This is a genomic window from Bosea sp. 685 (assembly GCF_031884435.1).
Taxonomy (GTDB): Bacteria; Pseudomonadota; Alphaproteobacteria; order Rhizobiales; family Beijerinckiaceae; genus Allobosea.
Map to the genome: position 1 here is coordinate 2,237,385 of NZ_CP134779.1, position 111,711 is coordinate 2,349,095.

At 65.0% G+C, this 111,711-nt stretch carries 110 protein-coding genes and 3 tRNA genes (2 of these 113 running past the window's edge); 64 read left to right on the forward strand and 49 right to left on the reverse strand.

Going from position 1 to position 111,711, the window contains the following annotated elements:
- On the reverse strand, positions 1-566 hold the 5' portion of the coding sequence (locus RMR04_RS11970; protein ID WP_311914835.1) for a pyridoxamine 5'-phosphate oxidase family protein. It extends 166 nt beyond the left edge of the window; 566 of the gene's 732 nt are visible here — the first part of the coding sequence; its start codon is at positions 564-566; its stop codon lies beyond the left edge, outside the window.
- A 70-nt stretch (positions 567-636) separates the two neighbouring features.
- Between RMR04_RS11970 and RMR04_RS11975 the strand changes: the two genes are divergently transcribed.
- The 3 genes from RMR04_RS11975 to RMR04_RS11985 all read left to right on the forward strand — a co-directional run bounded on the left by RMR04_RS11975 (position 637) and on the right by RMR04_RS11985 (position 2,714).
- Positions 637-2,049, forward strand: a complete 1,413-nt coding sequence (locus tag RMR04_RS11975; protein WP_311914836.1) for a MocR-like pyridoxine biosynthesis transcription factor PdxR — start codon at positions 637-639, stop codon at positions 2,047-2,049.
- Positions 2,050-2,179: 130 nt separating this feature from the next.
- Positions 2,180-2,425 carry a type II toxin-antitoxin system RelE/ParE family toxin gene (locus RMR04_RS11980; RefSeq protein WP_311915812.1) on the forward strand — a complete coding sequence of 82 codons (246 nt, stop codon included), beginning with the start codon at positions 2,180-2,182 and terminating at the stop codon, positions 2,423-2,425.
- Positions 2,400-2,714 carry a HigA family addiction module antitoxin gene (locus RMR04_RS11985; protein ID WP_311914837.1) on the forward strand — a complete coding sequence of 105 codons (315 nt, stop codon included), beginning with the start codon at positions 2,400-2,402 and terminating at the stop codon, positions 2,712-2,714. Before RMR04_RS11980 ends, RMR04_RS11985 begins: the two co-directional genes overlap by 26 nt.
- On the opposite strand, the gene RMR04_RS11990 is transcribed toward RMR04_RS11985, so the two are convergent.
- The 3 genes from RMR04_RS11990 to RMR04_RS12000 are packed head-to-tail and all read right to left on the reverse strand — an operon-like array spanning position 2,711 to position 5,547.
- Positions 2,711-3,685 carry an aminoglycoside phosphotransferase family protein gene (locus RMR04_RS11990; RefSeq protein WP_311914838.1) on the reverse strand — a complete coding sequence of 325 codons (975 nt, stop codon included), beginning with the start codon at positions 3,683-3,685 and terminating at the stop codon, positions 2,711-2,713. The two genes, RMR04_RS11985 and RMR04_RS11990, sit on opposite strands and share 4 nt — an antisense overlap.
- 1 nt (position 3,686) lies before the next feature.
- On the reverse strand, positions 3,687-4,421 hold the full coding sequence (locus RMR04_RS11995; RefSeq protein WP_311914839.1) for an RlmE family RNA methyltransferase: 735 nt from the start codon (positions 4,419-4,421) through the stop codon (positions 3,687-3,689).
- Between the two features lie 58 nt (positions 4,422-4,479).
- Positions 4,480-5,547, reverse strand: a complete 1,068-nt coding sequence (locus RMR04_RS12000) for a Ppx/GppA phosphatase family protein (protein ID WP_410492259.1) — start codon at positions 5,545-5,547, stop codon at positions 4,480-4,482.
- A gap of 335 nt (positions 5,548-5,882) precedes the next feature.
- Here RMR04_RS12000 and glpK point away from each other — a divergent pair, with 335 nt between their 5' ends.
- The gene (gene glpK / locus RMR04_RS12005; protein ID WP_311914841.1) at positions 5,883-7,385 is read left to right on the forward strand and encodes a glycerol kinase GlpK; all 1,503 of its coding nucleotides are present in this window, start codon (positions 5,883-5,885) and stop codon (positions 7,383-7,385) included.
- A gap of 9 nt (positions 7,386-7,394) precedes the next feature.
- Here glpK and RMR04_RS12010 read toward each other — a convergent pair whose 3' ends face one another.
- Entirely contained in the window at positions 7,395-8,066 is a 672-nt protein-coding gene (locus RMR04_RS12010) for a helix-turn-helix domain-containing protein (RefSeq protein ID WP_311914842.1), read from the reverse strand.
- A gap of 881 nt (positions 8,067-8,947) precedes the next feature.
- On the opposite strand from RMR04_RS12010, the gene RMR04_RS12015 reads away from it, so the two are divergent.
- Positions 8,948-9,829: an energy transducer TonB family protein gene (locus RMR04_RS12015; RefSeq protein ID WP_311914843.1), complete on the forward strand. Its 882-nt coding sequence runs from the start codon at positions 8,948-8,950 to the stop codon at positions 9,827-9,829.
- Between the two features lie 138 nt (positions 9,830-9,967).
- On the opposite strand, the gene RMR04_RS12020 is transcribed toward RMR04_RS12015, so the two are convergent.
- The 4 genes from RMR04_RS12020 to RMR04_RS12035 all read right to left on the reverse strand — a co-directional run bounded on the left by RMR04_RS12020 (position 9,968) and on the right by RMR04_RS12035 (position 14,344).
- Positions 9,968-10,927: a DMT family transporter gene (locus RMR04_RS12020; RefSeq protein ID WP_311914844.1), complete on the reverse strand. Its 960-nt coding sequence runs from the start codon at positions 10,925-10,927 to the stop codon at positions 9,968-9,970.
- Positions 10,924-11,649, reverse strand: a complete 726-nt coding sequence (locus RMR04_RS12025) for an alanyl-tRNA editing protein (protein ID WP_311914846.1) — start codon at positions 11,647-11,649, stop codon at positions 10,924-10,926. The genes RMR04_RS12020 and RMR04_RS12025 overlap by 4 nt, the downstream gene beginning before the upstream one ends.
- Positions 11,650-11,773: 124 nt before the next feature.
- The gene (locus RMR04_RS12030; protein ID WP_311914847.1) at positions 11,774-12,604 is read right to left on the reverse strand and encodes an AraC family transcriptional regulator; all 831 of its coding nucleotides are present in this window, start codon (positions 12,602-12,604) and stop codon (positions 11,774-11,776) included.
- A 66-nt stretch (positions 12,605-12,670) separates the two neighbouring features.
- Positions 12,671-14,344: an acyl-CoA dehydrogenase family protein gene (locus RMR04_RS12035; protein WP_311914848.1), complete on the reverse strand. Its 1,674-nt coding sequence runs from the start codon at positions 14,342-14,344 to the stop codon at positions 12,671-12,673.
- A 626-nt stretch (positions 14,345-14,970) separates the two neighbouring features.
- Here RMR04_RS12035 and RMR04_RS12040 point away from each other — a divergent pair.
- Positions 14,971-15,093 (forward strand): hypothetical protein, encoded by a 123-nt coding sequence (locus tag RMR04_RS12040; RefSeq protein WP_311914849.1) that lies wholly within the window; start codon positions 14,971-14,973, stop codon positions 15,091-15,093.
- Between the two features lie 42 nt (positions 15,094-15,135).
- On the opposite strand, the gene RMR04_RS12045 is transcribed toward RMR04_RS12040, so the two are convergent.
- On the reverse strand, positions 15,136-16,350 hold the full coding sequence (locus RMR04_RS12045; RefSeq protein ID WP_311914850.1) for a glycosyltransferase: 1,215 nt from the start codon (positions 16,348-16,350) through the stop codon (positions 15,136-15,138).
- Positions 16,299-16,820 (reverse strand): MarR family transcriptional regulator, encoded by a 522-nt coding sequence (locus tag RMR04_RS12050; RefSeq protein ID WP_311914851.1) that lies wholly within the window; start codon positions 16,818-16,820, stop codon positions 16,299-16,301. The genes RMR04_RS12045 and RMR04_RS12050 overlap by 52 nt, the downstream gene beginning before the upstream one ends.
- Positions 16,821-17,245: 425 nt before the next feature.
- Between RMR04_RS12050 and RMR04_RS12055 the strand changes: the two genes are divergently transcribed.
- From RMR04_RS12055 to RMR04_RS12125, 15 genes are all read left to right on the forward strand, one after another.
- Positions 17,246-18,997, forward strand: coding sequence for a type I secretion system permease/ATPase (locus RMR04_RS12055; protein WP_311914852.1), 1,752 nt, complete (start codon positions 17,246-17,248; stop codon positions 18,995-18,997).
- On the forward strand, positions 18,994-20,352 hold the full coding sequence (locus tag RMR04_RS12060; protein ID WP_311914853.1) for an HlyD family type I secretion periplasmic adaptor subunit: 1,359 nt from the start codon (positions 18,994-18,996) through the stop codon (positions 20,350-20,352). The genes RMR04_RS12055 and RMR04_RS12060 overlap by 4 nt, the downstream gene beginning before the upstream one ends.
- 327 nt (positions 20,353-20,679) lie before the next feature.
- Positions 20,680-21,501 carry a calcium-binding protein gene (locus RMR04_RS12065; RefSeq protein WP_311914854.1) on the forward strand — a complete coding sequence of 274 codons (822 nt, stop codon included), beginning with the start codon at positions 20,680-20,682 and terminating at the stop codon, positions 21,499-21,501.
- Between the two features lie 61 nt (positions 21,502-21,562).
- Positions 21,563-23,845: a glycosyltransferase family 2 protein gene (locus RMR04_RS12070; protein ID WP_311914855.1), complete on the forward strand. Its 2,283-nt coding sequence runs from the start codon at positions 21,563-21,565 to the stop codon at positions 23,843-23,845.
- Positions 23,842-24,687: a class I SAM-dependent methyltransferase gene (locus tag RMR04_RS12075; RefSeq protein ID WP_311914856.1), complete on the forward strand. Its 846-nt coding sequence runs from the start codon at positions 23,842-23,844 to the stop codon at positions 24,685-24,687. The genes RMR04_RS12070 and RMR04_RS12075 overlap by 4 nt, the downstream gene beginning before the upstream one ends.
- Complete coding sequence (locus RMR04_RS12080) at positions 24,684-25,937, forward strand: glycosyltransferase family 4 protein (protein WP_311914857.1); 1,254 nt, start codon at positions 24,684-24,686, stop codon at positions 25,935-25,937. Before RMR04_RS12075 ends, RMR04_RS12080 begins: the two co-directional genes overlap by 4 nt.
- Before the next feature lie 2 nt (positions 25,938-25,939).
- On the forward strand, positions 25,940-26,686 hold the full coding sequence (locus RMR04_RS12085; protein ID WP_311914858.1) for a hypothetical protein: 747 nt from the start codon (positions 25,940-25,942) through the stop codon (positions 26,684-26,686).
- Between the two features lie 5 nt (positions 26,687-26,691).
- A complete protein-coding gene (locus tag RMR04_RS12090; RefSeq protein WP_311914859.1) occupies positions 26,692-28,875 on the forward strand; it encodes a glycosyltransferase family 2 protein in 2,184 nt (727 codons plus the stop codon).
- Positions 28,872-30,182 carry a glycosyltransferase family 4 protein gene (locus RMR04_RS12095; protein ID WP_311914860.1) on the forward strand — a complete coding sequence of 437 codons (1,311 nt, stop codon included), beginning with the start codon at positions 28,872-28,874 and terminating at the stop codon, positions 30,180-30,182. Before RMR04_RS12090 ends, RMR04_RS12095 begins: the two co-directional genes overlap by 4 nt.
- A 32-nt stretch (positions 30,183-30,214) precedes the next feature.
- Positions 30,215-31,399 (forward strand): polysaccharide pyruvyl transferase family protein, encoded by a 1,185-nt coding sequence (locus RMR04_RS12100; protein WP_311914861.1) that lies wholly within the window; start codon positions 30,215-30,217, stop codon positions 31,397-31,399.
- Positions 31,396-32,580 carry a hypothetical protein gene (locus RMR04_RS12105; RefSeq protein WP_311914862.1) on the forward strand — a complete coding sequence of 395 codons (1,185 nt, stop codon included), beginning with the start codon at positions 31,396-31,398 and terminating at the stop codon, positions 32,578-32,580. The genes RMR04_RS12100 and RMR04_RS12105 overlap by 4 nt, the downstream gene beginning before the upstream one ends.
- On the forward strand, positions 32,577-34,037 hold the full coding sequence (locus tag RMR04_RS12110; RefSeq protein ID WP_311914863.1) for a polysaccharide pyruvyl transferase family protein: 1,461 nt from the start codon (positions 32,577-32,579) through the stop codon (positions 34,035-34,037). Before RMR04_RS12105 ends, RMR04_RS12110 begins: the two co-directional genes overlap by 4 nt.
- A 101-nt stretch (positions 34,038-34,138) precedes the next feature.
- Positions 34,139-35,176, forward strand: a complete 1,038-nt coding sequence (locus RMR04_RS12115; protein ID WP_311914864.1) for a GSCFA domain-containing protein — start codon at positions 34,139-34,141, stop codon at positions 35,174-35,176.
- A gap of 201 nt (positions 35,177-35,377) precedes the next feature.
- Positions 35,378-35,653: an antitoxin gene (locus RMR04_RS12120; RefSeq protein WP_311914865.1), complete on the forward strand. Its 276-nt coding sequence runs from the start codon at positions 35,378-35,380 to the stop codon at positions 35,651-35,653.
- Positions 35,650-36,057 carry a type II toxin-antitoxin system VapC family toxin gene (locus RMR04_RS12125; RefSeq protein WP_311914866.1) on the forward strand — a complete coding sequence of 136 codons (408 nt, stop codon included), beginning with the start codon at positions 35,650-35,652 and terminating at the stop codon, positions 36,055-36,057. Before RMR04_RS12120 ends, RMR04_RS12125 begins: the two co-directional genes overlap by 4 nt.
- A 259-nt stretch (positions 36,058-36,316) precedes the next feature.
- Here the strand turns inward: RMR04_RS12125 and RMR04_RS12130 are convergent.
- Positions 36,317-36,390 (reverse strand) — tRNA-Gln (locus RMR04_RS12130).
- A 500-nt stretch (positions 36,391-36,890) separates the two neighbouring features.
- Between RMR04_RS12130 and RMR04_RS12135 the strand changes: the two genes are divergently transcribed.
- The 5 genes from RMR04_RS12135 to RMR04_RS12155 all read left to right on the forward strand — a co-directional run bounded on the left by RMR04_RS12135 (position 36,891) and on the right by RMR04_RS12155 (position 43,822).
- The gene (locus tag RMR04_RS12135; RefSeq protein WP_311914867.1) at positions 36,891-38,633 is read left to right on the forward strand and encodes an ABC transporter ATP-binding protein; all 1,743 of its coding nucleotides are present in this window, start codon (positions 36,891-36,893) and stop codon (positions 38,631-38,633) included.
- Positions 38,634-38,998: 365 nt separating this feature from the next.
- The gene (locus tag RMR04_RS12140; RefSeq protein ID WP_410492236.1) at positions 38,999-40,216 is read left to right on the forward strand and encodes an ABC transporter substrate-binding protein; all 1,218 of its coding nucleotides are present in this window, start codon (positions 38,999-39,001) and stop codon (positions 40,214-40,216) included.
- A 204-nt stretch (positions 40,217-40,420) separates the two neighbouring features.
- Entirely contained in the window at positions 40,421-42,307 is a 1,887-nt protein-coding gene (locus RMR04_RS12145; protein WP_410492260.1) for an ABC transporter permease, read from the forward strand.
- Positions 42,304-43,110: an ABC transporter ATP-binding protein gene (locus tag RMR04_RS12150; RefSeq protein WP_311914869.1), complete on the forward strand. Its 807-nt coding sequence runs from the start codon at positions 42,304-42,306 to the stop codon at positions 43,108-43,110. The genes RMR04_RS12145 and RMR04_RS12150 overlap by 4 nt, the downstream gene beginning before the upstream one ends.
- Before the next feature lies 1 nt (position 43,111).
- Positions 43,112-43,822 (forward strand): ABC transporter ATP-binding protein, encoded by a 711-nt coding sequence (locus RMR04_RS12155; RefSeq protein WP_311914871.1) that lies wholly within the window; start codon positions 43,112-43,114, stop codon positions 43,820-43,822.
- Between the two features lie 274 nt (positions 43,823-44,096).
- Here the strand turns inward: RMR04_RS12155 and RMR04_RS12160 are convergent, their stop codons facing one another.
- The 7 genes from RMR04_RS12160 to RMR04_RS12190 form a co-directional block, all read right to left on the reverse strand.
- The gene (locus RMR04_RS12160; protein WP_311914872.1) at positions 44,097-44,957 is read right to left on the reverse strand and encodes a UPF0280 family protein; all 861 of its coding nucleotides are present in this window, start codon (positions 44,955-44,957) and stop codon (positions 44,097-44,099) included.
- Between the two features lie 184 nt (positions 44,958-45,141).
- A complete protein-coding gene (locus tag RMR04_RS12165; RefSeq protein ID WP_311915814.1) occupies positions 45,142-46,587 on the reverse strand; it encodes a 6-hydroxynicotinate reductase in 1,446 nt (481 codons plus the stop codon).
- A gap of 83 nt (positions 46,588-46,670) precedes the next feature.
- Positions 46,671-49,472 carry a molybdopterin-dependent oxidoreductase gene (locus RMR04_RS12170; protein ID WP_311914873.1) on the reverse strand — a complete coding sequence of 934 codons (2,802 nt, stop codon included), beginning with the start codon at positions 49,470-49,472 and terminating at the stop codon, positions 46,671-46,673.
- A complete protein-coding gene (locus tag RMR04_RS12175) occupies positions 49,469-50,344 on the reverse strand; it encodes an FAD binding domain-containing protein (RefSeq protein ID WP_311914874.1) in 876 nt (291 codons plus the stop codon). The genes RMR04_RS12170 and RMR04_RS12175 overlap by 4 nt, the downstream gene beginning before the upstream one ends.
- Before the next feature lie 29 nt (positions 50,345-50,373).
- A complete protein-coding gene (locus RMR04_RS12180; protein WP_069691907.1) occupies positions 50,374-50,688 on the reverse strand; it encodes a 2Fe-2S iron-sulfur cluster-binding protein in 315 nt (104 codons plus the stop codon).
- Positions 50,688-51,767, reverse strand: coding sequence for an NAD(P)/FAD-dependent oxidoreductase (locus RMR04_RS12185; RefSeq protein WP_410492261.1), 1,080 nt, complete (start codon positions 51,765-51,767; stop codon positions 50,688-50,690). Before RMR04_RS12185 ends, RMR04_RS12180 begins: the two co-directional genes overlap by 1 nt.
- A 148-nt stretch (positions 51,768-51,915) precedes the next feature.
- The gene (locus tag RMR04_RS12190; RefSeq protein WP_311914875.1) at positions 51,916-52,416 is read right to left on the reverse strand and encodes a MarR family winged helix-turn-helix transcriptional regulator; all 501 of its coding nucleotides are present in this window, start codon (positions 52,414-52,416) and stop codon (positions 51,916-51,918) included.
- A gap of 157 nt (positions 52,417-52,573) precedes the next feature.
- On the opposite strand from RMR04_RS12190, the gene RMR04_RS12195 reads away from it, so the two are divergent.
- From RMR04_RS12195 to RMR04_RS12205, 3 genes are read left to right on the forward strand one after another with little or no spacing between them, the layout of a single operon-like run.
- Positions 52,574-53,770, forward strand: coding sequence for an amidohydrolase family protein (locus RMR04_RS12195; RefSeq protein WP_311914877.1), 1,197 nt, complete (start codon positions 52,574-52,576; stop codon positions 53,768-53,770).
- An 8-nt stretch (positions 53,771-53,778) separates the two neighbouring features.
- Entirely contained in the window at positions 53,779-54,366 is a 588-nt protein-coding gene (locus RMR04_RS12200) for an amino acid synthesis family protein (RefSeq protein ID WP_311914879.1), read from the forward strand.
- Between the two features lie 33 nt (positions 54,367-54,399).
- Positions 54,400-54,984 (forward strand): amino acid synthesis family protein, encoded by a 585-nt coding sequence (locus RMR04_RS12205; protein WP_311914880.1) that lies wholly within the window; start codon positions 54,400-54,402, stop codon positions 54,982-54,984.
- Positions 54,985-55,208: 224 nt separating this feature from the next.
- Here RMR04_RS12205 and RMR04_RS12210 read toward each other — a convergent pair whose 3' ends face one another.
- From RMR04_RS12210 to RMR04_RS12225, 4 genes are all read right to left on the reverse strand, one after another.
- Entirely contained in the window at positions 55,209-56,510 is a 1,302-nt protein-coding gene (locus RMR04_RS12210; protein WP_311914881.1) for an NAD(P)/FAD-dependent oxidoreductase, read from the reverse strand.
- A 69-nt stretch (positions 56,511-56,579) separates the two neighbouring features.
- Positions 56,580-57,311: an amino acid ABC transporter ATP-binding protein gene (locus RMR04_RS12215; protein WP_311915816.1), complete on the reverse strand. Its 732-nt coding sequence runs from the start codon at positions 57,309-57,311 to the stop codon at positions 56,580-56,582.
- An 8-nt stretch (positions 57,312-57,319) separates the two neighbouring features.
- Positions 57,320-57,982 (reverse strand): amino acid ABC transporter permease, encoded by a 663-nt coding sequence (locus RMR04_RS12220; protein WP_311914882.1) that lies wholly within the window; start codon positions 57,980-57,982, stop codon positions 57,320-57,322.
- A gap of 218 nt (positions 57,983-58,200) precedes the next feature.
- Positions 58,201-58,956 (reverse strand): ABC transporter substrate-binding protein, encoded by a 756-nt coding sequence (locus RMR04_RS12225; protein ID WP_311914884.1) that lies wholly within the window; start codon positions 58,954-58,956, stop codon positions 58,201-58,203.
- 136 nt (positions 58,957-59,092) lie between these two features.
- Here RMR04_RS12225 and RMR04_RS12230 point away from each other — a divergent pair, with 136 nt between their 5' ends.
- Both RMR04_RS12230 and RMR04_RS12235 read left to right on the forward strand, forming a co-directional pair.
- On the forward strand, positions 59,093-59,680 hold the full coding sequence (locus RMR04_RS12230) for a helix-turn-helix domain-containing protein (protein WP_311914887.1): 588 nt from the start codon (positions 59,093-59,095) through the stop codon (positions 59,678-59,680).
- A 67-nt stretch (positions 59,681-59,747) separates the two neighbouring features.
- Positions 59,748-59,948: a hypothetical protein gene (locus tag RMR04_RS12235; protein ID WP_311914888.1), complete on the forward strand. Its 201-nt coding sequence runs from the start codon at positions 59,748-59,750 to the stop codon at positions 59,946-59,948.
- Positions 59,949-60,083: 135 nt separating this feature from the next.
- On the opposite strand, the gene RMR04_RS12240 is transcribed toward RMR04_RS12235, so the two are convergent.
- From RMR04_RS12240 to RMR04_RS12255, 4 genes are all read right to left on the reverse strand, one after another.
- Complete coding sequence (locus RMR04_RS12240; protein ID WP_311914890.1) at positions 60,084-61,505, reverse strand: M20 family metallopeptidase; 1,422 nt, start codon at positions 61,503-61,505, stop codon at positions 60,084-60,086.
- A 136-nt stretch (positions 61,506-61,641) separates the two neighbouring features.
- On the reverse strand, positions 61,642-62,163 hold the full coding sequence (locus RMR04_RS12245) for a cupin domain-containing protein (RefSeq protein WP_311914891.1): 522 nt from the start codon (positions 62,161-62,163) through the stop codon (positions 61,642-61,644).
- A gap of 4 nt (positions 62,164-62,167) precedes the next feature.
- Positions 62,168-63,025, reverse strand: a complete 858-nt coding sequence (sseA, locus tag RMR04_RS12250) for a 3-mercaptopyruvate sulfurtransferase (protein ID WP_311914892.1) — start codon at positions 63,023-63,025, stop codon at positions 62,168-62,170.
- A 60-nt stretch (positions 63,026-63,085) separates the two neighbouring features.
- Positions 63,086-63,814 (reverse strand): alanyl-tRNA editing protein, encoded by a 729-nt coding sequence (locus RMR04_RS12255; RefSeq protein WP_311914893.1) that lies wholly within the window; start codon positions 63,812-63,814, stop codon positions 63,086-63,088.
- A gap of 181 nt (positions 63,815-63,995) precedes the next feature.
- On the opposite strand from RMR04_RS12255, the gene RMR04_RS12260 reads away from it, so the two are divergent.
- Both RMR04_RS12260 and RMR04_RS12265 read left to right on the forward strand, forming a co-directional pair.
- Positions 63,996-64,802, forward strand: a complete 807-nt coding sequence (locus RMR04_RS12260; protein WP_311914894.1) for an SDR family NAD(P)-dependent oxidoreductase — start codon at positions 63,996-63,998, stop codon at positions 64,800-64,802.
- 181 nt (positions 64,803-64,983) lie between these two features.
- Positions 64,984-66,357 carry a methyl-accepting chemotaxis protein gene (locus RMR04_RS12265; RefSeq protein ID WP_311914895.1) on the forward strand — a complete coding sequence of 458 codons (1,374 nt, stop codon included), beginning with the start codon at positions 64,984-64,986 and terminating at the stop codon, positions 66,355-66,357.
- Positions 66,358-66,448: 91 nt separating this feature from the next.
- Here the strand turns inward: RMR04_RS12265 and RMR04_RS12270 are convergent, their stop codons facing one another.
- Positions 66,449-66,742 (reverse strand): hypothetical protein, encoded by a 294-nt coding sequence (locus RMR04_RS12270; protein ID WP_311914896.1) that lies wholly within the window; start codon positions 66,740-66,742, stop codon positions 66,449-66,451.
- A 346-nt stretch (positions 66,743-67,088) separates the two neighbouring features.
- Positions 67,089-67,433: a hypothetical protein gene (locus tag RMR04_RS12275; RefSeq protein ID WP_311914897.1), complete on the reverse strand. Its 345-nt coding sequence runs from the start codon at positions 67,431-67,433 to the stop codon at positions 67,089-67,091.
- A 211-nt stretch (positions 67,434-67,644) separates the two neighbouring features.
- Between RMR04_RS12275 and RMR04_RS12280 the strand changes: the two genes are divergently transcribed.
- The 13 genes from RMR04_RS12280 to RMR04_RS12340 all read left to right on the forward strand — a co-directional run bounded on the left by RMR04_RS12280 (position 67,645) and on the right by RMR04_RS12340 (position 80,260).
- Complete coding sequence (locus RMR04_RS12280; RefSeq protein ID WP_311914898.1) at positions 67,645-68,091, forward strand: hypothetical protein; 447 nt, start codon at positions 67,645-67,647, stop codon at positions 68,089-68,091.
- Positions 68,088-69,107 (forward strand): aldo/keto reductase, encoded by a 1,020-nt coding sequence (locus tag RMR04_RS12285; protein ID WP_311914899.1) that lies wholly within the window; start codon positions 68,088-68,090, stop codon positions 69,105-69,107. The genes RMR04_RS12280 and RMR04_RS12285 overlap by 4 nt, the downstream gene beginning before the upstream one ends.
- A 406-nt stretch (positions 69,108-69,513) precedes the next feature.
- Complete coding sequence (locus tag RMR04_RS12290; protein ID WP_311914900.1) at positions 69,514-70,668, forward strand: ABC transporter substrate-binding protein; 1,155 nt, start codon at positions 69,514-69,516, stop codon at positions 70,666-70,668.
- Between the two features lie 152 nt (positions 70,669-70,820).
- Positions 70,821-71,696 carry a branched-chain amino acid ABC transporter permease gene (locus RMR04_RS12295; protein ID WP_092166372.1) on the forward strand — a complete coding sequence of 292 codons (876 nt, stop codon included), beginning with the start codon at positions 70,821-70,823 and terminating at the stop codon, positions 71,694-71,696.
- Positions 71,693-73,471 (forward strand): branched-chain amino acid ABC transporter ATP-binding protein/permease, encoded by a 1,779-nt coding sequence (locus RMR04_RS12300; RefSeq protein WP_311914901.1) that lies wholly within the window; start codon positions 71,693-71,695, stop codon positions 73,469-73,471. Before RMR04_RS12295 ends, RMR04_RS12300 begins: the two co-directional genes overlap by 4 nt.
- Positions 73,458-74,195, forward strand: coding sequence for an ABC transporter ATP-binding protein (locus RMR04_RS12305; protein ID WP_311914902.1), 738 nt, complete (start codon positions 73,458-73,460; stop codon positions 74,193-74,195). The genes RMR04_RS12300 and RMR04_RS12305 overlap by 14 nt, the downstream gene beginning before the upstream one ends.
- 691 nt (positions 74,196-74,886) lie before the next feature.
- On the forward strand, positions 74,887-76,146 hold the full coding sequence (locus RMR04_RS12310) for a tyrosine-type recombinase/integrase (RefSeq protein WP_311914903.1): 1,260 nt from the start codon (positions 74,887-74,889) through the stop codon (positions 76,144-76,146).
- Entirely contained in the window at positions 76,143-76,784 is a 642-nt protein-coding gene (locus RMR04_RS12315; protein WP_311914904.1) for a hypothetical protein, read from the forward strand. The genes RMR04_RS12310 and RMR04_RS12315 overlap by 4 nt, the downstream gene beginning before the upstream one ends.
- Before the next feature lie 60 nt (positions 76,785-76,844).
- Positions 76,845-77,063, forward strand: coding sequence for a hypothetical protein (locus RMR04_RS12320; protein ID WP_311914905.1), 219 nt, complete (start codon positions 76,845-76,847; stop codon positions 77,061-77,063).
- Positions 77,064-77,066: 3 nt separating this feature from the next.
- Entirely contained in the window at positions 77,067-77,285 is a 219-nt protein-coding gene (locus tag RMR04_RS12325; protein ID WP_311914906.1) for a hypothetical protein, read from the forward strand.
- A 373-nt stretch (positions 77,286-77,658) separates the two neighbouring features.
- The gene (locus RMR04_RS12330; protein WP_311914907.1) at positions 77,659-79,065 is read left to right on the forward strand and encodes a hypothetical protein; all 1,407 of its coding nucleotides are present in this window, start codon (positions 77,659-77,661) and stop codon (positions 79,063-79,065) included.
- Positions 79,062-79,283: a hypothetical protein gene (locus RMR04_RS12335; protein WP_311914908.1), complete on the forward strand. Its 222-nt coding sequence runs from the start codon at positions 79,062-79,064 to the stop codon at positions 79,281-79,283. The genes RMR04_RS12330 and RMR04_RS12335 overlap by 4 nt, the downstream gene beginning before the upstream one ends.
- A 362-nt stretch (positions 79,284-79,645) precedes the next feature.
- A complete protein-coding gene (locus RMR04_RS12340; RefSeq protein WP_311914909.1) occupies positions 79,646-80,260 on the forward strand; it encodes a hypothetical protein in 615 nt (204 codons plus the stop codon).
- Positions 80,261-80,599: 339 nt separating this feature from the next.
- Here RMR04_RS12340 and RMR04_RS12345 read toward each other — a convergent pair whose 3' ends face one another.
- On the reverse strand, positions 80,600-80,758 hold the full coding sequence (locus RMR04_RS12345; protein ID WP_311914910.1) for a hypothetical protein: 159 nt from the start codon (positions 80,756-80,758) through the stop codon (positions 80,600-80,602).
- A gap of 273 nt (positions 80,759-81,031) precedes the next feature.
- On the opposite strand from RMR04_RS12345, the gene RMR04_RS12350 reads away from it, so the two are divergent.
- The 4 genes from RMR04_RS12350 (at position 81,032) to RMR04_RS12365 (ending at position 83,939) form a co-directional block, all read left to right on the forward strand.
- Positions 81,032-81,517, forward strand: coding sequence for a DUF6804 family protein (locus tag RMR04_RS12350; RefSeq protein ID WP_311914911.1), 486 nt, complete (start codon positions 81,032-81,034; stop codon positions 81,515-81,517).
- Positions 81,518-82,110: 593 nt separating this feature from the next.
- Positions 82,111-82,935, forward strand: coding sequence for a hypothetical protein (locus RMR04_RS12355; protein WP_311914912.1), 825 nt, complete (start codon positions 82,111-82,113; stop codon positions 82,933-82,935).
- A 285-nt stretch (positions 82,936-83,220) separates the two neighbouring features.
- Positions 83,221-83,457, forward strand: coding sequence for a hypothetical protein (locus RMR04_RS12360; protein ID WP_311914913.1), 237 nt, complete (start codon positions 83,221-83,223; stop codon positions 83,455-83,457).
- A 335-nt stretch (positions 83,458-83,792) separates the two neighbouring features.
- Positions 83,793-83,939, forward strand: coding sequence for a hypothetical protein (locus tag RMR04_RS12365; protein ID WP_311914914.1), 147 nt, complete (start codon positions 83,793-83,795; stop codon positions 83,937-83,939).
- A gap of 31 nt (positions 83,940-83,970) precedes the next feature.
- Here RMR04_RS12365 and RMR04_RS12370 read toward each other — a convergent pair whose 3' ends face one another.
- The 4 genes from RMR04_RS12370 to RMR04_RS12385 all read right to left on the reverse strand — a co-directional run bounded on the left by RMR04_RS12370 (position 83,971) and on the right by RMR04_RS12385 (position 85,613).
- A complete protein-coding gene (locus RMR04_RS12370) occupies positions 83,971-84,690 on the reverse strand; it encodes a hypothetical protein (protein WP_311914915.1) in 720 nt (239 codons plus the stop codon).
- Positions 84,691-84,780: 90 nt separating this feature from the next.
- A complete protein-coding gene (locus RMR04_RS12375; protein ID WP_311914916.1) occupies positions 84,781-85,131 on the reverse strand; it encodes a hypothetical protein in 351 nt (116 codons plus the stop codon).
- 24 nt (positions 85,132-85,155) lie between these two features.
- On the reverse strand, positions 85,156-85,356 hold the full coding sequence (locus RMR04_RS12380; protein WP_311914917.1) for a hypothetical protein: 201 nt from the start codon (positions 85,354-85,356) through the stop codon (positions 85,156-85,158).
- Between the two features lie 47 nt (positions 85,357-85,403).
- On the reverse strand, positions 85,404-85,613 hold the full coding sequence (locus RMR04_RS12385) for a hypothetical protein (RefSeq protein ID WP_311914918.1): 210 nt from the start codon (positions 85,611-85,613) through the stop codon (positions 85,404-85,406).
- Positions 85,614-85,859: 246 nt separating this feature from the next.
- Between RMR04_RS12385 and RMR04_RS12390 the strand changes: the two genes are divergently transcribed.
- On the forward strand, positions 85,860-86,810 hold the full coding sequence (locus tag RMR04_RS12390; RefSeq protein WP_311914919.1) for a hypothetical protein: 951 nt from the start codon (positions 85,860-85,862) through the stop codon (positions 86,808-86,810).
- A gap of 201 nt (positions 86,811-87,011) precedes the next feature.
- Positions 87,012-87,191, forward strand: a complete 180-nt coding sequence (locus RMR04_RS12395; protein WP_311914920.1) for a hypothetical protein — start codon at positions 87,012-87,014, stop codon at positions 87,189-87,191.
- A 152-nt stretch (positions 87,192-87,343) separates the two neighbouring features.
- On the opposite strand, the gene RMR04_RS12400 is transcribed toward RMR04_RS12395, so the two are convergent.
- The 7 genes from RMR04_RS12400 to RMR04_RS12430 all read right to left on the reverse strand — a co-directional run bounded on the left by RMR04_RS12400 (position 87,344) and on the right by RMR04_RS12430 (position 91,388).
- Positions 87,344-87,511, reverse strand: a complete 168-nt coding sequence (locus RMR04_RS12400; protein ID WP_311914921.1) for a YdfD/YebW family protein — start codon at positions 87,509-87,511, stop codon at positions 87,344-87,346.
- 643 nt (positions 87,512-88,154) lie between these two features.
- A complete protein-coding gene (locus RMR04_RS12405) occupies positions 88,155-88,403 on the reverse strand; it encodes a hypothetical protein (RefSeq protein WP_311914922.1) in 249 nt (82 codons plus the stop codon).
- Between the two features lie 229 nt (positions 88,404-88,632).
- On the reverse strand, positions 88,633-88,848 hold the full coding sequence (locus tag RMR04_RS12410) for a hypothetical protein (protein ID WP_311914923.1): 216 nt from the start codon (positions 88,846-88,848) through the stop codon (positions 88,633-88,635).
- Positions 88,845-89,144 carry a hypothetical protein gene (locus tag RMR04_RS12415; RefSeq protein WP_311914924.1) on the reverse strand — a complete coding sequence of 100 codons (300 nt, stop codon included), beginning with the start codon at positions 89,142-89,144 and terminating at the stop codon, positions 88,845-88,847. Before RMR04_RS12415 ends, RMR04_RS12410 begins: the two co-directional genes overlap by 4 nt.
- Positions 89,145-89,191: 47 nt before the next feature.
- Positions 89,192-90,319 (reverse strand): phage major capsid protein, encoded by a 1,128-nt coding sequence (locus tag RMR04_RS12420; protein WP_311914925.1) that lies wholly within the window; start codon positions 90,317-90,319, stop codon positions 89,192-89,194.
- A gap of 42 nt (positions 90,320-90,361) precedes the next feature.
- Positions 90,362-90,787 carry a hypothetical protein gene (locus RMR04_RS12425; protein ID WP_311914926.1) on the reverse strand — a complete coding sequence of 142 codons (426 nt, stop codon included), beginning with the start codon at positions 90,785-90,787 and terminating at the stop codon, positions 90,362-90,364.
- 526 nt (positions 90,788-91,313) lie between these two features.
- Positions 91,314-91,388 (reverse strand) — tRNA-Asn (locus RMR04_RS12430).
- Between the two features lie 188 nt (positions 91,389-91,576).
- On the opposite strand from RMR04_RS12430, the gene RMR04_RS12435 reads away from it, so the two are divergent.
- The 4 genes from RMR04_RS12435 to RMR04_RS32105 all read left to right on the forward strand — a co-directional run bounded on the left by RMR04_RS12435 (position 91,577) and on the right by RMR04_RS32105 (position 94,957).
- Positions 91,577-91,650, forward strand: a tRNA-Cys gene (locus tag RMR04_RS12435).
- 277 nt (positions 91,651-91,927) lie between these two features.
- Positions 91,928-92,569, forward strand: coding sequence for a protein-L-isoaspartate O-methyltransferase family protein (locus tag RMR04_RS12440; RefSeq protein ID WP_311914927.1), 642 nt, complete (start codon positions 91,928-91,930; stop codon positions 92,567-92,569).
- Positions 92,570-92,781: 212 nt separating this feature from the next.
- Positions 92,782-94,215, forward strand: a complete 1,434-nt coding sequence (locus RMR04_RS12445) for a TolC family outer membrane protein (RefSeq protein WP_410492237.1) — start codon at positions 92,782-92,784, stop codon at positions 94,213-94,215.
- Positions 94,216-94,735: 520 nt separating this feature from the next.
- Positions 94,736-94,957: a PopZ family protein gene (locus tag RMR04_RS32105; RefSeq protein ID WP_327527352.1), complete on the forward strand. Its 222-nt coding sequence runs from the start codon at positions 94,736-94,738 to the stop codon at positions 94,955-94,957.
- 57 nt (positions 94,958-95,014) lie between these two features.
- Here the strand turns inward: RMR04_RS32105 and RMR04_RS12455 are convergent, their stop codons facing one another.
- Both RMR04_RS12455 and RMR04_RS12460 read right to left on the reverse strand, forming a co-directional pair.
- Positions 95,015-95,239: a hypothetical protein gene (locus RMR04_RS12455; RefSeq protein ID WP_311914930.1), complete on the reverse strand. Its 225-nt coding sequence runs from the start codon at positions 95,237-95,239 to the stop codon at positions 95,015-95,017.
- 25 nt (positions 95,240-95,264) lie between these two features.
- The gene (locus RMR04_RS12460; protein WP_311914931.1) at positions 95,265-95,750 is read right to left on the reverse strand and encodes a pyridoxamine 5'-phosphate oxidase family protein; all 486 of its coding nucleotides are present in this window, start codon (positions 95,748-95,750) and stop codon (positions 95,265-95,267) included.
- A gap of 198 nt (positions 95,751-95,948) precedes the next feature.
- Between RMR04_RS12460 and dps the strand changes: the two genes are divergently transcribed.
- The 7 genes from dps to RMR04_RS12495 all read left to right on the forward strand — a co-directional run bounded on the left by dps (position 95,949) and on the right by RMR04_RS12495 (position 105,482).
- Complete coding sequence (gene dps / locus RMR04_RS12465; protein ID WP_311914932.1) at positions 95,949-96,431, forward strand: DNA starvation/stationary phase protection protein Dps; 483 nt, start codon at positions 95,949-95,951, stop codon at positions 96,429-96,431.
- A gap of 155 nt (positions 96,432-96,586) precedes the next feature.
- On the forward strand, positions 96,587-99,406 hold the full coding sequence (locus RMR04_RS12470) for a valine--tRNA ligase (RefSeq protein ID WP_311914933.1): 2,820 nt from the start codon (positions 96,587-96,589) through the stop codon (positions 99,404-99,406).
- Between the two features lie 176 nt (positions 99,407-99,582).
- On the forward strand, positions 99,583-101,214 hold the full coding sequence (locus RMR04_RS12475; protein ID WP_311914934.1) for an alkaline phosphatase D family protein: 1,632 nt from the start codon (positions 99,583-99,585) through the stop codon (positions 101,212-101,214).
- A 161-nt stretch (positions 101,215-101,375) separates the two neighbouring features.
- Positions 101,376-101,957 carry a YqaA family protein gene (locus RMR04_RS12480; RefSeq protein WP_311914935.1) on the forward strand — a complete coding sequence of 194 codons (582 nt, stop codon included), beginning with the start codon at positions 101,376-101,378 and terminating at the stop codon, positions 101,955-101,957.
- Between the two features lie 407 nt (positions 101,958-102,364).
- Positions 102,365-104,095, forward strand: a complete 1,731-nt coding sequence (ilvD, locus tag RMR04_RS12485) for a dihydroxy-acid dehydratase (RefSeq protein WP_311914936.1) — start codon at positions 102,365-102,367, stop codon at positions 104,093-104,095.
- A 70-nt stretch (positions 104,096-104,165) separates the two neighbouring features.
- Complete coding sequence (locus tag RMR04_RS12490; RefSeq protein WP_311914937.1) at positions 104,166-105,029, forward strand: tetratricopeptide repeat protein; 864 nt, start codon at positions 104,166-104,168, stop codon at positions 105,027-105,029.
- 84 nt (positions 105,030-105,113) lie between these two features.
- Positions 105,114-105,482, forward strand: coding sequence for a hypothetical protein (locus RMR04_RS12495; RefSeq protein WP_311914938.1), 369 nt, complete (start codon positions 105,114-105,116; stop codon positions 105,480-105,482).
- Positions 105,483-105,509: 27 nt separating this feature from the next.
- Here RMR04_RS12495 and xth read toward each other — a convergent pair whose 3' ends face one another.
- Both xth and RMR04_RS12505 read right to left on the reverse strand, forming a co-directional pair.
- On the reverse strand, positions 105,510-106,295 hold the full coding sequence (gene xth / locus RMR04_RS12500; RefSeq protein WP_311914939.1) for an exodeoxyribonuclease III: 786 nt from the start codon (positions 106,293-106,295) through the stop codon (positions 105,510-105,512).
- Positions 106,296-106,472: 177 nt separating this feature from the next.
- Positions 106,473-106,940, reverse strand: coding sequence for a BA14K family protein (locus tag RMR04_RS12505; protein WP_311914940.1), 468 nt, complete (start codon positions 106,938-106,940; stop codon positions 106,473-106,475).
- 254 nt (positions 106,941-107,194) lie between these two features.
- On the opposite strand from RMR04_RS12505, the gene RMR04_RS12510 reads away from it, so the two are divergent.
- Positions 107,195-107,758 (forward strand): TIGR00645 family protein, encoded by a 564-nt coding sequence (locus tag RMR04_RS12510; protein ID WP_311914941.1) that lies wholly within the window; start codon positions 107,195-107,197, stop codon positions 107,756-107,758.
- A 152-nt stretch (positions 107,759-107,910) separates the two neighbouring features.
- On the opposite strand, the gene RMR04_RS12515 is transcribed toward RMR04_RS12510, so the two are convergent.
- The 4 genes from RMR04_RS12515 to RMR04_RS12530 all read right to left on the reverse strand — a co-directional run.
- Positions 107,911-108,573 (reverse strand): HAD family hydrolase, encoded by a 663-nt coding sequence (locus tag RMR04_RS12515; RefSeq protein WP_311914942.1) that lies wholly within the window; start codon positions 108,571-108,573, stop codon positions 107,911-107,913.
- Between the two features lie 6 nt (positions 108,574-108,579).
- Positions 108,580-110,091, reverse strand: coding sequence for a helicase HerA domain-containing protein (locus RMR04_RS12520; protein WP_311914943.1), 1,512 nt, complete (start codon positions 110,089-110,091; stop codon positions 108,580-108,582).
- Between the two features lie 115 nt (positions 110,092-110,206).
- Positions 110,207-110,503, reverse strand: coding sequence for a YARHG domain-containing protein (locus RMR04_RS12525; protein WP_410492238.1), 297 nt, complete (start codon positions 110,501-110,503; stop codon positions 110,207-110,209).
- Between the two features lie 16 nt (positions 110,504-110,519).
- Positions 110,520-111,711, reverse strand: partial view of a GGDEF domain-containing protein gene (locus RMR04_RS12530; RefSeq protein ID WP_311914944.1) — the 3' portion only. Its footprint extends 107 nt past the window's final position; the window shows 1,192 of its 1,299 coding nt (coding positions 108-1,299); its start codon lies beyond the right edge, outside the window; its stop codon occupies positions 110,520-110,522.

The window sequence follows — 111,711 nt, forward strand, 5'->3', positions numbered from 1 at the left end:
GCCCAGACGGGATGATCATAATCCTCCTCGTCGTCGCCCACGCCCTTGGCGCGGGTTTTTGCCGAGGCATCCTCGATGCGCATGCCGATGACCATCGTGGCCTTGGTCTCCTGCGTGCTGATCGGGCGCAGTGTCTCGGCCCGGCCGGGATAGAACCGGTTGACGACGCCCAGCAGCGCATGCGCCTTCTCCTCGGGATCGTCGATGATCCGTGCCGTGCCGAAGCACATCGCCGAGCGGTAGTTGGCGGAATGATTGAAGCCGGATCGCGCCAGCACGAGGCCGTCGAGATGGGAAACTGTCAGGCAGGCCGGCGTTCCCGCGCGCAGGTGGCGCAGCATGCGGCTGGCCGAGGAGCCATGCCAGTAGAGGACATCGTCCTCGCGCCAGTGAATCGTCGGGGTGCAGTAGGGCTGGCCGTCGAGCACATAGGCGACGTGGCACAGAAGCCCCGCATCGAGGATCGCGAAGACGGCGGCCCGGTCGTAGCTGCCGCGTTCATGCAGGCGCTTCACGCGGTTGCGGCTTGTGATGGGGAAGGCTTCGTCGATCTGAGTATCGGTCACTGTACTTGCATCCTTCTGTCGTGCCTGTGCAATCTGCGGCATGATATTGGCTCATAAAAGAACCAATCCTGTGCTGAAAAAGCCAACCAATCTGCCGGACTGGTCGGCGCTCATGCCCGTGCTGCCGGGCGAGGGCCCTCGCACCAGGGAGCTCTACGCGGCCATCAGGCGATTGATCGAAGCCGGGCTCGTGCCGGCAGGGGCCAAGCTGCCGACGACGCGCGATCTTGCACGGCGTTTTGGCCTCTCGCGTGCTTCGGCGGTCGCGGCTTTCGAGATGCTGACGGCCGATGGTTTTGCCGAGGCCAGGATCGGCGCCGGAACCTTCGTCGCGCCGCAGGTTCCGCATTTGCCGGTGGCGGCCGTCATGGATCGCGGGCCGGATCTCGAGGTCTCGCCGCCTCTGCCTTGCGCTCTCGGCGTAGCCACACTCGATGCGCGGACGCTGCGGGTGTTCCGGAGCCTGCTGGCCAGGCGTCTGGCCCGGCCGGGGCCGGAGCATTTCCACTATGGCGATCCGCGCGGCGGGCTCGCGCTTCGCCAAGCCATCGCCTCTTATCTCCGCTCGGCGCGGGGCGTCCGCTGCGATGCGGAGCAGATCATCGTGACCTCCGGCTCCCAGCAGGGGCTCGATCTGCTGATCCGCGCCGCGATCCGCCCAGGCGACGCCGTCTGGATCGAGGATCCCTGCTATCCCATGGCGCATGCGGCGCTCGCCAATTCCGGCGGCCATGTCGTCGGCGTACCCGTCGATTCCGAGGGGCTGGATCCCGTTCTCGGCGAGGCGCTCTGCCCAAGGGCGCGGGCCGTCTACGTCACGCCCTCGCATCAGTTTCCGCTTGGCATCACGATGACGATGCGCCGCCGCCTGGCCCTGATCGAATGGGCGCGGCGCAACGAGGCCTGGGTCATCGAGGACGACTACGACAGCGAGTTCCGCTATGCCGGGCCGCCTCTCACCGCCTTGCAGGGCATGGACGCCTCGGGCCGGGTCGCCTATCTCGGCACCTTCTCAAAAGTACTGTTCCCGGGGTTGAGGGTGGGCTACGCCGTTGTGCCGGAGCCGCTGCTCGATGCTGTGCTCGAGCTGCGCGCTCGCACGGACAGGCATCCGCCGAGCCTGGCCGAAGGCGCGCTGGCGGATCTGCTGAACGAGGGCCATTTCGCCGCGCATCTGCGCCGCAGCCGCCGGCGGGTCCATGCGGCACGCGATGCGCTGGTGGCGGGACTTCAGGCTTGCCGCGCTGGCGTTCTGGATGTGACCGTGCCGGAGCAGGGGCTGCATCTGGTGGCGAAGCTCACATCCGCGCGCTGCGATGTCGATATCGTCGCGGCCGCGAAGGCGGCAGGCGTTGGCGCGCGGGCGCTGTCATCGATGTTCGTAACGGCTCAACCACAGCAGGGGCTGGTTCTGGGATTTTCTGGGTTTGCGGATGGCGAATTGCGCGCCGCGGCGGCCAGGCTCGATGCGCTCCTGCAATGAACGAGCTCCGACCGGCAGCAACTCGCGCCGGAGACTGCCGCGAACAGATTTCTTTGACCGCATAACGTTATGCGTTATACTTGCTTATGATCGTCAGCTTCCGGGATAGCGAGACTGCGAGACTGCGAGGATCTGGGATGGCGAGCGGTCGCGGCGGCTTCCGCCGGACATTCAGGCGACGGGACTGGTCAAGCTGCGCTTGCTCAATCGCGCCAAGCACCTCGACGATTTGAGAGTGCCGCCCGGCAACCGCCTCGAACTGCTGCGGGGCAATCGCGCCGGCCAGCATTCTATCCGGATCAACCAGCAGTGGCGGATTTGCTTCCGCTGGACAGAAGGAGGGCCCGCCGATGTCGAAATCGTCGATTACCACTAAAGACCTGCTGCTGAACCCGCATGCTGGGAGCATCCTCCTGGACGAGTTCATAAGACCGATGGGCCTCAGCCAGACGGCCCTGGCGCATGCGATCGGGGTGTCGCCCAGGCGCATCAACGAGATCGTTCTGGGCAAGCGCGCGGTAACGGCTGACACCGATCTGCGGCTTGCGCGCTATTTCGGCATGTCGGACGGGTTCTTCCTCGGGCTGCAGATCGACTACGACCTGATGGAGGCGAAGCGCGCGATCGGGGCGACTCTGGCTGCGATCACGCCCCGCGCGGCCTAGAGGCTGTCATGAACCATGGCGTCGAGCGGCCACAGCATGCGTTCAAGCTCAGCCAAGGTCGCCGCCTTGTGATGCCAGCCCGGGATGGCGATCTTGCTCATGGGATCGCTGGCGCGATGCAGGAAGGTCAGCGTCAATAATCGCCGCGTCAGGGCCGGATCGATCTCGGCGGGCGAATAGCCGAAACCCTGCAGCAGGTTGCGCACGCGGCCCGGCCGCCCCTCGGTCATGAAGGCGCTGGGGCCCAGAAGATCATATTCGCCCCAGCCGGCGAGGACGTCTCCGAAATCGAAGAGGCCGGCGAGCTGCCAGCCGTCACCCGCGGGCTCAAGCAGGAAATTCTCGGGAATATATTCGCCGGTCAAGATGACGGGGGCAGTATTCATCGGGATCAGGGACGAGGCGGCGGCGACCAGCGCGTCGAGTTCGTCCCAATATTTCTCCGGTAATCCGAGGCGGATCTGGCGCGCCCGGCAGCCGGCGATCTGCCGGGACATGAACTCGGCCCAGCCGGGCTCGAGGAGCGCGAGCTCGCCGATCGGTGCCCGCTGGACCTGAGCGATCGTCTCGCCGATCTGACGGAGAACGGTTTCCTTCCAGCTTTCGGGCAAAACGGGCCAGACTTCTGAGCCAAGCGTGCCACTGAGGCGGGTCATTGCGAGATAGGGCCACTGATCCCGCTCGCCTTCGAGGACGATCTCGGGCGTCGGGATCTCGAGCCGTCCGCGCAATTGCTTCAGCGTCGCGCGCTCGGAGATGAACTGGCTCCTGAGGGCCGGGGGAAAGATCTTCAGGACGAGATCTGGGCCGAGACCCAGGACGAGATTGGTGCCCGTGGCAAAGATATGAGGATCGTTCGCAGGCAGGCCATGGCTGCGCGCGATGTCGAGCGCTGCCGGCAACCAGCGTACCGTGTCCCTACGCCAGGCCGCGAAAGCCTGCCCGGTCTCCAACAAGGGAAGGCCCGTCATCTCAGGCGGTCGGCGCTGCGTCGCTGGGTTCAGGCTTGCGCCGAAATCCCGTCGCCAGCACGTAAAGCTCCGAGGAGTCGGGACGGCTTGCCGCTGGCTTGACGTTGCGCACCAATGTGAAATCGCGCTTGAGCTGCTTGAGCAATTCGGCGCTGTCGCCGCCCTGGAAGAGCTTCGCCAGGAAGAAGCCGCCCGGCGCCAGGATGTCGTTGGCGAATTCGAGCGCGGCCTCGGCCAGCGCGATGATCTTGAGATGGTCGGTCTTCTTGTGGCCGGTGGTGTTGGCCGCCATGTCGGACATCACGCCGTCGGCGCGCCCGCCAAGGCGTTCGGTCAGGAGGGCGGGGGCCTCCTCTGCCATGAAGTCCATCTCGATCAGATCGACGCCGGGGATCGGATCGACATGGAGCAGATCGATGCCGACGATGCGGCCCTTGCCCTGTTCGAGGCCGATGCGCTTGGCTGCGATCTGGCACCAGCCGCCGGGGGCGCAGCCGAGATCGATCAGCCTCTGTCCCGTCTTGAGGAACTTGTAGCGGTCGTCCATCTCCTCGATCTTGAAGGCGGCGCGCGAGCGATGGCCGAGCTCGCGGGCCCGCTTGACATAGGGGTCGTTGAGCTGGCGCTCGAGCCAGAGCTGCGAGGAATGCTTGAGCTTCCCCGCCTTCTTGACCTTGACCCGCAGGTCGCGGGCTCCGGCGACATTCGATTTGCCACCCAGTTTGCCGACACTCATGGCTGTTCGCCCATATCCTTTTGCCGGCGCTCAGCCAGCTTTCATCGTCGTGCCGGCCTCATGCCTGCCTGCGCCGCCACCAGGCGCGATCCTCGTGCATCATCCTGAGCAGGATGCCCTCGCGCAGGCCGCGATCGGCGATGCGGACGCGGTCGCTCGGAAAGGCCCGGCGGATCGCCTCGAAGATGGCGCAGCCCGCGAGCACCAGATCGGCGCGTTCACGGCCGATGCAGGCATTCGCCGCCCGAGCGGCATAGTCCATCTCGACCAATTGGTCGATGACCGTCAGGATATCTTCCTGCCGCATCCATAAACCATCGACGACGCGGCGATCATAGCGGGCTAAGCCGAGATGGATGCCGGCGACGGTGGTCACGGTGCCCGAGGTGCCGAGCAGATGGAAGCTCTTGGCGCAGCGCACTGCCGAGGCCTTCTTCGCGAAGGGCTCCAGCGCCTGCGTGCAATCCTCGACCATGCGCTCGAAGAGGGCGCGATCGACATCGACACCGCCATAGCGCTCGGCGACTGTGACGACACCGATCGGCAGCGAAGCCCATTCGCGGATACGCGCGGCTGGATCACGCGCCTCGTTGCGCCCGCCCATCCAGATGATCTCGGTCGAGCCGCCGCCGATGTCGAAGACGATGACGCCTTCGGCGGCCGGGTCGGCGAGCGCGGCGCAGCCAGAGACTGCGAGCGAGGCCTCGGTGCGCTGGTCGACGATCTCGAGTTCGAGCTCGGCTTCGTCCGCGACGCGGCGGACGAATTCGAGCCCGTTGGTCGCGGCGCGGCAGGCTTCCGTCGTCACCAACCGGGCGCGGGTGACGCCGCGATTCGTCATCTTGGTCTGGCAGACCTTCAACGCCTCGACGGCGCGATCCATCGCCGCCTCGCCGAGCTTGCCGCTCGCGGCCAAGCCCTCGCCGAGCCGGACGATGCGCGAAAAGGCGTCGACGACGCGAAAGCCGTGCTGCGCGGGCCTGGCGATCAGCAGGCGGCAGTTATTGGTGCCGAGGTCGAGCGCGGCATAGGTGGCGGCGGGCGGGCGCTGCGCATAGGCGTGCACGGGCAAGGGGGCGAGCGTGTCATGAGGCATCGTGTCATGGGGCATCACGTCACGGGGCATCGCGCCGATCATGAGCGAATCGACGCTATGGGCCTGCACCGGCGCCATGGTCGCGACACCTTGCTCTTGCCGGTCCTCCACCGCCACCGCTTCCAATCCCCTGACCGCCCGCAGGCGCTTTCACGCCGCGGCGGGAGCCGGACAACACGCCCGGCCGCTTGCTTCGGAAGCGAGCGTAACAACAGCACGATGGCAGTGCCAAGCGGAACCTTTCGCCGCAGTCGACCCCGGCCATCATGCTGTCCATCATGCTCTTGCCGCGCGCTCCCGGTTTCGGCCAGTCTGCGGGCAGGTCGCGGCAAGTCGATCATCAACTGGGCAGGGACGGAAGCCTCATGGGCGCAGCACGCCATATCCTCGCGATCGACCAGGGAACGACCTCCTCGCGCGCGATTCTGTTCGATGAGGGATTGCGCGCCGTCGCCAGCGCCCAGCAGGAATTCACGCAACATTTCCCTGCCTCGGGCTGGGTCGAGCATGAGCCGGAAGACCTGTGGGAGAGTGTGCTGGCGACCTGTCGCGAGGCGATCGCGAAGGCGGGCCTCAGTGCGGGCGATGTCGCTGCGATCGGAATCACCAATCAGCGCGAGACCACGCTGGTCTGGGACCGCAGCACGGGCCACGCTATCCACCGCGCCATCGTCTGGCAGGACCGGCGCACGGCGGACGCTTGCGCGAAGTTGGTCGAGGCAGGGCATGAGGCGCTTGTCGCCGAGCGGACGGGCTTGCGGATCGACCCCTATTTCTCTGCGACCAAGATCGCCTGGCTGCTCGACAATGTGCCAGGCGCCCGCCGCCGGGCGGAGGCCGGGGAACTCGCCTTCGGGACGGTCGATTCATTCCTGCTCTGGCGGCTGACCGGTGGGGCGGTGCATGCGACCGACGCGACCAATGCCGCGCGCACCATGCTGTTCGACATCAGGCGCGGCGCCTGGGATGCGGAGCTGCTGGCGCTGTTTGGGGTTCCAGCAGCGCTCCTGCCCGAGGTCAAGGATTGCGCCGCGCTGTTTGGCGAGAGCGCGCCGGAGCATTTCGGCAAGCCGATCCCGGTGCGCGGCATCGCTGGGGACCAGCAGGCGGCGACGATCGGGCAGGCCTGCTTCTCGCCCGGCATGGTGAAGTCGACCTATGGCACGGGCTGCTTTGCCTTGCTCAATACGGGGGCTGCGCCGGTTGCCTCGAAGCACCGGCTGCTCAGCACCATTGCCTACCAGTTCGGCGGCGAACGAACCTATGCGCTGGAGGGCTCGATCTTCATCGCGGGAGCGGCGGTGCAATGGCTGCGTGACGGGCTCGGCATCATCGAAAAGGCGAGCGAGACCGGGCCCCTGGCGCAAGCGGCCGATCCGGCGCAGGAGGTCTATCTGGTGCCGGCCTTCGTCGGCCTTGGCGCGCCGCATTGGGATGCGCAGGCGCGCGGCGCGATGTTCGGACTGACGCGCAACAGCGGTCCGCGCGAATTCGCCCGGGCTGCGCTCGAAAGCGTCTGCTACCAGACACTCGACCTGATCGAGGCGATGCGGGCCGACTGGCCGGCAGCGGGGCAGGGCCAGTCGGTATTGCGTGTCGATGGCGGCATGGTGGCCTCGGACTGGACGATGCAGCGGCTGGCTGACATTCTCGACCTCGCCGTCGATCGCCCCTCGGTGCTGGAGACCACGGCGCTGGGCGCGGCCTATCTCGCCGGGCTGGATGCGGGGCTGCTGCCGGAGCCCGATCGTTTCGCCGATCTCTGGCGGCTCGACCGGCGTTTCTCGCCGGCGATGGCCGGGAGCGAGCGGGAGCGTAAGGTCGCAGGTTGGCGCGACAGCGTGCGCCGGACCTTGAGTGGAGCGTGAGCTCCACTCTCAGCCTTGAGCCAATGCCTCGAGCTTTTTGAGGTCGGTGATGGTCATGGTCTTGCCGTCGACCGCGATGCCGTGCTCGCGCAGGACATTGAACAGCCGCGACAGATTGGCCGGGGACATGCCGAGTTCATAGGCCAGGGCGCGTTTCGAGAAGACGATCTCGACGGTCGCGGAGCGACCGCTCGGGTCCATCTCGGCCAGAATCCATTGCGAGAGCCGCTGTTCCGCCGTCCGCAGCTTCTGATCGAGAAGCCGGTGCGTCATCGCCAGATAGGTCCCCGAGACATGAACCAGCGCGGCGTTGCAGACGGACTGGTCGTCGCGCACCGCCTTCAGGAAGGCCGCCGCTTCGATGGCGATGGCTTCGCAAGCCTCACGCGTGACGATCGACAACGCGGCGGGTTGATTTCGCATGGTCGCGGCGACCTCGAACACCATCGGCGCCGTTGTCGTGGCGAGGATGGTTTCGGCATCGTTCAACCGGGCCCAGGCTTCGATGGAGCCGGAGCGCAGGCAGTAGATGTAGCGCGGAACCTGGCCGACCTGGTTGATCTCGATGCCGGCCGAAAAGGACTGAAAGATGCAGCTTGGCGCGAGATCGCGCAGCGTGGCTTCCTGTGCGCCGGAGAACATGGCGAATGTCCTCAGCGCCGATATGGCGATGTCAGGCATCATCATGCTCGTGACGTTTTGCCTGGCCGAGCTTCATTCGATCCGGCGAGAAGTTGGCCCAGACCGCCGGCCGCGACGCGCTGCAATGATGCCGCCGCGGCCGCCGCGGCAGATCTGTCAGATCAGTAGTCAGAAATTGGTTATATAGAGTAGACATCTTCACTTTTCGAAGATTTCGAGCGTGTTCGGAAAGCCCGCGATTCATTTATGCAGGTATAATATCAATCCTGCGTTGCGCTACCTCATCACGGTTGCAGCATCGCCTTTCGTCATGCGTTGCAGCATTGGGCGCAGGCCTATTTTGCAGGGATGGAGGCAGGTTCCTTCCGGAGCGCTCCATGGTTTGCCTGTCCGCCCCACCGTGCCGAGGAGGGGATTGCGGGGGCGTAGTTGATGGGCTTGCAAGGGCGCGCGGCCGTCCCCTGCATTGAACGGGCGCCGGGCTGTGTTGCGCGCAGGCCTGTGCAGTGTCCGGTTCGGAATTCCAGGCTTCTCTGGAATCGATATAAACTACTGTTGTTGCAGAAGAAATTTCGATTTGCTATGGCACGTCGCAGTGCCGCCGAGTTGCCGTGACCACGCGGATTGCGCGTGGTTCGGCAATGTCCGAGCCTTCACAGCCAGCCCGTTTTGGGGTGAGCGAGCCGTTTCTTGGATATGCGCCCTCCGCTCGGCCGTGTCGGATTTAAGCCGCAACGGGACCGTAAGGACCCAGGGCGCTGACGATTGGGACCAGACTCCGCGATGGATCGCAGGAATCGTATCATCCGCCTGGAAGCGAACCGGCAGGCCAAGGCCGGCCGTTGCGAGCAGGCGCGTTGCGATCTGGATTGCCGCGCAGCGTCGATGCGGCGGCCATGAGCTTGGGTCGTGATGTGGGCATGGGTCGCGATGTGAACATCTCGCGCTTCTGGCCGGGCGCCCTGCGCTGGAGCGTGGCGGCGCTCGTCGTCGTCGGCGCCCATGCCGGGGCCGGTTGGACGATCCTGAACTGGCAGCAGGCCGAGGCCGCGGTGGGTGAGCCGCCGGCGGCCGTGATGATCGAACTCGCGCCGATCGCGGTCGCACCCGAAGCGCCGCCGCAGGAGGTCGCTCCCGGTCCCGAAATGGTCGAGGCCCAGCCGGAGCCTGTACCTGAACAGGTCGTCGAGAAGCCGCCCGAGGAGACGCCGCCCGAGCCTGAGCCGGCGGTGAAGCCGGTCGAGCCGACGCCGGAGGTTCCGCTGCCGGTGGTGCATCCCGAGCCCGAGATCAAGCTGCCTGAGGCGCCGCAGATCGCCGATGCTCCGGTGGTGCTGCCGCCACCGCCGCCGCGCCCGGTGGTGCAGCGCAAGCCGCCTCCGCCGAAGCCGCGCGTGGCCGAGAGGCGCAAGCCGATCGAGCCCGACCGCCCGCAGATGCGCCAGACATCCGCGCCGCCGAGCGCACAGGCCCAGACAGCGCCCAGCATGGCCGCGCCCTCGGCGGGGGCTGCCTCCACGCCGTCGGTGTCGCCGGCGAGCTGGCGCGGCACGCTGATCGCCCATCTCAACCGCTACAAGCGCTTCCCCGGCGGGGCGAGCCCCGGCACGGTGCAGGTCGCCTTCAGCATTGATCGCGGCGGGCGCGTGCTCTCGGCGCGCCTGGCGGGTTCCTCGGGCGATGCGATCCTCGACGAGGAGGCCGTCGCGATGGTCCGGCGGGCGAGCCCGGTGCCGGCGCCGCCGCAGGGCGTCGGCGGCGGGACGATCACTCTGGCCGTGCCGGTCCGGTTCTCGCGCTGAGTTGGCGAATCTAGAGCCGATTCCGATCCAATTGGATCGTTCAACAGATCTAACCCTTTGTTTTGACGCGTTTTATTCACGCGAGCCGGCGACGACTTCGCTCGAAAACGCTCTCGTCGGTTTCGGCTCGCCTGAAGGTCAGGGCGGGGAGGGGCTGTCGGCCCGGCCAAGCCGGGGACCGGGGGCTTGCCGGCTGGCGGTCGCGACGGCAAAGCCTGCCAAGATCAGCACGATCCCGATGAGATGGAACGAGCGGACGGGCTCGCCCAGCAGCAGGAAGGCGAGCGTCGCCGTGAACAGCGCGACGAGGTGGAAGGACGCGCCGGTGACGGTTGCTCCCAGCATGGCGACGCAACGGTTCCAGAGCACGAAGGCCAGGAGCGAGGCGAAGACGCCGATATAGAGCACGGCGGCAATCGAGCCTGCGTCGAGCGGGATCGTCGCGCCGCGGGCGAGCTCAGTCACCCAGAACGGCATCAGCACGAGCAAGCCCGTCACCATCGTCGCGGCGAGGAAGACGAGCGGGTCAAGCGCGGCGGGCTTGCGCCGGATCAGGACCGAGTAGAGCGCGTAGTTCGCAACCGCGATCAGGACCAGGATCTCGCCGCCGCCGAGCGAGAGATGCCCGAGGCTGCCAAGATCGCCGCGCGACACGATCCAGGTGACGCCCAGGAAGGAGAGGGCGATGCCGAACAGGGTTTTGGGCCGCACGGGCTCGACACCGAGCGCGAAGGCGGCGAGCGGCACCATCAGCGGCAAGGTCGAGTTCAGGAAGGCGACGCTGGCCGCCGGCACGGTCTGGAGGGCGAGGTAGCCCAGTGCATTGTAGCCGGCGACGCCGAAGGCTCCGCAGGCGAGAATAAGGAGAGCGTGCTGACGCAGCAGCTGCCGCTGCTCATAGGCGCGCCGCGCCACGAAAGGGGCGAGCACGACGAACGCCACGAGCCAGCGCCCGACGGCGAGCGAGACCGGCGGGAAGGTCGGCCCGAGCGCCCGGCCGAGCACGAGGTTGCCGGCCCAGAACAAGGGCGGCAGCCACAGCAGAAGCGCAGGACGCGCCCAGAGGCGAGCGGCGAGTCCCGGGACGGGATGTGTCATGCCGCACCATCGAGGCCGATGCGCAGGCGGCGGTTGTGGCGGCCCTTGTTGTCGATCTTGAGGATGCGGATCGGGCGTGACGCCCCGGTCGTGGCGAGATGGGTCCCGCCGCAGGCCTGGCGGTCGAGCCCCACGATCTCGACCACGCGGATCGTGCCGTCGGAGGCAGGAGGTGGCGCGACCGAGCGCGAGCGGATCAGGCCCGGTTCGTCGAAGGCCGCGCTTTCGGTGACGTAAGCATCGCGGACGGGCAGGTTTTGCCTGATGACGTCGTTGATCGCCGGCTCCAATGCGCGCAGGCGGTCATTGTCGGCCTCGGGCAGGTCGAAATCGATCCGGGCGCTGCCGTCCTCGTTCATCTGGACGCCGGTGACGAGCGCGCCGTTGAAGGACTGGTAGACCAGCGCGTTGACGACATGGAGGCCGGTGTGGAGCTCGCGCATGAGCTGGCGGAAGACCGGATCCACGACGGCCTCGACCGGGCCCGCGGGCAGTTCGACGGGCTCCGCCAGGATGTGCCAGAGCTTGCCTCCCTGCGCCTCGAAGCCGACGACACGGCTCTCGCCGCCGGCCCAGCGCAGGAGACCGCGATCGGGCAATTGCCCGCCACCACCCGGGTAGAACGGGCTTTCATCGAGGAGCAAACGCCCGGGCGCTGTTTCCGTCACCGCGGTGGTGAGCGTGAACATGTCCGGATTGTCGAGGCAGTAGTGGCGGGCCATGCCGTTGATATCCTGAGGCTTGAGCCGGCGACCATCGCTCCATAGCGGCAGCCGGCGGCCCGGTGTTCAGGGCAGTCTGGCAGAATCGCGGCGGGCGCTATTGGCTGGAATTGCGCGGCGGCGTTCAGCCCCGCGCCGCGCGCAGCCATTGCAGCGGCGTGATGCCGAAGCAGCGCTTGAAGTGCTTGTTGAGCGCGCTCTGGTCGCAGAAACCGGCGGCGAGGGCGGCCTCGACGATCGGCGTGCCGGCCTTGAGCTCGCGGAATGCGGCCTTGAGCCGGACCTGCGTCAGATAGGCGTGGGGCGTCAGGCCAGTCGCCCGCTTGAACAGTCCGATGAGCTGGAACGGCGTCAGGCCGACGACCGCGCCCATTTCGTCGAGTGTGAACTCTTCAGTGTAGCGCTCGTTCATCAGCGCCTGGACAACGCCCGCGAGCTCCCGGTCGCGCGGCGCGGCGGGAATGGGCTCGCCGCCGCTGCCATAGCGGCGGAACAGCACGCCGAAGCTGCTCACGAGCAGTTCATGCTCCTCCAGCGCGTCGCGGCCGTCGTCGAGCGCCTGGTGCAAGGCTAGGAAGGAGGCGACGAGGGCCTCGTCCCTGAAGGCGTTGGCGGTGAAATAGGGCGTCGCTCCGATGCCGAGCGAACGGCCCACCGCCTCGATCGCGGGCTTACTCAGATAGAGCCCGCGATAGCGCCAGCGCTTGCTCCAGCCCATGCGTCCCGAATGGGGCTCGGCCGGGTTGAACACCAGAAGCGTGGCAGCGCTCGCCTCCTCGGTCGAGCCGCGGCTCTTGAATTCCGAGCCGCCGGCCTCGGTGACCGCGACGACGAAGGCGTCATGGCTATGCGGCGCGTATTCGTGGCTGGTGAAATCGGCCGCAAGGCAGCTCAGGCCGGGAACATGGGGATCCCGCCAGTAACGTGAGCTGTTGCGCGTATCGATGCGAGCCAAACCGCCAATCTCCCAGATCGCAGCATAACCAAAGCCGGCCGCCGCCGCGACCTCTCGTTCAGCAGCCTATTGCAGCCGGGCCCGCGCGATGATCGCCGCAGCATCGACCCCGCGCGGCAGGCTGCCAAAAGCCCGGTTCGACAAGCCGTCCAGCCGCGAGGCGAGATAGGCATCGGCCACGGCGGGGATCGAGTGGCGCACCAGCAGCGAAGCCTCCATGACGGTTGCGATCATCGCCGTGACCTGGCGCGCGCGGTGCTCCAGTTCGAGCGGGTCGGAGAGTTCGACTTCCAGGGCATCGATCGCGGTGTCGAGACGATGGTCGACGCCCCGCGCCAAGGCGAGTTCATCGAGCAATGCCGCAACAGAGTCGGGCTCGCGCTGCAAGGCGCGCAGGACGTCGAGGCAGATGACATTGCCCGTACCCTCCCAGATCCCATTCAGTGGCGCCTCGCGATAGAGCCGCGCCATCGGCTGCTCCTCGATGAAGCCGTTGCCACCATGGCATTCGAGGGCTTCGGCGATGAAGGCCGGCACGCGCTTGCAGTTCCAGAATTTCGCAACCGGGGTGAGGATGCGCTCCAGGAGGCGGGCCTGTTCCGAGCCTGCTGCGCTCTCGTCCACGGCGCGGGCGAGGCGGAAGGCGATCACGGTTGCGGCTTCCGATTCGAGGCAGAGATCGGCCAGCACATTGCGCATCAATGGCTGGTCGGCGAGCACGCGCTGAAAGACCCGGCGGCCATGCGTATGGTGCAGCGTCAGGTTCAAGGCCCAGCGCATCAGCCCGGCCGAGCCGATGGCGAAGTCGAGCCGGGTCAGATGGGCCATCTCGATCGCGGCCCGGACGCCGCGCCCTTCCTCGCCGAGCAGGACGGCATAGGTATCGTCATATTCGATCTCGCTCGAAGCGTTGGAGCGGTTGCCGCATTTGTCCTTGAGCCGCTGGATGAAGAAGCGGTTGCGCGTCCCGTCCGGCAATGAGCGCGGCACGAAGAAGCAGGATGGCCCCTGCTCGGTTTGGGCGAGTGTCAGGAAGGCGTCGCTCATCGGCGCCGAACAGAACCATTTATGGCCGGTCAGCCGGTATTCGCCGCCGGTTCCGCCGCCATCGACCGGCATGGCCTGCGTCGTGTTGGCCCGCAGATCCGAGCCGCCCTGCTTCTCGGTCAGGGCCATTCCAATCGTGACGGCGGCCTTGTCCGTCGCGGGAATGGCGCGCGGATCATAGGCTTCCGCGAGAGCCTTGCCTTCCCACATCGTACGAATGGCGGGCACGAGGCGCAGGCTTGGTATCGCCGAATAGGCCATTCCGGTGGGGCAGCCGACGCCATTCTCGATTTCGTTCCAGAGATAGCTGAGCGCGGCCCTGGCGGCATGGGCGCCGGGCCGCTTGGCGGTCCAGGCGAGGGAATGCACGCCCGACCCGAAGGCTAGTCCCATCAAGGCGTGGTAGCTCGGGTGAAACTCGACGGCATCGATCCGGTGCCCGAAGCGGTCATGGCTCTTCAACGTAGGGCCGTGCTTGTTGGCGAGATGGGCATGCTCCTGAATCTCCGGGTCGCCAGCGGCGGCGCCGAGCCTTGAGGCGCGGTCTGCAACCCATCCCGCTCCTTCGCGATCGACTGCCTCGCGCAGGATCCGGTCCGCCTCGAAGAGATTGATGCCGGTCAGAGCGCCGGACTGGTTCGTGACCTCATGTGTCGTCGCCGGATAAATCCGCGCATCGATCATCGACGGCATGCCCGATCCTCCCCTTCGCTATGGATCGGGGGAGTGTAGGCCCGTGCGAGCATGGTTATTGGCTAAATTTGCAAAGAGGGGTCGCTCTTGCCGGAGCCGCGCGGCCTCAGGGGCGGCGCTTTCCGGGAGGTCGCAAAGACGTGCTCGCTCCAGGGCATCGATAAATTTGAATAAAATCTGAATTAATTCAGTTCTATCATCGTCGCGCCGACCGGCAATATGTGAACAATCGCCGGCGATCCATGATGTGGATCGCGGCCGATCAAGCTGTCAGACACTATGAGAATGGCCCGTTGGTGTTGTATCCGGTTCTGTGTTCTGTAACCTAATCTAACGATGGCGATGGTTTCCCGCTTTGCATCCCGTCGCGGCCTCAATTAGTATTGAATCTAGCGTAGGAAGCCGGTTGGCGGGGCTGGCACGATCAGGGGTCTGTATTGATGTTGAGAGGAACTGAACCTCTCCAGATTTGGGAAATCATATCCTCCCCCGCCGGGAATGCTGCGTTGCAATACGCAGCGGAAGGGGGCGCTCCTTCACTTGAGCCTTTGATCGGATTGATTGAAGAGTGGTGGGGCCAATGGCTGGACGATGATCGCGAAGATCACCTGCGGCGGCTACATGACATGGTTGCACGCCTCATGGCCGCCAATGGCTGGGAGGAGGCCGGCTTCAGGCCGGTGCGCAGCGGGCGCTTCATCACCGAGGCGATGACGTTCCGCCGGGCGGGGATGGGGCGGCTGCAATAGCGCGACAAGAGGGCCTGATAGCCCGTCAGGCCAGATAGCCCGTCACGCCAGGAGCAGGTCGTCCTGCGCGACGAGGCGCGCGATCAGGCCGCGCTGCCGGTCGAGGCAGGCCTGGAGATCGTATTTCGCCACGACCGAGTTGCGGGCCGCCTGGCGCAGCCCTGCGAAGGAGGCTTGCTTCTCAAGCGCCTCATGAATGGTCCCGGCCAGCGCCGCTTCATCGAAGAACGGCACCAGCAGGCCGTTGACCCGATCCGTGATCACCTCCTGGACCGGCGGCGTGCGCGAGCCGATGACGAGGCTGCCACAGGCCATCGCCTCCAGAACCGACCAGGACAGCACGAAGGGCGTGCTCAGATAGACATGGGCGGCCGAGACCTGGAACAGCCGGATCAGCGCCTCATAGGCGAGCCAGGGGATATGGACGATCTGTGCGCCGAGTTCGGTCTCCTCCAGCATGGCCTGGCGCCAGGGCCGCCCGTCCGGACGCGGCCGGCCGTAGCCGGGTCCGTCACCGCCCACCGCAACGAAGATCGTGTCGGGTCGTTTGCGCGCGACGAGAGCCGCTGCGCGCATGAACTGTGGATAACCGCGGTAGGGGTCGAGATCGCGGGCCGCGAAAGTCACGATCGGATCGCCACGCCGCAGCCTGCGCCCGTCGGGCAAGGTGAAGCTGGCGTCCGGATTGGGGTGGCATGCCGTCATGTCGATGCCGTCATGGCAGATCGCGATGCGCGAACGCAGGCTGCGGGGATATTGCAGCTGTTGCCAGCGCGTCGGCGCATAGGCGGCGTCGAGCGTCTCCAGCGTGACGAGCTGGGCTGCGTTGCGCATGCGGATGCGCCGGCGCTCCGCATCGGAGACCGGCGAAGACGGATCGAAGTCGAGATCCGAGCCGGCTCCGTTGTAGTAATATTCGCAATAGCCGATCAGCGGCACGCCCGGCATTGCATCCTTCGCGAAGAGCAGGCCGCCCCAGCCGATATGGCCGATGACGGCGTCGGGCGGATCGTGGCGCCGCAGCCGTGCAAGTTCGGCCGCCACGGCCTCGCCGGTCCGGACATGGTAGTCGGTTGCCGCCAGGGTGGCATGGGCCGTCGACGGCTCGCCGACGGAATAGATCACCTGCCTGAGGCCCGGGCGCTCCTGCTCGGCCCGTTCGGTGATGAGCGTGACCTCGGCGCCGTCGGCGACGAGGCGCGCGATCAGGTGAGCAAATTGACCTGATCCTGAACGATGAACGAATAAGATGTGCATGAGGCGAGCAGGACCCCTCCATAGCGCAACGCATCGCTCCACCATTGTTCCAGGCGGCGCAGCGTGTCGTGGGTGGTCTGAAGATCGGTTTCGAGGTCGATCTCCGGATTCTGGCCGAACTGGCTGGTCTCGTCGAGCAGGCGCAGCCGCTCGCAGAGAAGCTGCCCCTTGGGCGAGAGCGAGATCCGGGCGAGGCGCCGGTCGCGCGGCGAGGCGCCGCGATCGAGATAGCCGCTCTCGACCAGCTGCTTGAGATTGTAGGACGCGTTCGACCCGACATAGTGGCCCCGGTCGAGCAGGTCGCGCACCGCAATCTCGCCCGCACCGATCGTCAGCAGCACCATCACCTGTGACGGCGAGATGTCGTCGACCCCAAGTTTGGTCAATTCGAGCCGCAAATAGTCGAGGAAGCGCCGGCTGACCCGCTCGATCATGCGAGCAAGGTCGAGCTGGGAGACCAAGCCGCGCATCGGATTAGTGTCTGCGTCGCTTCGTCTGGCCGGACTCCTGTGATCGCCGTTGAAAGCCCTGCCTAGGATTTGATCGCCGCTGTGCGGTTTGGAATGCATTCCCTACTCCGCCTGATTTCAAAATGTGCAATCTGTCCCCCGAGAATCCCATCCCACCATCGAATAGCCTATACGCAAAGCACATGCCATCCAAGATGTCGCAGGTGTAAGATTTTAGCGATCTGTGGATAGATCTGAACTGTTTCGAAATTCAAACTATCGCATCTTTTTGACTTAATTGTCGGCTTTGTTCGATTGTTATGACAACCTATTCTGTCATACTCTCGACACGAGCCGAATAGCATGCTGTTAATTGTGCATGCAAACTGTCGCTTCGGTTCTAGGGCTCGCGTCCGGCCGTCGTAGATTCTCATCCGGAGATGTGAATGAAGGCTGCAACGCAGGCGCCCGACGCCTTGATCCGAGATTTGCAGCGCTCTTTTGCGGGAGGTTTGGCCTATGCCGGCTTCCTGAGCTTCTGCGTCAATATCCTGCTGCTGACCGTGCCGCTGTTCATGATCCAGGTGCAGGAACGCGTCGTGGTCAGCCGCAGCCTGGATACGCTGACCATGCTCCTGGTGATCGCGGTCGGGGCGCTCGCGCTCTATGGCACGATCGAGTTCATCCGCTCCCTGACTTTCCAGGCGATGGCGAGCATCTTCGCGCGCCGGCTCAACCTGCCGGCGCTGCAGGCGGCGGTCACCGCCTCGCTCGAGCAGGGTTCCGGCCAGTCCACGCAGGCGATCCGCGACCTCAACGACATCCGCTATTTCATTGCGAGCTCGGCGATCGCGACGCCGCTGGAGGCGGCCTGGTCGCCGATCTTCCTGGCGGTGCTGTTCATCTTCCACCCGATCTACGGCCTCGTCGGCGCCGTATCGCTCTTGATCCTGCTCATCCTCGGTGTGCTCTCCGACCTGCTGACGCGGCGCATCCTGAAGGAGGCCAACGAGGCGGGCGTCGCCAGCATTAACGAGGTCGGCGCCAGCCTGCGGCACGCCGAGACGATCGAGGCGATGGGCATGCTTCCGGCGCTGGCCAAGCGCTGGCGCGGCCAGCAATTGGCCATGATCGAGCATCTCGACCTCGGCACAAGGCGCGGCAAGTTCATCGCCGCGCTGACGCGCTCTTCGCGCATGACCATGCAGCTGGCGATCTACGCCACCGGAGCCGTGCTGATCATCCGCAACGAGGTCTCGGCAGGCACGCTGATGGCGGCGAGCATCCTGCTCGGCCGGTTGCTCGCACCCTTCGATTCGATGATCTCGGACTGGCGGCAATGGGTGCTGGCAGCCTCCGCCTGGAAACGGGTGCGCGATCTGGTGCAGTCGCGCGTCTCGCAGCGCCAGACCGTGCCGACGCCGCGGACGCAGGGCGATCTCGTCATCGACCGCGTCGTCTTCGCGCCGCAAGGCTCCGAGCAGACCGTGATCAAGAGCGTTTCCTTCACGCTCGAGCCGGGCGAGGTCCTGGGTATCGTCGGGCCGTCGGGCGCCGGCAAGTCGACCCTGGCGCGATTGCTCGTCGGCGTGCTCAAGCCGAATGTCGGCGGGGTCTATCTCGACGGCCACAATGTCTTTCTCTGGGAGCGCAGCTCCTTCGGCGACATGGTCGGCTATCTCCCGCAATCGGTCTCACTGCTGAACGGCACTATCGCCGAGAACATAGCGCGCATGCGCAATCCCGATCCGCACGCCATCCTGGAGGCCGCGCGCATCGCCGGCGTGCACGAGCTGATCGGCCGCATGCCGCTCGGCTACGACACCAATGTCAATGACGGCGATTTCAAGCTTTCGGGTGGCCAGCGCCAGCGCATCGGGCTGGCGCGCGCGCTCTACGGCTCGCCGCGCCTGGTCGTGCTCGACGAGCCCAACGCCAATCTCGATGCCGAGGGCGAGCAGAGCCTGATCCGCGCGGTCAATGCGGCGCGCGAGAGCGGCGCGATCGTGGTGCTGATCGCGCACCGGCCCTCGATCATGCAGGTGGTCGACAAGATCCTGGTGCTGCGCGAGGGCCGCATCAACCAGTTCGGTCCGCGTTCCGCGATCGCCGGCATGATCACGCCCAGTGGCCTGGTCGAGATGGAGCCGGCCAAGCAAGCCGAGCAGCCCAAGCCAGTGCGCGAGGTGACGGCATGAGCGGGCTTCCGATGCTGAAAGAGCCTGGCCGGTCGCTCGTTCCGTTCTCGCAAGCCGAGGAGCCGGACGATGAGCGCGTGCCGACGCTGCGCAGCCTCATCCTCGCTGGGGTGGCGGCAATCGCTGTCGGCTTCGGCGGTTTCAGCGCCTGGGCGCTGACCGCCCATCTCGACAACGCCGCGGTCGCAGCCGGCACCGTCATCGTCGACAGCAAGCGCAAGACGGTGAGCCATCTCGAGGGCGGCGTCCTCAAGATGCTGCTCAAGGGCGAAGGCGATCGCGTCACCCAGGGCGAGCCGCTGCTACGTCTGGAGGATGCCCGCGCCAAGGCCGAGTTGCAGCAGCTCCAGGGCAAGCGGGTCGGTTTCGAGGCCAAGCTCGCCCGGCTCAAGGCGGAACAGACGGGTACCGCCGAAATCGATTTTCCCGACGATATCGATAGGGCGCAAACGCCGATCGCGCGCGAGGTCATGGTGGCCGAGCGCACGCTGTTTCGCGCCCGTGCGCAGGTCTATGACGGAAAGATTCGCATCCAGCAGCGCGTCATCGAGCAGTATCAGGCCGAATCCGAGGCGCTTCAGGCCCAGATCGACGCAACGCGCTATCAACGCACGCTGATCGACGAAGAGACGCGCGTCGTCGGCGAGCTCTATGAGAAGCGCTACGCCAAGCGCACCCAGCTCGTCGATCTCCAGACCAAGCAGAGCGAGTTGACCGGGCGCGCCGGCGAGATGGCGGCGCGCAAGGCCAAGGCCGAGCAAGCGGTGGCCGGCGCCAATCTCGAGATCCTCTCGATTGGGCTCGATCGCCAGAGCGAGATCGCCAAGGATCTGCAGGATACTCAATTGTCGCTGTCGGAAGTGGTCGAGCGGATCATCCAGGCGCAGGATATCCTGCGGCGTCTCGTCGTCCTCTCGCCGCAGGAGGGCATCGTCGCCAATATCCGGATGCGCACCGCCGGCAGCGCCATCGCTGCGGGCGAGGCCATTCTCGACATCGTGCCCGAGCATGAGCCGCTGATCGTCGAGGCCAAGGTCGATCCGCGCGACATCGATGTCGTGCGGATGGGGGCCGAAACCCGTATCCGGCTCACGGCCTTCAACGCCCGGCTGCTGCCGCCCCTGCTGGCAACGGTCAACTATGTTGCCGCCGATCAGCTCGTCGACGACAAGACCGGCGCGGCCTACTTCATCGTGCGCGCCGAGATCAGGCCCGAAAGCCTCGCCGAAAATAAAATCTCGCTGCAGGCCGGCATGGCGGCCGAGGTGCTGATCGTCAACGGCTCGCGCCGCGCGGTCGACTATCTGCTTTCGCCCATCACCGACAGCTTCCATCGGGCCTTCCGAGAGGACTAATTTCTTCAGCGAAAACAATGGCTTGGATGGTATTTGTTGGATATTTCGCGAATTTTAGAAGATTGCTACGGATATATCGTTTCGAATTTCGAGATTATTTTGGAGCGTTTTCCAGATTAAATCGCGATACTTAAAGTATAAATCTTGCTGCATCGCAAAATGGTCACAATAAAATGCTTGCTGCGCTGCACATATTGGCTAGTCTCTGTCTTGTCGAGCGATGGCGTGCTTCTTTAGCGTCCATCGGAACGGCACCGAAACCCAGGGGGCGCTGCGGCTTGGTTCCGTAGACCTGGCGGTGCTTTCAGATCGCCTAGGAGGTGACTAATGGCCACGATAGAAGGAAGTGCATTCGACGACTTTTTGATAGGCAGCCGGTTTAGCGACGTCATTCATGGCGCCGCCGGGCATGACCTCATTCACGGTGGCGGCGGAGACGATTTTCTCTTCGGCGACAGCGGCAATGACGTGATCTTCGGTGATACCGGCGATGACGCCATCTTCGGCGGCAGCGGTCACGATGTCCTCTTTGGCGGGCATGGCGACGACTTCCTGTCCGGCGATGCGGGCAATGACGCCCTGTTCGGCGATGACGGCTCCGATTTCCTGAGCGGTGGAGCCGGCGACGACATCCTGGATGGGGGCGCGGGGGACGACATCCTGCAGGGCGGCGCCGGCAATGACATCCTGCTCGGCGGCGCCGGCAACGATATCCTGCAAGGTGGTGCCGGCAACGACCTGCTCCTCGGCGGTGCAGGTAACGACCTTCTGCAGGGCGGTGCGGGCAATGACGTGCTCATTGGCGGCGCCGGCAATGACATCCTGCAAGGTGGGGCGGGTGATGACCTGCTGTTCGGCGGCGCGGGCGACGACATCCTTTCGGGTGGCGCTGGCCATGACGTCTTCGTCTTCGCCGGTGGCGGCGGCAACGATGTCGTGCTCGATTTCCAGGCCGGCTCGGACATGCTGCAGATTGCCTCGGACATCAACGGCACGGGCGTTCACTCCGCCGAGGATGTGGCGGCGCGTGCGACGACGGTTGGCGGCAACGCCATCATCGATCTCGGCCATGGCGATACGCTGACCCTCGTCGGCGTCACGGCCGAAGACGTCCAGAGCGATCCACACGCTTACTTCTCGGTCGCCTGACGAAACTGCGACGCCGGCCTCACCGGCCGGCGTCGCGCCCAGCTCAGTCGGATGTCGCCTCATGCTCACACTTGCGCCCGCCCAAGCGGTGGACACTGCATCAACGCATCTCGACCTGTTCCGGCTCAGCGGATCGGTCTTCCTGTTGTCGTGGACGCTCGATGCGCCGTCTTTCGGCCGTCCCGGCGTCTCGCTGGTCGGTGGTGGCAGGCGCCTGGCCTCTGCTGCGGTCACGCTCGGTTTGAGTGACGGCCGCGAGCGCGTCGTCGTCGCTTTCCGCCATGGCGGGCATGACGGCATCGTCGCGACGCTTTCAGATCAAGGCACGGCCGGCGACATCACCGCGCGGTTCGATCCGGCCCTGGTCCATGGCATGACCGAGCCTCAAGAGATTCTGCGCGACCTGACGCCGAAGGCGAGGCTGGCGCTTGCAAGCGCGCTTGTCGGTCCCTGGCCGTCATTGTTCGGCCTGTCCACGACGGCGAGCTATCTCTCGTTCCTGCGCCAGTTCCTGCTCTGCCTTTCGCCCAAGCCCGCACCGGCCTTGCCCGTGGCCGTGCTGGTCGAGGGCAAGATCCTTGTCGAAACCTCGGTGCAAGGCGGGCTCAGCCCGATCAAATCCATCCACCGGCTCGACAGCGCGGGCCTCAACCGCCTCGACGCCCGGCCACGCCTGGGGGCCATCGACCGGGCGGGGCAGCGTGCCTTGCATTTCATCCTGGATGAGGGGCCGGCGCGCAGCGCTGGTCTGCTCCTTCTCCAGGGCGAGACCGGTTTCGTCATTCGTGCCTTGCCGGCCCGCCAGGCGGCCCCGTCGCTCGGCCGATGGTGGGCCGGCAAGTCCAGCACGCGCGACGGATTGCGCAACTGGATCGTCGAGCAGCTCTCCGGGCTATCGGAGCAGGGCAGGCTGCTCGCAATCGAGATGCAGCGGCGCTCGCCGCTCGCGGTGCAGAATGTCCGCCGCAGCGACGACCTGCCTTCGGCGGAGCTCGATATCGCGCTGTGCAATGCCGGCGGCCTGCTGCTGGGTGGCTGGTTCCGCGATCCCGACGGCCTGCTCGATCAGATGCTGCTTCATCGCGGCGAGGGGGCCGCGACCCCGATCCTTGACCGCCTGGAGCGCTTTCCGGCGCTGTTGGCGGGAAGCCCCGGCAATGAGCCTCGTGCCGCGACGGGGTTTGCCGCCCTCGTTCCCGGTTACGCGGCCGGCGCGCCGGTTCTGCAGCCGCGCTGCGAATTGAAGCTGAAATCCGGCACGTCGCTGTTCCTGCGTCCGGCCCTCCAGCCGGCCGATGCTGTTTCCGTCCGCGCCCGGGCGCTCGCCGCGATCCCGCCTCAGCATCTGACGGCCGAGATCATGGAGCGGACGCTGGCCCCGATGCTTGCCGCCTGCCAGGCGCAGCTGCGCGAGGATCGGCCGGAGCCGCGCATCAAGCGTTTCGGTAAGGCCCCGGCGCGTCCAGCCGCTTCGGTCGTGATTCCGCTCTATCGCGCCTACGAGTTCCTGCGCGTCCAGATTCCGGCCTTCGCCGGGGATTCCTGGTTCGCTGACAAAGCCGAGCTGATCTATGTGCTCGACTCGCCCGAGCATGAAGCCGAGGTCGCGCATCTCCTGGGCGGGCTTTACCTGGCTTATGGCCTGCCGATGCAGCTCGTCGTGATGGGCCGCAATGGCGGCTTCTCGGCCGCCTGCAACGCAGGCGCGAACCTGGCGCGCGGCGAGGCACTGGCGCTGGTCAATTCCGATGTGATCCCGGCCCGCGACGGCTGGCTGCCGGCGCTGATCCGCAAGCTCGACCGGCGCAATCGCGTCGGCGCCGTGGGGCCAAAGCTGCTCTACGACGACGGCTCGCTGCAGCATGCGGGGCTCTACTTCAAGCGCGACAGCAAAGGCTGCTGGCTCAACCATCATTACTTCAAAGGCATGCCGGGCCATTACGCTCCGGCGAATGTCGAGCGGCCGGTGCCGGGCGTCACCGGTGCGTGCATCGTCATGTCCCGGGCGCTGTTCACCGAGATCGGCGGCTTCGACGACGCGTATGTCATCGGCGATTACGAGGACAGCGATCTTTGCCTGAAGATAAGGCGCGCCGGCTTCAACATCGTCTATGCGCCCAGCGTGGCGCTCTACCATCTCGAGCGGCAGTCGATCTCGAAGAGCCTCGACTACACGCGCGGCGTTGCCTCGCAGCATAATTCCTGGCTCCAGACCCGGCGCTGGGACGCGCAGATCGAATTGCTGATGGGCGAGATCGACGCCCCGGCCTTGGCGCGCAAGCCGTCCCTGCGCGAGCCCGACATCCTTCCCCGCGCCAATCTCAGGAGAGCGACAGCAGCATGATGGCGACACTGGCCTTGAGACCCATTGCGCCCGAACCGGCGCTTCCCAGCTGCCCGGTCGGGCCGGAGTTCGACTGGCTGCTGGCCTCGGTCCAGACCAACCGCTTCCTGCCGCATCCGCCGCCGGACAGTATTTTTGTCGGCGATGGCGATTATCGTACGATCGGCGCGGAATTCCTCGGTCATTTCGTCCGTCTGGGCCGGTTGTCGCCGACGGAACGCGTCTTCGACATCGGCTGCGGCATCGGCCGCATGGCGGTGCCTCTGACGCAATATCTCGACCCCGAGCGCGGCAGCTATGACGGTGTCGACCCCGTCATGGACGGCATCCTGTGGTGCGCCCAGACGATCACGCCGGCCTATCCGCGCTTCCGCTTCCAGCGGCTCGACATCGCCCATCCGCTCTACAACCCGCAAGGCTCGCTGCCGGGCACGGAGGTGCAGTTCGGCTTCGCCAATGGCAGCTTCGATTTCATCACGATGGTGTCGGTCGCCACCCATCTGCCGCCCGACGAGCTGGTGGTCTATGTCAACGAGGCCTCGCGGCTGCTGGCTCCCGGTGGCCGGCTCTTCCTGACCGCCTTCGCGCTCGACGGCCAGAGCACGGGGCAGGAGCGCCTGAAGTTCAAGCGCTGGCAGGACGGGCCGGGCTGGTACGCGATCGAGGAGGCGCCGCTGGCAGCTGCCGGCATCGACGCGGACTTCCTGCTCGAAACGACGCAGAATGCCGGCCTGGCCGTCTCCAGCCTGAGCCGCGGCCATTGGCGCGGGATCAGCGCGGCGCATTACCAGGACCTGCTGATCGCCATCAAGCCGGAGCGTGGCCCGGAGCACAACCTATGACGCGCCGCATCCTCGTCGTCGCGCATAATCATCCGGACCTGCATCCCGGCGGGACCGAGATCTTCGCTCATGACCTCGCCCAGAGCTATCGCGAGCAGGGCTGCGAGGTGCTGTTCCTGGGCGCCACCAACAGCATTCACCGGCAGCCCCATCCCGGCACCGCCCTCCAGGCGACCGGCGAAGGCGGCGACGTGCTGCTCTGGAGCGGCCATTTCGACCGCTTTCATCTCAGCCAGATCGACCATTACGGCACGCTGCAGGATCTTGCGACGCTGCTGCAGGAATTCCGGCCGGACGTCATCCACATCCACCATCTCGTCCTGATCGGTGCGGAGTTCCTGCCGCTGGCGCGCCGGCTGCTGCCGAACGCGACGATCGTGATGACGCTGCACGACTATTATCCGATCTGCCACCATGACGGGCTGATGGTGCGGCCGACCGACAAGCAGCGCTGTTCCGGCGCTTCGCCGACGGCCTGCCATGGCTGCTTCCCCGAGATCGGCTCGGATCGCTTCCTGCTGCGTGAGCGCTTCCTCAAGACGCATCTGGCCGCGGTCGATCGCTTCGTCGCGCCGAGCCATTTCCTGCGCCAGCGCTATCTTGACTGGGGACTGCCCGGCGAGAAGATCGAGGTCATCGCCAATGCCCGGCCGGCGCAGGACGCGGTTGCGCACCGCCCGACGCAGGGACGCAGGACGAGCTTCGGCTATTTCGGCAACATCAATCCCTGGAAGGGGGCCTTGCCCCTGCTGCAGGCGGCGAAGCTGATGAAGGCCGCCGGCGAAACCGGTTTCGAACTGCGCATCCATGGCGGCGCGCCGTTCCAGACCGAAGCCTTCACCACCGCTTTCAGCCAGGCGCTGGCGGCAGCCGGCGGCGTGGTGACCCATTGCGGTCCCTATCGCCGCGAGGACGTGCCGGCCCTGATGAGCGAGATCGACTGGGTGGTGATGCCCTCGATCTGGTGGGAGAACGCGCCGCTCGTCATCCAGGAGGCGTTCCAGCATCGTCGCCCGGTGATCACGAGTGGCATCGGCGGCATGGCCGAGATGGTGCGCGACGGCGTCGACGGCCTGCATGCGCGGCCGGGCGACCCGGCGCATCTTGCCCGCATTTTGCGCCGCGCGATCGAGGAAGACGGGCTCTGGCAACGCCTCGTCGAGGGCATCGCGCCGCAGCCCGGCATGGCCGATTGCGCGCTGACGCATCTTGGTCTGTTCGACAGGCTCAAGCTCCCGGTGGCGGCATGACGATGGCGCAGAACCAGGACGACACGACCCGCATGCCCAATGTCACGCCGGCCCGCCTGAACGGCCGTGTCGATGCGCTCGACGGCAACCGGCTGCATGGCTGGATCTGGGACGAGGCGCGCCCCGAGGAGCGTCTGACGGTCAAGCTGCTGCGCGATGGCGCGCCGGTCCAGGAGGCGACGGCCGATCAGGCTCGGATCGATTTGCGCCGCAACGGCATCGGTGACGGCAAGCACGCCTTCGCCATGGAACTCGACGATGCCGTCGCCGCGGCGCGCGATCACCTGACCATTGTCGGCGTCTCGCCGAGCACCGGCGCGGAGCTCGAACTCAGATTGCCACCGCCGGCGGAGCTTGCGGCGGAGGCGGCGATCGCGGTGCCGCTGGCCCGTTTCTTCGATCGCGTCGAGGCTTTGATCGCGCTGAACCGGCGCACGCAGATCGCGCAGAAGGAGCTTGGCGAAAAGCTCGACCAGATTGCCCTGCGCCTGAACGAGGACCGCGCCCCGGCGCGGGATACCGAGGCGGAGGCGGTGCGGGAGGATCATATCACCCGGCGTCTCGCCGAACTCGACATCTTCCAGCTGCGCTTCGACGCAACCTTGGCGAGCTTCGACGAGCGGCTGGTCACCATCCGCAAGGAAGCGCGTGCTCCGCTGCGGCAGGTCACTGTCATTCTCGGCTTTCTGTCGGGGCTTGCCGCTCTCCTGTCCTTTGTCACGCTCGCCGTGACGCTGGTTGATCGGTGATGTCCATGAGCGAAGTCATCGTTCCCGAACGAACGCGCCTCAGTCCCGCTCCAACCGTCGCCTGGACGCCGCTGGGCGAGAACGCGATCCTGATCATGAGCGCTTGCGACGCGATACCGGGCAAGGTTCCGGTCGCCGTCGACGGCAATCCACGCAACAAGGTCGAGACCATGGCGCTGACCTGGCGCCGGCCCCAGGCCGAGCCCGCCATGGCGGTGGGCTTCCTGTGCCTGGCGCCCGCGCCGTCAGCCGACCGCGCCGAACCGGGCGCCATCCTGCTTGGGCGCCCGGGTCGGCCGCTGCGCCTGATCCTGTCGCCGAAGCCACTGCCGCTGCAGGCCTTCCTGGCCGCGCTGGCGGAGGAGGCGGGCCAGTCCTTCCCGACCGTGGTCGATGGCTTGCTGGAGATCCTGCTGGCGGGCAAATCCAACCCGCGCCGCCTGCGCGCGGTCGGGATGCTGCTGCAATCGATCGCCAAGCCCGGCGGTTTCGTCGAAGTGATGGGCGCGCTCGACGAGGGCGTCTTCCTTCAGGGCTGGAGTTCGAACTTCGCCCCCGGGCGCACCAAGCTGCTGATCGCCAATGGCGGCCTCACGCCGGCGGCGCTGGAGGCCGGCACCTTCGAGCGTGACGATCTCGGCGAGGGTGCGCGTGGCTTCTTCGGCATGTTGGAGGATTGCGCCATCCGCCATCCCAGCGAGATCGAGCGCCTGTTCTTCCGCGGCACCGATGGCTGGCGCGCGCTTGAAGTCTATGAGCGCTATGTCCTGCTCGAACCGATCACCGTTCCCGGCCATCTGCGGGATGGCCTGCAGCGCGGCACGGCCCCGCAGGCGACGATCGACAAGCTGCGCCGTGCTTCGCAGCGCTTCGACGGCCGCGACACGGTCTGCCTGCTGGACGTACCCGTGCGCGCCGGCATCGACAGCGCCACCATCATCGAGAGCGCCGGCGTCTTGATCATCGGCTGGCTGTTCGATCCGGAGCGCAAGGTCAGTGCGGTCACCTTGCGCAGCGGCGCGCAATCCTGCGTCATCGACCGGCTCTGGACGCGCGTGACGCGGCCCGACGTCTCGGCGGCCTTCATGGAGGACCCGCGTTTCGGCCCCGCTCTCGCCGCGCGCCGCAGCAGCCACGGCTTCATCGTCTTTGCGCCGAAACTGATCCCGGAGCCCGGACAGCCGCTCTATCTGGAGTTCGAGATCGAAAGCTCCGGCCCGGCCTTCCTGCCGCTGGAGCCTGGCCGCGGCCAGGCGCGCCCGACGCTGGAGCGCATCTTCGGCCTGCTCGATCCGCGCTCCTCGACGGCAAACCTCGTGGTCGAGCGTCAGGTCGCCCCGGCCCTGCAGGCGGCCGAGATCGCGCCGCCGCGCGTGGTCGAGACCTTCGATGTCGGCGCCTTCGACCCGGAGGCGCCGCTCGGCCTGGTGATCGGGCTCGATCATCGTCATCGCGAACTCTCCGCCTTGTTCGCGTTGCTCGCGATCGATCCCGAGATCCGCCCGATTCCGATCGTGCTGGCGGCGCCGGGCGAGAGTTTCGACAAGATCGGCGCGGAGGCGCGGCGTCTGGCGCGGTTCTACGGGCTCTCCGTCAGGCTCGTCCTGGTCGAGGGCGTCGAGGATGCCTGCGACGCGCTGGAGGCTGGCGTGCGCGCCTGCCGTTTCCAGACCGTGGCCCTGCTCTCGGGCGCCGCGCAGATCAGGATGCCAGGCTGGCTCGGCCGGCTCGAGCGCGCCTTCCGCGGGCGAGGGGGCCAATGCGTTGCGAGCCCAACCCTGCTTTTCGAGGATAATTCGATCCGCTGGGCCGGAGCCTGGCTCGACGGCGAGGGGGCGAACCGGCGCGTCTCCAACCGCTATGTCGGCTATCCCTTGGAGGCTATCGGCAATCTCGGGCCGATGGAGGTCGCGGCCGGGGCGACGGAATGCTGCGTCCTGTCGCGCGCCGCTTTCATCGAAGCCGGCGGCTTCGCGCGCAACTACTTCACCACCGGCGAGAAGGGGCTCGATCTCTGCCTCAAGCTCAGGATGGGCGGCGCGCCGTCGCTCTGGGTGCCCGAGGTCGAGGTCTATGTCGTCGACGACGGCGAAATGGCGCGGCCCCATATCGGGGCGCTGGCGCAGCTCGCGGACCGGACCAGTTTCGACCGCCGCTGGGCGCTCGCAATCTCGAACATGAGAGGATGAAGATGCGGGTTCTTGTTGTGTCCCATGCGCACCCGTCGTTTTCGCTCGGAGGCGCCGAGATCGCGTCCTACAACCTGCATAAGGGCCTGCAGGCCCATGAGGGCGTCGATACGCATTATCTCGCCCGCGTCGGCGCGCCCACGCCGCGCCATGCCGGTACCGCGCTGATGAGCCTGCGCCAGCAAGGCGGCGAACTGCTCTATTATGCCGAGGATTACGACCACTTCCTGATCTCGAACCGCGCCACGGAGGAGATCGAGCGCGATTTCGTCCGGGCCTTGCGCGACCTCAAACCTGATGTGGTGCATTTTCACCATTTCATCGGGCTCGGGCTCGAATGCATCTTCGCCGTGCGCGACACGCTGCCCGACGCGCTGATCGTGGTGACATTCCACGAATATCTCTCGATCTGCCACCATCACGGCCAGATGGTGAAGACCGGTGCCTTCAAGCTCTGCTACCGGGCCTCGCCGACGGATTGCAACGCCTGTTTCCCTGATATCTCGCCGGCCCGCTTCCTGGCGCGGGAGACCTTCATCAAAGGCGTGCTCGGCCTCGCCGACCACTACATCTCGCCGAGCCGCTTCCTCGCCAAGCGCTACCAGGATTGGGGACTGCCGGAGGAGCGCTTCTCGGTGATCGAGAACGGGATCGACGTGCCCGAGGTCGCGCCGCCGCGCCCGCTGCCGGAACCGACGGCGCGGCGTTCGCGCTTTGCCTATTTCGGACAGCTCACGCCCTATAAGGGCGCCGATGTGCTGATCGACGCCGTGACGCGCATTCCCGATGCGGTCTGGGGCGAGGATTCGATCCTGCTGGTCTATGGCGGCAATCTCGAGCGCCAGCCGCAGGCCTATCAGGACAAGTTCGCCAAGCTCGTCGAGAGCGCCGGCCGGCGCGTGCGCTTCTGCGGCGCCTTCCAGAACCATGAGATGCCGAACCTGATGCGCTCGGTCGACTGGGTGGTGATGCCCTCGGTCTGGTGGGAGAACTCGCCGATCGTCATCCAGGAAGCCTTCTTCCACGGCCGGCCGATCCTCTCCAGCAATCTCGGCGGCATGGCCGAGAAGATCACCGATGAGGTCAGCGGCCTGCATTTCCGCTCCGGCAGCCCAGAGGATCTCGTCGACTGCATGACCCGGGCGCTGAGCGAGCCGGATCTGTGGTCACGGTTGCGCGGCGGCATCACCCCGCCGCTCAACCATGTCGAATGCGCCGCGACCCATGTCTCGCTCTACCAGCGTCTGATCGCGGAGCGAGGCATGCCTATGCCGGCAAGCCGCACGGCGACGCCAATGATCGCCTGATGCCAAGCGGACAGAACAAGGGAAAAGCAAAGATGGCCCGCATCCTCGTTATCAGCCCATCCGGGGAGGTTTACGACCACGATAATGTGCGCTGGTACGACCACAGTCAGCTCGCCAGCCACATCAACCACTATCACAATATCGGCGACGCCTTCGTCTTCGATTCCTCGCTGAAGCTGTTGAACTTCGAGCAGCTCGACGCGTTGCCGATCAGCCATGTCGACCCGGCGGCGATCGACCGCCTGAATGCCGAATACGACTACGTCTTCCTGCGCGGCTCCAACTATGTCCATGCCGAAATGGACTGGGAACAGACGGCTCACGTTCTGCGCCGGCTCAAGATCCCGGTGATCGCCTTCGGCATCGGCGCGCAGGCGCCCGTCAGCGGCAAGCTCGAGCTGAGCCAGGATACCAAGACCGTGCTGCGCTTGATCGCGGATTCCACCGTCTCGCTTGGCGTGCGCGGCACCTATTCGGCCGAGGTGCTCAACGAGCTCGGCATCAAGAATGTCCGCATCATCGGCTGCCCGACGGCATTCCGCGCCAACAACCCCAATCTCGCGATCCGCCTGCCGGCGCTTGACCAGGTCAAGACGGTCGGGGTGACGATGCGGCGCGAGGTCTCCAGGGACTATGCCCAGGACATCCAGCGCTACCTCACCTTCCATCGCGATCTGGTCAAGGCGATGGCCGAGCGCTTCGACGTGACCCTGATGGCCCAGGGTGAGGTCGAGGAAAAGAAGCTCGCGCTCGGCACGCCCGAGCAGAAGGAGGAGGCGATCGCCGCGCTGCGTGAGAATGGCTGGGCGAGTGAATGGTTCCTCGATGAGGAGATGGAGCAGCTCTATCGCAGCCGGATGTTCTATTCCGACGTGGTCGCCGAGTATGAGCAGCTCGTGCGCGGGCTCGACCTCGTGCTCGGCTATCGCCTGCACGGCAATCTGATGGCGCTCGCCAATGGCACGCCGTCGATTTACTTCACCTATGACAGCCGCACCGTCGAATTCGCGGAAACCTTCAAGATCCCGAGCTTCGACGTCTTCTCCGGGCAGGAGTTCCGCCTGGAGGCGTATTGGGAGCAGGCGCGCTTCGACCGCTTCAACGCCAACTACACCCAGGTCTACGGCGCGATGCGCGACTTTCTGGTCGAGAACCGCGTCGACAACAAGATGCTTGGGCAGCCGGCCGCTGCCGAGCCGGAGCGCAAGGTCGCATGATGAGGCGATGTCGCGCCAAGCTCGCGGGTTCGCTGGCGGCGCTGCTGCTGGCAGTGCCCTCCGCCTTGTCCGCCCAAGTGCCTGGCTACCGCGTCGAGATCGCGCCCGGCGCGCAGGAGGAGACCGTCTTCGACTGGGCCCGTCAGCGCTGCGAGCAATGGGACATCCCCGACGCGCCGCTGCGGGCCTATCGTGACGACCGCGGCGAGGTCGTCGCCTTTGCCAGCCACCATCGCAGCCGCGCCATGATCGGCCGCGGGCTCGACCGGGTCGCCTCGTCCTGCGCCATCTCCTTCCAGGCCAAGCGCAGCGCCAACCCCGGCGATTTCAGCGATTTCAGCTGGATCGGCGCGACCTGGACCGGCAATGGCCGTGACGTCTTCGCGCTGATGCATGACGAGTATCACGCCAATGAGCATCCCGGCGCCTGTCGCTTCAAGGAGGCGATGAGCTGCTGGTACAATGTCGTGACCGCCGCTCGCTCGCACGATGGCGGGCGCAGCTTCGCGCCCGATCAGCCGCCGACGGTGGTCGCGGCCCCGACCTTTCGGCAGGATGTCGGGCAGGGGCGCCATCGCGGCTTCTTCAACCCCTCCAACATCGTCCAGCGTGACGGCGCCTGGTATGTGCTGATCGCGACGACGGGCGGCGAGGGGCAGAAGCCCGGCGTCTGCCTGTTCAAGACGACGACTATCGAGGATGCGACCAGCTGGCGGGCCTATGACGGCGCGGATTTCACCCTGCGCGCGGTCGATCCCTATCGCGGGGACCTGTCGCAGGCGAAACCCTGCCAGCCCCTTAAGGAATTGCCGACGACGGTCGGCTCGGTGACGCGGCACGAGGCAAGCGGGCGCTGGCTCGCGATCTTCCATCTCGGCCCCGACCCGGCCAAGGGCGTCGTCGGCGGGCGCGTCGCCTATAGCTGGTCGAGCGACCTGCTGAATTGGACGCCGCTGCAGACGCTCACCACGCATCCGACGATGTGGAGCAAGGATTGTAGCGACCAGCAGCGCTACGCCTATGGCGCGATCGCCGACCCGGCCTCGCCCTCACGCAATTTCGAAACGACCGGCGACGAGGCCTTCCTGTTCATGACGAAGCTACATGTCTCCGGCTGCAAGATCGGGCCGGAGCGGGACCTCGTCCGGATCAAGGTCCGGATCGTGAAGGAGACACCATGAACGCGCCCGTCCTCAACCTCACTGCTGCCAGCTCGACAGGGCAGGCCATGAAGATCCTGCGCGCAACGACGAACGAGATCGTCGTCTCGGTTGCTCGCCGGCCGGAGGGCGGCTGGCCGGACCTGCGCCTTCTGCTCGATGGGCAGGACTACGCCACGATTCATCCAGGCTCCCTGGTGCCCGGCGATGCGACCGTCGCCGAGCTCACCATACCGCTGCCGCGCCTGCCCGACGGGCGCCCGCATGCGGTCGCGGTGATGGATGCGGCGACGGGAGCGCTCGCCCCGGGCTCGTATCTGAGGCCTGTCGCGACCACGAAGGCGCTCAGGGCACTGGTGATCTACCCGGCGGGCGAGGTCTACGACCATGACAAGGTGCGCTGGTACCGCGCGCCGATGGAGAAGCTGCTCTCCGACTATTTCAACATCGGCGACATGATCGTCTACGATTCGACGCTGAAGCTCCTGCGCTACGCGCATCTCGAGCCGATGAAGATCATGAACCCGACCGAGGCCGATATCGAGCGCTACGCCAGCGAGTTCGACTATGTCTTCGTGCGCGGCTCGAACTTCATCCATGAGAAGATGGAGTGGTTCCGCGCCGTCGAGGTGCTGGAGCGCGTCAAGCTGCCGGTCTACGCCATCGGCGTTGGCGCGCAGGCGAGCCTGAACCGCGCGATCGAGCTCTCCGAGGGCTCGAAGCGGTTCTGGAGCATCGTCGGGGATCGCTGCGCCGCCATCGGCGTGCGCGGCGCCTTCAGCGCCGAGACCCTGCGGCATAACGGCGTCAGGAATGTCGAGGTCGTCGGCTGCCCCTCGATCTTCCGCACCCGCAACCGCGACCTCGCCATCAAGATTCCCGACCAGCGCGAGATCCGTAAAGTGGCCTTCAGCCTGCGCCGCGAGTTCGACGCGAGCTACACGGCCAATCCCGAGACCTATATCCGCAACCAGCGCCAGGCCCTGCTCAAGGTCGACAGCCAGAGCGAGATGGTGATGTCCTCGCATGGCGAGCAGGAGGAGAAGGCCTTCTTCCTGCGCGACGATGCCGCCAAGGAGAAGGCTGTCGCCGAATTCGTCCATTCCGGCTGGTGGGACGGGCCGAACGATGCGCGCATGCGCGAGATCTACGAGAAGAAGCTGTTCAGCTTCTTCGATGTCGAGCGCTACGACGAATTCGCCCGCGGCCTCGACCTCGCGGTCGGCTACCGCGTCCATGGCGTTCTGCCGGCGGTGGCGCATGGCGTGCCCGGCGTGCTCGTCGCCTATGACACGCGCAGCCAGGAACTGGCGGAGACGCTGAAGATCCCTGTCGTGCCGGAAGCGGCGCTGGCGGAGGGCGGCTGGCGCGCCGTCTACCAGGAGGCGGCGCTGAACGCGCTCTCGAAATCCTATGCCCAATCCTATGACCGCATGCGGAATTTCCTGGTGGCGAACGGCGTGCCGCACCGGATGTGAGCAGGCAGGGCGGCCGGCTCCTACCGGTGCCCTTCCGATGGGTTTTCTAGAGGGGGCCCGCGGCGGCGACGCCGGCGGTCCGTAGCGGCAGGAGCATACCGATGAAGATCGAATACGACGCAGGCACCGCGCTCTCGATCATGCGCGGCAATTCCGCCCGCGGCTGGACCTCGGGCAAGGCCGAGCGGATGGCGAAAACCCGGCTGACCACTGGCGATTTCATCCAGATCGAGCACAAGCCGAAATTCCAGATCGATCCGTCCTGGCCGATCTTCACCATGGGCTCCTGCTTCGCGCGCGAGGTCGAGAATGTCCTGATGATGCGCGGCCTGTCGCTGGTCACCAGGGGCCATGGCGTGCCGGCCGAGCATTTCGAGACCTGGGACGCCACGACCGGACGTGGCGGCGGGGCCGCGGGCGGCGAGTTGAGCCGGGGCGCGCTGAACAAATATTCGGTGCGCTCGATGACGCATGAATTGAAGCGCGTGCTGCTCGACGAGAGCTACCCGCATGACGGCTTGATCGAACTCGCGCCGGACCAGTGGTTCGATCCGCATGCCAGCGGCCTGCGCCTGCTCGACCGCGAGACCGCCTTCGCCAACCGCAAGCGCTTGAGCGCCGCGACCGCGACGATCAAGCAGGCGCGCATCTGCTTCTTCACCCTGGGCCTGACCGAGACCTGGCTCGATGCGGAGACCGGGCTTGCAATGAACGCCCATCCCGGCCCGGCCTGGCTCGCGCGTATGCCGGAGCGCTTCCGCTTCATCGACTACGGCTATGAGGCGACGCTCGCCGACATGCTGCAGATCATTGCGATGATCCGCGAGCATTGCCATCCGGAGATGCGCTTCGTCGTCACCGTCTCGCCGGTGCCGCTGGGCGCGACCTTCAAGGACGCCGATGTCATCGTCGCCAATAGCGGCTCGAAATCGGTGCTGCGGGCGGTCGCCGAAGAGCTCTTCCGGCGCTTCGACTTCGTCGACTACTTCCCGAGCTACGAGATCGTGCTCAACTCGCCGCGCGCTCTGGCCTTCCAGGAAGACCAGCTCCATGTCGCGCGCGACATGGTCTCCTGCGTGATGAGCCATTTCGAGCGCAGCTATCTCAGCGGCGAGGTGGCGCGCTCGGAAGCGGCTTAATTAGACTCAGAACCACCGCGGTCATCCTGGCCGAAGCGAAGCGGAGCGCCGGGATCCATCATAGAGCGCTGAGCCCTACGATGGATCCCGGAGTTGTGTCCTTAGGCCGGCCGCAGGCCGCGCTGCCAGTGCTGCTCGACGAGTTGACCGCAATGCGCGTCGCCTGATATCTATCTTTGGTAGATATCGAAGGATCGCGCGATGTCGACTGCAGCCGAAAAACCCACTGCGAAGCTGTTCATGCATGGTCGCAGCCAGGCGGTACGTCTGCCCAAGGAGTTCCGCTTCGAGGGCAAGGAGGTTCGCGTCAGCAAGGTCGGCGACAAGGTGATCCTTGAGCCTATGGAGAAGCCGCCGATCGACCTCGACCGGTTCTGGGCGGAGCTCGACGCGATGGGCGCGAAGGACTTCCTGCCCGAGGGCATCCCGGAGGATGCGCCTGTTGATCCCGATCCGCGCGTGTTCTTCGACGGATGATCTGCCTCGACACCAACATCGTCATCTGGATCGTCAATGGCCGCAGCTCGGCGCTGCGCCACCGGCTTGGCGAGCAGCTGCGCACCGGCACGCCCATCGCCTTGCCGGTCGTCGCGCTCTACGAGCTGCGCTACGGCTTCGCTAGGAGCGAGCGGCGCGAGGCGGCGGAACAGCTCCTGGAGAAGTTCCTGAGCCTCGGCATCGCCGTCCTTCCCTTTGATGAGGACGATGCTGCCCATGCCGGCGAAATCCGCGCCGCGCTGGAAATGAGCGGCATGCCGATCGGCCCATACGACTACCTCATCGCCGCCCAGGCCCGTCGCCACGGCGCCGCGCTGGTGACGCTGAACAAGAAGGAGTTCGAGCGCGTGCCGGGACTGTTGGTGACGGACTGGGCGGTATGAAGGTGGTGGTCCTGAGCGAATTCAGGCACGAGCCGGGCAGCTACTGGCTTGGGCAACTCCCGTCAGGCTGAATCTGGTTACGATTGAGGCCGTTGTGCAGCTTCATCGGTCGAGGTCGTGGCTCAACCTATCGCGCCAGCCTGTGGAACGTCGCCACGCGAGTTCACGCGCCTGCCGCCTCCGTCAGGAGTGCGAAAGCTCTAAAACATCAGCGTATACGTTGGAAACTGGAGCCATCTTCCTCACGAAATAGAGAAGATGGCTGGGGGACTAGGATTCGAACCTAGACAACCAGAGTCAGAGTCTGGGGTCCTACCGTTAGACGATCCCCCAACGGCGCGGTGCGTTCGCGTTGGTGAGCCGGGGTCTAATCAAACCGAGCCCGGATGGCAAGTGCAGAATGCGAGCTTGTGGACGATCCGCCGCGACGACGGATTATCGTGCCTTTCGCGCAGCCGAATGCGCCGCGTATAGCCCCGAAAGAAAAAAGGGCTACGCCGAAGCGCAGCCCGAAGTCTAGGGAGGAAACGCCCAAGGAGGGCGACACAGCATCTCTGCTGCGGTGCACAAGAGATAGGACTTCTTTTGGTCCTGCACAAGAGGAAAGGGACAGCACGGCTGTCCCTAATTTAATCTTCTTGCCCATAAATGCGCCATTTTGTCATATTTGGCAGGGCAGGGCACTAAAGAGGCAGTTTGAGCAGGCCAGAGCCGGATGCGAAAAAGTGGGAACCGGTTTTTCGCATCGATCCGGCGCTCGGCCCTCGTTCCGGCATGCCGGCCCGGCATGAAAAACCGGGCACAAGCCGGGCGCAAGCTGCTATGAGAGCGCCATGCTACGCGCCTTCCTGACCTATTATCGCCCGCATCGGACGCTGTTCCTCGTCGATTTCGGCTGCGCCGTGCTCTCCGGCCTGCTCGAACTCTGCTTTCCGCTGGCGGTGAAGGGATTCGTCGACATCCTGCTGCCGCGCGGCGACTGGCCATCGATTCTCGTGGCCGGGGCGGGGCTCCTGCTGATCTACACGGTCAATTCCGGGCTGATGGCGATCGTGACCTATTGGGGGCACCGGCTCGGCATCAATATCGAGACCGAGATGCGCCGGCAGGCCTTCGACCATCTGCAAAAACTCTCCTTCCGCTTCTATGACGAGCAGAAGACCGGCCATCTCGTCGCCCGCGTTACCAAGGATCTCGAGGAGATCGGCGAGGTTGCCCATCACGGGCCGGAAGACCTGTTTATCGCGGTGATGACCTTCCTCGGCGCCTTCGTGCTGATGGCCTATATCCATGTCGATCTGGCCTTGATGACGGCGCTGGTGGTGCCGCTCGCCGGCTTCATCGTGGCGCGCTATGGCGGGCGCATGACGCGCAACTGGCAGGCGCAATATGGCCGCGTCGGCGCGTTCAACGCCAGGCTGGAGGAGAATATCGGCGGCATCCGCGTGGTGCAGGCCTTCGCCAACGAGGCGCATGAGCGCGCGCTCTTCGCCGGCGACAACCAGCTCTACCGCGCGACCAAGCTCGACGCCTACCGCATCATGGCGGCAAGCCAGGCGCTGAACTATCTCGGCATGCGGCTGGTGCAGCTCGCGGTGATGCTGGCAGGCACCTGGTATGTCGTGCAGGGCTCGCTGACGATCGGCGGCTTCGTCGGCTTCCTGCTGCTGGTCGGCGTGTTCTACCGCCCGCTCGACAAGATCGCCGCCGTGATCGAGACCTATCCCAAGGGCATCGCCGGTTTCCGGCGCTATCAGGAGCTGCTCGCGACGCAGCCCGATATCGCGGACAAGCCGGGCGCGATCGTGCCCGTGGCGCTCGAAGGCGATATCCGCTTCAGCGGCGTCGGCTTCGGCTATGCCAAGGGCCGGCCCGTACTGGCGGGCGTCGATCTCGCCATTGCGCCTGGCGAGACGGTCGCCTTCGTCGGCCCGTCCGGCGCCGGCAAGACGACCCTGCTCTCGCTCTTGCCGCGCTTCTACGAGGTCGATTCCGGCGCCATCAGCATCGACGGCATCGACATCCGCGACATGACGCTGGCTGGCCTGCGCCGGCAGATCGGCATCGTGCAGCAGGATGTCTTCCTGTTCGCGGGCACGATCCGCGAGAACATCGCCTATGGCCGGCTCGACGCCTCCGAGGCGGATATCGCCGAGGCTGCGCGCCGTGCCAGGCTCGACGCCATGATCGCGGACCTCCCCGCCGGGCTCGACACCGTGGTCGGCGAGCGCGGCGTCAAGCTCTCGGGCGGGCAGAAGCAGCGCCTCGCCATCGCCCGCATCTTCCTCAAGAACCCGCCGATCCTGATCCTGGACGAGGCGACCTCGGCGCTCGACACCGAGACCGAGCAGGCGATCCAGGCCTCGCTCAGCGAATTGGCGCGCGGGCGCACGACATTGGTCATCGCGCACCGGCTCGCCACCATCCGCCATGCCCACCGCATCGTGGTGGTGACGGAGGACGGCATCGCCGAGCAGGGCAGGCATGAGGATCTCGTGCGCGCCGGCGGCCCCTACCAGGCCCTGCATGAGGCGCAGATCTCGCCATTGCGCCTGCCGCTCGGTGCGGCCGAGTGAAGCTCGGCCAGGCGGCCTGTCCGGAGCCTGGACAGCGCCTTGAGAGCTTGGCCCGAAACTCTACTCCGGAGGCCGTCGGACGCGGCTTTCTGCGCTTCCGGTGCTCACGGACATGAAGTCCGCTGTGCTCCGGTTCTCGAAATCCGCGCCAGCCGACTCACCGGAGCGAGTTTCGAAACAGGCTCTGAAAACTGCCTCCGGCTTGCGCAGAGGCTGACGTTTTTTAGGCGTTGACAAGCGATTTAGGGCTCTTCAAATTCATAAGTACACAAATGAATATGCCGGCTGACGCAGCGGCGTCGGCATGCGACATCTGTCAACGAGCATCGGGGCGTTTCGCCACCGGGCCAGAACGGGGAACAGCGATGACGATCGACCGTCGGTCACTTCTAGCCGGCGCCTCCGCCGGCGCTGCCTTGATCGCTGCGCCCGCCCTGGTGCGGGCACAGGGGGCAGGGCCCATCAAGGTGGGCGAGATCAACAGCTACACGGCGCAACCCGCCTTCCTGAAGCCCTATCGCCAGGGCTGGGAGCTGGCGCTGGAGCAGATCAATGCGGCGGGCGGCGCGCTCGGTCGCAAGATCGAGACGATCTTCCGCGACGATGGCGGCAAGCCGGAAGACGCGGTGCGCCATGCCGGCGACCTGATCAACGCCGAGAAGGTCGATCTGCTCTCGGGCGGCTTCCTCTCCAATGTCGGGCTCGCGATCGCCGATTTCGCCGCCCAGAACAAGCGGCTCTATGTCGCGTCCGAGCCGCTTTCGGACGCCGTCGTCTGGGCCAAGGGCAACCGCTACACCTTCCGCCTGCGCCCCTCGACCTACATGCAGGCGGCGATGCTGGTCGAGGAAGCCGCCAAGCTCCCGGCCAAGAAATGGGCGCTGGTCGCGCCGAATTACGAATATGGCCAGTCCGGCGTGAAGTGGTTCAAGGAGCTGCTGAAGAAGGCCAAGCCCGATGTCGAGTTCGTCGCCGAGCAGTTCCCGGCGCTCGGCCGCATCGATGCGGGTGCGACCGTGCAGGCGCTGGAGGCCTCCAAGCCCGACGCGATCTTCAACGTCACCTTCGGCGCGGACCTTACGAACTTCGTCCGCCAGGGCAATACGCGCGGATTGTTCGAGGGCAGGGCGGTCGTCTCGATGCTGACCGGCGAGCCTGAATATCTCGATCCGCTCGGCGCGGAAGCGCCTGTCGGCTGGATTGTCACCGGCTATCCCCATGCCGACATCCAGACGCCGGAGCATGTGAAGTTCCGCGACGCCTACAAGGCCAAGTTCAACGACTACCCGCGCCTCGGTTCGGTCGTCGGCTTCGATACGATGAACTCGATCGCGGCCGGGCTCGCCAAGGCCGGCTCGACCGACACCGAGAAGCTGGTCGATGCGTTGAAAGGCCTGAAATTCCCCTCCGCCTTCGGCCAGGCCGAATATCGCGCCATCGACCACCAGTCGACGCTGGGCGCCTTTGTCGGCAAGACCGCGGTCAAGGACGGCAAGGGCGTGATGGTCGATTGGCGCTATGCCGACGGCGCGAAATACCTGCCAAGCGATGCCGAGGTGAAGACGCTGCGTCCGGCGGGGTAGTCGCTCTCTATTGCCGTATAACGTCCGTCATCCCGGACAAGCGGCGAAGCCGCGCCGATCCGGGATCCATGCCGGAACGATCGTCGTCAATGTTCAGGCATGGATCCCGGGTCTCCCGGAGCCTGCCGTCGGGCCGGCTGAAAGCCGGACCCGGTGGGTCGCCCGGGATGACGGCCCCATTTTGTCTTGAGGTTCAGCTTCATGATCGACCTCATCCTCACCCAGACGCTGAACGGGCTGGCCTCGGCCTCCTCGCTCTTTCTCGTTGCGTCGGGGCTGTCGATCATCTTCGGCGTCACGCGCATCGTGAATTTCGCGCATGGCTCGCTCTATATGCTGGGCGCCTATCTCGCCTGGACGCTCGTAAGCTATTTCGGCGCGGCGGAGCCGCTCGGCTTCTGGGGCGGCGTGCTGCTCGCGGCGCTCCTCGTCGGGCTCCTCGGCGTCGTGGTCGAGGTCCTGGTTCTGCGCCGGATCTACCAGGCGCCTGAGCTGTTCCAATTGCTCGCGACCTTCGGCGTCGTGCTGATGCTGCAGGACCTGACGCTTGCGACCTGGGGGCCGGAGGACAAACTCGGGCCGCGCGCGCCGGGCCTCAAGAGCTTCGTCATCCTGTTCGACAACCGCTTCCCTACCTATGAGCTCTTCCTGATCGCGGTCGGGCCACTGGTGCTGCTCATCCTCTGGCTGCTGTTCCAGAAGACGCGCTGGGGCACGCTGGTGCGGGCTGCGACGCAGGACCGCGAGATGGTCGGCGCTCTCGGCGTCAACCAGCGCCTGCTCTTCACCTCGGTCTTCGCCTTCGGCTCGATGCTGGCAGGTCTTGGCGGCGCGCTGCAGCTCCCGCGCGAGGCGGTCAACCTGCATATGGACCTGTCGATGATTTCGGAGGTCTTCGTGGTCGTGGTCGTCGGCGGCCTGGGCAGCGTGACGGGGGCTTATCTCGCCGCCGTGCTGATCGGCATCCTGCACGCCTTCGGCATCCTGATCTTCCCCAAGATCACGCTGGTGCTGGTCTTCCTGGTGATGGCGGTGGTCCTGGTGGTCAAGCCCTATGGCTTGATGGGCAAGGCGCCGATCGGCGGGGCGCGCGGCCATGGTCCAGCCGAGCCGCTGCTGCTGCCGGCCGACAAGCTGACCAAGCTTGCCGGCCTGGTCGCGCTCCTGCTGCTCGTGCTCGCGCCGCTGGTCGCGCCAGACCATATCCTGCTGACGCTGACCGAACTCGTGATCTTCGCGCTCTTCGCCGCCTCGCTTCATTTCATGATGGGGCCCGGCGGCATGGCCTCCTTCGGCCACGCCGCCTATTTCGGGCTCGGCGCTTATGGCGCGGCGCTGGCGGTGAAATGGTTGGGCGCTTCGATGGAGCCAGCCCTGATCTTCGCGCCGTTCCTGGCGGGTATCGCCGGCGTCGTCTTCGGCTGGTTCTGCGTGCGCCTCTCGGGCGTCTATCTCGCCATGCTGACGCTCGCCTTCGCACAGATCGCCTGGGCGACCGCCTTCCAATGGGTCGAGCTGACCGGTGGCGACAACGGCATTCTCGGCGTCTGGCCTTCGGCCTGGGCCGTCTCGAAAACCGGCTTCTACTACCTTACGCTCGGCGTCTGCGTGCTCTCGATCCTCGCCTTGCGCCTGACGATCTTCTCGCCGCTCGGCTATGCCTTGCGGGCCGGGCGCGACAACCCGCTGCGGGCCGAGGCGATCGGCCTCGACGTGATGCGCATCCAATGGGTCGCCTTCGCGGTCGCGGCCTTTGCCGCGGGCATCGCGGGTGCGCTCTTCGCCTTCTTCAAGGGCTCGGTCTTCCCGACCTATATGGCGATCCCGCGCTCGGTCGATGCTTTGCTGATGGTGCTGCTCGGCGGCGTGCAGACCGTGGCGGGTCCGGTCATCGGCGCCTTCGCCTATGCCGGCCTGAGCGAGCAATTGATGAAGGCGACGATGTATTGGCGCTTCGGGCTCGGGCTCTCGATCGTGCTGCTCGTCATCCTGTTCCCGCGCGGGCTGGTCGGCGCGTCGCTGATGCTGCGCGAGCGCTGGACGAGGCGGCCTGAGCCTGCTGCCCGGCTGGCAGTGGAGGGCGGGCGATGAACGCGGTCCCGCAGCTGCAGGCGGCGATTCCCGCCGCGACGCCAGGTCCGGTCCTGGTCGTGCGCGATCTGCAGAAATCCTTCGGCGGCGTGCGCGCGGTCGACGGCGTCTCCTTCTCCGTCCAGGCCGGTACGATGCTGGCGCTGATCGGCCCCAATGGCGCGGGCAAGACGACCTGCTTCAACATGCTCAACGGCCAGCTCAGGCCCGATGGCGGCGAGGTTTTGCTGGCTGGGCGGCCGATCACCGGCATGAAGCCGCGCGCGGTCTGGCGCATGGGCGTCGGTCGCACCTTCCAGATCACCGCGACCTTCACCTCGATGACCGTGCGCGAGAATGTCCAGATGGCGCTGATCTCCCATGCCGGGGGGATCTGGAGCCCGTTCGGGCGCGCCCGAGATCGCCATGTCGAGGCCGCCGATGCGTTGCTCGCCCAGGTCGGCATGCTGGAGCAGGCAGAGCGAGCCTGCGGCGTGCTCGCTTATGGCGATCTCAAGCGCGTCGAACTTGCGGTTGCGTTGGCCAACCAGCCGAAACTCCTGCTGATGGATGAGCCGACCGCCGGCATGGCGCCGCGCGAGCGTATCGAATTGATGGCACTGACCGCCGATATCGCTGCCGCCAAAGGCATTGCCGTGCTTTTCACCGAGCACGACATGGATGTCGTCTTCACCCATTCCGACAGCGTCATCGTGCTCGATCGCGGCCGGCTGATCGCCCATGGCACAGCCGAGGAGGTGCGGCGCGACCCCAATGTCCGCGCCGTCTATCTCGGCTCCGGCGCGACTTCGGGAGGGCATTGAGATGAGTGCGCTACTCGAAATCGCCGGTCTCGACGCCTATTACGGCCGCGCTCATATCCTGCAGGGCCTCGGCTTCACGATGAATCGGGGCGAGGTGCTGGCGCTGATGGGCCGCAACGGTGCCGGCAAATCGACCACGATGAAAGCGATCATGGGCCTGGTGCCTCCAACTGGGGGGACCGTGACCTTCGAGGGGCGGGCGATTCAGGGGCGCGAGCCCTTCGAGATCGCGCGGCTCGGCATCGGCTATGTGCCGGAGGACCGGCGCGTCTTCTCCGAACTCAGCGTGATGGAGAACCTGTCGGTCGCGCAGCGTCCGGCGCGCTCTGACGCACCGCACTGGACGCCGGAGCGGCTGTTTGCGCTCTTCCCCAATCTCGGCCGCATGCGCGACCGGCCGGGCGGGGCGATGTCGGGTGGCGAGCAGCAGATGCTGACGATCGCGCGGACCCTGATGGGCAACCCCAAGCTCGTGCTGCTGGACGAACCGTCCGAGGGGCTGGCGCCGGTCATCATCGAGGAGATGGCCAAGACCATCCTGGCCTTGAAGGCGGAGGGGCTTTCGGTGCTGATCTCGGAGCAGAACCTCCACTTTGCCGGCAATGTCGCCGACCGCGCCGCGATCATCGAAAAGGGCATGATCCGCTTCACCGGCACGATGGATGAGCTGAAGGGCAATGAGGCGGTCAGGACGCAGTATCTGTCGGTGTAGGTGGGGCGTCATTCTCGGGCGGAGCCCTCGGGTCCGGCCTTTGGCCGGCCCAAGGACAGGCTCCACGCAGACACAGGGGATCCATGCCGGAGCGTTTCCCACAGGCTGCGACGGCCTCTTCCCTTCTCCCGGATGGGAGAAGGTGGCGCGGAGCGCCGGATGAGGGTGTGCCCTTTCAATAGAAGGCGCTGCGGCGCAGTTGCGCCCTAACAATCAGCGGCGGGCCCTCACCCCTGCCCCTCTCCCATCCGGGAGAGGGGTTCCCCGCGCCCGATCATGACGGATTGGTCGCCCCACCCACGCTGCGCCATTCATCCGCCAGGGCCAGCAGGGCGCCCTCGATCAGCCCTTCGGACAGCAGCGTCTCAGCGACCCTGACGCCATTCCCCAGCGCCGTCGCCACTGCCGTGGGCGACAGCGGCCCCACTTCAACCGTCACCAATAACCCGCTGAGATCGCTGTCGGGATCGAGTTCCCGCGCCGGCCGCCGCAGGATCGCCGCGTCCTTCACATCGACGGCGTTGGCGATGATGGTCGCGGCTGCATCGGCTTCGGCTGCCGAGCGCGCCAGCACGGTGACCGCGTCGGCGATGCCGAGCGAGAAGGAGCGCCCGCGCCAGCCGCTGGTCGCGACGCCCCGCGCCGGGCTTGCCGCATCGAGCCGCAGAAAACCCTCCGGCCGGGCGCGGGCGAGCGAGGGCACGACGCCGATGTCGAGCGGATGACCGGGCGTGACATGCAGCGCGATATCGCCGCCATTATTGACATAGGCGCGCTCGAGCCGGGGTTCGGCGGCGAGCATCGCGGTGAGGGCCGTATCGGCCACCGCGCCGGCGACCGCTGCCATCGGCGTGATGTATTGCGACCGGAAGGCCCAGCAGGCGCGCGCCATGCGTTGCGCGGTCGCACCTCTCAAGGAGGGTGGCTGGTGGTCGAGCGGCTGGCGCAGCAGGCGCAATTCGCCGGCGAGTTCGGTCAAAAGCCCGTCGAAGCGCGCCTCGGCTGCGGCATAGGCCCGCTCGACCCGCGGCTTGGGACCGAAGGCTGCGATGACGAGATCGCTCGGCCCCTCCTGCAGATGCAGCCGGTTGCCGGGCAGGCGGGAGACGCGATGGGTTTTCAATGAGGGGCGCATGGTGACTTCATATGGAAACACCATGTCATTCCGGACAAGCCGCGCCGATCCGGGATCCATCGTAGAGCGTCATTCTCGGGCTTGTCCCGAGAATCTCGTGACCAGAGGGCTCTGGTTTACGAGATGGTCGGGTCAAGCCCGAGAATGACGCGCTCCGGCATGGATTCCGGGTCTGCGTGAAGCGCTACCCCGCATCCCGCCTGAGCGGCCAGGGGTTCTCCGCTACCGCGCTCTCGATCCGCGCTTGCCCGCCATGGGCGCGCAAGATCTCTTCCATCGGGACGATCTCGTCGGCATGCCCACCCGAGGCCAGATAGAGCTCGCGCGGCAGGGTGAATTCGATCGGCGCGACGATGGCCGGCGTCGGCACATAGCCGAAGGCGTTTTTGGGCATGCGCAGCACATCGACCATCACGGTGATGCCGCCGCCCGGCCAGACATAGACCGGTGCGCCGCCCATCGTGACCCGCGTCGTGCCTGATTGAACCGAGCGCGTCAGCAGCACGGGGTTTTCGGTGACACCCGCCCGCAAGCTGCCGCCGGCGCCGGCCATGAAGGTGACCGTGCAGAGCGAGGGCTCGCAATTTTCGCCGATGCGCTCGACGACCTGCCGCACGGCAGCCGGCATCTCGGCTTCGACGGGCAGCAAGTTCTCGTCGAGCACGCAGTAGAGCGAATCCTCGCCGGTGGTCGATGTCATCAAGAGGCGCATGCCGGGCCAGGCGAGGGCTGCGTCGATCTTCTGGATGATCGAGAGCGGTTCGGTGATGTCGGTGCCGCCCCAGCCGAGCCCGGGTTGTGCGACCTGGAAATAGCGACCAGGCGTCGATTTGCGCCCGCGCACGCGAATGCCGGCGGGCTTCATGTCGAGCACGCGGCCGGCCTGATGCTCGGTCAGCACGCCGGTGATGTGGTCGTCGACGACGATGACCTCGTCGACATGACCCTGCCACTGCTTGGCGAAGATGCCGATGGTGGCCGAGCCGCAGCCGACGCGCATGCGCGTCTCCGGCTTGCCGTCGACGATCGGCGCGTGGCCGGCCTGCACGATCACGCCATGGCCGCCATCGATGGTCAGCTCGACCGCCTCGCCATTGCTGAGCTTCAGCATCGCCTCGCAGGTGGCGTTGCCTTCCTTCTTGGAACCGCCGGTGAGGTGGCGCACGCCGCCGAGCGAGAGCATCTGCGAACCGTATTCGGCCGTGGTGACATGGCCGACCTGCTCGCCATTGGCTCGCACGGCCGCCGTCTCCGGGCCGAGATGGCGGTCGGTGTCGATCTTCACCTTGACGCCGCAATACGAAAAGATGCCCTCGGTCACGACCGTGACGGTGTCGACCCCCTCATGCTGCGAGGAGACGATGAAGGGGGCGGGCTTGTAGTCGGGATAGGTCGTGCCCGAGCCGATGCCGGTGACGAAAGTGCGGTTCGCCGGCAGGATCTTGCCGTCCCAATCCTCGGCATTCTCAGCAAACGGCACGACAGGACCGCCAAGCTCGACAGCCTCCGCCAGCAGCACGACCGGGTCGGTGCGGATCAGCAGCCCGTTGTCATTGGCATAGCGCGAGCAGGCGCCGGAGCGGCCGGGGCGAATGCGGCACAGGACCGGGCAAGCGTCGCAGCGGACGATGCCTTCGCTGCCTTCTGAGGCGCCAAATTTGCGCGAGCGCTCGGCGAGAGCCGCATCCGCTGCGGGAACGGGGTTGAGTTCGTTCACGGCTGAGTCTCCTCGCCAATATCGTTCGCCCGCAGCAATTCCCACAAACGATGCGGCAGCACCGGGACCTGCCGGGGCGTCACGCCGGTGGCGTGGCGGATCGCGCCGAGGATGGCTGGGGCGGTCGGCACCAAAGCCGGCTCGCCGATGCCCTTGGCGCCGGAGGGGCCGAGCGGCTCGGCGTCCTCGACCAGGATGATGTCGATCGGCGGTACATCGCCGGCGGTCGGGATCAGGTAATCGTGCAGATTCTCGGTGCGGCCGGGCAGGTATTCCTCCAGCAGCGCGAGTCCAATGCCCTGGGCGATGCCGCCATGGATCTGGCCTTCGACCAGCATCGGGTTGACCGCGCGGCCGACGTCATGGGCCGCGACGATGCGGTTGAGCTTGATCGTGCCGAGATCGAGATCGACGTCGAGCGAGGCGATCTGCGCCGCAAAACCATAGGTGGCGTAAGGGATGCCCTGGCCTTTTTCGTCCAAGGGCACGGTCGGCGGGTCGAAGCTCCCGATGCCCTCCAGTACGATGCCATCGGCCTTGGCGGGAAGGGCGGCGAGGTCGATGCGCGCGATGACGCCATTCTCCTCGACCAGCAGCTGCGTGCCCGCGAGCTTCAGGGTCGCGGTCGGGCCCGCATTGGTCAGGCGCAGGATCTCGGCGCGCAGCGCGGCGGCGGCAGCCTCCGAGGCGCGACCGGAGACGAAGGTCTGGCGCGAGGCCGAGGTCTTGCCGGCGTCGAAGGTTTTGAAGGTGTCGCCGATGACCAGCGTGAAGGCCTCGACCGGCAGGCCAAGCGCGTCGGCCGCGATCTGGGTCAGCACCGTGGTCGAGCCCTGGCCGATATCGACCGCGCCGTTCCAGAAGGTGAGCCGGCCCGTGGTGTCGAGCGTGATTCGCATGGTCGAGGGGTTCGACATGCCGGTGTTGCCGATGCCGTACCACATGCAGCCGATGCCGACGCCGCGGCGCGTGCGGCCCTCGCTCTCATTGAAAGCGGCCGCATCCGCGAGCAGGGCTTGCCAGTGAGGTTTGAGCTTCTCCAGGCATTCGGCCAGGCCGGCGCTGGCCTGCAGGACCTGGCCGGTCGGTGTCGTGTCGCCGGCACGGATGGCGTTGATCAGGCGGAATTCCAGCCGGTCGAGGCCGGCAGCGGTGGCGAGATCGTCGAACAGGCTCTCCTGCGCGATCGCCGCCTGGGGCACGCCGAAGCCGCGAAACGCGCCTGCTGGCGGGCCGTTGGTGTAGACCGCGCGCGACAGGTTGCAGACATTGGGCACCTTGTAGGGGCCGGTCGCATGCACCGGCACGCGGCCTGCCACCGTCGGCCCCCAGGAGGAATAGGCGCCGGTGTCGAAATCGCCCTCCATGGCGAAGGCGACGAGATGGCCGGCCGCATCGCAGGCGGCCTTGGCCTCGATCGCGGAGGGGTGGCGCTTGGTCGAGGAGATCATCGATTCGATGCGGCTGAAGACGCAGCGCACCGGCTGGTCGAGGACCCAGGCCGCGACCGCCAGCATCGGCTGCAGCGAGACGTCGAGCTTGCCGCCGAAGCCGCCTCCGCAAGCCGAGGGGATGATGCGGACATCCTCGAGCTTCAGGCCGAGCACGCGGGCGACCTCGTCGCGGTCCATATAGGGCGCCTGGGTGCAGGCAAAAACCTCGATCGTGTCGCCGACGCGCCGGGCATAGCCGGCCTCGGGCTCGATATAGGCGTGCTCGACGAAGCCGGTCTCGAAGCTGCCTGCGGCGACATGAGCGGCCTGCGCGAAGCCGGCCTCGACATCGCCGCGCTCGACGCGGCCGCGCGTCAGCACATTGTCAGGCGCGAAGTCGTGCAGGATGAAGGCGCTCTCGCCCAGCGCCGCCTTGACGCCGACCATCGGCGGCAGCGCCTCCCAGGCAATCGGGAACTCGCTCAGCCTGATCGCCTCGACCGCATCCTTCTCGCCGACGATGGCGAGCACGCATTCGCCGCGATAGCGGGTTTCGCCGGTGGAGAAGACCGGCTGGTCCTTGAGATGCGGGTAGATGCCGAAGGAATTCTCGCCCGGCACATCCTTCGCGGTGAAGATGCGCACGAGGCCCGGGTGGCTTGCGATGAAGGCGTCGAGATCACCCAGGGTGAAACGCGCGCGGGGATGGGGGCTTCGCACGGCGCGCAGCCAGAGCGCGTCGACCGGCGCGGCATCGGCGCCATAGATCTCCGTACCGGCGACCTTCGGCTCGCCGTCGAGGCGGGGCATGCGCGCGCCGACGGACGCACTGCTCGCGGCAGGCGCGATCGGAGCGGGCTCGATGAAAAGATGCGCGTCGCGCACGGCCTCGACGATCTTGAGATAGCCGGTGCAGCGGCAGAGCACGCCGCCGAGCGCATCCTGCGTCTCGGCCTCGTCGGGCTGCGGGTTGCGCTTGAGCAGATCATAGCCCGCCATCAGCATGCCGGGCGTGCAGATGCCGCATTGGGCCGCGCCATGCGCGTGGAACGCCTTCTGCAGGGCTGAGCCGAGCGCGTCCTTCGCCAGGCCTTCGACGGTGATGATCTCGCGGCCTTCCACTTGTCCGATCGGCGTCAGGCAGGCGCAGGCCTGTGCGCCGTCGATCAGGATCGTGCAGGCGCCGCAATCGCCGGCGTCGCAGCCGATCTTGGTGCCGGTGGCGCTGAGGCTCCCGCGCAGCGCCTCGCTCAACCGGGTGTCGGGCGCGTCGCCCAGATGGACGTTGGCGCCGTTGAGCCGGAAGGCGATGCCCTCAGTGGCCGGGGCCGAGGCGCTGAGGGTGGAGCGATCATGGACGTTCACGCGGCGACCTCCAGCGGCGAAGACAGCAAACCGGCGAGCGCGCGCCGCACCAGGACTAGCGCGGCGTCGCGGCGATAGGCGGCGCTGGCGCGGACATCGTCGATCGGCGATAGAGGCGCGAGATCGGAGGCACTGATGCTCTCGGCCAGCGCAGGCGAGGGCAACTGACCGAGCAGCCGGGCCTCAATCGCGCTCAATCGTTGCGGCGCGGCCGCGCAAGCTCCGACGGCGATGCGAAGCGAAGCGACGCGCCCCTGCTCATCCAAGGCGAGATTGATGGCGACGGAGGCGATCGAGATCACCAGATAGGCGCGCGCGCCGAGTTTTTTGAACGTCGAGCGTGCATGCGCCGGCTGTGCCGGCACATGGATGGCGACCAGCAATTCATCGGGAGCAAGCGCGGTCTTGCGGTTCCCAAGCACGAATGAAGCGAGTGGCAATCGCCGACTTCCGCGGCGGCCGGCGAGTTCGACCTCGGCTTCCAATGCGAGCAGCGGCGGCACCCCGTCAGCGGCGGGCGAAGCGTTGCAGAGATTGCCGCCGATCGTCGCCCGGTTCTGGATCTGGACGCCGCCGACCTGCCGGCTTGCCTGTTTTAAGGCGTCGAAGGCAGGCGGGACATCGGCCTGGGCGATCGCGCTCCATGTCGCCATCGCGCCGATACGGATGCCGTCTGGGCCATGATCGATGCCGGCGAGCTCCGGGATGAGGCTGAGGTCGAGCAGATCGCGATTATGGGGCTCGAACCAGGCGGCGCGCTGGGTGCGGACGGGATAGACGTCGGTGCCGCCCGCCAGGGCAGTCAGCGGGCCGTCGCCGGCTCTGAGCGCCAGAGCCTCATCGAGTGTTCGGGGGCGAAGATAGCGCGTCATGACCGTCTGCTCCTCGTCAGCGTGCTCTCTCAGTCCAGTTCCGGCGCCAGCACGACCGTCAGCCCGTCGAGCTCGGGCGAGAATAGGATCTGGCAGGCGAGGCGTGAATTCGGGCGCACGTCGAAGGCCTCGTCGAGGCGCTCCAGCTCCTCCTCGCGCGGCGGATGCAATTTATCGACCCAGTCCGCCGCGACATAGACATGGCAGGTGGCACAGGCGCAGGCGCCGCCGCACTCGGCTTTGATCGGTAGGCCCCAGTCGCGGATGATTTCCATCAATCGCCAGCCTTCGAGCGCCTCGAGTTCGCGTTGCTCGCCTTCGCGATCGGTGACACGGACATGCATCACGCGACTCCGAGTTTCTTCTGCAGGGATGTCGAGGAGGTCGTGTACTGGAAGGTCAATCGCTTGTCGGGATAGACGTAGCGATGGACCTTTTGGGCTGCGAGCGCGGCCTCGTGGAAGCCCGAGAGGATGAGCTTGAGCTTGCCGGGATAGGTGTTGATGTCACCGATGGCGAAGATGCCGGGCGTGCTCGTCTCGAACTTCTCGGTGTCGGCCGGGATCAGGTTCTCGTTGAGGTTCAGACCCCAATCGGCGATCGGGCCGAGCTTCATGGTCAGGCCGAAGAAGGGCAGGAGCGTATCGCAGGCGATCTCGAAGGTCTCACCGGCATTGTCGCGGCAGATCGCAGCCTGGAGCGCCGAGCCTTCGCCCTTGAGGCCTGTGACCTGGCCGAGCTTCATGTCCATCTGGCCGGATGCGACGAGCGCGCGCATCTGCTCGACCGAATGGGGCGCGGCGCGGAAATCGTCGCGGCGATGCATCAGCGTGACGCGCCTGGCGATGGGCTGCAGGTTGAGCGTCCAGTCGAGCGCGGAGTCGCCGCCGCCGACGATCAGGATGTCGCGGCCGCGGAAGGCCTCCATCTTGCGCACGGCATAGAACACCGAGTTGCCTTCATAGGCGTCGATGCCGGGGATCGGCGGCTTCTTGGGCTGGAACGAGCCGCCACCGGCGGCGACGATGACGGTCTTGGTCTCGAACACCGTGCCGGCATCGGTGGTGACGCGGAAGCGCGGGGCGTCCGCCGTGCCGATCGGCTCCAGCGCCTCGATCATCTGGTTGAGATGGAAGGTCGGGCCAAACGGCTTGATCTGCTCGACCAGATTGTCGACCAGGCCCTGGCCGGTGACGATCGGGAAGCCGGGAATGTCGTAGATCGGCTTCTCCGGATAGAGCTCGGCGCATTGTCCGCCGACCTTGGGCAGGATGTCGACCAGATGCGCCTTGATGTCGAGCAGCCCCAGCTCGAACACCGCAAACAACCCGCACGGACCCGCGCCAACTATCACGACATCCGTGGTGATGATGTTGTCATTGGTCATCGCCATGCCTTGGGTCATCGCTACGCCTTGGGTCATCGCCATGCCTTCCATCGCACCGCGCCCAAGCGCCGGTGAGCCAGCGCGGGGCATCAACAAATCCAACCTCAATTATTGTTAGTATACAAATGAAATTGCGCAAGCGGATTTTGCAGGCAGACCTTGCTCATTTGCAGGCAGGTCTTGCTCAATCGAGGCGCGCCAGCAGAGCGAGCAGGCGCTCGGCCTCTTCGCGCGAGAGCGGCGCCAAGGTCGCGGCGGTGATCGCCTTCGCCTTCTCGAGCAGGCCGGGAATCGCCTCGTGCCCCTTGGCGCTGAGCCGGACGCGAACGCGGCGCTGATCGTCGGGATCGGGCAGGCGCTCGACCAGCCCGCGCTCTTCCAGCCGCGCGATTACGCCCTTGATGGTGGCGGGGTCCATCGCCGTCATGCGGCCGAGCAGATTCTGCGAAATCTCCTCGCCAGCGCTCAGTTTCGACATGGCGGCGAATTGCGTCGGCGTCGGGCCGTCATCGCCCATGATGCGCTGGAAGATCGAGATATGGCGCTGCTGGGCGCGGCGCATCAGGAAGCCGACCTGTTCGTCGAGGATATAGCCCATGGGTGCGGCGGTGCTGGCCGAGGACGGCTTGCGCTGCCTTGCGGTCGGCTTGGCGGCTGTGTCGGCCACGCTGTCCTGCCTGCTCATCCTCATCCCCTGATCGCCGCCGCGCGGACCGCGCCGCCGGCCCTATCGCATCGCCTCTTGCCAGCCGCCGAAACGCTGTCCATGATTGTTATTACACATTCAAACATCGCCTGTCTCGCAGGCATGATTGCGCTCCATATTGGCAGCGGAGGACCAGATGGCTCACGACGTCGCGGCAGGCCCGGCCAAAGGCAAGCTCGTCATCCGCAATCTCGGCCTGGTGCTCTCGGGCGATCTCAACCAGCCGATCCTCGACGCCGATACGATCATCGCGGCCGATGGCCGCATCACGGCCATCGGCCGGGCTGCCGATCTCGATTGCGAGCGCGCCGACAGCATCATCGATGCGCAGGGATCGCCCGTTGCGCCCGGGCTGATCGACAGCCATTGCCACCCGGTCTTCGGCGACTGGACGCCGCGGCAGGGGCAAATGGGCTGGATCGATTCCTGCGTCAATGGCGGCGTCACCACCTTCGTTTCCGCAGGCGAAGTGCATCTGCCCGGCCGGCCGAAGGATCCCATCGGCGTCAAGGCACTCGCCATCACGGCGCAACGTACCTTCGCGAATTTCCGGCCGACCGGGGCGAAGATTCACGCCGGCGCGCCGATTGCCGAGACCAGCATGGTCGAGGAGGATTATGCCGAGATGGCCCGCGCCGGGGTCAAGATGATCGGCGAGATCGGGCTCGGCACCGTCAACACCGGGCCTGAGGCGAAGAAACATGTCGATTGGGCGCGCAAATACGGAATGGAGACGATCATCCATACCGGCGGGCCCTCGATCGCCGGTTCGAGCCTGATCAGCGAGGATATCGTGCTGGAGGCCCAGCCCGATGTGATCAGTCACATCAATGGCGGCCATACCTCGATCCGCTTTTCCGGCATCTGCAGGCTCTGCGAGCAGGCGAGGGGCGCAATCGAGATCGTCCATAACGGCAATGAGCGCGCCGCGCTCGAAGCCATCAAGACCGCCACCGAACTCAACCTGACCTACAAGGTCATCCTCGGCACGGACGCACCGGCGGGTTCCGGCGTGCAGCCGCTCGGTATCCTCAGGATGATCGCCTTCCTGTCGAGCCTCGGCGACGTGCCGCCCGAGGTCGCCTTCTGCATGGCGACCGGCAACACGGCGCGGGTGCGCAAGCTCGATGCCGGCTTCATCGCGGTCGGGATGCCGGCCGATCTCGTCTTTCTCGACAAGCCGCAGCACTCGGCCGGAAAGCATCTGCTCGACGCCGTCTCGCTCGGCGACATTCCAGGCATCGGCATGGTGGTGATCGACGGCATCATCCGCACCGGCCGCTCGCGCAACACGCCGCCATCACACACCGCGCCCGTTCTGGTCGGGCATTGAGGCGCATCATGACCGATCTCATCGATATCCGTCGGGTCCAGACCAGCGTGGAGGAGATCTTCCACGAGTTCGGCCCGCGCCCCGGCCGCACGGAGCGCATCGCTTGCGTCTGCGCCGTGCTGACCAATCCTTATGCCGGGCGCTACGAGCCCGACATCCTGCCGATGATGGAGGCACTGAAGGCTGCCGGCCTCGACATGGCGACGCGTTGCCTCAACGCGCTCGGCGGCGATCCCGCGACCGTCGAGGGCTATGGCAAGGGCGCAATCGTCGGCTCCGCCGGGGAGCTGGAGCATGGCGCGCTCTGGCATGTGCCCGGCGGCTACGCCATGCGCGAAATTCTCGGCAATGCGAAAGCGATCGTGCCCTCGACCAAGAAGGTGGCGGGGCCGGGCGCGCGCATCGACATTCCCGTCACCCATATCAACGCGTCTTATGTCCGCAGCCATTTCGGCGCGGTCGAGATCGGCGTTCCCGGCTCGCCGCAAGCGGACGAACTGGTCTTCATCCTGGTGATGACGACGGGCGCGCGCATCCATGAGCGCGTCGGCGGCCTGCGCGCCGATCAGATCAGCGTTGGCGACGGGCAGCGCTAGAGGCCCTGTCTTTTACCAAACCGAGGACGAGACATGCCCGCAGACATCCGCAAGATCTTGACGCAAGTCGATGAAATCCATATCGAAATGGGCAAGACGGTCAGCCCGCCGACGCGGCGCGCCGTGGCCTGCGCCGTGATCGCCAATCCCTTCGCCGGGCGCTATCAGGAAGACCTTTCGGAGCTGACCGAGATCGGCGTCGAGCTCGGCGATCTCCTGACCAAGCGCTGCCTTGCAGCACTGAACATCGCGCCCGATCAGGCCGAGAGTTTCGGCAAGGCGGCGATCGTCGGCGAGGGCGGCGAGCTGGAGCATGCAGCCGCCATCCTCCATCCTAAGCTCGGCACCCCGGTGCGTGCGGCACTCGGCAAGGGGCCGGCGCTGATCCCCTCGGCCAAGAAGCGCGGCGGGCTCGGCACGCCGATCGACGTGCCGCTCGGCCACAAGGACGCAGCCTTCGTGCGCTCGCATTTCGATGCGGTCGAGGTCCGGATCACCGACGCGCCGCGCGCCGGCGAGATTTTGGTCGCGATCGCGATCACCGATTCCGGCCGCCCGCTGCCGCGCATCGGCGGCTTGCAGAAGCACGAGATCAAGGGCGAAGACGGGCTGCGCTGAGGGAAATCCACCCGCGCCGTCATTCCGGGCAAGCCGCGCAAGCGGCGCTGATTTGGAATTCATCGAAGAGCGTCATTCTCGGGCTTGCCCCGAGAATCTCATGACCACAGCGCTCTGGTTTTTGAGATGGTCGGGTCAAGCCCGACCATGACGCGCCTCGGATCCCGAGACGCCCTTCGGGCGCTCAGGATGACCTTGCGCATTTTGGAGCAAGCGGCGCGCCGTCAGGCCGCCGTGTTCTTCATCCCGCCATCGGTCAGCCGGTACCAGCTGATGATCGCCGAGACGTAGAGCTCGTTCAGCGCGTGCAGCGGCAGCGGCTTGATCGGCACCACGGGGAAGGGCAGGCGGCTCTTGTCGCCGCTGGCGAGATACTCCGCCATCGCCTTGCCCATCGCGCTCTGCAGGCCGACGCCGCGGCCCATGCAGCCGATATCGACCAGCAGCCCGGGCTCGGGCTCGTGGAGATGCGGCAGGAAATCGCGCGTCAGCGCGACCCGGCCGCACCAGCGATAGTCGAAGCCGATCCCCTTGGCCTGCGGATACATCTTGCCGATGACGCGTTCGAGATGGGCCCAGTCGGAGGCGTCCTTCGGTTCCCGGAAGGGGCCGCGGCCGCCCATCAGGAGGCGATTGGTGTGGTCCTTGCGGAAGTAGAGCAGCAATTGCCGCGTATCCGAGGTGACCTGGCCCTCGGGCAGGATCGTGCCGGCGATGTTGTCCGAGAGCGGCTCGGTCGCGACGATGAAGGTGTTCGGCCGGATCACGGTCTGGCGCAGTTTTGGGATCAGGTCGCCGGTATAGCCATTGGTCGCGACGACGACGCGCGGCGCGGTGACGCTCCCGCCCTGGGCGGTGCGGACGACCCAGGTCTCGCCTTGGCGCTTCAGCGAGACGACGGGGCTCTTGCCATGGATCGTGGCGCCAGCCTTGAGCGCGGCCTTGGCTAAGCCGCGCGCATAGGCGAGTGGCTGCACGCCGCCGGCGCGCCGGTCGATCCAGCCGCCGAGATAGCGTTCCGTGCCGAGCAGGCGCGCGACGCTGTCGCTGTCGAGATACTCCGCATCGACACCGCGCGCCCGCCATTCACCGGCGCGGCGCTTCACCGTCTCGAGCATGGCTGGCGTATGCGCGCCCTGGATCCAGCCGGCGCGCTTATGCGGCACGTCCATGCCGTGCTTGGCGATCAGATCGAAGACGAGATCGGCGGTCGAGCCGACGAAGCGCGTCAGCGCCTCGCCCGCGACGGGGCCGAATTTCGCGGCGATCTCGCTGGGATCATATTTGATGCCGGGAATGACCTGCCCGCCATTGCGGCCCGAGCCGCCCCAGCCCGGCTCATGCGCCTCCAGTACGATGACGGAGACGCCGGCCTCGGCGAGATGGAGCGCGGTCGAGAGTCCGGCATAGCCGGCGCCGATCACGCAGACATCGGCGCTGGCGTCAGAGGCGAGCGGCGGTGTCGGAGCGGCGGCGGGCGCCGTCGCATGCCAGAGCGAGGGAGCGAGCGGGAACGGTTCGGCCATGACGGCCTCCTTGGGCGTTGAAAGCATGGCTCATGCGAAAAACCGGTACCCACTTTTTCGCGCCATGCTTCAGATCGGCTTGAGCACGCGCCGCAGGAAATCCTGGGTACGCGGGTGGCTCGGCGCGCCCAGCACATCGCGGGCAGGTCCCTGTTCGACGATGACGCCGCCGTCGAGGAAGAGCACGCGGTTGGCGACCTCGCGGGCGAAGCCCATCTCATGGGTGACGACGAGCATGGTCATGCCGTCCTCGGCCAGGCTCTTCATCACCTGCAGAACCTCGCCGACGAGTTCGGGATCGAGCGCCGAGGTCGGCTCGTCGAACAGGATCGCCTTGGGCTGCATGGCGAGTGCGCGCGCAATGGCGACACGCTGCATCTGGCCGCCCGAGAGCTGGCCGGGATAAGCGTCGACCTTGTCGGCGAGGCCGACGCGGGCGAGCAGGTCGCGGCCCCGCGCCATCGCCTGCGCCGGTGGCTCCTTTTTCACGAAGATCGGGCCCTCGACCACGTTTTCCAGCGCCGTGCGATGCGGAAACAGGTTGAAGCGCTGGAACACCATCGCCATCGCGGTGCGGATGCCGATGATCGAGGGCTTGTCACGCTCGACGCGGGCGCCGTCGATGCTGATCGTACCGCCATCATAAGATTCGAGCCCGTTGATGCAGCGCAGGATGGTCGACTTGCCCGAGCCGGACGGGCCGATCAGGCAGACGACTTCGCCTTTGTCGACGCTGGCCGTGATGCCCTTGAGCACCGGGAAGGCGCCGAAGCTCTTGGTGACGCCAGCGATCTCGATCATCGGAGCGCTCATCGCCTCGTCCCCTTGCCGAAGCGTCGTTCGAGCCAGCTGACGAAGCCCATCAGAGGCAGGCACATCGCCAGATAGAGCAGGGCGACGAGCGAATAGACGGTCATGTTCTTGAAGGTCGAGGAGGCGATCAAAGTGCCCTGCAAGGTCAGTTCGGCGACCGTGATGGTCGAGGCTTGCGAGGAATCCTTCAGCATCATCACCATGATGTTGCCGTAGGGCGGCAGGACGAGCCGGATCGCTTGCGGCAGGATCACGCGGCGCATGGTCAGGCTCCAGCCCATGCCAATCGATTGCGCCGCCTCGACCTGGCCATGGTCGATAGCCTCGATGCCGGCGCGGAAATTCTCGGACTGATAGGCCGAGTACGCGATGCCGAGGCCGATGATCGCGGCCTGCAAGGCCGAGAGCGCGATGCCGAATTCGGGCAGGACGAAGTAGATGTAGAAGAGCTGCACCAGGATGGGGATGCCGCGCAGGGTGTTGACGATCACCTTCGCGATGGTCCCGAGCCAACCGATGCCTGACACCCGCATCAAGGCCCAGACGAGGCCGAGCACCGTCGAGAGCGCAAGCGAACCCAGCGCCACGATCAGCGTGAACTTCACGCCCTGGAGCAGGAGAGGCAGGAACTGGGTGGCGTCGCGCAGGAAGGTCTGCATAGGGGTTCTGATTGTCGGAGGAATTGGTCAGGACGACGTTTGGAACCTCAGCGCGTCATCCCGGACAAGCCGCGAAGCGGCGCTGATCCGGGATCCATGCCTGAACCGTCCGGCATGGCTCCCGGATCTCCGCTGAGTTTATCCTTGGGCCGATCGAAGATCGGACCCGAGGGCTGCGTCCGGGATGACGGCGCGTGGAGGCTATCGTCGATGCTCGTTCAGGCCAGGCCCCATTTCGCCAAAATCTTGTCGACGGTGCCGTCGGCCTTGAGCTTGGCGAGGCCGGTATTGATCTTCTTGAGCAGTTCGCCGTCGCTTTTGCGCACGCCGATGCCAACCGAGCCGGAGATCACCGGCTTGTAGGATTTGACGATGCGGACTTTCGGGAACTGCCCCTGCGACAGGTTGTAGGCGATGATTGGCAGGTCGAAGACGGCGGCCTGGACGCGCGCCGCGTTCACGTCGGCGAGGATGTCGGGCAGGGTCTTGTAGAGCTTGACCTCGGAGAACAGGCCGGATTTCTGCAGCACATCGACATAAGCCGTGCCGATCTGCACGCCGATCGTGACGCCCTTCAAATCCTCGAGGGTGACGTAGTCCTTGGTGTCGGTGGCCGGTACGATCAGGCCTTCGCCATAGGTGTAGATCGGGTCGGAGAAGTCGATGACTTCCTTGCGCACCGGGGTGATGTACATCGCGGCCGCGACGATATCGACCTTGTTGCTGGTCAGCGAGGCGATCAGCGTCGAGAACTGCATGCCCTCGACCTCGACCTTGAAATCGGAGACCGCGGCGATCGCCTTGACCAGGTCAACCATCACGCCCTCGATGGTGTTGGTCTTGGTGTCGAGGAAGGTGAAGGGGCTGCCTGTCGGGGTGGAGCCGACTTTGAGCACGGATTGCGCCCGGGCGGGCAGAATGCCCGCAGCCATGGCGCTGCCGGCCAGCATGGACAGGAAGGTCCGACGTTCCATCGCGATATCCCCTCGCTTACGGCGCGCTTGTTGCGCGTCCGGCCATGATTTTCATGTGCATGAAGATACGAGCATAGGACAAACTTGCCTGCAAGCAATTTCATGTGCATGAAATAGAGGCGGAGATGGAGAGTTCATGAGCGCCCCTGCCGCCAGCGGACCCGGCCAGCCGGTCGACCAGGAGATCGGCGCGGGCTTGCGCAGATTGCGGCGTGCGCGCGGGCTTTCGCTGGTCGATCTCGCAGCCCGCACCAATCTGTCGATCGGCTTCCTCAGCCAGATCGAGCGCGGCCTGTCCTCGCCGACCCTGCGCGTACTCGTCGGCATGGCGGATGCGTTCGGCGTCGGGCTTGCCGATCTCTTTCCCAATGGCGCGCCGCCGCAAGACCAGCCCGCAACCATCGTCCGCGGCTCTGACCGGAGCGAATTGCAGCTCTGGCGCTCGGGTATCCGCAAGCATTTGCTGACCCCGCTTTCGGAGAGCTCGAAGCTCAACCTCTACATGGTCGAGCTGGAGCCGGGCGCAAGCACCGGTGACGAGCTCTATACGCATCAGGGCGAGGAGGCCGGGCTCGTCATGCAAGGCGCCATGCTGCTCAAGGTCGAAAGCGAGAGCTGGACCTTGCAGGAGGGCGACAGCTTCCGCTTCCTGTCCTCGCGCCCGCATTGCTTCGCCAATGCGGCAGAGGGCGAGACCCGGGTGCTCTGGGTCACGATCCTGTAAAAGCGACTGCGCTCAACTGGTGACACGCTGGTCCCGGAGCAGCGGGCAATGATCGGAGCTGAAATCCATGCCGAAAAGAGCGATCCTACCGCTGATCTTGATCCTGCTCGGCGTCTTCACGGGGCTGGCCAAGCCATTGACGGCGCTCGGCGATTCCTACGGCCCCGGCTGGGCCGACCTGCTCAATGGCGGGCTGGGTTTCGTGTTCATCATCGCGGCGGCGATCGCGGCCATCGCTGGGCGCTCGAAGGCGCGGCCCCGGGGCTGAACCCGAAGAAAGGCTGAGTCCGGGGAAAGTCCGAGCCCGAACAGATCCAATCAGCCCAACACTATGTTTCGCAGGTCATCCCGGATGCTGCGAGGCGCAGATCCGGAATGACCCTATAGTTGGAGAGGGCGGCGTTCAGCCGCCAAGCGACATCTTCAGCGGCGGCTTGACCTCGGCCGGCAGCGGCGAGGTGTAGCCTTCCTTGCCCAGGCGCTTCTTGTGGTCCGCCTTGGCGGCCGCCATCAGGGCGGGGTCGGAGAGCACGGCGGCGCCGGTTGCTGCCATCGCCTTGGCGACATGGATCATCGCCTTGTGAGCAGCCGGCTGCTTGCCCTGCGAGACCACCTGCCAGGTGTGGAACGGCGTGCCGACAGCGACGGTGGGCGCATGCGCCTGCACGGTCGGCACGGCCCAGCTGACATCGCCGACATCGGTCGAGCCGATGGCAGGGTTGCGCTTGGCGTCCATTGGAACCAGGAAATCGGCCAGCGGCACGCCCGAATCCTCCATGCCGATGGTGCGCCAGATCGAGGCGATCTCCTGCGGCGACAGCGTCTTGCGGATCTCCTCGGCGAAGGCTTTGTCGGCGTCGTCGAAATGCGGCGGGCCGAGCTCTTCCATGATCCCGTGCAGCGCCTGTTCGAGCGGCGGGTTGGCGAGCAGGTCGGAGACGGCGCTGATGATGCGCATCTCCATCTTGGTTTCCGTCATCAGCGCCGCGCCTTCGGCGATTTTCTTCACGCGTTGGACGAGTTCGAGCATGCCACGCAGATCGCGCGCGCGGATCGAATAGCGCACGCGGGCATGGGCCTGGACGACGTTTGGCGCGATGCCGCCGGTGTCGAGCAGGGCGTAATGCACGCGCGCATCGCTGGGCATGTGCTCGCGCATGTAGTTGACGCCGACATTCATCAGTTCGACGGCGTCGAGCGCGCTGCGGCCGAGATGCGGGCTGGCGGCGGCATGCGCCGCGCGGCCGGTGAAGATGAAATCGGCGCGGGTGTTGGCGAGTGCCAGCGGCGGGGCGACCTCCCACCAGCTCGACGGATGCCAGGTGATCGCGACATCGGCGTCATCAAAGGCGCCGGCGCGGACCATGAAGGCCTTCGCAGCGCCGCCTTCCTCGGCCGGGCAGCCATAATAGCGCACGCGGCCCGGAATCTTGTTCTCGGCGAGCCAGTTCTTCATCGCGGTCGCGGCGAGCAGCGCGGCCGAGCCGAGCAGGTTGTGGCCGCAGCCATGGCCATGGCCGGCGGCTTCGACCTCTTGATGCTCGGCGAGGCCGGCCTCCTGGCTGAGGCCGGGTAGGGCGTCATATTCGCCGAGGAATGCAATGACGGGACCGCCTTCACCGGCCTCGCCCATCACCGCGGTCGGGATTTCGGCGACGTTTTCGGTGATCTTGAAGCCCTGATGCTTCAGCTCGGCGAGATGCTCGGCGACCGAGCGCTGCTCGGTGTAGCAGACCTCGGGCATGCCCCAGACGCGGTCACTGAGTTCGATGAAGCGCTGCTTGCTCGCATCCACGTGCCGCCAGAGATCGTTTCGGTTGTCCATGATCGTTTTCGCCTTGATGGGGTCGCGATATATGAGCCGGGCGGCCGCCGCCCGTCCAGTTGCTGAAAGCATGGCCGATGCCAGCCGACGCAACGTCATCGTGTCGGCGGATGTTGCTGGCGCCGGCCCGATGTCCTCAGGGTTGCTTGTGGATCGGATCGACCCAGTAGACCGCCTCCGGGGCCTCGACCGGATCGACATCGGTGATGTTGACGACCACGGCTTCGTTGTCCGAGCGCACCAGCACGCATTCCAGCGGCTCGTCGGGATTGGCGTTGATCTCCTGATGCGGCACGAAGGGCGGCACGTAGATGAAGTCGCCCGGGCCGGCCTCGGCGACGAATTCGAGCCGTTCGCCCCAGCGCATGCGGGCCTTGCCGCGCACGACATAGATCACGCTCTCCAGCTCGCCATGGTGATGCACGCCGGTCTTGGCGTTGGGCTGGATCGAGACCGTGCCGGCCCAGATCTTCTGGGCGCCGACGCGGGCGTGATTGATCGCCGCTTGCCGGAACATGCCCGGCGTCTGCGCCGTGTTCGGGTCGAGCTTGTCACCGGTGACGACGCGCACGCCGTCATGCTTCCAGCGCGGCTCGCCATGGGAATGGTCATGGGAATGATCGTGCGGGTGATCGTGGGAATGGTCGTGTCCCGACATGATCTCAGCCCTTCTTCGCCGGGCCGGTCGCGATCGGGCGCTCGCTCGAGCCCCATTCCGCCCAGGAGCCGTCATAGATGGCGCGCGCCGGCTTGCCGATCGTCTCCAGCGCAGCCGAGAGGATCGCGGCCGAGACGCCCGAGCCGCAACTCGTGATCAGGGGCTTGTCGAGATCGACGCCGGCTTCCGTGAAGGCCGCCGCAATCGCGTCGGGCGATTTCAGCCTGCCGTCCTGCATGATGGCGGGGAAGGGCAGGTTGAGCGCGCCCGGCATATGGCCCGAGCGCACACCGGCGCGCGGCTCGGGCGCCTCGCCGCGGAAGCGGTCGGCGGGGCGGGCATCGACGACCTGGATGGCGCCGCTACCGAGCGCGCGCTCGACGTCGTCAGCGTCGGCGATGGCGGAATGGTCGAGGCGTGCGGTGAAGGTCCGGGCCGAGCGGGAGCGGGGTGGCCCTTCCTCGACGGGGCGGCCTTCCGCCTGCCATTTCGGGAAGCCGCCTTCGAGGATGACCACGTCCTTGGCGCCGAAGGTCTTGAAGGTCCAGCGCACGCGCGGTGCCGAGAACAGGCCGAGCCCGTCATAGACGACGATGCGCATGCCGTCGCCGATGCCCATCGCGCCGACGGCGGCTGCGAAGGCCTCGGGCCGCGGCAGCATATGGGGCAGCTCGGAGCTGGTATCCTTGACGGTGTCGATGTCGAAGCGCAGCGCGCCGGGGATACGGCGCTGCGCATATTCGGCATGCGGGTCGCGGCCATGGACGGGCAGGTACCAGGAGCCGTCGACCACGACGACATCGGGCGCGTTCAGGCGCTCAGTGAGCCATTCCGTGGAGACGAAGACGTTGTCGCTGGCCATGATCGGCATTTCCTTGACGTTGCGGCCGCTCGTTATGACGGCCTGAGCTGGGCGGCTGCTTCAGGCGAGCGCGATGCGGACGCGCCGGTTCTGCTTGCCCTTCTTCTCGATATCCGTGACCGCGACAAGGCCGATCTCGGCGGTGTTGCGGACATGGGTGCCGCCACAGGGCTGCAGGTCGATGTCGCCGATGGCCACCAATCGGACACGGCCCGAGCCGCGCGGCGGCTTCACCGACATGGTTTTGACCAGGCCTGGATTGGCGTCGAGCTCCTCATCGGTGATCCAGCTCTCGGTGACGGCGGCGTTGCGGGCGATCAGGGCGTTGAGCTTTTCGGAGATCTCGGCCTTGTCGAGGCCGCCTTCGGGAATGTCGAAATCGAGCCGCCCGTCGCCTTCGCCGATCGCCCCGCCCGTCACCGGATAGGACAAGACCACGCTCAGCAGATGCAGCGCGGTGTGGATGCGCATGCGCTTCAGCCGGCGCTCCCAGTCGAGCACGACTGTTACGGTCTCGCCGGGCTGCGGGGCGGCCTGTCCTTCAAGTTGTCCTGCAAGCGGAACATGGATCACGCGGCTCTTGTTCTCGGGATCGTAGATCGCCGTGCCGATCGTAATCTCGCTTCCGTCTGCGCGAATGAGCTTGCCGGCGTCGCCCGGCTGTCCGCCGCCGGTCGCGTAGAACACCGTCCTGTCGAGGATGACGCCGCCGCGCTCATTCACGGCGTCGACGCGTGCTGACGTCTCCTTCAGATAAGCGTCCTGGCGAAACAGCAATTCGGTCGGCATGGTCTGGTCGTCCCTGGGACGCGTCTCGTCGGCGCGGGCTGCGGAGATTGCACGGATTGGGCTGGCCGCGCCAGAATGCTTTCTCTGGGGGTAGCGTGCGGCCATTCCGGCTGGCCCTTCCGTCGCAGGACGGCAGGGACTAGATAGCGCGATGATCCGTCGGTTGCGCCCGGGAGCCTCGATGTCATTGCCGCGCATGCAGCCGAAAGACGGTGTCGCCTGGATTACGGGTGCGAGTTCGGGCATCGGCGAGGCGGTTTCGCTCGAACTGGCGCGACGGGGCTGGACTGTCGCGATCACGGCGCGCCGGCTCGATCAGCTCGAGGATATAGCCCGGCGTGCGGAAGGGTTGCCCGGCCGCATCGTCGCCCATGCCGGCGATGTGACCGACACCGCCGCGATGCAGGCGGTGGTGGATGGAATCGAGAGCGTGCACGGCCCGATCGCGCTCGCCTTCCTCAATGCCGGCATCGCCCCTCATGTCCATTCCGGCGCGTTCGATCTGGCGGCCTTCGAGCAGGCTTTCGCCGTCAACCTGTTCGGCGTGGCCAAGGGGCTGGCGGCCGTGCTGGAGAACATGACGCGGCGCGGCCGGGGGCAGATCGCCGTCAACGCCTCGATCGCGGGCTATGGCGGCATGCCGCGCGGAGCAGCCTATGGCGCCTCCAAGGCAGCAGTGATCCATCTCTGCGAGGCGCTTAAATTCGACTGCGACAGGCTCGGCATCCGGCTGCAACTGGTCAATCCGGGCTTTGTCGACACGCCGCTGACCCGTGGAAACGGCTACCCGATGCCCTTCCTGATGCCGCTCGAGGAAGCGGCCCGGCGCATCGTCGACGGTTTCGCGCGCGGCGGTTTCGAGATCGCCTTCCCGTGGCGCCTGGCCTGGTTCGCCAAGGCGGTGAATTGTCTGCCCTATCCCGCCTATTTCTGGCTCGTGGCGCGATTGATGCCCCGGGGCAAGTCAATGAGGCGCGACAGGGCCTGAGCCTTTGGCCTGATTCTGGGCCTGCCCCCGTGCGGGATCGGCTTTGAATCCGCTGCCGGCCATGGCTACGGAACGCCGTGCGTCGGCTGGCGATTTCATCGCATTTTAACCAGTGTGACGCTGATATGGCGCGCTTTGAACGTTCGTTTTTTCTCCTGCGCTCCGGAGAGATCTGCCCTGAATGCGCCTCGATTCGCGTAACATCCAGATTCCGACTGTCGATGAAATCGAGCCGCGCCTGCGACTCTACGGAATCGACGATGAGTGTCGTGAACTGGCGCGGCAGCTCGCGCCTGAAGTCGGCCGCATCATCGAGCGTGTGATCCGGCACAATATCAGCATCACCAAGGACCATCTGAAATCGAGCCGGGCTTCGCTCGATATCCATGGGGAGGCACTGACGCGCGCGGTCGTGTCGCATTTCAACGTGCTGTTCCAGGCGCGTTTCGACGAGAGCTATCTGGTCTCCCTCGAGCAGATGCTGAAGGTCGAGTTCGATTCGATGATCGGCGCCAGGGCGCGGCTGCAGGTCGGCCAGAAACTGGTGCTTCCGCTGCTGCAGGCGCGTGCCGGGCGCGGCATGCGGCGCCTGCTCGGACAGGTCGTGTCGCCGCGCGATGTCGACCTGCTGATGCGGCTTCTCTATTTCGACTTGGTCTGCGCCATCGCCGTCGAGCAGCATGAGACGCGCCGCGCCGTCGTCGAGCGGCATGTCTCTCTCGATGGGGCGCTCAAGGTCTTCAGCCAGCGGACGGAAGCGCTCGGCACGACATTCGAAAGCAGCGCCCGCGAATTGACCGCGGCGGCGCGGCAGATGCTGGAGAAGGCGCAAGCGACGCTGGAGCAGTCGGCCGAGGCCGAGGTCGCTTCGACCAAAGCCTATCGCCTGGCAGCCGAAAGCGCCGATACGACCAGCCAATTGCACCAGCTCACCAGCGATATGGGCGCGCGCCTGTCCGGTGCCGCCGAGGCGACGGCAACCAGCGTGGCGCATGCCTCCGACATCAAGGATTCGATGGCCGATCTGGCCGGGGTCATCGAACAGGTCGGCTCGATCGTGGCCGTCATCAAGCAGATCTCGGACCAGACCAATCTGCTGGCACTGAACGCCACGATCGAGGCCGCGCGCGCCGGGGATGCCGGCAGGGGCTTTGCGGTCGTCGCACATGAGGTCAAGAACCTGGCCGCGCAGACCGGGACCGCGACCCAGGCCGTCGCCGGGCAAATCGAGAAGATCGAGACCGCGACGCGGCGCTGCGTCGGCAGTGTCGACGCCATTACCGACAGTGTCGAGACGATTTCACGTCTCAGCAACGAGGCGGTCGTGACCTTCGCCTCGCAATTCGGCCTGGCCGGCCGGATTTCGGAGGCCGCGCGCCTGATCTCGGCGCAGTCTTCCGATGTGGTCAGCGGCGCGCGACGCTCGAGCCAGGCCATGACGGAAACCATCGCGGCGATCGACCGGGTGGAGACGACGGCTCTCGGCCTCGCCAGAAGCGCGGAGACGTTGCGCGCCCTGGTCGGCGAGCTCGGCGCGACAGTCGCCGCCGCCTGATCCGTCTCCCATCCTGCTCTTGCATGTAAAAACCGCGCCGCAGCGTGGTGCTGTGACGCGGCGTGGCTTGGACGATCGCTGATTTGGACGATCAGCGGTAATAGGGCCGGTCGTAATAACGGCGGTGGTGGCGGTGGTGACGACCATAATAGGGCGGCGGGCCGTAGCGGCGCGGGCCGTGGCGGAACTCCCGGTGCCCGTCGAAGCGGCGGCCATCATCGCGCCAGTCGCGATACTGGACCTGCTGGATGTCGCCGGCCGGAGCTTCGCCTGCTGGAGCCTGGACCTCCCGGCCCGAGGCGAATGCGGGCGCGGCCTCGGCGATCGCGGGCAGGAACGCCGCTGCACCAAGCGCCAGGCTCGCGGCGAGGATCAGTTTACGCATTGAAGTCTCCTTCCGATGGATCGGCATGGCTCCGATCTACCCCGGCGCCACGGAACTGCCGATGAACGGAAAAGTTCAGCTGCGTTCAGGGAGGGGAGAGGATGCGGACCTCCCGAGCCCTCATCCTGAGGAGCGGGCGTAGCCCGCGTCTCGAAGGATGCTGCAGGTAACTCCGGAACCATCTGGAGCACCCTTCGAGACGCCGCTACGCGGCTCCTCAGGATGAGGGCTAGGTTTTCCAAACGAGGATTCTCAGGACGATCGGACGATGCCCCCGGATGCTGGCTCGCGGGCAGAGCCGGGAATCTCAAGCCCGGCGCAAGTGAGCGCCAGGCTGTCGACAGGCTCAGCCTGCCTTCTTGGTGACGATCGTGAGCAGCCCGTTCTCGCTCATCTGCGCGAAAAGGACATGGGTCGACGATAGTCCCTTGGCTTCCAGGGCAGATTTGATGGTTGGCGTGGAATCGACTGAACTCCTGAGCTTTTGCAGCTCACCATCCCCGCGTTGGGAGACGATCTCGGTGACCTGCGATTGAGTCGCCGCCGGCAATTCACTGATGTCGACGACGTTGACCGATTGAATCGTCGGCGGGGCCGATGGGGCTTGCGGCGCAGATGTCGGTGGGCGGGTGGGCGAGGGGGTCTGGGCGTTGGCGGCCATGGACAATGCGAGCGCGGCTCCGGTGGCCAAGGTTGTGATCATGCGCATGGACGTTCCTCCATCAGTTGCGGATGAACGGCCTAACCCACACCGCAAATGCGGTCGGATGCTGAACCGCATCTGACCATCTCGTGACGATGTCGTGGCGAAGGCATCACATTGATGGCGCCTGGAACTGTGGACCGAAGCTGGGCTGGATAGTCGCGGCTGTCCGACGACCGTCAGACGAATCTCCAAATTCATGGGAATGCGCAGAAATATCGACGACCTGGTGGCAATATTCGCCAATATCCTTCGTTTCGAAGGCGTTTTCGGCACAGCTCCTTCGCTTCGATATTTACGGTATTGCCGCGATCCCGCTAAGGTTGCGATGCTGTCGATCCGCCTCAGCCTGGCAAACCGAACGACCATGCCGATGTCGCTGCGCGGCCCGCGCAACGTCGCCGCCCTCCCGCTCGTGATGGGCGTGGGCCTATCGTCCTCGGCCATCCCATGCGTCAGGGACCTCGCAGTGGCGCGGCTTTCGTGCGGGACGCATCGGCTGATGCCGTCGCTGTTCCGGTCGCGGCGATCGGTTTCGTTGTGCTGCGTTGCGCTGCGCTGGACGCCTGCCGCGGCCGAACTGCTCGGGATCACATTCGCTATCGCCGTCATCGCGATTCATCGACCGAAAAGGCCAGCACCATGAAATACGCTAATCTGGGCCGTTCGGGCCTCAAGATATCCAGAATCGGCCTTGGCTGCATGAGCTTCGGTGTCGAATCGAGGGCGTGGCGGCTCGATGAAGCGGCGAGTCGCCTCGTTATCCGGCACGCCCTCGAGCAGGGCATCACCTTCTTCGATACCGCCGACATGTACGGCGCAGGGGAAAGCGAAACCGCGCTCGGTCGCGCGCTTGCCGATTTTGCCCGGCGTGACGAGGTCGTGATCGCGACCAAGCTCTTCTACCCGGTGCGCCCGGACCCGAACGGGCGCGGCCTGTCGCGCAAGGCCCTGTTCGCTGCGATCGACGCCAGTCTGAAACGACTTGGAACCGATCACATCGACCTCTACCAGATCCATCGCTGGGACGAGGAGACGCCGATCGAAGAGACGATGGAAGCGTTGAACGATGTCGTGCGCGCCGGAAAGGTGCGCTATCTCGGCGCCTCCTCGATGTTTGCCTGGCAGTTGCTCAAGGCCCAGAGCGTCGCGGCGGCCAACGGCTTCAGCCGTTTTGTCTCCGTGCAACCGCATTACAATCTTCTCAACCGCGAGGAAGAGCGTGAGATGCTGCCGATGTGCCGATCCGAAGGCATCGGCGTCATCCCGTGGAGCCCATTGGCGCGAGGGCGGCTCGCCCGGCCTTGGGCCGCGGAATCGACCTCGGACCGTGTGCGCCATGATCGCACTGCGGACCTGCTCTATGCCCAGACCGAAGCCGCCGACCGGCGCGTTGTCGAAGCGGTGGGCGAGATCGCCCGCAAGCGCGGCGTTTCGCGAGCGCAGGTGTCGCTCGCATGGCTGCTGTCGCGGCAGGGCGTGGTCGCGCCGATTATCGGTGCAGGCAAGCTTGCCCATCTCGATGACGGGCTGGGCGCGCTGGACCTCGCGCTCGACGATGCGGAGATAGCGGTGCTTGAAGCGCCCTATGTTCCGCACGCCGCCAGCTTCTATCAGGAAGCTCCTGGCCCCGATCAAAAAGCGCTTCCCGAAGCGGCTTGATCCACCATGGTCCTGGGTCGGAGCGTCTTGCGGAGTTTGAGGGGGCCATTCGCCGCTCAATGTGCGGTGAACAATCCTGCATATGCGGAAATACCCAGATCCGCCTGGAGCGGAAGGACTCCTACGCCATCCTCGAGCGGACCCAGAGAGGCGAGGGCTTGTTGATAGAGCGGCTTGAAGCTGGCCCAAAGCCGACCGAGCGGATGACCGCATTTTGGCAGGCTCCAAGCGATACGGGGCGAATGCCCAAAGCTGGCGCTAGTCGAGCTGTGTGGCGCTGTCGGCAGCCACTGGCTCGCAGCAGTGGACTAAAGGATGAGGCGTTATCCGCGCTAGACGAATGTATGATTCGCGCAACGGAACGCGAGGCCGGGCGCCAAGATCCGGCCCAATAGGGAGGATTGCCATGCTGTTAACCCGTCGCGGGTTCACGACCGCTATTGCTGGAACCATCGCCGCTCCGACGCTCATTCGCAGCGCTTTCGCGCAAAGCGCTACGGTGAAGTTCGGCATGGTCATGCCGATGACCGGCGCGGCCGCCGAATCCGGCTCCTTCGCCCAGACGGGGGCCAAGCTCGCCCTCGAACAGGTCAACAAGGCCGGCGGCGTGCTCGGCAAGCCGGTCGAGCTCATCTTCGAGGATGACCAGACCACCAACCCCGGCGCGGTGCTGGCCTTCTCCAAGCTGGCGAGCCAGCCCGACATCGTCGCCTTCCTCGGCTCGATCCGCTCGACGCAGATGCACGCCATGGCCCCCGACATGCTGAAGGCGGGCAAGCCGGTCGGCTTCGGCGGCACAGACCCGAACCTGACCAAGCTCAACAACCCCTGGCTCTTCCGCTTTCGTCCAAATGATTCCTATTCGGGCAAGGTCATCGCCCAGTTCGGCACCAAGGAGCTCGGCAAGAAGAAGTGGGCGATCGTCCACTCGACAGACGCGTTCGGCACGGCCGGCGGAAAGGCGCTCGCCGATTCCCTGTCCGACAATGGCGCGACGCTCGCGCTTGACCAGGGCTATGCCAACCAGAGCCAGGATTTTACGCCGGTCGTGCTGGCGGTTCGCCAGTCGGGCGCCGACATCCTCGGCACCTATTTTACCTTCGAGACGGATCTGGGCATCTTCGCCCGCCAGTTGCGTCAGCTCGGCGTCACCATTCCGTGGGTCGGCTCGCCGTCGATCGTCAACATCTCGGCGCTGAAGCTCGCCGGCCCGGCGCTCTACAACACCTATGGCGTGGCTGATTATGCCGAGGATTCCAGCGATGCCTCGAAAGCCTTCGGTAAGGCCTATCGCGACGTTCGCAAAGTCGCGCCCGACAACCAGTCTTCCTGGACCTTCGACGCCGTGACCTGCCTCGCGCTGGCGATGAACAAGGCGGGTTCGACCGAACCGGCCAAGGTTCGCGAGGCGATGCTTGCCATTCGCGGCCACAAGGGCGCCGAGGGCGAATACAACTTCGACAAGAACGGTGACGGCCTGCATGGCTACAACATCGTCAAGAACGACAAGGGCGAGATCAAGTTCGACAAGCGGCTCGATTTCACGCCGAACCTCGGCTGATCGCTTCGGCGCGGCGTTGGTTTCGCCTCCCGGCGAGATCCGCGCGCTGCCGGCGCCCGCTTTTCGGAACCATCCTACATCACGCCTCCGAGCGGCGGGCATGCCCTGTCGCCGGGAGGACCGATCCGGCTTCATTTGCGCGCGGTAGATTGATGGATCTTGCTCTCCAACTGCTTTTTACCGGCATCGGCATCGGCTCGGTCTATGCGCTCGTCGCGTTGGGTTTCGTGCTGATCTTCCGGGCGACCAATGTCGTGAACTTCGCTCAAGGCGAGTTCTCGATGCTGGCAGCCTTCATGATGGTGGTGTTCACGCTCAAGCTGGGGTTGCCCTACTGGCTGGCCTTCATCATGGCGCTCGTCGGCATGGCGGCGGTGGGCGCGGTCTTCAACCTGGCGGTCTATTACCCGCTTCGGCACCGCACCTATCTGCCGGTGATCATCTCGACGATCGGCGCCTCGATCTTCCTGGCCAATGGCATGCTCGCCTTGCACGGACCGGAGCCGGAGGTTCTCGAGGGCTGGTTCGAGACGCCGGGCTTCCTGGTCGGACCCGTTTATGTCGACAGCCAGTACCTGCTGATCATCGGCGTGACGGCGATCCTGGTCGTGCTGCAATACTGGTTCTTCGAGCACACGCTGCTGGGCAAGAAGCTGCAGGCGACGTCGCAGGACAAGGAGATGGCCGCGCTGCTGGGGATACCGGTCGCGGCGATGATCATGGTCACCTTCGTCTATTCGGCGGTGATCGGCGGCATCGCCGGCATTCTGGTGGCGCCGGTCCTGTTCGTCTCGATCGGCATGGGCGCGGCGATCGCGCTCAAGGCCTTCGCGGCCACCATCATCGGCGGCTTCGGCGACGTCACGGGCGCGATCATCGGCGGTCTGGCGCTCGGCGTCATCGAGACCTTCGGCGCCGCCTATATCTCCGTCCCTTACAAGGACGGCTTCGCCTTTCTGGTCCTGATCGCCTTCCTGATCTTCCGGCCGCGGGGCATCTTCGGCGAGCGGGTGGCGGAAAAAGCATGAGCACGACTGCTTCCCCCGCCACCGAGGTCGCCCGTACGCGCCCGAACTGGGGCGTGCCCGCCTATATCCTTTTCGTTGCGGCGGCGATCGTCTTCGCCGTCCTGATCCCGAAGACCGGCTACATCCTCAACATCTCACTGCAGGCGACGACCTACGCCATCGCCGTGCTCGGCCTGACGATCGTTCTGGGCCTCTGTGGCCAGATCAATCTCGCCCAGGCTGCCTTCTTCGGGCTCGGTGCCTATGCGGTCGGGCTCGGGCAGACCGAGCATGGCCTGAATTTCTGGATCTGCCTGATGATCGGCACCAGCCTCGCAGCGCTGTTTGGGGCGCTGCTCGGCGCCTCGACGCTGCGGCTCGGCGGGCATTACCTCGCCATGGTGACGATCTCCTTCCAGCAGATCCTGACGCTCGTCCTGATCAATTGGATTCCCGTGACCAAGGGGCCCGACGGTGTGCGCGCCATCCCCCGCCCGGCGCTTTTCGCCGATGGGTCTTACTATCTCGGGCTCTGCATCGCGGTGCTTGCCGGGCTCGGCTATCTGGTCTGGCGCCTGCGCGATACGCGGCTTGGCCGCGCGATGAGGGCGGTGCGCGACAACGAACTCGCTGCGGGTGTTGCCGGCATCGACATCTATCGCACCAAGGTCACGGCCTTCGCCCTGTCTGCCATCCTCGGCGGTATCGGCGGCGGGCTCTTTGCCGGCGGCTTCGCCTATGTCAGCCCGGACCAGTTCTCCTTCGCCGAGTCGGTGGTGTTCCTGACCATGGTGCTGCTCGGCGGCGTCGCCTCGCCGATCGGCGCGGTCATCGGCACCGGGCTCCTGATCCTGATCCCGGAATGGCTGCGCTTCCTCAAGAGCATCCCGGGCCTGTATCTGGCAATCTACGGCGCGGCGGTCATCCTGATCGTCCTGTTCATGCCCGACGGCATCTGGGGCTACCTGCGTGGGCAGCTCGATCGCTTCAAGCGCGTGAGGCTTTCGGTCAAAACCGGCGACGCCCTGCAACTCTCCGGTGGCGGTGCGGGCGCCGAGACGGTCCTGGAGGTGCGCAAGCTCTCCAAGCATTTCGGTGGCCTGAAAGCGGTCGACGAGGTCGATCTGCTGGTCAAGCGCGGCGGCGTCCATGCGCTGATCGGACCCAACGGTTCCGGCAAGACCACGACGCTGAACGTCCTGTCCGGCCTTTACAAGGCGACATCGGGAAGCGTCATTCTGAATGGGCAGGACATCACGAACCTGCCGCCGCACGCCCGCACGAAAGCCGGTCTCGGCCGGACCTTCCAGAACATCCGGCTCTGGCGCTCGATGACGGCGCTGGAGAACGTCATGGTCGGCGCCGAGCGCCCGGGAAACTCGGCCGCCGACGATCCGGCCGCCGTCATCGCCCGCGCGCGCGCCGCGCTTGCCTTCGTCGATCTCGAGCACAGGGCCGACGAGGTTGTCGCCGGCTTCTCCTATGGCCATCAGCGCGCAGTCGAGATCGCTCGTGCGCTCGCCGGTGATCCCGCTTTGCTGCTGCTGGACGAGCCGGGTGCCGGCCTGAACTCGTCCGAGAAGGTCGAGCTGCGCAATCTGCTCAAGCGCATCTCGGCGCGCGGCCTGACCATTCTGATCATCGACCACGACATGACGCTGGTGAGCGAGGTCGCCCAGCATATCACCGTGCTGAATTTCGGCCGCCATATCGCCGACGGCGTCTCGGCCGATGTGCTGCAGCATCCCGACGTGATTGCGGCCTATCTTGGAACGGCTCCCGATGTCGCTGCTTGAACTGAAATCAATCGTCGTTCGCTATGGCGAGATCGAAGCCGTCGAGGGCGTCTCGCTGGTCGTTGACGCAGGCGAAGTCGTCACGCTGCTGGGCTCCAACGGTGCGGGCAAATCGACCACGCTGCGCGCCATCTCGGGGCTAGAGAAGCCCATTTCGGGCGATATTCTTTTTGAGGGGCAGTCGATCGTTGGGCTCAAGCCCGAGGAGATCGTTCGCCGCGGCATCGCGCAAGTGCCGGAGGGCCGCCGTATTTTCCCCGGCCTGAGCGTGCGCGAGAACATCATGCTCGGCGCCTCAAATCGGAAAGGCCTCAAGACCTCGGCGATCCGGCGCGAGGCCGACGAGATGTTCGACCTCTTCCCCGATATCCGCCGCTTCGCCGATGCACTCGGCTGGACCCTGTCGGGTGGCCAGCAGCAGATGGTGGCGGTGGCGCGGGGGCTGATGGCCAAGCCCCGCATTCTGCTTCTCGACGAACCCTCTCTGGGGCTCGCGCCCGTAATCGTGCAGGCGGTCTTCGCCATCATCGCTGAGATCCGGCGTCGCGGGACGACCGTGCTTCTGGTCGAGCAGAACGCCCGAATGGGTCTCTCGGTCGCTGATCGCGGCTATGTGCTGGAGACCGGCAAGCTCGTGCTTTCGGGCACCCCGACGCAACTCTGGTCCAACGAGGAAATCCGTGCCGCCTATCTGGGCGGCCGCACGGCAGCGGCACATGCCTAGAGCATTTCCGCGTTTCTCCGAATCGCAGAAATGCTCTACCTCCTTGTTTTATCGCATTTTCTTCACGCGAACCGGTGTCCACTTCGCTCAAAAATGCTCTAGTTCCGGCCCTCCCGCGGACAATGCGGATCTGTTTCAAAGACCGCATTCGGCTATCATCCGATTTTGGCAGGCCAGCGCTTAGAGGTGTTCTTTCTGAGGTGTTGGACTTGTGCAGATGACCAATGGCAGCTCTTAGCAGCAGAGCTGCCATACACCGCTGATCGCGCGTCTTTCACGCCGTGGCGCTGATTCTGCGATGAGTGCTCAGAAGAGGTGGGCGACCGTGGTACGTGTCGCTGTTCGACACCTGTCTTCGATCTGCCCGGCAATCCAATGCTGGCCGTGCCGACGGGATCAAACCGGGTCGTAGCGTAGGGAAAAACCGCACGCGGGCACAGTAACGCGCCAAGGCGTGGAAAAGTCTGGCTCCCGGAGCAGGATTCGAACCTGCGACCAATCGATTAACAGTCGATCCCGTTCTGATAGCGCCAGACAGTGCGAGATTTTCAAAGATTGTGAAAAAGAAGCCTTTTCAACGTCATACGCGTTCTCGTTGTGTCACTCGCATTCTTTCGATTGCGCTCTAGCGCATGCAGGCGTACCTTTTAGGTGCGAAATAGGTACGCAAATGGGAGCGCGGATGCCACGGGTGAAGCTGACGGACAGGTTCTGCTCTGGCGTGAAGTCGACTGGCGCCCAGGTGGATTATTACGACGAGCAGGAAGCTGGGCTATTCCTACGCGTGTCCGCCCAGCGCAAGGCGTGGGGGTTGCTGTTCACCCGCCCCAGTGACGGTAAGCGCGCTCGAACTACGTTCGGCAGCTACCCGTCGATGACGTTAGCCGCTGCTCGTGGTCGCGTGATCGAATTGCGGTCGGGTCTGGACGAAGGACAGGACGCGAGCGCCAAGGTCCGCGAGATCAAAAGCGGAGTTTCCGACGGCGAACTCACGCTGAAGCAGTTGGGTGCCCTGTTCCTCGCCGATCGTCGCCAGCGGGGCAGGAGGACCGCCGACGAAATGGAGCGCGCCCTAAAGATCGACATCTATCCCGTGATCGGTTCTATCGCCGTCCAGAAGCTCAAGCGCATAGATCTTTCCCGCGTTACCGATCTGATCAAACAACGGGGAAGCACCGTCCAAGCGAACCGGGTCGCGGCCCTATTGAAGACGCTTCTGGCATGGTCGGTCGATCAGGGACACCTTGAAACCGACCCCGGTTACCGATGGAAGCCGCCCAGCGAAATAGCCCCTCCGCGCGAGAGGGCGCTCTCCGCCTCGGAGATCAAGCAGCTTTGGCACGGGCTCGAACAGGCCGACATGTCCAGATGGACGGTTGAACTCCTCCGGTTCTGCCTCGCGACCGCCTGCCGACAAGGAGAGGCGGGCGGCATGCTCAGAAGCGAGCTAGACCTTGAACAGGGGGTCTGGCACCTCCCGGCATCGCGATCGAAGAACAAGCGCCCGCATTCAGTCCCTCTATCGCCGCTCGCCTTGGATGTACTGAACCGCGCGCTCACAGGGCATGAATTGCCGGCCGTTTTTCCCGGCGCTCGGGGCACACCGATCACGAACTCTGCTGTATCGCGCGCCGTTCAACGCTCTCAAAAGTCTCTTGGACTGGCACAATGGACGTCCCACGACTTGCGACGTTCGGCGGCGACGCACATGGCTGAATTAGGAATTTCTCCGTTCGATATCGGGCTGTGCCTCAATCACATCAGCACAACGCAGAAGTCCATTACGACCTCCACCTATGTGAAATACACGTTCGACAAAGAGAAGCGGGCCGCCCTGAGCCTTTGGGGCGAGAGGCTCGCGGCCATCGTCGCGGGCGACGCTGCCGACATCCTGCCACTGAACTCAGCGCGTCGCCGGTACGGACTCAAGCGGAAGGCGCGGGCGGCATGATCGACCTCGCGACCTTAAAGGGGAAGCGGACCGACCTGCGGGCACTTTTCCCAGCCCTCACAACCGACGACGTCGCATTGGTTGATCGCGCACTTGGCGGGAACCGTAGTGGGTTCGTTGCGGCGGTCTGCTTTCAGGCCGATACGTTGTGGAGTGGAAGGCCGGGCGAACCGCTGAAGGACGCGCAAGCGCGAATGGCGCGGATCGCAGCCGCAGCTCAAATCTTCGCAGACAACCTAGATGTGCTCGATGTCGCGCTGACTCTGCCGGACGACACTGGCGACGCTGCTTTCACGAGGCCATCGGACCTACTCGTCTACATGAAGCTTCTGGCGTCCAGAGCTAACGCGCTTGCCACGGACAATCACAAACTCAAGGTCGCGCGGTTTCAGGACCCAACCAAGCGGAAGCAGCGGGGAGTCACCCCTTCCTCTCTCATCACGCGACGCATGATCGCTGAATATTTCATTTGCCACGCCGAGTTGCCCATCCATGAGGGTAGCGATCTTCGGCGGTTGATCGAGATAGGGCACCTTGCAGCTGGCGTTGATGATCCGAGCGCATCGAACATCGGCAACCTCGTTGCCGACTTCGCAAGCCGACAAGATAGGTCACCGGCCGATCCCTATCTAGAATAGTCGCCGCAGAACGCGACCGACAGTGTCCGAAGCATTCCAACCTGATGGGAGTGCTTCAGCATGACTGAGCTTGTCAAAGAACTCGAAGACCCTCGCACCGAACTCTTGACCGATTCTCAGATTGTCGCCGGCTGGCCGATCTCGCTGTCGACAATCGCGCGCCAGCGCCGTCTTGGCGCGTTCCCCGAGTCGGTGCGTATCGGCCGCCTCCGGCGCACTCGCCGCAGCGACGTCCTCGCCTACTTCACGCCCAAGCCCGCACGCCGCGCGGAGGGCTAGATCATGGGCATCATCACTTGCCTCGCCCGCCTCTGCAGGGCGCATCGCCGCCCGGCCGCAGGGCCTCCCGAAACGATTGAGCCCCCGCCGGCGGCAACCGGCGAGGGGGGCGATAGCAAGCACTGGCATCAGGCCAAGGCCGCCCGCATCGCCCGCGCCGCCCGCGTCCGCATCGCGCTCGAGGGCTTCAATGCCGATCAGCGCCGGGAGGGCGGCCGGTGAATGCTAGTGACCGTCTGCAGCGGTGCCGGTGGTTTCGCCAGCTGATCGAGGACGTCGAAGCGACCGGGATAACTGACCCGCTCGCGCAGATGGACGCTGTCGGCACGCGGTGCGGCGTGGATTCTGCCCGGATCGTCTTTGCCGCAGGCGTGGTCAGCGTTGATTGGGCATGGGCCGAAGAGAGAAGTCTGCGGAGCCGGTTCGTCCAGATCACAAGCGCGTCGCCTATGATGTCCGCTCCTGGCCGCTACCAACGGTGCCGCGATGCTTTTGATGCGGCATTCAGAAGCTCGCTCGACGAGCTGGAAAGTGGGCTTCGGCTGTGGGCAGGGCGGAACCGGCTCGAGGATGCTCCGTTTGAGGAGCCGCGCCGATGAACACGAGTTCTTGGCCCATCCGGTCCGGCCCGGCCGTCATAGCTTGGCGGGCGGCGGCGCAGCGCCGGAATGAGGCGAAGCGGGCGCTGCTGCATCATCGCCAGACCGGGACACCGGTGGACGTTGTGGGCGCACTGGCGGTCGGTGCAGAGGCCAATGCACGCGCACCGCGGGGCCGCTATCCGGGGAAGGGCGGTCGCTACACTAGGTGGCCAGGCAACAACCATGTCGAACTCGCGCGCTGGGCGGAAGAGGCTGGGCTAGGTCGGTTCGGTGCAGACGACCCGGACATCTGCATAGCCGTCCGAGAAGCAGGAAGCGGCCGAAGCATCGGCCCCGAAGAAGCCGGCCGGCTGCTCGGTTTGACCGCAGAGATCCGCGACTTGCGCGGCATCCGAACCATGGAGTCGATCGACGAGACAAAGGCGGAGCGTGAGGATCGCCGCGCCCTCGAGCGTGCAGCGAAGGATGCTGTCCGGAAAGAGGCCGTCCGCAGAGCGGAGGGTGCGATCCCGCGGGCAAAGAGCAAGGCCGCGCTGAAACCATGGGCCGTGCAGGGCAAATCCAAGGCGACGTATTACCGGCACCTGCGTGAGACGAATTCGTCCGCAAAACCCATTGCTGCTGAGACAGATCCGTCCGGTGAGACGAATTCGTCCGCACCTCCTAGAGCCCTTAATAATATAGGATGTGCGGACGAAACTGTCTCACGGCAGAAAGAGGCTGCGCCGACGTCGCACGAGCAGCGCGCCGTCGTCGAGACCGGCCCCAGCCAGACAACAAGATCTCTTGGCGATGGAAAGAGGGCGCCAAAGACCGTCAGGTCGAAAAAGAGAACGGGCGACCTTGGCCGACCGTTGCCGGAGGAGCCATCGCCCTTGATGGAGAGGTCGGCGGAGCCGGCCCAAGCCGATGACATCCGCGCCGGCTCGACGGCTTCCCTGACCCCGTCGACTGCGGTCTTTCCTGAACCCGACAGAGTCGAGGATCTGCACGCGCGCGCGGGCGAGGTGGCGGCGTCCGCTACTGGCCTGCCTGACCTGTTCGGATCGCTGCCGCTGCCGGTCCCATGTGCCCGCCCGCAGCGCTCTAGAACGTCCGCTGGAAAGTCAGCAGGCGCGGGCGTGCAGCACTCGCTTTTCGGCGAGGAGTCTTCGCGCGATCATATGTTCCGTGGCGTCAACTTCTTCTGCGGCGTCGAGCTCGGTGCTATGTTCCAGGTGTTGGGCGAAGGCGACGCGGTTCGTGGCCGCGAACTGGCGATGCTGCTGCCTCTAGCCCGGCTCAGGGTGCTGGCAGAGGCCCTTGGAGAGGGCGGCGTCGATCGGTGCGGACATCTGATCATGCTTGCGAGGCGAGCGGCGCATACGGCGGAGGCGAAGGCCATGGGAGCAGCACGATGAGCGCGCATCAGCATTTGCCGCTGTTTAGGTGGGCGCTCGAGCAAGAGGCCTCCCGTCCTGCAAAGGCCGAACTCGTTGACCTCGCCGTGTTCCGCGAGACCAGCGCGCGGTGGAAAATGAAGATCTTGCCCAACGAGATCCCGGCCGATTTGGCGTTCGACCGGTGCGGCGGCTTGGAGCCGCAGCCGGCTGTCCTGCGGTTCGATCGCCGGGCCTGACCGGGGAGGTATATCCCTAGGCGAACCCTGCCTGCACCGTGCCTTGCGTGGCGCGTGCCGTCATGTTGGTGTCCGGTCGGGCTCGGGGAGGATAATGCGGTGGCGGTGCTGGCAGAGGATTGTGAGATCTGGGCGAACGAAGGCTGGCACGTGCTGACCGTGGAGCAGGCCCTGACTTATCCCCGCGCGCGCCTAATGCGATGTCGGGAGTGCCTTGGCATAGTCCGAGCGCACAAGGCCGGGCACGACGGACAGAGGGCTCATTTCGAGCACGATTCTCGGCATGACGGCTGTTCTCGCTGCGATGAGTTCGCCGGCGTGAAGTCCCCCCACCCTAACCCCGCCCGGATGCGGCGGTAGACGTGGCAAAAATCAACTTCTCGGGCTGGTACTTCGAAAAGGGCATCAAATCCCTGATGCGAAGCTTCGACACCGCTGGCGCGGCCATATTGCGCGAATGCGACAAGGCGCTCACCGAGCAGTCAGATTATGAGAAATTTCTGGACGACGGCGGCGAGCTCGAATGCGAATGCGACGGCGACGGCTTCATCCTTTGGGACAAACAAACGGCTCTGCAGATTGAGGTTGCGAGCCTTAAGGATGCCGCCATAAGCCTCCGCAAGGCGTTCGCAATCCAGCTCTATCATCACTGGGAACGTTCGGCCCAAGGGTGGACTGGCAGCGCCGCCAATGCCCGTCACGAAGATCTCGTGGCCAAGGCGCGCGTCAAGGGCCTCCCGATCGACGACAGGCTAGACGTTGTCCGAATGCTGGCGAACACGCTTAAGCACGGAAGCCCACATTATGGCCGAAAGCTCCTGACGGCTTGGCCGGAGATTCTCGCCATACCGAACCCCGCAGCGACGGCGATCGATTGGTATGCCGCCGTCACGCTGAGCGATGCCCAAGTCAAGGAAGTTGCGACGATCGTTGCCGGATCTGGACCGAAGTGCACGATCGACGATCTCGACCTTTGAGCTGATGTCTTGGCGCGCCCGCCCAACATAGGACAATATGCTACGTTCAGGGCAATGCACGGCGGCCCGAAAGGGTTGTCAATTTGCTGACACTTCCGGCCCGATCCGACGGAGGGACGGCGGCCGACCAGCGTAATAATTGCGGCCTCCGCCTTCCGACGAACGCCGATGTCGGCGGCCGTGACCTTCTCGCCCGCCGAGGCCTTGGCGATCGCCTCTTCGCGGATTGGCTGTGGCGTGCTTGGCGCAGCCAGCGTCCACATGGCGATGCAAGCGCTCGAGGCGCCGGCTGTTGGTGCCCCCCGCCGGTCCCAGCGGGGCAGAGCTAAGCGGAGACGCCTATGATGGTTCGGCAATCTGTCTGCGCATGAATGCGTAAATTGCGGTGCCGCCGTGGGCTCCGTTGATCAGTTCCCAGCCTTCGGCCGCAAGCTTCGAAACTTCGCTATTAAATGCCTTTATGCCGAAGAACGCCCAAGCTTGATATTCATATTTCATAGCGTCGCTTCCCCGTTGATTTGTACGTGCAGCTCAATTCTACTCTTCGAACTTAAAACAATTGATGCTGCCTTATCAGCTCGCCGCAAACCAGCAGGCCCGCTGGTCAGGCATTTCGGCGCTTGGGGTTGCGGCCCTGCGGATGGCGCGTGCGGCTGTCGTTTGAATTTTACGGGGCATCGGCGCGGGCACTGAGAAGCCGCTAGCCGAGGCGGTGGTATAGCCGCTGACGGCGGACATGATATCGCTGGCGAAGTAGGCAAGGGAGGGAACATGGGAACCAGCGATTACACCGAGAGCACAATAGTGATTGCCGTCCTTTTGGTTGGGACATTGCTGGCCTTGGCGCTCTCCTTCTACGCCCTTCGCTGGGCAGTTCAGTGGTTGCATCAGAGTTTTCATCAGTTCAGGGATCATCTGAAGACACTTCCTGAAGCGAAGAAGCTGTCGAATTTAGCGATACCGGTGATCGTGGTGATGTTGATCGCAGCAATGCTTCCGTGGCCGTATTTTTACTACCAGATCCTGCGCCTTGCTTGCTTTGGGATCGTGATTTGGCTGCTTTGGCATGACTGGCGGCCTACGCTTGCGCACTTCACGCTCGCGATGATCGGTGTGCTGTACAACCCACTCGTACCAATCCATCTCACGCGGGAGATCTGGTCGGTGCTCAACCCGCTAACGGTCATTGCGTTCGTGTGGTTCTGGTGGTCCACCCTACGTCCGGCAACTCGGGTCAAAGACCCGGCGCCGAGCTGAGACCAGCCGAAGCTCATCATCGCTGGAGGAAGGCACGCGCCTTATGATCCTGACAGTCGTCATGTTTGTGGGGTGCTTCCTTACGGCAGTGGTAGCGATCACCATCCCGTTGCAACTGATATCGGAAGTGAGATCGCCTTGGCTGTTGCTGGTGATCGTGCCGCTTGGTCTCGCGTTGCAAAACTGGCTCTTATCGCCCGAAACACATAAGACCCCGTGGTTCAGGAGCTCGGTTCTGAACGTGCTTACCGTAGCGAGCCTTGTGGTCGGCATGTTCGCCGTCCTGAGGATGGATCGCAAAATCCGAGACGAAGCAGCCATGACGCGTAGGGAGGCGGAGGTAGAGAGGTGCGTAGGTCGAGCGCTACTCGACGGTAAGAGACCAGCAGTCGCAAGACGTCTCTGCTCCGAAGACTAAGATCGCGACCGGGCTGTCCCGACTGCCCGCGGTCGGCGGGGGTGATGAGCCGCTCTGGAGTCCTCCAGCGGCTTGGGGCCGTCGGGGGTAGGTAGGTGCCGAGATTATCGCCAATTCCGCTCGGCAGGCGTCTTTTTATAATCGACATTATAGTTATGGATATGGAGGATTATGAATGGCAAGGCACCTGCCAAAGAAGCGCGCTCTAGCTTTTATCGATTTTCTTGGGTTCCGTTCAAAAATAGAACAGATGCCAAGGAATGTAGAAATATATGAATTGATAAAAGAGAATCTAAATGAAATTAAGAGCGATCTCGTTCAGCGAAAATCTACGCAACTTTCGAGTCCTGAGCTTGGTAGATTTGGTGGTTATTATTACCCGCTTGAAGCTACTCAATTTTCTGACAGTCTCGTTTTATCTGTCGAGCCCAAGGCCGCTGGCGTAGAAACTTTGATTGAAATAGTCGGCTCGTTGTCTGATCGGCTGCTGATGAAAGGATTGTTTATTAGGGGCGGGATAGCGCTTGGGTGGGCTTATCATGAAGAGAATATAGTATTTGGAAAAGCGATGAATGATGCATATGATATTGAGAGTAAGAAGGCGATATTTCCGCGGGTAGTGATAGATGATTTAATATTTAAAAAAATACCTGACTGGTGCAAGGAAATGAATATATCTCGTGATAATGATGGATTGCTGTATATTAAGCCGTTTACAAATCTTATAGAAATAAAAGGAAATGTTATCGCGATTCCCGATTGTCAGCAACTTGCCGATGCGCGAATTCAGATTAAGAAATCTTTATCATCTGCAAAAAATAATCCAAAAGTATATGCTAAATATCATTGGCTTGGCACCAAATTCGACGAGCACATAGCCGAGTGCCGACAAGTTTGGCGCTTTTCAGCTTCGGACGTGGAAATGATATTTGCGCACGAATCAACTGGTCGGAACCGCACAAGGAAAAAGCGGGTGCCACCGTCGCCAATAACGAGCTGACCTACCGCGCAAAGATCGGCGACTCGCCGTATAGCGCAACCTCGATGCTCATCCTACCTTGCCATCGTTCTTCGTAGCCTGCATTACGCACCGCGCGCGACCTCGACCAGCGCGCCTGCAGATTTGGGCTGCTGCAGACCTTCGCCTGTTCCGAGGGCGAGGTCAGCCAGCGGCCCTGCGGATGGCGCGAGCGGTTGTCGTCTGAATTTTACGAGGCTATTGCCACCGCATCGGTCCGCTCATCGAGACAGACTGAGTTAGAACGGACCTTTCAGGCAGTTATGAGTGACCGAGCAAAAGCTATTGGGCATCGTCCCTGCGCCGGTGCTTTCGAAACGTCTGCCTAAGCCACCCGGTCAATCGGCCGAAGCTGCCAGAGTGAACCAAGTGGGCCGGGATGAGGGCGCCTTGGCAAGCCGCAAGCATCTCTTGGCCTGCCACCGTTTCCGCCGTGAGCTGGTGTTCAAAAAAGTCGATGGCATCTGGTTGTTCGAGCGCACCTTGAGTGCGGACCAATTTTAGATGAGCGTCGACTACGGCCGGTGGAAGCATGAGCGTCTGAGAGCGTACAGATGACGTCAGTGCTTCCTGCGCCGCATTGTAAGTCAGGCGTGCTTGTTGGCTTTCGAGAACCGGCCTCGACTGCCTGAGCGACCAGAACACTTGGAAACACGCGTCTCGACTGGTCTCCGCTTTGGCAAGAACATCGACCATGGCCGATCGTCGGTGTTCGAATAGCTTCTCTTCCCATGATTGGCGGGCTGAGAAGATGCGAGAACGTTCGGCCACCGCAAAATTGATGATTCCGGCCAGAAGCACACCTGCTAAAGCCGATCCCGCAGTAAGGAGGGGAGTCCATGACGGATCAAGCACTGCTGAACTCCCTTTGCCAAACGGCTAACGTACAACTACCGCCGCACCGCTTTGTCTGGCCAGCCCCGCCCGCCCGCGAAATCAGCCGCAGCGTGGCGATGGAATCCGTCGGCATTACCGGCGCGGTGTAGTGCGCCGTTTCAAATGGCAATGACGAAGGATTCAAATGGCAGCAGATCGAGATTTCCTCGCGTCGCGCACAACGGCTTTCTTGAACGCTGGATTCTCGCGGATCGCCCCCCGGATGGGCGCGTCGCCAAGAGGTCCAACCCACTGGCCGTGGCGAGCAACGCTGAGGTTCATTACGAGCCGGGCTAGGTTGATTATCAGATCATGCGCTTCCCCGGCTTCGTCTAGCGCGTCAGCAAAATCCGCTGCGCCATAGAAATCGCCTTCCTCAACCACCGTCCCAAGATCGTTGCTGCTGAAGGTGCCGTGTATGAGATAGGCGGCGATATCCGCATTCGCCTTTTTCGCATGCTTTGGTCGCAGCAGAACTAACCGATCATCGTCATCGATCGGCCGAGCCCAAAGTCCATGGGCAAAATCATTTCGCCGATCTCGGTGCGGCCGCAGTGCGTTGACCGCCAGTCTCACTATCGAAGCGTCAGTCGGCTCCAACTTCAATTCCGCTAGCCGAACGATCGCTGCGTCTTGATTTGGCCCCCCGCGCGCGCTCAAGCTTTCCAACAGAACCATCGCGGTGTCGATTTCCGATCCGCTCAAGCTGGCGAGGATCGTCGCCCAATGGTGGTCGATGGCCGCTGCAAATCCCATAACGGCAACGACCTTAATGGCCGCGTCCGGCATGGCGCTAAATACACCTGGTCCGGTGATGTAGCCGTGCAAAAGCCTGCGATCCGAGGAGCTTTTCTTACTCACGTGCTGATCACCACCTCCCGCACCTGTTGCGCGTTTCCCGCGCTATCGCGACCATCGGCCTGCCCGTGTTCAAGCTGTAGAGGGTGCGTATCAGCGCGAGGTCTTGATGGTCTTGGGCTTGTCGAAGCGCTCTCGGAATTCGTCGATGGCTTCTTCGAATCTGTTGAAGCCTTCGTTTCTCATCCGGGCGGCAAATCCCCTGCTTCGCTCAGTTCCGACAATGGCCGACCAAAAGTAGTGAACCATCCCTTTCGCGTCCCGCTCGTTCAAGCGCATGCGGGTCAGACGAACCCCGGCCTTAAGCTCCGCTGATGCAGTTGGAGAAGCCAGAACCGGGTTGAAAACTCGCTCGTCAAGAAACGCCATGATGTCAGATTCCGTTGTCACCACCCGATCCTCCAACCTGCGCCGGCGCTCCACCGGCCTTGGCTCGGCAAACATGCTGCCCTGCCATGCCCCTCTATATCAATCGAAGTCCTGAAGTCCGGCACGGCCCCAACCGCTCGGGTCACGTTTGCCTTCGTCAACGGCGGCGTTGAGCTGTTGGAGTGTGAGACCGACACTATCGTTGAGTGCTTGCAGCGCGACATAGATTGTCGTCCCGAGCGGGATCTCGCCGGACCAGCGCCGAATTTCATGCTGGAAAGCCAGCGTCGTCTTGCGCATTTCGTGGGCCCTGAACGGGTCCATGCTCCGCTTGGATCTCTGGACCATCAATCCTCCTCCCGCCGTGCGCTGCTCGAAAATAGGCCTCGCAAATATCCATGCGAGACCGAGCGATCGGCGTCCGCCAGCAGCACGGTCATGTCGTGCAGCACCGCCCGCAACGCCGCGCGTTCACTGCCATGCTCTGCGATGAGATCGTCGATCTCGCATTCGAGCTCGGTCGCCGGGTCCGTATCTTCAAGCCGCTCCGCTGCCATATCCTGCGCCCTCCGGAACTGAGAACGTACAGAGAACATATGCCGAGATCGAGTCAACCCGTTGCGGCGTACCGGCTGTGAGAGATTTCGGGGAGAACGGCGGTATTCGCCTTGCGTCAATACGCCCTTCGAGATTGTCTGCCGGACCGGCAAGCTGAGCTAACCCGTTGTCGAGCACGGACTGGAGCATAGGCAATGTCTTCTAGGGTCGACTTCCCAGGTGTCGAAATAGGGAACGCACAGGTGATGGCGCAAAGTGCCAGCCACTACCTGACGCACTACGACATCGCTGTGCACCGAGTTATGGCCGTGCGCGGTAAGAACGAGATACTAGGTCAGACGCCCAATGTCTGTCGCTTCTGTTCCCGGACTGTGCCGGCTGTGACATTCTGCAAAGAGGCGCACGCAGTGCCCGAGCTTGCCGGCAACGGTACGCTGATCAGCCTCTATGAATGCGACGAATGCAACGCGCGTTTCGCGAAGTTCGAAGACGACCTCGGCAAAATGACGCTGCTTGAGCGATCCGCCGGACAAGTTCTCGGTAAGCGCGGCGTTCCGTCCGTCACAACGGGGCAAAAGTCGCGTATCGACATGGGTACCAGCGGCTTCCTGATTCAAGAGCACGAGGGAGACCCTATCGCCGCTATCGATCAGGACAAAAAGACGCTGACGGTAACAATTGCTCCGCAAGCATATCGGCCACTCGGTGCGTACAAAGCACTTGTAAAAATCGCTTTGACCCTCATGGCCGAAGGCGATCTTGCCAAGGTTCCTGAGGCGGTGCAGTGGCTGCGGGAAAACGACCTTGCAACCAGCCAAGTCACTGACTGTACCGGTTATAGCTGCGTGCGCGGTTGGACGCCGGGCCCTCTGCCTATTGCGCAGACAACAGTGATGCTGCTGCGTCGGAAACCGAGCTTCCAAGCCGGGCCCGCTTACGTAATGCTGCTAGCTTTCGGAAACATGTCTTTCCAAATCGTCATTCCTGCGCCGCAGGAAGACGCCATAATTGTCGGCAAACCGATCACGATATGGCCTATTCCCGTCTTCGCTTTTCTGGAGGCGGACAGGGCTCGCGGTCCGACCCGCTTCTGGTTGAGAAGCCTTGCCTCACCAGCGCCGGAGAAAGGTGCGCCGAGCATCGTGTTTAATTTCGAAAGCATAGTCGAAGTGCCCCCCGGCGCGTCGGCGGCTTGAGCGGAACGCTGGAGTTGCGGGGCTGGCAGTCCGCGTTCGGCTGGATCGTGTTGGGGTTCCGGTTTCGATCCCCTGCGACTAGTGAAGCTTCCGCTTTTCGGCCTTGACCGCGCGACGCGCACGGCGATTAAGTTCCGGCGGGGGAGTTGGCGGAACCACGACGACGCCCGGCGGTTGAGCGCTGATAAGGCGCGCGCCGCCATGCCGAGCATCACGATCGAGACCGAGGAGCAGCTTCATTCGGTCGAGCGGCGCATCGCGCAGCTCGCCAGTTGCCTCGACGATACGCCGGAGAAGCGCGAGCTCGTCGAACTGACGCTGGCTTATGATATCTGGGAGACCAAGCGCTGGAAGGGGCCCGAGAGTTTCCCGACCGATTGAGTAGCGACCTCTGGTGATCACCCATCAATCTCGTAGATATCTCCGCAATCGGCGTCGTCCCGCACGCGCTTGAAGGAGACGAAGCCGGCCCAGCGAGTTAAAGCCGCATTCAGATCCCGGGCCCCAAGCTGCGAGTATCTTTTGCTAGAAATTCATGAGCTTTTCACGCAGATAAAAGCAACTCCATTAAGTCGATTTTCGCGATTGATCAGCACTGACTGCGATGCCGCTGCTTGGCATGACTGAATACTGTCAAATTGCCCAATGAGCGTATTGGCGGTGCCGGGTATCATAAATGTAATAAGAACGAGAGCGAACATGGCTGATCTCCCAAAATTTCTTTCACGCCGCTAATGCAGCAGCCGGATATTTCCAAATAAATTGGACTGCGGCAAGCGGGAGCCGAGATCGCGCCACGCGAGGACATCGCAGGGGAGGAAGTGCTTGCGTGGAATACTTCTTGGTTCGGCCGAGAACTGATGCTCGCCATCGAGATTTGGGATCGCCTCATGATGACGCGACGCGGTGGGACCGGTGAGGCTCTTCTGGGGCCTCTGGCTCCAGCACAGCCTCAACAGCCTCATCTTCGCTGATTACATTCTGCGAATGGTCAGTTTAGTTCGCTCCAAGGCATGAGGCCGAGATCAGTGCCTGTCACGCGACACGGCCTTCAATCATGATCCGGCGGACGACTTCCGTCTGCGTCATGGCGGCGTTTCCTATTCAAACGGTTCGGGCTGGCGGTCACGCCCGTTTGAATTCCGCCTCATCGAAAGCCCCGTGTGGATAGGGCCCCGTTGATTGTTTCGATGCGCGACCCGTTTGAATAACGGCGCCGGAATTCAACCGGGCCTCGAATGCAAATTTCCCAGCCCGGCCCCAGGAAAAAAACGGCGCGCATGTGACCCCGTGCGGTGGCGCGGTCCTCGAGTGCGCCGCCTGCTTTCGCCCCCCCGGGTCTGGTCATTGGAGGTCGACGGTGGGGGCGCTGGGCTCGTCGGCGAGGCGCGACGCCTTCGTCGTGACCTCCTCGATGATGCGGTCCCGCCGGGCCAGGATCTCGGCGATCCATTGCACGCGCTGATGGGGGCCGATGTCGGGAAGTTCGCCGAGTTCGTCGTCGATGCGGCGGGCAAGGGCCTGATCGACGTGGGCGGCCACGATGGCCTTCATCCTGGCCGTTGCGTCGGTGGTGTCGGCTGTCTGAGTCATGGGGTTGTCCTTCCGTGAAGACCGAGAATGTGAGGGCCTCGGCTGCGCCAGCCGCGAAGCCACTCCGCGGTCTTGGCAAGTTCAGCGGCACGGCGCGCAGGAGAGGCGCGCTCCGCCGAGAGGCGTTGCTCGGCCCGGCGCATGGCGTCAGCGGCGATGGCATCAAAGTGGCCATCCACGGCCGCAGCGCTGCCGGGCGGCGGCGCGATCTTGGGGCGCCTCCGGAACCTCATGGTCGACGCTCCATCACCGGCGCCCGCGGGGCGTCGGGAGCCGCACGGTCGCGCCATACCCGCAACTCGCGTCGGATCCCCGCCAGTGCGCCGGCAACCTCATCGGGGCCGATGCGGCGGACGTTGAGTTGCCGGCGCTGGCGGAGCCGGGCTTCGGCGATGAGGCTGTCCAACCGAGCCTCGATGTCGTCGAACAGTGCCGGCGCGATCATGGCTTCGTCCGTCCGGTCTTGACGGCTGCGAGCTTGGCCTCGAGCTCGGCGAGCTTTGCTTCAAGCGCTTGGATGCGGTCGCTGTTCCACTTCGTTTGAACGGTCTCGGCTGCGTGAAGTCCAACCACGAAACTGAACGGCGCAGGCGCGTGGCGCTCGGATTTGCCCAGCCCCTTGTCCGCATTGTCCAACATCCACGAAGCGAGCCGGTCACCCTCGTGAAGGCGCACGGCCTTCCTCTCGTCAGCGTCCAGATGAGCAGGGAATTTCTTGATCTCGAACTCGGCGTTCGTCATCGCGGCAACCTCCGGAAATTTTGGGGGGATCAGGTCAGCGACCCGGATCAGGAAACGGGAACGGTGCCGCCCCAGCTCACGCCGGTCAGGTAAGCGACGGCGCTGGCGCGAGCACGCTTCCAGTTGATCGTCCGCTCGGCCCTCAAAGCCACGGCGCCGACCTGAAACATGCTGACCATTGAACTGCCGGTGCCAGTGAGGGCGTCCTGCCCCGGCGCATCGGACATTTCCAAGGTCGCGTCTCTGCTCAGATCGACGCTCACACCGCCGTCTTCGCCGACGAAGATCTCCGACGTCTTCGCCAAGACAACGATGTTGCCGATAAAATCGCTGACGACGACCGGCAGGCCCATGAAGCTGCCACCGGTCATCCCGACGCCGGGGAATTCCGCCTGACCCAGCGCGTTGACCATCAACGCCAGCGCAAGCGCCGTCGTCGAGGACATGACCCAGACGCCGCCGCTCGGCGTGTTGCCGGCCGCAATAAACTTGGAAAACACCGCGCGGACGTCGAGGCGAACCGCATCGGCATCGGTTCCGGTCGAAGCCACCGTGGCCGCACCGTTCGTGATCGAGGCCGGGCTGACACCAGCCGACGCCGTCTTGGCCGGATTGATGAAGTCGATGTCGAGGCGCGCGGCCAGCGCATCACGGAGCGAATCGCGGACGATCGCTTCCGAAGACGGGCTGGAATCGCGGATCGACTCCTCGGTGAGGACGCAGATGTTGGCGACCTTGAGCGGCTCGAGGGTCGAACGGTCGAAGTCGAAGGCGGTGAGTGGCTTCGCCTTGCCTTCACCCACCCAATAACCGGCGCCGCCGCCGGTCTGCGTCACGACAGGAACCCGGAACGGCATCGCACGGAGCGCCGGAACGCCGTTCGCGCCGAACTTGCCCAGGATCGTGGCCGGGCGCAGATACGCCAGGAAGTCGAACACGACGCCGCCTTCGGCCGAGATCAGGTCCGCAGCCCAGTTGCCGGCGGTGGTCGAACCCGCAGCGACAGCGGCCTTGATCGTGGCGACGACGACGCTGTCTTCGCCGTATCGCTGCCGGGCGACGGCAAGCGGGCTGAGACCGTCGAGCCGCGCAAGGGCTTTCGCGGTCGCCAGACGGGCGAAGCCGATGCCGGGCGCCGCAGCGCGCTGACGATATGCTGGGGTAATCTGACGCACGTTGTCGCCTCCGATAATCGTGAGGCGACGGTGGCGGCCAGGCTACTCGGCAGCAACGAGCCTCAGCGGTTTCGGAGCCGAGACCATGTTCGGGTAGAGGCGCCAAAGGTTGCCTGATCGCTCAGATCGAAGGCACACCACCTTTGGCGTGAAGTCTGCACTCTGCGCGATGCGGGCGAGTTTGCAGCCCAAAACCTTCCCGCTTAGTCGGCCCCCGCAAGCAGCTTCGATTGCGACTCTGAGCGCGGGCACTTCGAAACGGGCGCGACGGATCGCCTCCGCCGAAGTGAAGGCCTTGTCGCCGTACTGCTCAGTCAGCGCGAGGATCAACTGCAGGTCAGGGGGAGGTCTGATGTTGATCTCGATTGCATCCACCCGGCTAGCGACCGACGAAATCGCAGCTAGGATTTTGGCGTCGTTCTCAAGCGAGCGGCGGAGCAGCGAGATGAAGGTGTCGAGATCAGCCATGGGCCGCCTCCACCGGATCGGCGGTCTCAGCGAACGCAGCCGCCGTCATGACGGTTGCTCGGCTGAAGTCGCCAGCATCCCATAGCTGCCTGCTGGGCAGGGTGGTGACGAAGCTCGCTTTGGGGAACCCGGTTATCGCCCACGTCAGTACCCGACCGCTGGGCCGCCGCAGACGAAACCACCCACCAGCAACCGCACCCGGAAGGGCGACATTGGCATGCGGGAAAGGGGCGAGCGCGAGCGACATCAATAGACGGAATCACGCGGATTCGCGGGGCGCAAGGGAGCCTCTACAGCCGTTGCGCGGCAGCCGTTTCAGCGGAGGACGGTATTCATTTTGCCCGCGAAATCGCGCAAAACATCGGTGCAGGCCGTGATAGACGAGGCGAGATTCCTGGCCAACGCAGTCCGCATGCTCGAGGAATGACGCCGAATCCCCCAAGGTATTCAAGCGATCTGCGTACCTATGCCGTACCTGGAAAGCGAAAAGGGCCCAGGCGATTTGCGCCTAAGCCCTTGAAATGACTGGCTCCCGGAGCAGGATTCGAACCTGCGACCAATCGATTAACAGTCGATTGCTCTACCGCTGAGCTATCCGGGATCAGTGGCCGCCGTATACCCATGCCACCGGGACCGCGCAAGCCCTTTGCGACAAAGCAGGCGGGAAAACGTCGGCTCACCAATTTGCCCACGGGTCATCCAACGCGGCTTGGCGAGGATGGGTTGCGGCCCGGCCCGGCATGTGGTTATACGCCGTGCAAGATGTCACGCCAGCGCGGGCATCGGGAAGGCCTCGTGGCGGAGTGGTTACGCAGAGGACTGCAAATCCTTGCACCCCGGTTCGATTCCGGGCGAGGCCTCCAATTTCCCCGATCATATCCATGCCATCAGATTCGGGGCCGCTCCGGCGGGCCGCCGCGTTCTCGTGGCGTCATGCCCTGATGGTGTCTCGTCCTCTTGGCGTCTTGTCCCCCTGGCGTCTTGCCTTTTGACGCGGCCTCGAACAAAAGCTGTCGGATCGGTCGATAGGCTTGGCTCGGGCCCCGGGCCATGGCGTATCGGCTCGCTTTCGATGGCGCCGGCCGCGAGCCGCCGCCTGATGTCGCAGCAACCTGGTGTCGCAGACGGAGATTTCGGGACATGGATAGTTTCGCCGCGCTGCGCCGCATGATGGTCGATTGCCAATTGCGGACCTATGACATCACCGACCGGGCCGTCCTGGCGGCGGCCGATACGGTGCCGCGCGAGGCCTTCCTGCCCGATACGCTGTCGCATCTGGCCTATCTCGACCAGTCCGTGCCGTTGCCTGGCACGGGGAGGGCGCTGATGACACCGATGGTCGTGATCCGCATGATCCAGACGCTCGCCTTGCAGCCTGGCGAGGCCGCGCTCGAATATGGTGGCGGCACGGGCTATGGCGCAGCCGTGATGGCGAGCATGGGCGCGCTCGCGACGCTCTGGGAGCCGGATGCCGATGCCGCCGCCCTGGCTGGCCCAGCCCTGAAGCGGGCCGATGCCGGCGCTGTTGCGCTGGCGGTCAAGCGCCCCGCTGACCACAGCTTCGACGTGATCCTGGTCGGCGGCGCCTGCGAGACCGGGCCCGACGAGCTTTTCCCCTTGTTGCGCGATGGCGGCCGGCTCATCGCGGTCGAAGGGTTCGGGCGCGCCGCCCGGGTAAGACTCTATCAGAAAACGGGAAAAATCGTCTCGGGGCGGCCGGTTTTCGATGCCGCCGCACCGGTTCTGGCGGAATTCCGCAAGGCGCCGGCGTTCGTTTTCTGAACAGCGGCCTTGGTTTTTGAGTGGCAGTCTTGGTTTTCTGAACGGCAGCTTTGGTTCTCCGAGCGGGAGGTGTCGCATTTTTGCGGCAGTGCGAAACGGAAACCCGATCTCTGGCCAAGCTGGCGTTGGCGCGTGCCCCGGTTGCGGCTATGTAGGATTCTTAAACGTATGCCGAGGCTGGGGCGATGCCTGGGCGTGACAGCAGTCCGCACATGAGGCGTCCGGTGACAAGACAGAAGTTCGATAACAAGACGGTTGAGTTTGGTGCTGCGGCGTTGATCGCTGTCGCGTTGCTGTTCGGGGGCACTGCCGCCGCCAGCGCTCAAACCATGGATGCGGCGTTGTCGCGGGCCTATTCGGGCAACCCGACACTGAATTCGCAGCGCGCCTCGCTGCGGGTGACGAATGAGAACGTGCCGCAGGCGCTCTCCGGCTATCGGCCGAAGATCACGGCCTCGGCCGATATCGGCGCGAGCATTTCCGAGACCGACACTCCCGCCAAGGACACGACGCGAGGGGTTCACAGCAGCGCCCTCAGCCGGCTCGGCTCGCGTGGCGCCGGCGTGCAGATCGACCAGAACATCTTCGACAGCGGCAAGACGCGGAGCTCCGTCAGCCAGGCCGAATCGCTGGTGCTGGGCGCACGCGCGACGCTGCGCAACACTGAGCAGAACGTCCTGCTCGATGCCGCGACCTCCTATATGAACGTGCTGCGCGACACCGCGATCCTGAATCTCAACCGTAACAACGTCGAGGTTCTGGAAGAGCAGTTGCGCCAGACCCGCGACCGCTTCCAGGTCGGCGAGGTGACGCGTACCGACGTCGCTCAGGCCGAGGCGCGCCTGTCGGCGTCGCAGTCGCAGGCGATTCTCGCCGAATCGAACCTCAAGACCTCGATCGCGCGTTTCCGCCAGAATGTCGGCGTTGAGCCCAAGCAGCTCGCGCCGGGACGGCCGATCGAGAATCTGCTGCCGAAATCGCTGCCCGCGGCGCTCAACGTCGCACTGACCGGGCATCCTTCGATCATCGCCTCGCTGCATGGCGTCGATGCCGCCGAATTGCAGGTCAAGGTCACGGAAGCGGACCTCTTGCCGACCTTCGGTGTGCGCGGCATCGTCCAGCAGCGCTATGATTCAACCTATTTCGGCGACAACCGGACCAGCGCCAGCGTCGTCGGCACGCTGACGGTGCCGATCTATGAGGGCGGCCAAGTTTATTCGCGGACGCGGCAGGCCAAGGAGACGGCCGGCCAGCGCCGGATCGATGTCGATACGCAGCGCGACACGGTGCGTGCGGCGGTGGTCTCGGCCTGGGGCGGTCTCGAGGCGGCCAAGGCGCAGATCATCGCAGCCCAAGCGCAGGTGCAGGCGGCCGAGACCGCGCTGTCTGGCGTGCGCGAGGAGGCCAAGGTCGGTCAGCGCACCACGCTCGACGTGCTCAATGCGCAGCAGGAGCTCGTCAGCGCCCGCTCGACCCTGGTCACGGCACAGCGCGACCGCGTCGTTGCCTCCTACTCGGTGCTTTCCGCAGTCGGCCGGCTTTCGGCCGAGACGCTGAAGCTCAGGACCGAAACCTATGACGCGCGCAAGCATTATGATCAGGTCAAGGGCTTGCTCTGGGGCACCCAGACGCCGGACGGGCGCTGAGTCAGAATAACAACAGCGGGCATTTCTCTTGTGGGCGGCTGAAAAGCCGCCTTGCCCGGGTTGCTCCCCGTGAAATACTCAAGGCTGGAGCGGCGTTGATTCTATCGACGCGCCTGGTGTCGAGTGGTCCGGACCCAAGATGAGCGCGCAACCGAAGCCCAGCGAACCGTCGATGGAGGAAATCCTTGCCTCCATTCGTCGGATCATCTCGGATGACGAGGCCAAGCCTGCTGAGGCGCCGCCTGCTGCCGTAACGGACGGGGACGATGAACTGAAGGCGCTCCTCGCCGGTGCGAGCGCCGTATCGGCCGCCGATGACGATGTGCTCGATCTCGGGGCCGAAGCCAATCTGATTTCCGAGCCTGAGCCGCCGGCCGAGGCCCAGGCGCTCGCGGAGTCCAGTGATATCGACTTCCTCGAGGCCCCGGAGTTGGCCGCGACAACCGAGCCGGAACCCGTCTTGCCGCAGGCTTTCGTGCCGGCTCCGTCGCCGCCTGCTGCTTCCGCGCCGCCCTTCGACATGGCTCAGCTTCTCTCCGACCAGACGAGTTCGGCGGTCACCAGTGCCTTCGGCCAGCTTGCCCATACGGTTTTGTCCAACAACGCCCGCACGTTGGAGGATCTGGTGAAGGATATGTTGAAGCCGATGCTGAAGGGCTGGCTCGACGACAACCTGCCGACCATGGTCGAGCGGCTGGTGCGTGCCGAGATCGAACGTGTGGCGCGCGGCGGCCGCAACTGAGCCCGCCGCGCCTGCCGGCGCGACCCCAGACATCCCGTGGTTATCTTTACCGCCTGGTCAGGCGCGCGGCGCGCGGCGCCGCGCTGGCACGGTCTGCAGCCGCTCGAAAGCGCCTTCCGAGCGCAGCTTCTTATAAATGAGGCTGCCGAGCATCAGGGCCAGCGTCGGCGTGCCGAGCCGCGCGACCAGCATCGCGATGCCGATGGTGGCGGGGCGGGAATAGCGGCCTGACGCCGCTCCAGCCGCGAACCAGGCGCCGAGCGCGTGGACAAAAAACTTCATCGCAATCGTTCCCTTGCTGCAATGGTCACAGGACCACTTTGCGATTATCGCCGAGATGGGGCTTCGAGCCCGTGATCGCGGCCGCCGCCATCTTCACTGTCGTGACGATCTTGCCGGGACTGTCCCAGAATTCGGCCATGGCGGGCCGGACGCGCAGGACGCGGATATTGGGATCGTCCTTGCTCTTCCAGAACGCCCTCGCAGCGGTTGACCAGAGTTCGCCGATCTTGCGACGGTCGTCGAGGATGTTGGCCGTGCCGGTCACGGAGACATAGCGATAGCTGCCATTATCGGCAAAGGTCAGGCAGACATTGTCGTTGATCTCGACCTCGTCGTCCTTGTGATTGCGCGCGTCGGTCAGGAAGTAGATCGCATCCTCGTCGCGAGCCGCATGGGCGCTCATCGGCCGGGAGCGCAACTCGTCGCTCGAACCGTCATGCGTCACCAGCATGCACAGCCCGATATCGTCGATCAGCGTCCAGGCGCGATCCTGGTCGGTGTGATGGGTCATGGCAGATTCTCCTGTCGTTCACTGTCTCAACGGGTGGACGCTGCAACAGTTCCTTCCGCCCCTTTTCGCGATGCCCTGCCGTCTCCTCCTCCCTGGGAACGCGAACCTGGGGAACGCGAAGCGCCCTCGCGCGTATCTTGAGCCAAGGCTCCGACCAGGCGTGGGCCTTCCACACGTGACCGCATCGAGGATATCGCCATGAAGAAGCCCGTCTCCAAGATCGACCTGACCTCGAACACCAAGACCGAGGTGATCAGCCTGCTGAATGAGCGTCTCGCTGATGGAATCGACCTCGCGCTCGTCACCAAGCAGGCGCATTGGAACCTGAAGGGGCCGGGCTTCATCGGCATCCACCTGATGCTCGATGGCTTTCGCAAGGATCTCGACGAGCATGTCGACACGGTCGCCGAGCGCATCGCCCAGCTCGGCGGCATTGCGCTAGGCACGACGCAGACGACCGCCTCGGCCACCACGCTGAAAGCTTACCCGACCGACATCATCGCGGTCGGCGACCATCTCGTCGCGCTGATCGAGCGCTATGCCGCGACCGCCAATCTGGTGCGCGTGGCGATCGACAAAACCGATGAGGCGGGCGACGCCGGTACCGCCGATCTGCTGACAGCCTATTCGCGCATGCTCGACAAGGCTTTATGGTTCCTGCAGTCCAATGCGGCATCGTGATCGATCGAAGACGTTGACGCGCAGGCCTTGCTCCACGCGTAAGGCCTTGCTTGACGCGTAGGCCTTGCTTGGGCTCTTAAGTTCTTCGACCTTTTTGGCCTTTGATTTTCACGGCCGGGGCGTGCTCCCCGGCCTTTTTGCGTTCGAGCGAAGCGATGATGGACAAGACATTCGAGCCGGCGACCGTCGAGGCGCGCGTCAGCGCGGCATGGGAGAAGGCCGACGCCTTCAAGGCCGGGCGCGGGGCTGCGCCCGGCGCCGAGCCCTATTGCATCGTGATCCCGCCGCCCAACGTCACCGGCTCCTTGCATATGGGCCATGCACTCAACAACACGCTGCAGGATGCGCTCTGCCGTTTCGAGCGTATGCGCGGCAAGGATGTGCTCTGGCAGCCGGGCACCGACCATGCTGGCATCGCCACGCAGATGGTGGTCGAGCGCAAGCTGTCAGCCGAGCGCAACATCTCCCGCCGCGACATGAGCCGCGAGGACTTCCTGAACGAGGTCTGGGCCTGGAAAGCCGAGTCCGGCGGCACGATCGTCAACCAGCTGAAGCGCCTGGGCGCCTCCTGCGACTGGTCGCGCGAACGTTTCACCATGGATGAGGGCCTGAGCCAGGCCGTGCTCAAGGTTTTTGTGGCCCTGCACAAGCAGGGGCTGATCTATCGCGCCAAGCGCCTAGTGAACTGGGATCCGAAGTTCCAGACCGCGATCTCCGATCTCGAGGTCGTCCAGGTTGAGAAATCCGGTTCGTTCAAATGGGAGCGGGGCGGCGAGGAGGCCTTCGATTCCACCAAGCTGGAGAAGGTGCTGAACCGCGATCCGGGCGGCCATCTCTACTATTTCAACTACCCGCTCGAAGGCGTGACTTACGCTGCCGACGACGCCTCGACCTTCATCACGGTGGCGACGACGCGGCCCGAGACCATGCTGGGCGACACCGGCGTCGCGGTTCATCCCGAGAACGAAAAGCTCGGCCATCTGATCGGCAAGAATGTGGTGCTGCCGCTGGTCGGGCGCATCATCCCGATCTTTGGCGACGACTATGCCGATCCGGAGAAGGGCACGGGCGCGGTCAAGATCACCCCGGCGCATGACTTCAACGATTTCGAGGTCGGCAAGCGCCACAAGCTCGACATCATCAACATCCTCGATGGCGAGGCCAGGATCCTGCTCGCCGACAATGCCGATTTCCTCGCCGGCTCAGTGCCGGAGGGCGAGACGCTGGCGCTGCATGGCCTCGACCGCTTTGCCGCGCGCAAGCGCGTCGTCGCGCTGATGGCCGAGCGCGGCTTTCTCGCCAAGGTCGAGCCGCATGGCCACACCGTGCCGCATGGCGACCGCTCGGATGTCGTGATCGAGCCCTGGCTGACCGATCAGTGGTATGTCGACGTCAAGCCGCTGGCGCAGCGCTCGCTGAAGGCGGTCCGCGACGGGCGCACCAAGTTCACGCCGGAAAGCTGGACCAAGGTCTATTACGACTGGCTGGAGAACATCGAGCCCTGGTGCGTCTCGCGCCAGCTCTGGTGGGGCCATCAGATTCCGGTCTGGTACGGGCCCGACGGCGAGGTTTTCGTGGCGGAATCGGAGGTCGAGGCGCAAGCGCTGGCGCTCAGTCATTACGGTGGCACCGTCGAGCTCACCCGCGACGAGGACGTGCTCGACACCTGGTTCTCCTCGGCGCTGTGGCCGTTCTCGACCCTGGGTTGGCCGGAGGATACAGCCGAACTCAAGCGCTATTACCCGACCGCGACGCTCGTCACCGCCTTCGACATCATCTTCTTCTGGGTCGCCCGGATGATGATGATGGGCCTCAACTTCATGGATGAGGTGCCGTTCAAGGACGTCTACATCCACGCCATCGTTCGCGACGAGAAGGGCGCGAAGATGTCGAAGTCGAAGGGCAACGTCATCGACCCGCTGACGATCGTCGATCAGTACGGCGCCGATGCCTTGCGCTTCACGCTCGCCGCCATGGCGGCGCAGGGGCGCGACATCAAGCTCTCGACCGCGCGCGTCGAGGGTTACCGCAACTTCGCGACAAAAATCTGGAACGCGGCGCGCTTCGCCGAATTGAACGGCTGCGCCCGCACCGAGGGCTTCGACCCGGCCAAGGTGAAGCAGCCGCTCAATCGCTGGATCCTGAGCGAGGCGGCGCGCGCGGCCGACGAGATCGCGGCCGGCATTCCGAGCTTCAAGTTCAACGAAGCGGCGGCTGCGGCTTATCGCTTCACCTGGGGCCAGTTCTGCGACTGGTATCTCGAACTGGCCAAGCCCGTGCTGCAGGGCGAGGGCGTCGATCCCGCCGAGAAGGCCGAGACGCAGGCGACGGTCGCTCATGTCATCGACCTGATCTGCCAGCTCCTGCACCCCTTCATGCCCTTCCTCACCGAGGAGCTCTGGGCGCAGAAGGCGGGCGAGGGCGCTCCGCGCAAACTCGCTTCGGGCGATGACGCGCTGGTCTGCCTGACGCATTGGCCCGATCTCGCGGCGCTGCGCAATGCTGCGGCCGAGGCCGAGATCGGCTTCGTCGTCGACCTGATCTCGGACATCCGCTCGGTGCGCTCGGAGGTCAATGTGCCGGCGGGCACGCAGGCGCCGCTCGTCCTGGTCAAGGCCTCGGCAGCGACGCGGGCGACGATCGAGAGCTGGCGGCCGATGATCGAGCGGCTCGCACGCGTCTCCGAGATCGCCTTTGCGGAGACCGCGCCGGCGCAATCGGCGCAGATCATCGTGCGCGGCGAGGTCGCGGCGCTGCCGCTCGCCGGCATCATCGATCTCGATGTCGAGCGGGCGCGCCTGACCAAGGAGATGGCCAAGCTCGACCAGGACGTCGCGGTGGTCGACAAGAAGCTCGGCAATCCCGACTTCATGGCCCGCGCGCCCGAGGAGGTCGTCGAGGAGAATTTGGAGCGCAAGGCCGTGGCGCAAGCGCGCAAGCTCAAGATCGCCGAGGCGCTGACGCGGCTGTCATAGGCTTGCCGCGACGGGGCGGCAGAGCAGGATGCGGAAAAGTGGGAACCGGTTTTTTCGCATCGATCCTGCTCTCACTTTTAGATGAGAGACGGATTCAGATGTCAGATGGGGTCACTTTGTGATCCCATCTGACATCATCCGGCTCTAGTCTCCGGCGCGATCCCCCGGAGGCAGCCATGTTTCGTCTTGATTCCTTCGGTCGACTCGACCCGGACTACTTCGTCACGGCCGCCGGCACGCCCTCGCGCCGGCTGCTGCTGAAGGGGCTTGCGGCATCCGGCCTGTTGCTGGCGAGCGGGCCGGCGCTTGCGCAGCGGCTCTGGACCAACCCTGTCTTCAAGGCCGATCCGTTTTCGCTCGGCATCGCCTCGGGCGATCCCGCCGCGGACGGCTTCGTGATCTGGACCAGGCTCGCCCCCGAGCCGCTCGCCGAGCATGGCGGCATGCCGATGCGCGCCGTCGAGGTGGCCTGGGAGGTTGCCGCCGACGAGGCCTTCGCACAGGTCATTCAGCACGGCACAGGCCTGGCGCGGCCGGAACTCGGCCATGCCGTCCATGTCGAGGTCGCCGGGCTCGCGCCGGACAGACCTTATTTCTACCGCTTCAGCTGTGGCGGGGTGCGAAGCGCGGTCGGACGCGGCCGGACCTTTCCTGCTGCGGGCTCGGCCGTGGCACGCATGGATTTCGGCGTGCTCGGCTGCCAGCGCTATGAGGACGGCTTCTTCACCGCCTTCCGCCATGCCGCGGCGGAGCGCTTCGATTTCATCTTCCACTACGGCGACTATATCTACGAATATAGGACCATCCGCCCGGGCGACCGCCAGCTGCCCGTAGCGCGCATGATGCCCGGCGAGCCCGATGAGATCTACGCGCTCGGCGACTACCGCCGCCGCTATGGGCTCTACAAGCTCGACGCCGACCTCCAGGCGGCGCATGCCTCGGCGCCTTGGCTGGTCTCCTTCGACGACCATGAGGTCGACAATAACTGGGCTGGCTTTGTCTCCGAGGAGCAGGGTGTGCCGCCCGAGATCTTCGCCTTGCGCCGCGCCGCCGCCTTCCAGGCCTGGTATGAGCACATGCCGCTGCGCCGCTCGGCCATTCCCGCCGGGCCCAACATCCAGGCTTATCGCCGCTTCCGCTATGGCGACCTCGCCCAGATCGAGGTGCTCGACACCCGCCAGTTCCGCTCCGACCAGCCCTGTGGCGATGGCTGGCAGAGCCATTGCGCGGATGCACGGAGGCCCGAGAACACGATGCTGGGCCCTGCGCAGGAAGCCTGGCTGGGGGAGGGGCTGCGGACCTCCCGAGCCCGCTGGAACGTACTCGCCCAGCAGGTCATGGTGATGCGCCTTGACCGCGAGCCAAATCCTGGCGCCATGAGCGTCCACATGGACAAGTGGGATGGCGCAGTAGCGGCCCGCCAGCGGCTGTTCGACAGCCTGAGCGAGGCCCGCATCGCCAATGCCGTGGTGCTGACCGGCGACATCCACCAGAACTGGGCCGGTGAGCTGAAGGCGAATTTCGACGATCCGGCCACGCGGACGGTCGGAGTCGAATTTGTCGCGACCTCGATCAGCTCCGGCGGCGACGGCGCGGCCATGACAAAGGGCGGCGAGATCGGGCTCAGGAAGAACCCGCATCTGCGCTATTTCAACAACCAGCGCGGCTATATGCGCCATTCCGTCACGAATGAGCGCTGGCAGGCCGATTACCGCGTGCTCGACAGGGTGACGACTGCTGGCGCGCCGGTCACGACGGCGGCGAGTTTCGTTGTCGAAGCGGGAAAGCCCGGGCTGAAGCCGGCGTGAGAGTGACAGCCGCCGCCGCGCGGTCACGAAGCCGTCTTCAAATTGACGTTACCGTAAGACAACTCTGGCAATCTTCCGCGGACAGGCTTAGATGCGCGCCGGGCGCAAGCCCGCCATGCGCTCGATGCCGTCGTTAACCCAGGACCGGTTGCTCTTACGCCATGCTCAAACGAGCCTATGACTGGTGCGTTTCCTATGCGTCCCACCCCGCCGCCCCCTGGCTCCTGTTCGCGCTGACCTTCGTCGAAAGCTCCGTCAGCCCGCTGCCGCCACTCCCGCTCCTGCTGCCGATGTGCATCGCCAGGCCCGACCGCGCCTGGTTCTATGCCGGAGTCTGTTCGCTCGGCGCGGTGCTGGGCGGCTATCTCGGCTATGCCATCGGCGCGCTGCTCTACGATTCGGTCGGCTCCTGGCTGATCGGCATCTACGGCCTGCAGGACAAGGCCGCCCAGTTGATCTCGACCTCGCAGGACTACTGGTTCTGGGTGCTGGTCACCAAGGGGCTGACGCCGATCCCGTTCAAGATCGTCACGATCATGTCGGGCTTCCTGCATTTCGACATCTGGAAGTTCACCATCGGCATGGTGGTCTCGCGCGTCACCTTCTTCATGATGATCGCGCTGGCGCTGCGCTTCTATGGCGACGACATCCGCATCTTCATCGAGAAGCACCTGCCAATGGTGGCGATCGGACTGCTCATCATCGTGGTCGGCGGCTTCTTCGTCCTGCCACTGGTGCTCTGAGGCGGCACGCTGCCGCCAGAGCAATGCTCTAAATTTTTAGAGTCGATCACGTCGCCTTCGGAGGTTTCCGTCCGAAAGCGACGCGGTCGGGGCATGAATCGCGACAGCGCAAAAGTTTCCCGCCTCCGAGAGATGCTCGTGAATTTGTGGCATCGCCGCAACACTGCTCCCGCATCGCGCGGTGATGGCCTGGGACCGGCCCAATTGCCGCGAAGCCGCCACAAAGCGCGCCCAGCAGAGGGCTCCGATAAGTCACTGAGATATAGAAGAATTAGAGTGTGAGTTTCACGACCGGGAGAGGCTTTCGCCCTTACGGTCGGCAGGCAGGATAACGTTGCGTCCGGCTCGGGCTGCGTGGCACATCTGCCACGCGCCTCAAGCGCAGGGTGGAACGAGGAAAAAAGACGATGGACGTGCGTGTGTTCGATAAATCGAAACTCCCCAGCCGGCACGTCAGCGTCGGGCCGGCTCGCGCGCCGCATCGCTCCTATTACTACGCCATGGGCATGACGGCCCGCCAGATTGCCCAGCCCTTCGTCGGCGTCGCCTCCTGCTGGAACGAGGCCGCGCCCTGCAACATCTCGCTGATGCGCCAGGCCCAGGCCGTCAAGAAGGGCGTCGCCTCGGCCAATGGCACGCCACGCGAATTCTGCACCATCAGCGTCACTGACGGCATCGCCATGGGCCACCAGGGCATGAAGTCCTCGCTCGCCTCGCGCGAATGCATCGCCGACTCGGTCGAGTTGACCATGCGCGGCCATTGCTATGACGCGCTCGTCGGCCTGGCCGGCTGCGACAAGTCGCTGCCGGGCATGATGATGGCGATGGTGCGCCTGAACGTGCCCTCGATCTTCATCTATGGCGGCTCGATCATGCCCGGCGTCTTCAAGGGCAAGCCGGTCACGGTGCAGGACGTGTTCGAAGCCGTCGGCAAGCATTCCGTCGGTGCCATGTCCGACGAGGATCTGAAGGAGCTGGAGGAGGTCGCCTGTCCGTCCTCGGGCTCCTGTGGCGCGCAGTTCACCGCCAACACCATGGCGACTGTCGCCGAGGCGATCGGCCTGGCGCTGCCCTATTCCTGCGGCGCGCCAGCGCCCTACGACATGCGCGACAGCTTCTGCTACACCGCCGGCGAGATGGTGATGGAGCTGATCGCCCGCAACATCCGCCCGCGCGACATCGTCACCCGCAAGGCGCTGGAGAACGCCGCGACCGTCGTTGCGGCCTCGGGCGGCTCGACCAATGGCGCGCTCCACCTGCCGGCGATCGCGCATGAATGCGGCATCGATTTCGATCTCTTCGCCGTGGCCGAGATCTTCAAGAAGACGCCCTATATCGCCGATCTGAAGCCCGGCGGAAAATATGTCGCCAAGGACATGTTCGAGGTCGGCGGCATCCCGCTCCTGATGAAGACCTTGCTCGACCATGGCTATCTGCATGGCGACTGCATGACCGTGACCGGCCGCACCATCGCCGAGAATATGGCCTCGGTGAAGTGGAACGGCGAACAGGACGTGATCCGGCCGGCCAACAAGCCGCTTTCGCCCAATGGCGGCGTCGTCGGCCTTCAGGGCAACCTCGCTCCCGAGGGCGCGATCGTGAAGATCGCCGGCATGACGACCGAGCAACTGACCTTCACCGGCCCGGCGCGCTGCTTCGACCGCGAGGAAGACGCCTTCGCCGCCGTCACCAACCGCGACTACAAGGTCGGCGACGTGCTGGTCATCCGCTATGAGGGCCCCAAGGGCGGCCCCGGCATGCGTGAGATGCTGGCGACCACGGCGGCGCTCTACGGCCAGGGCATGGGCGACAAGGTCGCGCTGATTACGGATGGCCGTTTCTCGGGCGCGACGCGCGGTTTCTGCGTCGGCCATGTCGGTCCGGAGGCGGCTGTCGGCGGCCCGATCGCGCTCATCCGCGACGGCGACATCATCGAGCTCGACGCCGTCACAGGAAAGCTCGCTTGCCGCCTTTCTGATGCCGAACTTGGAGAGCGTCGTAAGGCTTGGACACCGCGCAAGACCGACTACGCATCGGGCGCGCTGTGGAAATACGCCCAGACGGTTGGCTCTGCGAAGGGAGGGGCCGTCACCCACCCGGGAGGGGCGGCCGAGACCCATTGCTATGCGGATATTTGACGCGACATTTGCAGCATTGTTCCTGATCCTAGGCGGCCAACAGGCCGCCTGGGCGCAGGACAGCGTGCCTATGCGCGGACCGATTCCGCCGCGTCCGATTCCGGGCGTGATGCTGCCCGAGCCCGATCTTGCTCTGCCCGCGCCGCCTGCTCCCAGTGTGCGGCCGATCGCGCCCTCACCGAGCGGCCCGGCCGCGCATACGGCCCTGCCGATCGCTCCTTTCAGCAGCGCCCGCGACGCGATCCGGGCCTGGATGCGTGACTCGACCGCCGGCGACCAGGTCGGCGCCGTGCGCGCGCTGGAATACGCCGCTTCGCAGGGCCATCTCACGGCGCAGTTCAAGCTGGGCAGGATATATGCCGGCGGCGATGGCGTGCCGGCCAATGACCTCAAGGCGTTCGAGTATTTCTCGAAGATCGCCGACGAGAATGCCGACGCGATTCCAGGCACGGCCGATGGCCGCATCGTCGGCAGCGCTTTTGTGGCGCTCGGCGGCTATTTCGCCGACGGCATCAAGGGCAGCTATGTGAAGCCCAACCCCGACCGCGCCTTCGACATGTTCCACTACGCCGCAACATATTTCGGTGATCCGGAAGGCCAGTACAATCTCGCCCGGCTCTATTTGAACGGGCAGGGCACCAATCGCGATGCGCGCCAGGCCGCACGCTGGATGAAGCTTGCGGCGGAGAAGGGCCATGCCCCCGCCCGCGCCGTCTTCGGCGACATGCTGATCCGCGGCGGAGACGGCGTGCCGCGCGCGCCCGTGATGGGGCTGATGTGGCTTTCGCTGGCGCGTGATAGCGCCGATGCGGTGCGCGAAGCCTGGATCATCGAGCGCTGCGAAGCCGCCTTCGCTGCCGCTTCGCCTGCGGACCGCAGCGCGGCGCTCGCCATGGTCGAGCGCCAGCAATTCGCCAGCCGCAGCCAGCAGTAGCGCTGAGCGCGCCACTGCATCCATCATCGCGATCTCGACGTAATTGGAGCAGACCCATCGGGAGCCTGCACCATGCGCCATGCCATGTCTTTCCGTCACGCCATGCCCTTCAGCCTCATCGCCATCATGTTCACGGCTGCCGGCGCCGTCGCGCAGGATGATTTCGAGCACTGGGCTGCGCTCAAAGACCCGTTCCCGAGCACGGGCGGCGGCGGCATCATGATCCACGACTACGATCCGATTGTCGCGGATGGCAAATGCACCACGAATTTCCGGGCGATCGAGCCCAATGGCACGGTCTATCGCAATGCGATCACGTTCGAGGCGGTGGAGACGCAAGGTGGCGTGCTCTGCACCAATGGTAGCTGGCGCTCGCTTGATGGCGGCGCCACCGGCACGACGCCGTTTCGGGTGTTCATCAAGGGTGGAGTGAAGCGGGGCTCGGCGGAGTGAACCCTATCGTTGCGCTCGCAATAACGCTCAGGCGGCGCGCAGCTCCAGTATCACCGGCACATGGTCCGACGGCTTCTCCCAGCCGCGGACATGCTTGACGATCTGCACGCCTGCGAGCCGGTCCGCCGCCTGCGGCGAGAGCAGGAGATGGTCGATGCGGATGCCGTTGTTCCGCTGCCAGGCGCCGGCCTGATAATCCCAGAAGGTGTAGAGGCCCGGCGCATCCGTCGTCGCGCGCAGCGCCTCGGTCAGGCCGAGATTGATCAGGCCGCGAAAGGCGGTGCGCGTCGGGGGCAAGAAGAGCGCATCATTGACCCAGGCGGCCGGTTCGCGGGCGTCGCGCGGCTCGGGGATGACGTTGTAGTCGCCAGCGAAGACCAGCGGCTCCTCCTGCTCCAGCAGCGCCCGGGCATGGTTGGTGAGGCGCTTCATCCAGGCGAGCTTGTAGGGGTATTTTTCAGTGTTGGGCGGGTTGCCATTGGGCAGGTAGATGGTGGCCAAGCGAACCACGCCACTGCCCATGGGCAGGACGCCTTCGAGATAGCGCGCCTGCTCGTCGCTCGCGTCGCCCGGCAAGCCGCGCCGGACATCCTCGAGCTTGCTGCGGCTGATGATGGCGACGCCGTTGAAGGTCTTCTGGCCATGGGTCTCGACCTGCCAGCCGGCCTCTTCGATCTCGGCGCGCGGGAAATCGGCGTCGACGCATTTGATCTCCTGCAGGCAGAGCGCGTCAGGCTGCGCCTCCCCCAGGAAGTCGAGCAGATGGCCCAGCCGCTGGCGGACCGAATTGACGTTCCAGGTGGCGATGCGCACGAACCTAACTCCGACTCAGAAGAGCGTGAGGATAAGCGACAGGTGCGCCGCGCTGGCAAGCCCGTTCAGTCTGATCGCGCACATGGCCTGCCTGGCTCCGGACATGAAAAACCTCCGCGCATTGCTGCGCGGAGGTTGTCGTATTCGCTCGTCAGGCGATGTCAGGGGCAAACGCTATCAGGGGCAGGAGCGAACGACGCCGCCCGTGCCGATATAGGTGCCGGTCTCGGGGTCGTAGCTGCGGAAGCGGCGCGAGCAATAGGCGACCGCGTCGGGACCTGCGCCCGCGTAAACCGGGGCGCCATAAACCGGTCCGCCATAGATCGGAGCCGGCTCGGCATAGACCGGGCCGGGCGCGAGCAGCGCGCCCGCAGCCAGTGCGCCGATGGCGCCTGCTGCGATGCCGGCGCCGATGGCCCCGCCGCGTCCACCGCGATACCCGCCACGGTAGCCATAGCGCCCGCCACGATATCCGCCGCGGTAGCCGCCATAGCGGCGATACTGCACGGTCTCGACGAGACCCTTGCCGCTATCGGCTAGCGTCAGGGCCGAGCCTGCCGTTGCGCTGAGCGGGGCGGCGGAGGCCGGGGCAGCGATGAGGGCGCCTCCAACGAGCGCGGCCGCGATGGTCAAGGTCTTGATCATGAGAAAACTCCTTTTCTCTCCAACGCGAGAGGAACGTCATCTGTTCCTTCGATTGCCGCTAAACTTAGTCCCTGACGTGTCGTCATGGAAGCGCTGATCGTAAAGACGTCCGAATTTCCATCGATGGGACTGCTTGCGGGAACTTTTGCCGTGGTCCGGCGAGGGCCGCTTGCACGGTCGATGCTCTTGCACCATCTAGCGGCAGCACCCTTCTGCATTGCAACATCCGTTCGAGAAAGCCTGGAAACTCCTTCATGTCGCATTCTGGCGAACCCCCGCGCGTCCCCGTGGCCGTGAAGCTGCTCCCGACGATCATCTTCAGTTCGCGCTGGCTGCAGCTGCCGCTCTATCTCGGGCTGATCGTGGCGCAGTGCGTCTACGTCTTCCTGTTCCTGAAGGAGCTCTGGCACCTCGTCACCCATGCGACCGAGTTCGGCGAGCAGCAGATCATGCTGGTGGTGCTGGGCCTGATCGACGTGGTGATGATCTCGAACCTGCTGATCATGGTCATCGTCGGCGGCTACGAGACCTTCGTCTCGCGGCTGGGCCTACAGGACCATCCCGACCAGCCGGAATGGTTGAGCCACGTCAATGCCAGCGTGCTCAAGATCAAACTCGCCATGGCGATCATCGGCATCTCGTCGATCCACCTGCTGCGGACCTTCATCGAGGCCGGCAATATCGGCAGTGCCACGGCGACGAGCTATACCGCGACCGGGGTCATCCTGCAGACCGCGATCCACACCGTCTTCATCCTGTCGGCGATCGGGATCGCCTGGGTCGACAGGATGACGATGCCCGTCGGCAAGGAGCATTGAGAGAGCCCATTCGAAACTCTACTCCGGCGGCCGTCTGACGCGACATTCTGCGCTTCCGGTGCTCACGGACCAAAGTCCGCTGCGCTCCGGTTCTCGAAAGCCGCGCCAGCCGACTCACCGGAGCGAGTTTCGAAAAGGCCTCTCCGGTGTTTCTAGCTCCGCGCTCCGCGCGGCAGGCCCGCGCTGCGTGGCTGGGCGAGGCCCGGTGCGGTTTCCAGCTTGGCCATCTCCCGGTCCAGCCGGCTGTCCTGCGTCCAGTGGATCGCCTGCCAGCCGAGACGGCGCGCCGCCTCGACATTCTCGAGGCTGTCGTCGAGCAGCAGCAAGGCCTGCCCCTCGAGACCGAGCTTGTCCTGTACGGCTCGGAAGAAGGCAGGCTCGGGTTTCCGGGCCCCGATCGCCGCGGAATAGAAGATGTCATCGACGTGCCGGGACAGCCCGAGCGAGCCGAGCAGATGTCGGGCGCGCATATGCTCCTGGTTTGTCGCGAGAGCGATGGTGATGCCCGATGAGCGCAGGAGGTCGAGCGCGGCGAGCAGTTCGACATCAAGCCGAACGTCGTTGGCGAACCAGTACGCCGTGAAGTCCTGATACGTCAGATGCGGCGCGATCTCGGCCAGCACGGGAGCGAGCTTCTCTTCCAGAGCGGCACGGCCGATGACGATATCTGGCCAGTGCTTTGCGAAGAAGTGCTGATGCAGCAACTCCGGGTCGAGGCCCAGATCCCGCTTTAGCTCACTCGTCCAGGGGCGGCCATCGCTCGGCCTGCCTCGGACGAGGACGCCGTCGACATCGATGAGCAAGGCTCGGCGCACCGGCCTCTAGCTCCGCGCTCCGCGCGGCAGGCCCGCGGTGCGTGGTTGGGCGAGGCCCGGTGCGGTTTCCAGCCCGAGTGTCGGCAGGGCCAGCGTACGCTGGCCGCGAAAATCGACATGGCAGACGAGGAGCCCGCGCTCCTCGATATAACCGATCAGGCGGCGCGCCCGGCTCGGCGAATGGCTGCCATAGACGGCGGCGAGCTCAGCATCGGTGGGGCAGGGCGCGCGCTCGATGCCGGCCCGCGCGATGAACAGGAACAGGCTCTGGAGATCGTCGGGCAGCGCGGCGGAGGCCTCGATCGCGGCTCGCCAGGGCTCTGAGGCGGTGACCTCCTCGCTCGCGCCGGCGCGCGCCACGGCGAGCCTGCGGCGGAATTCGTCGAGGCTCAGGCTCTGGCGGCCGAGCCGGCGCATGCGGCAGCGCACGGTGAAATCCTGGTAGAGCACCGCGATCTGGCGCGTGCGCGTCTCGGGATCGACCATCAATTCACGCAGGATCTCGGCCATGATCGCCTCGCGCTCTTCCGGCTCCATCGGAATGTCCGGTTCGGGCTCAGGTGCGGGCGAGGGCCGGTAGGTCTCGATCTGGCGCAGCACGTCGTTGGCGGGCGGGCGCGGCCGTGGCGCCGGGCGCGGCGGCCAGTTGGTGGCCGGAGCCTCGTCGGCGCCGGCAGTGAAGATCAGCTTTCCCGCCTCCTCGGGGCCCTGTTCCGGCAATGGCATCAGGCCGGGCGCGCCGCCGCGATCGAGCGAGGTCGCCGGCCCGATCCGCAGCGGCAACGGGCGCTTCGACAGTGCGGGGCCGAGCGCGACGAACTGGCCGCGTTCGAGATCGCGGAACATCTCGGCCTGCTTGCGGTCCATGCCGAGGAGGTCGGCGGCGCGGGCCATGTCGATGTCGAGGAAGGTGCGCCCCATCAGGAAGTTCGAGGCTTCGGCCGCGACGTTCTTGGCGAGCTTTGCGAGGCGCTGGGTGGCAATGACGCCGGCCAGCCCGCGCTTGCGGCCCCGGCACATCAAATTGGTCATGGCGCCGAGCGAGAGCCGGCGCGCCTCGTCGGAGGCCTCGCCCGCCATCACCGGCGCGAAGAGCTGCGCCTCGTCGACGACGATCAGCATCGGGAACCAGAGGCTGCGGTCGACGTCGAACAGGCCGCCGAGGAAGGCGGCGACTGCGCGCAACTGCTCGTCGGCCTCGAGGTTCTCCAGGTTCAGCACCACCGAGACGCGATGCTGCCGGACCCTGAGCGCGACGCGCTGGAGCTCGGCCTCGCCGCATTGCGCATCGACCACGACATGGCCGAACTGGTCGGCGAGCGAGACGAAATCGCCCTCGGGATCGATTACCGCCTGCTGTACGAGCGGCGCGCTCTGTTCGAGCAGGCGGCGCAGCAGATGCGATTTGCCCGAACCGGAATTGCCCTGGACAAGCAGGCGCGTCGCCAGCAATTCGGCGAGATCGAGCAAGGCCGGCTCGCCGCTCCGGGCGGTCCCCATGTCGATGGCCGTCGTCATGCCGTGGTTGCGTCGCCTTGATTATGCCTGTCGGACCGCTGCCTTTAGCACAGCGCAACGCCAGGCTCGCTGCGCCGCAGCGCGCCTTCCACAGCAAAGGTCGTTCACCGATCGCTCAGCGCGGGCAGCGCCGGGTCCGCTCCTCGCGGGCGATATCGGCGATGGTGCGGCGCTGGCTGTTGGAGAGCGGCACGTCCTCGACGGCGTCGTATTGGCAGCCGGCATTACCGAAGGCGCTGATGCCGCGCGCGGTGCGGAAGCAATAGCCCTGCGCCTTGTAGATCTCGTTGCGGGCATACCAGAGATCGTCGCAGGTCTCGGCGCGGGCGGGAGCGGTGGAGGCGGCCATGAAACCAAAGCCCATCAGGCCAAAGCCCAGCAGGCCCAGCATCGTCAGCGTCCGGCGTGTCATCGCCCGTTCCCTTGATTCATCGGCGACGCTGAGTTTGCGGTCTGCGGCTGGCCAGGGCAACCACTGATCTTGGCCAGTCCAACCCCGCCCGGTTCCGGCCGCCGGTCTTGCTTTCATACAAAACCGCGTCGGCGCGCCGGTAGAGGCTCTCCAGCGTCTCGCGCCCGTCGAAGCAGGCCGCGCCGATGCTGACGGTGAGATGCGGCGCCGTCGCCGAGGCGTCATGGGGAATGGCGAGCGCGACGATGGCGGCGACGATGCCATCGAGCAGGACCTGGGCCTGTTCCGGCCCGGTTCCATAGAACAGCAGGCCGAATTCCTCTCCGCCGAGCCGGGCAGCGAGGTCCATCGGCCGGTGCAGGCCGGCCTTGAGGCTGCGCGCGACCAGGCTGAGCGCGAGATCGCCGGTCTGGTGGCCATAGCGGTCGTTGAACTTCTTGAAGTGATCGACATCGAGGATGGCGAGCACCACGCCGGCGCCCTCACGCCGTGCCTGCAGCAGGGCTGTCGCGGCGTGCTGCTCGAAGAAGCGGCGATTGCCGATGCCGGTCAGCGCGTCGAACATGGCGTGGTGATGCAGCAGGCGGCGCAGCAGGAACTGGTCGCGCTGGGCGTATTCGCGCAGATAGGCCCCGACGGCGCCGACGAAGACGGCGAAGAACACCAGGGTCGAGAGCCGGATATGCTCGCGCATATGGCCGGGATCGAGCATCACCTCGCCGAGCAGGGCGGTCGCGACCGCGATCAGCGTCGCAGCGCCGAGGCTCTGGCGGAAGGTCATGCCGACTGGCAGGAAGACCGCGATGATGATGACGAACTGCGCCATGTCGGCATGGGCGAGGTCACGCAGCTTCATGACATTGGCACTGATGGCGCTGGAGGTGCCGATCAGGACCAGGGCCAGGAACGACAGCCAAGGATAATCTGGCGGAGCGGCCTTGTCGGCTGCAAGGCCCCGATTCGCCACGCGCTGGACCAGCAGTAGCAGGATCGCCAGCACGACCAGGCGCAGGGTCACCGTGATCCAGACATCGTAGTGCCGCTCGGCGAGCTCGCGGGGCAGGTCGAGCCGCCAGAGATCGAGCGCCATGAAGGCGAGCCAGATCGCGAGCGCGGTCGCCGAGCAGATCAGCGTGCTGATGCGCTGATCCTGGCGCATATGCCGGCGGTATTCGTGCTCCAGCGCCGGCGAGAAGCGCAGCCGTCCG

Excerpts from the sequence above, each read along its gene's own strand:
- RMR04_RS12290 (WP_311914900.1), top strand. The coding sequence starts at position 69,514 with ATGCTGTTAACCCGTCGCGGGTTCACGACCGCTATTGCTGGAACCATC.
- RMR04_RS12245 (WP_311914891.1), bottom strand. The coding sequence starts at position 62,163 with ATGTCGGGACACGACCATTCCCACGATCACCCGCACGATCATTCCCAT.
- RMR04_RS12375 (WP_311914916.1), bottom strand. The coding sequence starts at position 85,131 with ATGTTTGCCGAGCCAAGGCCGGTGGAGCGCCGGCGCAGGTTGGAGGAT.
- RMR04_RS12425 (WP_311914926.1), bottom strand. The coding sequence starts at position 90,787 with ATGGCTGATCTCGACACCTTCATCTCGCTGCTCCGCCGCTCGCTTGAG.
- RMR04_RS12510 (WP_311914941.1), top strand. The coding sequence starts at position 107,195 with ATGTCGCATTCTGGCGAACCCCCGCGCGTCCCCGTGGCCGTGAAGCTG.
- RMR04_RS12065 (WP_311914854.1), top strand. The coding sequence starts at position 20,680 with ATGGCCACGATAGAAGGAAGTGCATTCGACGACTTTTTGATAGGCAGC.
- RMR04_RS12040 (WP_311914849.1), top strand. The coding sequence starts at position 14,971 with ATGGTTGCACGCCTCATGGCCGCCAATGGCTGGGAGGAGGCCGGCTTC.
- RMR04_RS12095 (WP_311914860.1), top strand. The coding sequence starts at position 28,872 with ATGAAGATGCGGGTTCTTGTTGTGTCCCATGCGCACCCGTCGTTTTCG.
- RMR04_RS12405 (WP_311914922.1), bottom strand. The coding sequence starts at position 88,403 with ATGACTCAGACAGCCGACACCACCGACGCAACGGCCAGGATGAAGGCC.
- RMR04_RS12150 (WP_311914869.1), top strand. The coding sequence starts at position 42,304 with ATGAACGCGGTCCCGCAGCTGCAGGCGGCGATTCCCGCCGCGACGCCA.
- glpK (WP_311914841.1), top strand. The coding sequence starts at position 5,883 with ATGGGCGCAGCACGCCATATCCTCGCGATCGACCAGGGAACGACCTCC.
- RMR04_RS12505 (WP_311914940.1), bottom strand. The coding sequence starts at position 106,940 with ATGATCAAGACCTTGACCATCGCGGCCGCGCTCGTTGGAGGCGCCCTC.
- RMR04_RS12115 (WP_311914864.1), top strand. The coding sequence starts at position 34,139 with ATGAAGATCGAATACGACGCAGGCACCGCGCTCTCGATCATGCGCGGC.
- RMR04_RS12195 (WP_311914877.1), top strand. The coding sequence starts at position 52,574 with ATGGCTCACGACGTCGCGGCAGGCCCGGCCAAAGGCAAGCTCGTCATC.
- RMR04_RS12205 (WP_311914880.1), top strand. The coding sequence starts at position 54,400 with ATGCCCGCAGACATCCGCAAGATCTTGACGCAAGTCGATGAAATCCAT.
- RMR04_RS12175 (WP_311914874.1), bottom strand. The coding sequence starts at position 50,344 with ATGACGCGCTATCTTCGCCCCCGAACACTCGATGAGGCTCTGGCGCTC.
- RMR04_RS12190 (WP_311914875.1), bottom strand. The coding sequence starts at position 52,416 with ATGAGCAGGCAGGACAGCGTGGCCGACACAGCCGCCAAGCCGACCGCA.
- RMR04_RS12455 (WP_311914930.1), bottom strand. The coding sequence starts at position 95,239 with ATGAAGTTTTTTGTCCACGCGCTCGGCGCCTGGTTCGCGGCTGGAGCG.
- RMR04_RS12235 (WP_311914888.1), top strand. The coding sequence starts at position 59,748 with ATGCCGAAAAGAGCGATCCTACCGCTGATCTTGATCCTGCTCGGCGTC.
- RMR04_RS12160 (WP_311914872.1), bottom strand. The coding sequence starts at position 44,957 with ATGCGCCCCTCATTGAAAACCCATCGCGTCTCCCGCCTGCCCGGCAAC.
- RMR04_RS12200 (WP_311914879.1), top strand. The coding sequence starts at position 53,779 with ATGACCGATCTCATCGATATCCGTCGGGTCCAGACCAGCGTGGAGGAG.
- RMR04_RS12180 (WP_069691907.1), bottom strand. The coding sequence starts at position 50,688 with ATGCATGTCCGTGTCACCGATCGCGAAGGCGAGCAACGCGAACTCGAG.
- RMR04_RS12520 (WP_311914943.1), bottom strand. The coding sequence starts at position 110,091 with ATGACGACGGCCATCGACATGGGGACCGCCCGGAGCGGCGAGCCGGCC.
- RMR04_RS12325 (WP_311914906.1), top strand. The coding sequence starts at position 77,067 with ATGGGCATCATCACTTGCCTCGCCCGCCTCTGCAGGGCGCATCGCCGC.
- RMR04_RS12225 (WP_311914884.1), bottom strand. The coding sequence starts at position 58,956 with ATGGAACGTCGGACCTTCCTGTCCATGCTGGCCGGCAGCGCCATGGCT.
- RMR04_RS12140 (WP_410492236.1), top strand. The coding sequence starts at position 38,999 with ATGACGATCGACCGTCGGTCACTTCTAGCCGGCGCCTCCGCCGGCGCT.
- RMR04_RS12260 (WP_311914894.1), top strand. The coding sequence starts at position 63,996 with ATGTCATTGCCGCGCATGCAGCCGAAAGACGGTGTCGCCTGGATTACG.
- RMR04_RS12015 (WP_311914843.1), top strand. The coding sequence starts at position 8,948 with ATGGGTCGCGATGTGAACATCTCGCGCTTCTGGCCGGGCGCCCTGCGC.
- RMR04_RS12105 (WP_311914862.1), top strand. The coding sequence starts at position 31,396 with ATGATGAGGCGATGTCGCGCCAAGCTCGCGGGTTCGCTGGCGGCGCTG.
- RMR04_RS12300 (WP_311914901.1), top strand. The coding sequence starts at position 71,693 with ATGAGCACGACTGCTTCCCCCGCCACCGAGGTCGCCCGTACGCGCCCG.
- RMR04_RS12480 (WP_311914935.1), top strand. The coding sequence starts at position 101,376 with ATGCTCAAACGAGCCTATGACTGGTGCGTTTCCTATGCGTCCCACCCC.
- RMR04_RS12075 (WP_311914856.1), top strand. The coding sequence starts at position 23,842 with ATGATGGCGACACTGGCCTTGAGACCCATTGCGCCCGAACCGGCGCTT.
- RMR04_RS12025 (WP_311914846.1), bottom strand. The coding sequence starts at position 11,649 with ATGGCCCGCCACTACTGCCTCGACAATCCGGACATGTTCACGCTCACC.
- RMR04_RS12210 (WP_311914881.1), bottom strand. The coding sequence starts at position 56,510 with ATGGCCGAACCGTTCCCGCTCGCTCCCTCGCTCTGGCATGCGACGGCG.
- RMR04_RS12100 (WP_311914861.1), top strand. The coding sequence starts at position 30,215 with ATGGCCCGCATCCTCGTTATCAGCCCATCCGGGGAGGTTTACGACCAC.
- RMR04_RS11985 (WP_311914837.1), top strand. The coding sequence starts at position 2,400 with ATGTCGAAATCGTCGATTACCACTAAAGACCTGCTGCTGAACCCGCAT.
- RMR04_RS12125 (WP_311914866.1), top strand. The coding sequence starts at position 35,650 with ATGATCTGCCTCGACACCAACATCGTCATCTGGATCGTCAATGGCCGC.
- RMR04_RS12470 (WP_311914933.1), top strand. The coding sequence starts at position 96,587 with ATGATGGACAAGACATTCGAGCCGGCGACCGTCGAGGCGCGCGTCAGC.
- dps (WP_311914932.1), top strand. The coding sequence starts at position 95,949 with ATGAAGAAGCCCGTCTCCAAGATCGACCTGACCTCGAACACCAAGACC.
- RMR04_RS12085 (WP_311914858.1), top strand. The coding sequence starts at position 25,940 with ATGGCGCAGAACCAGGACGACACGACCCGCATGCCCAATGTCACGCCG.
- RMR04_RS12220 (WP_311914882.1), bottom strand. The coding sequence starts at position 57,982 with ATGCAGACCTTCCTGCGCGACGCCACCCAGTTCCTGCCTCTCCTGCTC.
- RMR04_RS12090 (WP_311914859.1), top strand. The coding sequence starts at position 26,692 with ATGAGCGAAGTCATCGTTCCCGAACGAACGCGCCTCAGTCCCGCTCCA.
- RMR04_RS12135 (WP_311914867.1), top strand. The coding sequence starts at position 36,891 with ATGCTACGCGCCTTCCTGACCTATTATCGCCCGCATCGGACGCTGTTC.
- RMR04_RS12495 (WP_311914938.1), top strand. The coding sequence starts at position 105,114 with ATGTCTTTCCGTCACGCCATGCCCTTCAGCCTCATCGCCATCATGTTC.
- RMR04_RS12440 (WP_311914927.1), top strand. The coding sequence starts at position 91,928 with ATGGATAGTTTCGCCGCGCTGCGCCGCATGATGGTCGATTGCCAATTG.
- RMR04_RS12265 (WP_311914895.1), top strand. The coding sequence starts at position 64,984 with ATGCGCCTCGATTCGCGTAACATCCAGATTCCGACTGTCGATGAAATC.
- RMR04_RS12255 (WP_311914893.1), bottom strand. The coding sequence starts at position 63,814 with ATGCCGACCGAATTGCTGTTTCGCCAGGACGCTTATCTGAAGGAGACG.
- RMR04_RS12080 (WP_311914857.1), top strand. The coding sequence starts at position 24,684 with ATGACGCGCCGCATCCTCGTCGTCGCGCATAATCATCCGGACCTGCAT.
- RMR04_RS12215 (WP_311915816.1), bottom strand. The coding sequence starts at position 57,311 with ATGATCGAGATCGCTGGCGTCACCAAGAGCTTCGGCGCCTTCCCGGTG.
- RMR04_RS12000 (WP_410492259.1), bottom strand. The coding sequence starts at position 5,547 with ATGCCCCGTGACGTGATGCCCCATGACACGATGCCTCATGACACGCTC.
- RMR04_RS12380 (WP_311914917.1), bottom strand. The coding sequence starts at position 85,356 with ATGCGCAAGACGACGCTGGCTTTCCAGCATGAAATTCGGCGCTGGTCC.
- RMR04_RS12285 (WP_311914899.1), top strand. The coding sequence starts at position 68,088 with ATGAAATACGCTAATCTGGGCCGTTCGGGCCTCAAGATATCCAGAATC.
- RMR04_RS12415 (WP_311914924.1), bottom strand. The coding sequence starts at position 89,144 with ATGACGAACGCCGAGTTCGAGATCAAGAAATTCCCTGCTCATCTGGAC.
- RMR04_RS12050 (WP_311914851.1), bottom strand. The coding sequence starts at position 16,820 with ATGCGCGGCTTGGTCTCCCAGCTCGACCTTGCTCGCATGATCGAGCGG.
- RMR04_RS12475 (WP_311914934.1), top strand. The coding sequence starts at position 99,583 with ATGTTTCGTCTTGATTCCTTCGGTCGACTCGACCCGGACTACTTCGTC.
- RMR04_RS12460 (WP_311914931.1), bottom strand. The coding sequence starts at position 95,750 with ATGACCCATCACACCGACCAGGATCGCGCCTGGACGCTGATCGACGAT.
- RMR04_RS12010 (WP_311914842.1), bottom strand. The coding sequence starts at position 8,066 with ATGCCTGACATCGCCATATCGGCGCTGAGGACATTCGCCATGTTCTCC.
- RMR04_RS12185 (WP_410492261.1), bottom strand. The coding sequence starts at position 51,767 with ATGACCCAAGGCGTAGCGATGACCCAAGGCATGGCGATGACCAATGAC.
- RMR04_RS12060 (WP_311914853.1), top strand. The coding sequence starts at position 18,994 with ATGAGCGGGCTTCCGATGCTGAAAGAGCCTGGCCGGTCGCTCGTTCCG.
- RMR04_RS12110 (WP_311914863.1), top strand. The coding sequence starts at position 32,577 with ATGAACGCGCCCGTCCTCAACCTCACTGCTGCCAGCTCGACAGGGCAG.
- RMR04_RS11995 (WP_311914839.1), bottom strand. The coding sequence starts at position 4,421 with ATGAGTGTCGGCAAACTGGGTGGCAAATCGAATGTCGCCGGAGCCCGC.
- RMR04_RS12410 (WP_311914923.1), bottom strand. The coding sequence starts at position 88,848 with ATGATCGCGCCGGCACTGTTCGACGACATCGAGGCTCGGTTGGACAGC.
- RMR04_RS12270 (WP_311914896.1), bottom strand. The coding sequence starts at position 66,742 with ATGCGTAAACTGATCCTCGCCGCGAGCCTGGCGCTTGGTGCAGCGGCG.
- RMR04_RS12315 (WP_311914904.1), top strand. The coding sequence starts at position 76,143 with ATGATCGACCTCGCGACCTTAAAGGGGAAGCGGACCGACCTGCGGGCA.
- RMR04_RS12320 (WP_311914905.1), top strand. The coding sequence starts at position 76,845 with ATGACTGAGCTTGTCAAAGAACTCGAAGACCCTCGCACCGAACTCTTG.
- RMR04_RS12020 (WP_311914844.1), bottom strand. The coding sequence starts at position 10,927 with ATGACACATCCCGTCCCGGGACTCGCCGCTCGCCTCTGGGCGCGTCCT.
- RMR04_RS32105 (WP_327527352.1), top strand. The coding sequence starts at position 94,736 with ATGGCTCAGCTTCTCTCCGACCAGACGAGTTCGGCGGTCACCAGTGCC.
- RMR04_RS12305 (WP_311914902.1), top strand. The coding sequence starts at position 73,458 with ATGTCGCTGCTTGAACTGAAATCAATCGTCGTTCGCTATGGCGAGATC.
- RMR04_RS12155 (WP_311914871.1), top strand. The coding sequence starts at position 43,112 with ATGAGTGCGCTACTCGAAATCGCCGGTCTCGACGCCTATTACGGCCGC.
- RMR04_RS12295 (WP_092166372.1), top strand. The coding sequence starts at position 70,821 with ATGGATCTTGCTCTCCAACTGCTTTTTACCGGCATCGGCATCGGCTCG.
- RMR04_RS12335 (WP_311914908.1), top strand. The coding sequence starts at position 79,062 with ATGAGCGCGCATCAGCATTTGCCGCTGTTTAGGTGGGCGCTCGAGCAA.
- RMR04_RS12240 (WP_311914890.1), bottom strand. The coding sequence starts at position 61,505 with ATGGACAACCGAAACGATCTCTGGCGGCACGTGGATGCGAGCAAGCAG.
- RMR04_RS12120 (WP_311914865.1), top strand. The coding sequence starts at position 35,378 with ATGTCGACTGCAGCCGAAAAACCCACTGCGAAGCTGTTCATGCATGGT.
- RMR04_RS12070 (WP_311914855.1), top strand. The coding sequence starts at position 21,563 with ATGCTCACACTTGCGCCCGCCCAAGCGGTGGACACTGCATCAACGCAT.
- RMR04_RS12035 (WP_311914848.1), bottom strand. The coding sequence starts at position 14,344 with ATGCCGTCGATGATCGATGCGCGGATTTATCCGGCGACGACACATGAG.
- RMR04_RS12395 (WP_311914920.1), top strand. The coding sequence starts at position 87,012 with ATGCCGAGCATCACGATCGAGACCGAGGAGCAGCTTCATTCGGTCGAG.
- RMR04_RS12330 (WP_311914907.1), top strand. The coding sequence starts at position 77,659 with ATGAACACGAGTTCTTGGCCCATCCGGTCCGGCCCGGCCGTCATAGCT.
- RMR04_RS12355 (WP_311914912.1), top strand. The coding sequence starts at position 82,111 with ATGGCAAGGCACCTGCCAAAGAAGCGCGCTCTAGCTTTTATCGATTTT.
- RMR04_RS12055 (WP_311914852.1), top strand. The coding sequence starts at position 17,246 with ATGAAGGCTGCAACGCAGGCGCCCGACGCCTTGATCCGAGATTTGCAG.
- sseA (WP_311914892.1), bottom strand. The coding sequence starts at position 63,025 with ATGGCCAGCGACAACGTCTTCGTCTCCACGGAATGGCTCACTGAGCGC.
- RMR04_RS12385 (WP_311914918.1), bottom strand. The coding sequence starts at position 85,613 with ATGGCAGCGGAGCGGCTTGAAGATACGGACCCGGCGACCGAGCTCGAA.
- RMR04_RS11990 (WP_311914838.1), bottom strand. The coding sequence starts at position 3,685 with ATGACGGGCCTTCCCTTGTTGGAGACCGGGCAGGCTTTCGCGGCCTGG.
- RMR04_RS12490 (WP_311914937.1), top strand. The coding sequence starts at position 104,166 with ATGCGCGGACCGATTCCGCCGCGTCCGATTCCGGGCGTGATGCTGCCC.
- RMR04_RS12365 (WP_311914914.1), top strand. The coding sequence starts at position 83,793 with ATGACGGATCAAGCACTGCTGAACTCCCTTTGCCAAACGGCTAACGTA.
- RMR04_RS12045 (WP_311914850.1), bottom strand. The coding sequence starts at position 16,350 with ATGCACATCTTATTCGTTCATCGTTCAGGATCAGGTCAATTTGCTCAC.
- RMR04_RS12400 (WP_311914921.1), bottom strand. The coding sequence starts at position 87,511 with ATGTTCGCTCTCGTTCTTATTACATTTATGATACCCGGCACCGCCAAT.
- RMR04_RS12345 (WP_311914910.1), bottom strand. The coding sequence starts at position 80,758 with ATGAAATATGAATATCAAGCTTGGGCGTTCTTCGGCATAAAGGCATTT.
- RMR04_RS12390 (WP_311914919.1), top strand. The coding sequence starts at position 85,860 with ATGGCGCAAAGTGCCAGCCACTACCTGACGCACTACGACATCGCTGTG.
- RMR04_RS12230 (WP_311914887.1), top strand. The coding sequence starts at position 59,093 with ATGAGCGCCCCTGCCGCCAGCGGACCCGGCCAGCCGGTCGACCAGGAG.
- RMR04_RS12350 (WP_311914911.1), top strand. The coding sequence starts at position 81,032 with ATGGGAACCAGCGATTACACCGAGAGCACAATAGTGATTGCCGTCCTT.
- RMR04_RS12525 (WP_410492238.1), bottom strand. The coding sequence starts at position 110,503 with ATGACACGCCGGACGCTGACGATGCTGGGCCTGCTGGGCTTTGGCCTG.
- RMR04_RS12445 (WP_410492237.1), top strand. The coding sequence starts at position 92,782 with ATGAGGCGTCCGGTGACAAGACAGAAGTTCGATAACAAGACGGTTGAG.
- RMR04_RS12280 (WP_311914898.1), top strand. The coding sequence starts at position 67,645 with ATGGGAATGCGCAGAAATATCGACGACCTGGTGGCAATATTCGCCAAT.
- ilvD (WP_311914936.1), top strand. The coding sequence starts at position 102,365 with ATGGACGTGCGTGTGTTCGATAAATCGAAACTCCCCAGCCGGCACGTC.